Here is a 112,730-nt window from a genome sequence, read left to right as displayed (position 1 = left end):
CCTGGTCGTGGCGTTCCACGGTCGTCGGCGCGTACGTCGCCGTGGTCGCCCTGGACCTGGTCTGCGTGGTGCTGCTCGCGCGCGTCCTGCGGGGCACCCACCACGCCACGATCGAGCTCTTCGGCCGGCTGCTCGGCCTGCTCCTCGCGGCGGTCGGCGTGGACCTGGTCCTGGACGGGCTCGCCTCGCTCGGCGTCCCGGGCCTGGACCGCCACTAACCCGCCGTCTTCGAACGGCCCTCCTCGATCAGCATCTCCGGGCGCCCCGTCACCAACAGCCAGGCGGGCAGCGCCGCGACGCACAGGATGGGCAGCACGGAGAGGTCCATCACCACGACCGCCGCCGTGAACAGGCTCAGCCAGCCCTGCCGCGTCGTGGCGAGCAGCACGCCGAGGATGGCGCAGGTGATCGCCAGAGCGGGCGGCACCCCGTCGACGAGGGCGTGCGCGAACATGCCGAGCGCCACGCCCACGAAGACCGCCGGGAAGATCCGTCCACCACGGAACCCGCAGGTGGCGGCCACGCAGAGCGCGAGGATCTTGACCAGGGCGAGCAGCAGCAGGTTGCCCGCGTCGTGGTCGGCGGCCTCCGCCGTCAGCTCCTTCATCTCCTCCAGGCCCTTGAAGAGCGTGAGATGGCCGCCGAGCGCGCCCAGGGCGCCGAGCACGAGACCGCCCACCGTCAGCATCAGCACGGGATGCCCGAGTTGGCGGAAGGCGCGGTGGAGGTGGGGGAAGGCGTACACCGCGCACAGCCCTACGGCCGCCGCCCCCGTGCTGATGACCATCGCGGAGAGGATGTCGCCCCAGTGCGGCCCCGAGTACGCCGGGATGTCGATCTGGAACGTCGGGTGCGCGATGAGCACCGTGGTCAGCGCCCCCGCGCCCGCCGCGACCAGCGGTGCGAAGAGGCGGTCCCACAGCGGGCGCGGGTCGGGGCCGGGGGCGGTGACGGTCTCGGAGAGGATGAGCGCCGCCGCGACCGGCGTACCGAAGAGCGCGCCGATGGTCCCCGCCGCCGCGAGCGCGACCCAGTCGGCGGCGGGAGTACGGGGCATGACCTGTACGCCGAGTGCGTAGGCGAGGGCGATGTTGATCGCCGTGATCGGATTCTCCGGGCCCAGGCTGACACCGCCCGCCAGGCCCACGACGACGGCGAGCGCGATGCCGGGGAGCACCCGGACCGGCAGCGGCGGGTCGACGAGGCCCAGCGTCGCGGGGTCGGGCCCGGCGTGCCCCGGGACCTTCCACACGATCAGCCCGACGACGAGCCCCGCCACGGTGAGCACGCCGATGATCCACCCCGCCGACGTGCCGGAGACACCGACCGCGTCCGGCAGCGCGTCCCACAGCAGATCCTGCAGCCGCTCGGCGACGAAGCTGAGCAGCAGCAGGGCCAGGCTGGACCCGACGCCGACGAGCAGGGCGGGCAGCACGAGCGGGAGCAGGGCGCGGGCCTGCGGCGTCCAGAGCGAGGGGCTGCGGTCCGGCGTGGATGTCTCGGTCATGGACCCTCCGGGGCAGCCCCCGCCTCTCGCTCGGTCAGACGGTGGGAGGCGGCGTACGGCCCGCGTCTCCGGGCGGACCGGGGTCGGCGCCCGCGGAGCCCTCGGCGAACGGGCCGGGGCCGGAGGTGGTGCGCCGGGGCTCCCAGCCGCCCGGTGCGCCCGGACCGCCGCGGCGGTCGTCACGGTCCGAGTGGTCCGTGCACAGCGCCCAGATGACGAAGATGCCGATCGCGATCGCGATCAGCGCCCAGATCGGCTGATACGGCAGCCACATGAAGTGCAGGATCACGGAGAGCGAGGCGAGCGCGACACCGCACGCCTTGGCCCAGGTCGCGCCCTTGAGGATGCCGTAACCGGCGATCGCGACCAGGATGCCGAGGATCAGGTGGATCCAGCCCCACGTGGTGAGGTTGAACTTGTAGACGTAGTCGCCGATGCGTGCGTAGACGTCGTCCTTGGCGATGCCCGCGATGCCTTCGAGGATGCCCAGGATGCCGCTGACCAGCATCAGGACACCCGCGAACACCGTGCCGCCCGACGCCCAGGGGCTCTCGCCCCGCGGGTTGCTCGCTCCGCTGCTCATGGGCTCCCTTTCTTAGCCGGTCAGGAGTTCACAGCGTGTGACAGCCCTACGGGGCACGCGACCGGGCTTGGGCCGAACGGGTCCCTTCGGGGCCTCCGGCGCCGCACGATTCCGCCATCGGATCGGACGTTAGCGGGGCGTTAGTCAGACAGCGCCAGATCAACAGCAGCAGCGGACAGTCTTGTTCTCACCAGCCCGAACGACCGGAAAGAACGGGAAGAACAATGACGCACACCACCCTCCGCAACGCCCGCAAGGCCGCCGCCGCCATGGTGATCACCGTCGCCGCGTTCGGGCTCACCGCCTGCCAGGGCAGCGGCAACGACACCTCGTCGTCCTCCGCCTCCAGCTCCGCCTCCAGCTCCGCGACCAAGTCCGCCGGGAACTCCGCCGACGGCAAGTCGACGAGCACGCCCAACAAGTCCGGCAAGAGCTGCACGGACCAGATCAACTACGCGGGTGACCCGCGCTCCAACGCCGAGATCAACTCCATCGGTGCGGACACCGGCACCTGCCCGACGCCGGAGAAGGGCAACAAGCCCTCGGGCACCCCCACCCAGTCCGGTGCGAGCTGCACCGACCAGATCAACTACGCGGGCGACCCGCGCTCCAACGCCGAGATCAACTCCATCGGCGTGGACACCGGCACCTGCCCCAAGCCGCAGAAGGCCACCAAGCCCACGGGCACCCCCCACAAGCCCGGCGTCAGCTGCACCGACCAGATCAACTACGCCGGTGACCCGCGCTCCAACGCCGAGATCAACAGCATCGGCGAGGACACCGGCACCTGCCCGCCGGCCAAGCACCAGTAAGCGCGGGACCCAGGGAACACGGTTCGAACCTTGGAGAGTCCGTGACGAAGAACGACCAGTCCGACGAGCACCCTCAGGCGCCGTGGTGGTGGGGCGTCGGCCCCGTCGGGGCCATCCTCATCATCCTCACCGGGATCGCCTGGACGCTGTGGGCCTTCCTCGGCACCGCCTCCGCGGACGACCCGGTGGCCGGCTACCAGGGGAGCAAGATCGTGGCCGTCGGCCTCGTCCTCCTCGGCGCCGCCGCCCTGGAACGCCTCCGCGGCCGACGTCCGCGTACGGACGGCGAGACCGGCACGTCAGAGGACCCGCCGGTTTCATGATTCACGCCTCCGGCGTGGAGTTGACTGGTTACGCTGGGCTACCAGATGAACTGAGCGTCACACGGCGCCGGTTATGGGGGTGGCCCACGCATGGTCAACATCCGCGACCTGGACCCCAGCGCGTCCCCGCTGGACTACTACGGCTCGGAACTGCGCCGCCTCAGAGAGGTCGCGGGCCTCAAACAGGGCCAGTTGGGGAGCTGCATCTTCTGTACGGCGTCACTGATCGGCCAGATCGAGACGGCGAAGAAGGTACCGACGAGGGATTTCTCCGAGCGGGTGGATGCGGCGCTCGGGACTGACGGGGTGTTTTCGCGGTTGGTGGGGCTGGTGCTGCGGAGCCAGTTGCCTACGTGGTTTCAGGCGTATGCGGAGCTGGAGGCTCGGGCTACTTACATCTCCACGTATCAGTGCCAGTTGGTGTACGGACTTCTGCAGACCGAGTCCTACGCGCGTGCCGTACTCGGCGTCAGGACCGACGACCACCTCGACGCTCGGACAGCCGCCCGAATGGAGCGGCAGCGCATCCTGGAGCGGGAGAGTCCGCCGCTGATGTGGGTGGTGCTCAGCGAGGCGGTGCTGCACCAGGAGATCGGTGGCCGAGAGGTCATGCGCAATCAACTGGCCCACCTATCGGACCTGCACAGACGTCGAGATTGGGTGAGGGTGCAAGTCCTGCCGTTCGCGGTCGGCGCGCATGCCGGGCTGTCCGGCACATTCACCCTCCTGCGCTTCAAAGACGACCCGGATCTTGTCTACACCGAGGACTTCGTCCAGGGGCACATGACCGCCAACCCGCAAGCCCTCAGGGAGGGTTCACTCCGTTACGATCATTTGCGAGCCGCCGCGCTCTCCGTAGAAGCCTCGGCGGCGCTGATCGCCCGTGTAATGGAGGAGCGCTATGGGGACCAACCAGCAGCTGACGGGCGCGCAGTGGCGTAAGTCGTCCTACAGCTCGGACACCGGCGGCGACTGCATCGAATGCGCCCCCCTCAACGGCACAGCGTGGCGTAAGTCGACATACAGCAGCGACACCGGCGGCGAATGCATCGAATGCGCCCCGCTCAACGGCACGGCATGGCGTAAGTCGGGCTACAGCGGCGGCACCGGAGGCGACTGCATCGAATGCGCTCCCCTCGATGGCGCCACGTGGCTCAAGTCGACGTACAGCGGCAGCGGTGGCGGCGACTGCATTGAACTCGCCCAAGCCCAGTGCAACGAAACCATCGCCGTCCGCGACAGCAAGGACCCCGAAGGCCCCGCCTTCACCACCACCCCCCGAGCCTTCGCCACCTTCGTAGCGGCAGCGGCAAACGGCACGCTGAGGTAAGCGCCCCGCAGGGGCGCGGGGAACTGCGCGACAAGCCACGACGCACCCGCAGCGGCGAGGCGGCGAGACGGCGACGCCAGCCTCACCCCGCCGAGGCCACGGCCCGAGTGATCTCCGCGGCCATCCGGCGGATGCCGGGCGAACGCGCAGGGCAGGGCCGGGACTTGGCCGTGGTCGGGGCGAGACAGAAGTGCAGGTAGTCATCCCCCCGGTGCAAGGCCGCGCGGCCAGCCCCGGTGCAGTAGGCCGGGTGCGACCGCTCGTACGACGTGCACGGCAGCTTCTCCACCCACGTGTACCGATCCGCCGCCGGAGCGACCGCGCGGCCCGCGTCGGCGATGACCCCGCCGGAGGCCCGCGCCTGCGCCGCGTAGATTCCGTTGACGCGCCGGACGCGGTCGGGCGTGATCGGGTCGGGGCCCTGGAGGACCCAGACGATCCGCGGCCGGCCCGCCCCGGACCCGGCGCCGCGGATCTGCGAGGCGAGTTCCTTCGCGTCGGCGGCGTACCGGTCGAAGTACTTCTGGCGTGCCTTGTCGTACGTGATGCCGTCCATGCAGGGCGTATAGCCCCACGCGTTGCCCCAGAACTGGAGGACCACGTAGTCGGGCCGCTGCTCGCGGACCAGCGTGGCGGCCTTGTCCTTGTCGGGGACGAGGGAGTCCTTGCCGGTGCCTTCGAGGTAGTCGCAGAGGGTGGTGCCGGAGTAGGGCGCGCTGCGGTAGCGGGCGCCGAGACCGTCGCGGAGGTGGTCGCCGAGGACCGTCTGGTTCTCCATGGCGAGGGAATCGCCGAGGTAGAGGACCTTCGGGGCGTTCGCGGGCCGTGGCTTCTCCGCGGCGCGGCGGCGGGTGGTCGAGGAGGGCGAGGGGTCGGCGGGCCCGGCGGGCGGCTCGTCCCGCGCGGCGTCGGAGGTCCGTGCGGCGGCGGGGGTCTCCGGGACCTCGTCCGACGCCCCTCCGGAGCCGGGGTCACCGCACGCCCCGAGGAGCAGCACAGCGGCCAGCACCCCACCGATCCACGGCTTGCGCATACGCCAACTCCCGTTCAGGCGACCGAAATAGCCCCTTAGGCAAGCACAGTCACCGTCGTGTGAGAAGAGAGCGGGTGGCGCTTTTGGCCCGCTTCAGGCCTCGCATTACCCCGGACGTAATCGACCCCTCGCGGACCGCGCGGCAAGCTCAGGTCATCGGAAAGAACAGCCCGGATGACCAGCCGCAGGAGGCACCCGCCATGACCGCACACGCCACCACCGCGTACGAGACCGCCGTCGCCCGCTACTTCGAGGCGTGGAACGCCGAGGGCGCCGAGGACCTGGCCAAGGCCGTGGCCGCCTGCTGGAGCGAGGACGGCGGCTACACCGACCCGCTGGCCGACGTCACCGGGCACGAAGCCCTCGCCGCCGTGATCGCGGGAGCCCACGAGCAGTTCCCCGGCTTCGAGTTCCGGCAGCTCGGGGCGGTCGACGGCCACCACCACGTCGCGCGCTTCGGCTGGGAACTGGTGTCGGTCGCGGACGGCTCGGCCCCCGTCGCGGGCTTCGACGTCATCACGCTCGCCGACGACGGCCGGATCCGGTCCGTGCACGGCTTCCTGGACCGCGTGCCCACGGCCTGAGGCCCGGTGCACGGCGGGATCCACGATCGGCGTTCGCCCTACGAACCACTACAGGCCCGTAGGGCGAACCGGCCCGAGGTGCGTCAGCGGGCCACGTACTGCGTGAGGATCGCCTGGACCTCGTAGATGTCGACGCCCTTCGTGAACGTCTTCTGGATCGGCTCGGGGGTCCCGGAGATCCAGATCTTGAGCTCGGCGTCGAGGTCGAAGTGCCCGGCGGTCTCGACCGCGAAGTGCGTGATGCTGCGGTAGGGGACCGAGTGGTACTCGACCTTCTTGCCGGTTATCCCCTGCTTGTCGACGAGGACGAGGCGACGATCGGTGAAGAGCATGGTGTCGCGGATCAGCAGGAACGCGGCCTGCACCTGCTCACCGTGGCCCAGCAGACGCGCGTAGTCCTGCTGCGCGGTCATCGGATCGATCGTGTGAGCGTTTCCGAAAAGTGCCATGAGAGACCCCCCATTCAGTTGAACTCAAGGAATCTCCGACTGTAACGCGCGCACTGTGGGACGCCTGCTCTGTCACATCTTGCCGAGCGCATCCGTCAGAGGAATGGAAGCATCGGCAGCGGCATAGGAGATCACCATGGAAGCTCGTCTGAACCTCTTCGGCAGCTCGCTCGCGGGCAAGGTCCTGAAGCACATCAACTCGGCGTCCAAGGTCGTGACGGACTCGACCCTGCCCGCCGCGACACAGGAACTGGTGAAGATCCGCGCCAGCCAGATCAACGGCTGCGGGTTCTGCACCGACATGCACACGAAGGACGCCACGCACGCGGGCGAGACGTCGACGCGCCTCAACCTCGTCGCCGCCTGGCGCGAGGCCAAGGTCTTCACGGACGCGGAGCGCGCCGCCCTTGAGCTCACGGAGCAGGGGACGCGCGTCGCCGACGCGGCGGGCGGTGTCACGGACGAGGCCTGGGCGGACGCCGCCAAGCACTACGACGAGGACCAGCTCGCCGCCCTGGTGTCGCTCATCGCCTTGATCAACACGTACAACCGGGTGAACGTCATCGTCCAGCAGCCGGCGGGTGACTACCAGCCGGGCCAGTTCGGCTGAACGGGGAAGCAAGGGGAAACAAAAAGACCCAGGTCGCCGACCTGGGTCTCAACTGTGGAGCGGGTGACGAGAATCGAACTCGCACTCTCAGCTTGGGAAGCTGATGTTCTACCACTAAACTACACCCGCGAAAGACACCGTCTGTGGCGGTGTCGTAACGTCGCACACTCTACCTCATCCCAGGCCCCGGGCGCTTTTGCCGTGGGGCCTGCGTGCTGTCCGGGGCATGGATGGCGCTGCGGGACGCGGGAGTTGGGGCGTACGGTGAGGGACCGGAGTGCCGCCTGGAGGGGCGCCCCATTCGTCCCGTAATGTGGCCTTTCGTCGTCAGCTCGCGTACGAGCAGAGTGCGGGACGCTGCGAGCTCAACTACGGCTTTGGGGAAGGGACTCGAGGACTTGATGGAGCACACCGTCGTCCGATGTGCCGAAGGGCACGTGTTCAGCACTGCTTCGTTCCCGATGCAGAAGGCCGACCGGCTCGGACCCGGCCGGCTGATCCGCTGTCCACGATGTGCCCGGTTGCGGCATGCCGTGCCGGTCGCGTCGCAGAAGCGGTAGCGGCAGAGGCCCAGGCAGGCCCAGGCAGGCGCAGGCAGGCACCGGACGCAGAGAACGACAGCGCGCGGGGCCGTCCGATTGGGGCGGGCCCGCGCGCTCTGCGTATCCTCGGTGCGTGCTTCTCTCAGACAAGGACATCCGGGCCGAGATCGACACCGGACGAGTACGGATCGATCCGTACGACGAATCCATGGTGCAGCCCTCAAGCATCGACGTGCGGCTCGACCGCTACTTCCGGGTGTTCGAGAACCACCGCTACCCCCACATCGACCCCTCCGTCGAGCAGGCCGACCTCACGCGGCTCGTCGAGCCCGAGGGCGACGAGCCGTTCATCCTGCACCCCGGCGAGTTCGTGCTGGCCTCGACGTACGAGGTCATCAGCCTGCCCGACGACCTCGCGAGCAGGCTGGAGGGCAAGTCCAGCCTGGGGCGCCTCGGGCTTGTGACACATTCCACGGCCGGGTTCATCGACCCCGGCTTCTCCGGGCACGTGACCCTGGAGCTCTCCAACCTCGCGACGCTGCCGATCAAGCTCTGGCCGGGCATGAAGATCGGGCAGCTCTGCCTGTTCCGGCTGACCTCGCCCGCCGAGGAGCCCTACGGGTCGGAGCGGTACGGGTCGCGTTACCAGGGCCAGCGCGGACCCACCGCCTCCCGTTCCTTCCTCAATTTCCATCGGACACAGGTGTGACATCCAGCATGAGTGACGTGCGCGAGAACCTTACGTACGAGAAGTTCGGCGGCGCCGTGCGCGAGCTCGCGCAGACCATCGCCGATGACGGCTACCAGCCCGACGTGGTGCTTTCGATCGCGCGCGGTGGCGTCTTCGTCGCGGGTGGCCTCGCGTACGCGCTCGACTGCAAGAACATCCACCTGGTCAACGTGGAGTTCTACACGGGCGTCGGGACGACCCTGGAAATGCCCGTCATGCTGGCGCCCGTGCCGAACGCCATCGACTTCACCGACAAGAAGGTGCTCATCGCCGATGATGTCGCCGACACCGGGAAGACGCTGAAGCTCGTGCACGACTTCTGCCTCGACCACGTGGCCGAGGTGCGGTCCGCCGTCATCTACGAGAAGTCGCAGTCGCTCGTGAAGTGCGAGTACGTCTGGAAGCGCACCGACGACTGGATCAACTTCCCGTGGAGTGTCGAGGCTCCCGTCGTGAAGCGTGCCGGGCAGGTTCTCGACGCCTGAGACCCGGACGGACGAGGACGGCCCCCGGCGGAGTGATCCGCCGGGGGCCGTCCTGTTCTGTCTGTTCTGTCTGCTCTGTCCGCGGGGTTAGAACGTGCCGAGCTTGATGATCGACAGCAGCGCGAGCAGCTGGATCGCCGACGCGCCGAGCGCCTTCGGCCACGGCAGGTCGTGCGACTTGCTCACCATGGCCGTGAGCAGCGCGCCCGCCGCGATCCAGGTCAGCCAGCCGAGCAGCTGGACGAAGGACTGGCCGCCGCCGAGGAACATCGCGACGATCACGCGGGGCGCGTCCGTGATGGACATGATCAGCATGGAGAGGCCGACCGTCGGCTGCCAGGCACCGTCGCCGCCGAGCTGGCGGGCGAGGGTGTGCGTGACCACGCCCAGGATGAACGCACTGATCGTGATCGCGACGCCCGTGGTGAGGACGTACGGCACGGCCGTGGAGAGCGTGGCGCTGATGGCGTCCTCGCGGGCGCCGTCGAAGCCGAAGATGGCGAGCAGGCCGTAGAGGAACGTCACGATGAGGGCCGGGGCCCACATCGCGTAGTCCCGCATCTGGAGGAAGGTCGGGCCCGGGCGCAGCACGATGCCGCGCAGCAGGTCCTTCCAGTGCAGGCGCGGGCCCACCGGGGCGGGGGCCTGGCCCGCGCGGTAGGTGTCGCCCTGGTTGTACGGGTCCTCGCCCACGGAGAAGGCCTGGGTGTGACCCGGGTTGTTGGCGGCGTACGGATCGAAGCCCTGTCCGCCTTGTCCGCCCTGGCCGCCGTGCCCCTGGCCTCCCGGCCCGCCGAAGTACTCCGGCTCGCCGTGGTTGCCGTGGTTGCCGCCCGGCTGCGGCCACTGCTGCCCGCCGTATCCGCCCTGGCCCTGGCCTCTCTGGCCCTGGCCGTACGGCGGCTGCTGCCTGCCGTACTGCTGCGGGGGCGGCTGAGGGGAGCCGTACGGAGGCTGCTGGCCCTGGGGGGCCTGCTGCCCGTACGGCTCCTGCCGCGGTCGTTGTTGGGGTCGCGCTTGCGGGGTGCGGTTGTCCCGGCCGCGTCCGATCCTGAATCCAGCCACGAATCGAACGTACCTGGTCTGGAGGGCCCGGGTCGTCCGTCCTGTGGAGGAGAGCGGCTTTGCCGCTGACCTGTGACAACCCTTAGGGGGACCCTGAGGGGTTTTCCCCAGGGTCCTCCCACGGTCCGGGTGCCGCCGGGGACCGGTTACTTCCCGAGCACCGATCCGTAGGCCAGCGGGTTCAAAGAGGCGGGCAGGCCAAGGGAGTTCGGGGTGACGACCGAGCCGCCTGCCTTCGCGCCCGGCAGGTCCCAGACGCCGCCCGCTGCGGAGTTCTCGCCGGGCGCCGCGACGGACAGGTCCGGTACGCCGTCGCCGTTGTGGTCACCGAAGGCGAGTGCCGCCCCGAAGAGGTCGCCCGCCTGGGCGACGCCCAGGATGTCTGGGGAGTTCTGCTGGTAGGCGGCCGTGCCCGGGTTCGCCGCGCCCGCCGGGTCGAGCAGGCCCATCTCGCCGCCCTTCAGGACGGTGACGCTGCCCGCCTTCGCCGCGCTGCCGATGGCCTCGCCGGGGGCGCCCGCGATCAGGTCGTCGTGGCCGTCGGCGTCGATGTCCGCCACGGAGAGCGCGTCGCCGAAGCCGTCACCGGTCTCGGCGACGCCGGGCATGCCCGGGGTGTCCTGGTTGAACGTCTGCTGCTCCCAGCCGAAGCTGCCGTTCGGGCCGCCGAAGCGGATGTGGACGGCGCCGCCCTTGGCGAGCTGCTCCGGACCGCACGGGTCGGTGATGTTCTCGTCGGCGATCTCGCGGCAGTTGCCGAGGGCGAGGTCGTCGTAGCCGTCGCCGTCGAAGTCGCCGCCGGCCAGGGCGTTCGCGGCGCCGTTGGAGTTGTTCCAGAAGTTGGCCATGGAGCCCTCGTCCTTGTTCCAGCCGTAGAGGCGGAGGTGGGACTGGGTGTAGGGCTGGTTCTGCGTGTAGTAGCCGAGGGCGAGGTCGGGCAGCCCGTCGGTGTCGAAGTCGCCGGTGGCCATGACGGGGGCGCGCCCGCCCATGCGGTCGGCCATGAGGGGCTGGGTGTCGGCGGCGAACGGGTTGAAGTTCGCGACGACCTTGTCCTTGCCGCCGATCGCGAGGTCGACGTCCGTGTCGCCGGTGAAGTCGGCGGCGACGAGGGCGTTGCCGTACGCGTCGTTCGACGCGGCGCCCCTGGCGGCGGTGTTGGCCAGGGCGAAGCCGTCCCCTGTCCCGTAGAGGACGGTGACGGAACCGGCGTCGGTCTTGGCGTCGATGTCCTCGCCGGGAGCGCCGATGACGAGGTCGGCGTACTGGTCGCCGTCGACGTGCGCGGCGACGACGGACCCTCCGAACCGGTCCCCGGCCTCGGGCGTGCCGGGCACCTCGACGGTGGCCTGGGTGATCCGCCGCACATCGTGCGGCCCCGGCCCGTACTTCCCCCCGAACACGACACTCACGTACCCCGCCTTGGCCTCACCCCCGACACTGCCACTGGGCACACCGACGAAGAGGTCGTCGTAACCGTCCCCGTTGAAGTCACTGACGAGCGGAGCATCGGCGGCCCCGGGCGCGGCACCGGCGGCCCCCGCGAGAGGGAGGACAAGACCGGTGGCGGCGAGGGCGGTGGCGGCGGCCAGGGCGATGGTGCGTGGGCGCAGGGTCACGGGGACTCCAACTTGTCGATGGTCTAGAGGCCGGGCCCGCATCGGAGGAGGTGCGGGCCCGGCAGTGGAGAGAGAGGGGGGGCTGCGGGGTTAGTCCGCGAAGCCGACGCCGAGGCGGGGGGTGCCCGAGGACGAGATGCCGACCGTGGACGTGTAGACGCCGGACGTGCCCGCGAGGGAGCCGTCGGGCAGGGCGTCCAGGATGTACACCGCGCCGTTCAGGCCGTTCTCGCCCATCGCCCCGACGGCGACATCGCCCCGGCCGTCGGCGTTCAGGTCGTCGACGTGGACGTCGGACCCGAAGAAGTCGCTCTTCTCGTTGGCGTTGGGGACACCGGGGGTGTCCTGGCTGTAGAGGGCCGCCCCTGCCGTGGAGAGGCCCGAGCCGTCCGCCGCGCCGTAGATGACGGTGAGGGAACCCGCGTCGGTGACGCCGTTCAGGTCCTCGCCGGGGGAGCTGGCGACCAGGTCGAGGTGGCCGTCGCCGTTGATGTCCCCGAGGTCGAGTTCGGAGCCGAAGAAGTCGCCCTTCTCGCTGCCGCCGGGGATGCCCGCAGTGTCCTGGGTGAAGGCCTGGCTGTCGCCGTACGGGCCGTTCGCGTTGCCCTTCACGACGTACACCGTGCCGCCCTTGTTGGCGCCGTCGATGCCCTCGTCCCAGTCCAGGCCGATGATGACGTCGCCGTAGCCGTCGCTGTCCGTGTCGCCGACGTCGGTGATGATGCCGGCGGGCAGCCGCTGGACGCCGCTCGTGGTGACGCCGTTCGCGCTGCCGGGCAGCCAGAGGTTGGCGTTGTAGTCGTCGCCGGTGGAGTAGCCGTTGACGATCAGGTCGTCCTTGCCGTCGCCGTTGACGTCCCCGGAGTGCAGGTTGAAGGGGCCCGCGCCTTCGCCGCTGTGGATGGGAGGCAGGACCGTGTAGCGGCCGCCGGTGGCGCCGGAGCGGGAGATCCCGCCGTCGAGGACGTCGATGGTGGCGGCGCCCGACGCGGCGCCGACGGCGAGGTCGTCCTTGCCGTCGCCGTCGAAGTCACCCGCCTGGATCGGGCCGCCGAAGTTGTCGTGCTTGGTGGGGCGCGGGTCCTTGATCGTGGAGCCGCCGGACAGGCCGCCGGGGGAGCCCCACAGGACCTGGACGGTGCCGCCGTCGGTGTCGCTGCCGACGTCCTCGCCGGGGGCGCCGACGGCGAGGTCGTCGTAGCCGTCGCCGTCGAAGTCGCCGTACGCGGTGTCGCCGCCGAAGTAGTCACGCGTCTCGGCGGAGCCGGGCACGCCCGCGCTGTTCTGGCTGTAGGTGACGTGGCGCTGCTCGGCACCGCCGTACGTGACGACGACCTGGCCCGCCTTGTCCTTGCCGCCGACGTTGGCGTGCGGGGCGCTGGTGGCGAGGTCGGCCACGCCGTCGCCGTTGAAGTCGGCGTCGTCCGGCTGGGTGGCCGCGGCGGGCGCGGCGGTCGCCGTGGTGGCCGTGAGAGTGAGGAGTCCGCCCGTCAGCGCGGCGGCGGTGGCCGTTGCCGCCGCGAGGCGGCCGCGTCTGGATCGGGCGAGCGGGGAAGTGCGCTTGTGCTTGGGCATTCCGTCGGTCTCCTGCTGCATGCGGGGATGCCTGGCGGACATCCGCAGTCGATGGGGTGCCGGTGGGGCGCGTTCACCGGGTTTTGGCCCGGACATCACACCTTGTTGGCGAACGGGAGACTCGCGGCGCGGGGCAAGGGTTGTATGGGAGAGGGGAGTTGGCCGTCTTACGGAGGTTCGGTCGGGTTTCCGTCCAGGGGCAGCGCCCCGAAGGGGCGCGAGGAACTGCGCGCCCAGCGACGACGGGCCCGCGGGCGCACGACGGCCTGTTGCGCCCGCGGGGCCGCCGTCACCAAGCGCCCGCGGTGAGGCGTCCCGCGAGGAACTGGGCGACCGGCCACGATGGGCCCGCGGGCGCATGGCGGCTTAAGGGGCGCGGGGAACTGCGCGCCCGGCCACGGCGGGCCCGCGGACACACGGCGGCCGGTGCGGTACGTCCAGCCCAGCGGCCAGCACCCGGCGGCTAGCGGCTGAGCACCGCCCCGTACCCGCTGGCCCCGGCCAGCCCCAGCTTCCCCGGCGTCACCGACGTCACCGCCGGGCTAGGCCCGTCCGTGGGGGTCGCGGCGTACCAGACGCCGCCCGACTTCGCGTCCTCGCCGGGCGCGCCCACGGCGAAGTCGGGGAGGCCGTCGCCGTTGTAGTCACCGGCGGTGACCGCCGCGCCGAGGCGGTCGCCCGCCTCCGCCGTGCCCGCCACACCCGCGGTGTTCTGGCTGAAGGCCGGCCCCGCGAGAGTCGTCCCCGCACCGGTCGAGGTGAGGAACCAGTACGAGCCCGCGTTCTTGGCGGTCCCGACCGCCTCCGTGTCGGAGCCCGCGATCAGCTCCTCGCGCCCGTCCTGGTCGGAGTCGAGGGACGCGAGCCGCGCCCCGAAGTTGTCCTCGGCCTCCGGGTCCCCGCCGACCTGCGGACCGCTCTGCGTCGTGCACGAGGACGGGCCGCCGAGTGTGGTGCCCTTCTTGCCGTAGACCGTCGCGATGGCCCCGCCGAGACGCTCCTCGCAGTACGTGGTCTCCGACTCGGGGTTGGGCCGGACGTTGCCGATCGCCAGGTCCGTCGTGTTGTCGCCGTCGAAGTCACCGGCGGCGAGCGCGCTGTCGGTGCTGTCGCCCGTGGACCACGTCGTCTTCCACTCGCCGCTCCCCGCCTCACGGCTCATCACCGCCGTACCGCTGACCTCCATACCGGCGTAACTGAACGCGAGGTCGTCCTTGCCGTCGCCGTCGAAGTCACCGGCGACCATGGTGCGGGGCCCCGCGAAGTGCCAGCCCTCGACCCGGGACACGTCCGAGGGAGAACCCGCGGTGAAGGGGCCCGGCCGCATCACGATCGAGCTGGTCTCGTCGAAGTGGGAGTTGAGGGCGATGTCCTCGTCGCCGTCCCGGTCGAAGTCGCCGCTCGCGAGCACCGCACCGTAACTGCCGTCACTGACCTGCCCGTTGGCCGCGGTGAAGCCGCCCTTGAAGCCGTTCGCCGCGCCCCACACGACAGCGACGGTACCGGCGGACAGGCCCGCGTCGGTGTCCTCGTCGGGCGCGCCGACGATCAGGTCGCTGTAACCGTCGCCGTTCATGTCGTTCGAGTCGACGGCCGTGCCGAACCCGTCGCCCGCCTCCGCGGTGCCGGGCACGCCCGCCGTGGACTGGCTGACCGTGGTCGAGCCGTGCTTGCCGAGGCCCGACTTGCCGCCCCAGACGACGTTCACGTAACCGGCCTTGGCCTTGCCGTCGACCGTCGCGCCGGGCACGCCGACCGCGAGGTCCGCGTAACCGTCGTTGTTGTAGTCGGCCGTCGGGTTGGCGGGCTCGACACCACGGTCGGCGGCGGACGCGCCGCCCGCGGTCAGGCCCGCGACACCGAGCACGGTCGCGGCGCAGAGCGCGGTCGCCGCGAGGGCCTTGTTCCGCGCGAGTTTCTGGGTGTGCTGAGGCATTGATGCCACTGGGGTATCTCCAACTCACTCATGAGGTGTGGGGGGTGATGTAAGGCAAAGGCGCTCAGCGCAGCGTCGTGCCGAAGCTCGCCGCGCCGAGTCCGAAGTCCGAGCCGTTGAAGGACGCCGCGTACGAGGACGTCAGGCCCGTCGACGTGCCGCGCAGGACCCACACGGCGCCGACGTCCACCGTCGAGCCGATGTCCTCGCCGACCGCGCCGGTGGCCAGGTCCGCCCTGCCGTTCCTGTTGATGTCCTTGAGGCGTACGGACGCGCCGAAGCTGTCGCCCGCCTCGGAGACACCGGGCACGCCCGCGGTCTCCTGGTGCCAGGCCTTGCCCGAGGTGAACGTGCCCGCGGTGGACTTCAGGAGGGTCACGCTGCCGGAGCCGTCCACCGTGCCGACCTCCTCGCCGGGCGCGCCCACCGCGAGGTCGGCGAGACCGTCGCCGGTGACGTCACCCACGGCCACGGACGCGCCGAAGCCGTCGTCCGCCTCGTCGGCACCGGGGATGCCCGCGCTCGCCTGGTCGTACGTCACCGGAGCGCCGAACTTCCGGTCGCCGCCGAACCGCACGGTGACCGAACCGCCCTTGCCGTCCCGGGAGTTGCCGGTGACCAGGTCGTCGTAGCCGTCGCCGTTGACGTCACCGGCGGTGGCCGCGTCGCGCGTGACCGTCGGGTCGGCGCCCTCACCGAGGACCTCGGCCTGGTAGCCGTAGTCGCCGGATCCGCCGTACATGTGCGCGGTCCAGGCGCCGCCGTCCGCGCGCTCGCCGTACAGGACGAAGCCGACGCCGTCCTTGTACTTGAAGTTGCCCGCGACCATGCCGTCGAGGTGGGCGCCCTCGGGGATGAAGTCGACCTCCAGGCCGTACGCGTGGCCCTCGGCACCGGAGTAGTACCACCAGTTGTCGCCGCTGATCACGGCGAGCTGGGGCGAGCCGTCGCCGTCGAGGTCGGTCCACGCGGTGGCCTCGCCGTAGCGGCCCGCGGTGTCATCGGGGGCGTTCAGGACGTGGCCGCCGCTCGTGAAGGCGTTCTTGCCGCCCTTGATGACGGTGACGGACCCGGAGGGCTTGCCCGTGACCTGCTCGCCGGGGGCTCCGATGATCAGGTCGGCGTAGCCGTCCCCGTCGGTGTCACCGCTGCTGACGTTCTCGCCGAACTCGTCCTCGGCCTCGGTGACTCCGGGCACCCCGGCCGTGTTCTGCGTGACGGTGACGGAACGGCCCCCGGAGACCCCGGACGCCGAACCGAACGTCACGGTCACGGAGTTGGACCGGGGCGTGCCCACCGCCAGGTCGCGGTAGCCGTCGCCGTTGTAGTCGTCCTTGAGCGTCGACGCGGCGCTCGCGGTGCCCGCGAGGGGCAGCGTCAGGCCCGCCCCGGCGAGGGCGGCGACGCTCGCGGCGATGGCAAGGTTTCGTAGGCGCACGTGGGACTCCCGGGAGTGGGGGAAGGCTTCCGGAGGTGTGACAGGTGAGGCGTACGAATGGTTGTGCGACGAGGGCGTGAGGGTGGCCGCAGGGTGAACGAAGGGTTCTCAGGCGCCGTCCCCAAGGGCCACGAACTCGGCGCTGGAGAAGGCCAGTTGCGGCTTGCGCGCGACGAGGTCGGTCTTCACCCCCGGGTAGATCCCGATGGTGTCCTCGCCGTCTCCCCGGTACGTGCGCAGGACCAGATCGGCCCGCTTGTCCCCGTCGAAGTCCGCGATGGCGAGGACCTGCGTGGTGCCCTTGGCCGAGGGGACCACGAGCGCGGAGGCGTTGCTGTCGAGCGCCTCCGCGCGTCCCCGGAAGACCCGCACCTCGCCGGTGCCGCCGCCGTCCCCGCTGCTCCCGCCGCTCAGGATCAGCTCGCTCAGGCCGTCGCCGTCGAGGTCACCCGTGTCCACGGCGACGTTCTTGGACTCCATGGCGGCGCGTGCGGTGCCGGGCACGTCGTAGCGCAGGGCGACGCCCTTCGGGCCCGCGACGGCCGCGTCCGTCGCCTTTCCCTTGCCGAAGCGGCCGAACGCGATCTCCGTGCCGGCCGGGAAGAGCACGCCGGTCTCGGCGGGGCCCTTCGGGCCGCCCAGGACGAGGGCGCTGGTGGCGGCGCCGGACGCGTTCGCGGCCTTGCGGACGAGGAGGTCGTCGTAGCCGTCGCGGTCGACGTCCGTGGCCCTGCCGGTGACGAGGTCGTTGCCCGGCGCGGTCAGCGGCTTGCCCGCCGCGCGCGGGGCGCCTGTCCGCTTGAACGGGCCGCGCAGGTAGGTGAGGCGGGCGCCGCTCGCGTGCAGGACGAGGTCGGTTGCGCCGTCCCCGTCGAAGTCCCCGCACACCGGCTGGTCGGACCAGTCGTTGCCGAAGCGGGACTTCGCGGGCACCTGCACCTTCACGGCCTTGCCGGTGAGGCCCTTCGGCGAACCGAAGAGGATCTGCAGTGGCACGGGCGGCCGGCCGATGCCGTCGTACGGCGGGTCGGTGGAGACCAGCAGATCGGTGAAGCCGTCCTCGTCGAGGTCGCAGGAGGCCTCCGACTCGAAGGCCGCGGGCAACTCCCCTTTGGTACGGGCCCCGTTGGCCCGCGCGCTCAGCAACTGCCGTGCCCCGGGCCGCAGTCCCTTCTCCGAGCCGTAGACGACGCCGATGCCCGCGTCGTCGCCGTGCCCGCTGTGCACCAGGTCGTCGAGTACGAGGTCGGGGGCGCCGTCACCGTTGAAGTCGTCCTCGACCTTGCTGCCCTTGCCGCGGGGGACGGGCAGCTGGGCCGCGCCCTTGCCGGCCATGCTGACGGGGTCGTGCCGGGCATCGCTCTTGCCCGTGCCGTCATCGCTCCCGCCGCACCCGGCGAGCAGCAGCGCGCAGCTCACGACGGCGGCCGTACCCACGAGGCCACCGCGTCTGACACCACCGCGTCCGACGCCATGTATCCCGGCACTCCGCATGCCCATCACCCACCCCGACCGCCCCAACCGACAACAACCAGCACATGATGCTCCCCTCATGCTCACGCCATAAGGACGGCGGGGTGCCGTTTGCATCACAACAACGCGAGAGGCCGGCCCCGCCCCCAGGGGCGGAACCGGCCTCGTTGCCGCGTGGCCGTGCTTACTTCACCGGCTCGGGCTCCGGCTCGTCCGCGGTCTCGGACTCACCGGCGGGGTCCACCGGGGTCTTCACGGAGTCGAGCAGCAACTGCGCGACGTCCACGACCTGGAGGGACTCCTGGGCCTTGCCGTCGTTCTTCTTGCCGTTGACGGAGTCGGTGAGCATCACCAGGCAGAACGGGCAGGCCGTCGACACGATGTCGGGGTTGAGGCTGAGTGCCTCGTCGACCCGCTCCGTGTTGATGCGCTTGCCGATCCGCTCCTCCATCCACATCCGCGCGCCACCGGCGCCGCAGCAGAAGCCGCGCTCCTTGTGGCGGTGCATCTCCTGCTGGCGCAGGCCCGGGACGGCGGACATGATCTCGCGCGGCGGCGTGTAGATCTTGTTGTGCCGGCCCAGGTAGCACGGGTCGTGGTAGGTGATGAGGCCCTCGACGGGCGTCACCGGGATGAGCTTGCCCTCGTCGATGAGGTGCTGGAGCAGCTGCGTGTGGTGGATGACCTCGTAGTCACCGCCGAGCTGCGGGTACTCGTTGCCGAGCGTGTTGAGGCAGTGCGGGCAGGTCGCGACGATCTTCTTCGCGGTCTTCGGCTTCTTGGTCGACTCGTCCTCGTCGTCCTCGCCGAACGCCATGTTCAGCATCGCCACGTTCTCCTGGCCGAGCTGCTGGAACAGCGGCTCGTTGCCCAGGCGGCGGGCGGAGTCACCGGTGCACTTCTCGTCGCCGCCCATGATCGCGAACTTGACGCCCGCCATGTTGAGGAGCTCCGCGAAGGCCTTGGTGGTCTTCTTGGCGCGGTCCTCCAGGGAGCCCGCGCAGCCGACCCAGTAGAGGTACTCGACCTCGGTGAGGTCCTCGATGTCCTTGCCGACGACCGGGACCTCGAAGTCGAGCTCCTTGAGCCACTCAAGACGCTGCTTCTTGGCGAGACCCCAGGGGTTGCCCTTCTTCTCCAGGTTCTTGAGCATCGTGCCCGCCTCGGACGGGAACGCGCTCTCGATCATCACCTGGTAGCGGCGCATGTCGACGATGTGGTCGATGTGCTCGATGTCCACCGGGCACTGCTCGACGCAGGCGCCGCAGCTGGTGCAGGACCACAGGACATCCGGGTCGATGACGCCGTTCTCCTCGGCGGTGCCGATGAGGGGGCGCTCGGCCTCGGCGATCGCGGCGGCGGGAACGTCCTTGAGCTGCTCCTCGGTCGCCTTCTCGTTGCCCTCCATGTCCTTGCCGCCACCGGCGAGCAGGTACGGGGCCTTGGCGTGCGCGTGGTCGCGCAGCGACATGATCAGGAGCTTCGGGGAGAGCGGCTTGCCGGTGTTCCAGGCGGGGCACTGCGACTGGCAGCGGCCGCACTCGGTGCACGTACTGAAGTCGAGGAGGCCCTTCCAGGAGAACTGCTCTACCTGGCTGACGCCGAAGACGTCGTCCTCGCCCGGGTCCTCCCAGTCGATCGGCTTGCCGCCGGACGTCATCGGCTGGAGCTCGCCGAGCGCCACCGCGCCGTTCGCCTCGCGCTTGAAGAAGATGTTCGGGAAGGCGAGGAAGCGGTGCCAGGCGACACCCATGTTGGTGTTCAGGGCGACCACGATCATCCAGATGAACGAGGTGGCGATCTTCAGCCCGGCGAAGAAGTACGTGAGGTTCTGCAGGGTGGAGACGTCCATCCCCTCGAACCAGGAGACGAACGGGTACGAGATGAAGAACGAGGCCTCGTAGCCGTCCACGTGGTGCTGGGCACCCTCAAGGGCGTGCAGCGTGAAGATGCAGACGCCGACGATGAGGATGACGGTCTCGACGAAGTACGCCTGGCCGGTCTTGGAGCCCGCGAAGCGGGATTTGCGTCCCGGCTTGTCGGGGCGGTTCAGCTGCCGGATGACGATCAGCGTGAGAATGCCGAGGACCGTCATCGTGCCGATGAACTCGACGAACATGTTGTACGGCGCCCACTCGCCGATGATCGGGAGCATCCAGTCGGCCTGGAAGAGCTGGCCGATAGCGTTCACGATCGTCAGCAGCAGCGAGAAGAAGCCCACCGCCACGAACCAGTGCGCGAAGCCGACGATGCCCCACTTGTTCATCCGCGTATGGCCGAGGAATTCCTTGACCACGGTGAGGGCGCGCTGCCAGGGGTTGTCGGTCCTGAGACCTGCGGGTACGGGCTGTCCGAGCCGTACGAACCGGTAGATCTGCACGATGGCACGGCCGAACAGCGCTACGCCGACCGCGATTAGGACCAGCGACACGATGATCGCGGCGAGTTGCATTTGGGGGCTCCTCGGGCCTGCGAGGCGAACTATTACTAAGCGGTAACTTATGCAGTCCGTCTGAGACTACCCACTTACTCAGCCGCACTGTAGCCAGCGAGGCGGTGATCTGCGTCGCTCAGGCAACCCTTGCCGTGTCAGCGCCCCCGAAGGCCAGGTTGCGCGTAAGGCCGGGATAAGAGTTGAGTGCCCCAGACTCAGCTCTGTTGACTCAAGTGAAGCGCTCATGCATCCTTGAGTCAGATCCACTCAAGAACCATCTGGAGGAATCGAAATGGCACGTGCGGTCGGCATCGACCTGGGCACGACTAACTCTGTCGTCAGCGTTCTTGAAGGCGGCGAGCCCACCGTCATCACCAACGCCGAGGGCGCCAGGACCACGCCGTCCGTCGTCGCCTTCGCGAAGAACGGCGAGGTGCTGGTCGGCGAGGTTGCGAAGCGCCAGGCGGTCACCAACGTCGACAGGACCATCCGTTCGGTCAAGCGCCACATGGGCACTGACTGGAAGGTGGACATCGACGACAAGGGGTTCAACCCCCAGCAGATCTCGGCGTTCATCCTGCAGAAGCTGAAGCGCGACGCGGAGTCGTACCTGGGCGAGAAGGTGGCCGACGCGGTCATCACCGTCCCGGCGTACTTCAACGACTCGGAGCGCCAGGCCACGAAGGAGGCCGGCGAGATCGCGGGCCTGAACGTCCTGCGCATCGTGAACGAGCCGACGGCCGCCGCTCTCGCGTACGGCCTCGACAAGGACGACCAGACGATCCTCGTCTTCGACCTCGGTGGCGGCACCTTCGACGTGTCCCTCCTGGAGATCGGCGACGGCGTCGTCGAGGTGAAGGCCACGAACGGCGACAACCACCTCGGTGGTGACGACTGGGACCAGCGCGTCGTCGACTACCTGGTCAAGCAGTTCCTGAACGGCCACGGCGTGGACCTCTCCAAGGACAAGATGGCGCTCCAGCGCCTGCGCGAGGCGGCCGAGAAGGCCAAGATCGAGCTGTCCTCCTCCACGGAGACCTCGATCAACCTGCCCTACATCACGGCCTCCGCCGAGGGCCCGCTGCACCTGGACGAGAAGCTCACGCGCGCCCAGTTCCAGCAGCTCACGTCCGATCTTCTGGAGCGCTGCAAGACGCCGTTCCACAACGTCATCAAGGACGCGGGCATCCAGCTCTCCGAGATCGACCACGTCGTCCTCGTCGGTGGCTCGACCCGTATGCCCGCCGTCGCGGAGCTCGTCAAGGAGCTGACCGGCGGCCAGGACGCCAACAAGGGCGTGAACCCGGACGAGGTCGTCGCCATCGGCGCCGCCCTGCAGGCCGGTGTCCTCAAGGGCGAGGTCAAGGACGTCCTGCTCCTCGACGTCACCCCGCTGTCCCTCGGCATCGAGACCAAGGGAGGGATCATGACCAAGCTCATCGAGCGCAACACCACGATCCCGACCAAGCGCTCAGAGATCTTCACGACGGCCGAGGACAACCAGCCGTCCGTGCAGATCCAGGTCTACCAGGGCGAGCGCGAGATCGCGGCGTACAACAAGAAGCTCGGGATGTTCGAGCTCACCGGTCTGCCGCCGGCCCCGCGTGGCGTGCCGCAGATCGAGGTCGCCTTCGACATCGACGCCAACGGCATCATGCACGTGACGGCCAAGGACCTCGGCACCGGCAAGGAGCAGAAGATGACCGTCACCGGCGGCTCCTCGCTGCCGAAGGACGAGGTCGACCGCATGCGCCAGGAGGCCGAGCAGTACGCGGACGAGGACCACAAGCGCCGCGAGGCGGCCGAGTCCCGCAACCAGGGCGAGCAGCTCGTCTACCAGACGGAGAAGTTCCTCACGGACAACGCGGACAAGGTTCCGGGTGACGTGAAGACCGAGGTCGAGTCCGCCGTCGAAGAGCTGAAGGAGAAGCTCAAGGGCGAGGACACCGCCGAGATCCGCACGGCCACCGAGAAGGTCGCCGCTGTCTCCCAGAAGCTGGGCCAGGCCATGTACGCGGACGCTCAGGCCGCGGGTGCCGAGGGCGCTGCCCCCGGTGCCGAGGGCGCCGAGGCCCCGAACATGTCCAAGGACGACGACGTGGTCGACGCCGAGATCGTCGACGACGAGAAGCCCGGTGACACGAAGGGCGGCGCCGCATGACCGAGGAGACTCCGGGCTTCGGCGACAACGCCGAGAAGCCTGACGTCCCCTCCGGCGCCACCCCTGATGACGCGGCGCCGCAGGCCGCCGAGCCCTCCATCGAGGAGGGCCCGGCGGCCCCGGCCGGGGACGCAAGCAAGGCATCCGCCCAGTCGGCTCAGTCCGCCCAGTCCACTCAGGACGTCGGTCTGATCGCGCAGCTCGACCAGGTGCGTACGGCGCTCGGCGAGCGCACGGCGGACCTCCAGCGACTGCAGGCGGAGTACCAGAACTACCGCCGCCGTGTGGAGCGGGACAAGGTCACGGTCAAGGAGATCGCCGCGGCGAACCTCCTGTCCGAGCTCCTCCCGACCCTCGACGACGTCGGCCGCGCCCGTGAACACGGCGAGCTGGTCGGCGGCTTCAAGTCCGTCGCGGAGGCCCTGGAGACGGTCGTCGCCAAGATGGGCCTGCAGCAGTTCGGCAAGGAGGGCGAGCCCTTCGACCCGACGATCCACGAGGCCCTGATGCACTCGTACGCACCGGACGTCACCGAGACGACCTGCGTCGCGATCCTGCAGCCGGGGTATCGCATCGGCGAGCGCACCATCCGCCCCGCGCGGGTGGCCGTGGCCGAGCCGCAGCCGGGCGCGCAGACGGTCAAGGGCGAGTCCGAGACCGCTGCTTCCACGGACTCCGCCGACGCGGCGGAGGACAAGGAGACCGGTGGCCCGGACGAGGGCTGACATGACGGAGCTGTTGTGAAGCGAGAGGAGGGACGTCGGGGATGAGCACCAAGGACTTCATCGAGAAGGACTACTACAAGGTCCTCGGCGTCCCCAAGGACGCCACCGAAGCCGAGATCAAGAAGGCGTACCGGAAACTCGCACGCGAGAACCACCCGGACGCCAACAAGGGCAACGCGAAAGCGGAAGAGCGCTTCAAGGAGATCTCGGAGGCGAACGACGTCCTCGGGGACCCCAAGAAGCGCAAGGAGTACGACGAAGCGCGTGCTCTCTTCGGCAACGGCGGCTTCAGGGCCGGTCCCGGAGGCGCGGGCGGCGGCGGCTCGTTCAACTTCGACCTGGGCGACCTCTTCGGAGGCGGCGCCCCGGGCGGCGGTGGAGCGGGCGGCGCGGGCGGCGGCTTCGGGGGCGGTCTGGGTGACGTCTTCGGGGGCCTGTTCAACCGAGGCGGCACGGGCGCGGGCGGCGCGGGCACGCGTACGCAGCCCCGGCGGGGCCAGGACATCGAGTCCGAGGTCACGCTGAGCTTCACGGAGGCGGTGGACGGGGCCACGGTCCCGCTCCGGATGTCCTCCCAGGCTCCCTGCAAGGCCTGTTCCGGCACCGGCGACAAGAACGGCACACCGCGCGTGTGCCCGACCTGCGTCGGCACGGGCCAGGTCACGCGGGGAGGCGGCGGCGGTTTCTCCCTCACGGATCCCTGCGTGGACTGCAAGGGGCGTGGGCTCATCGCCCAGGACCCCTGCGAGGTCTGCAAGGGCTCGGGCCGGGCGAAGTCGTCGCGCACGATGCAGGTCCGCATCCCCGCGGGGGTGTCGGACGGCCAGCGCATCCGCCTGCGAGGCAAGGGCGGCCCCGGTGAACGGGGCGGTCCGGCAGGCGACCTGTACGTGGTCGTGCACGTCGACACCCACCCGGTCTTCGGCCGCAAGGGCGACAACCTGACGGTGACGGTACCGGTGACGTTCGCCGAGGCGGCACTGGGCGGCGAGGTCAAGGTCCCCACGCTGGGCGGCCCTCCCGTCACGCTGAAACTGCCGCCGGGCACGCCCAACGGCCGTACGATGCGGGCGCGGGGCAAGGGCGCGGTCCGCAAGGACGGTTCACGGGGCGACCTGCTCGTGACGGTGGAGGTATCCGTACCGACGTCGTTGAGCGACCAGGCGAAGGAAGCTCTGGAGAGCTACCGCGAGGCGACTGCGGACGACGATCCGCGGGCAGAACTGTTCCAGGCCGCGAAGGGAGCATGAGATGGACGGCCGTCGTCGACAGTCCAATTTTGGGCGGGCGTACCAACTGACTGACGAGACGCCGGTCTACGTCATCTCCGTGGCCGCCCAGCTCAGCGGACTCCATCCGCAGACCCTGCGCCAGTACGACCGCCTCGGTCTGGTCTCCCCGGACCGCACGGCGGGCCGTGGCCGGCGCTATTCCGCCCGCGACATCGAACTGCTGCGCACCGTCCAGCAGTTGTCGCAGGAGGAGGGCATCAACCTCGCCGGCATCAAGCGCATCATCGAGCTGGAGAACCAGGTCGCCGCGCTGCAGGCGAGGGTGGTCGAGCTGTCCAGCGCCGTGGAGGGCGCGGCCGCCGCGATGCAGCAGCGCGAGGCCGCGGTCCACGCGTCGTACCGCCGCGACCTGGTCCCGTACCAGGACGTGCAGCAGGCGAGCGCCTTGGTGGTGTGGCGTCCTAAGAGGACGTCGGAGCAGTAATTTTTCGTGCGCCGTGCGCGCCGTCGGGGCCGGGAGGTGGGAACCTCCCGGCCCCGACGTGCGTTGGCGGTGACGACCTGAAGATTCTTTGCTTGTTTCATGCTGGGGAAGTGGGGGGCTCGCCATGACCATGGTGGGACTTTTCTGGATCGCCGAGGGCGATGTGTACGTGGGCGCGAAGCCGTCGGGCCTCGCGGCGGGGGCGCGGCTCACTCCGGAGGGAGTGGTGGCCCTGGGGGACAAGCAGGCGGGTCTGTGGCCCTGGGAGGACGTCCACGCCCTTTCGGTCGAGGACGCCCCCGTGAAGTCCCTGAAGCGCAACGTGGGCGTGCTGGTGGACCTGGCGCTGACGGTGGGCCTCGGCGGCGGCGACGAGGCGCCCACGATGACGCTGCGGGTCTCGGGCGCCGAGGGCGACACGGACCTGACGGTGTACACGGCGGCGGCCACGGGCTACTCGCAGACGGAGTACGAGCTCTCCCGCGCCCTCCTGTCCCGCCTCACGCAGGGCGCGGGCACGCTGCTGACGACGCTGGCGGCGATGGCGGAATGGGGCAGACGCCACGAGGGCGGCACCCCGAAGACATCGGACCGCGAGGCCCTGCTGCGCACCTGGACGGACCTGAACGACTGACCTGCGGCAGGTTCAGCCCTCCGCGTCCCCCGTATCCCCGGTCTCCCCCGTCTCTTCCGTCTCTTCCGTGTCGAGAATTCCTGACCGGCCTATGAGATAGCCGAGTTGGGCCCGGCTTTCGCTGCCGAGGATGGCGGCGAGTTTGGCTATGTGGACGCGTGCGGTGCGGACATTCATGCCCAGACGCGCGGAGATCTCGGAATCGGTCAGCCCCTCGGTGAGGAAAGCGGCGATGGCGCGTTGGCGGGTGGTGATGCCGTTCTCCGCAGGCTGGGGCGCCGACTGGGGCCACATGGGGGTGGCAAGGCGCCACAGCCGGTCGAAGGTGGTGGCGAGGTAGCCGACCACGGCGGGGTGGCGCAGTTCGAGGGCGCGGCTGCGGTCCTCGCTCGCGGGGATGAAGGCGACCTTGCGGTCGAAGACGAAGAGCCGCTCGGTGACCTCGTCGAGGGTGCGCACCTCGACATCCCCGTCGAGCTGTTCGAAGTGGGCCAGAGCAGGCAGCGAGTGACGCGTCGTGTGCTGGTAGAGCGTCCGCATCCGGCAGCCACGGGTGAGCAGCGCCTGCTCGCGCGGAAGGGCGGCTTCCAGGATGTCGGGAGGGCGGGATCCGCCGGGCTGGATGGTGAGCACTTCCTGCGAGGCCGCCGCCTCGGCCCGGCCGACGGCTTCGTTGATGCGGGCGATTCCCCTCAGCTCCGTGGTGGTGGCGGCTTCATCGGCCTCGTGGGCACGGGGTTCTGTCGTCACGTCGACTCATTCCATCGCCGAGTTCAGTGATCCTTGTCGAGGATTCCGGACTGGGCGATCAGATAGCCGAGTTGAGCTCGGCTCCCGCTGCCCAGGGCGGCGGCGATCTTAGCGATGTGGGCGCGGCAGGTGCGGACGTTCATGCCGAGCCTGCGGGCGATTGCCTCGTCGACGTGGCCCTCGATGAGCATTCTGGCGATCGTGCGCTGTACGCCGGTGATGCCGTTGGTGGGTGGGGCGTACGGCACGTCGTCGACCAGGGGGGTCGCCCGGCTCCAGAGTTGCTCGAAGACCTTGGCCAGGTACTCGATCAGGCCAGGGTGACGAAGCTCCAGAGCCGCGTCCTGCCGGGTGTGCGCGGGAATCAGGGCGACCGTGCGATCGAAGATCATCAGTCGGTCGACCAGCTCCTCCAGGGTCCGTACGGCGACGTTCCCCTGGGCCATCCGTGCCGCGTAGGCCAACGTTCCCTGACTGTGCCTGACGGTGTGCTGGTAGAGGGTGCGCATGGTGATGCCCCGGTCGATGACGGTCTGCCCGCGTTTCATCGCCAGGTTGAGCACGTTCTCGCTGCGTCCGCCGCCGGGCTGGATCGTGAGGATCTCGGAACGGCACTCCGCCGTGGCCCGTTCGATGACTGCGCCGATCCGGGCGTCTCCCTCCAGAACGGTGAACCCCTGAGTGGTGGGTTCCATCTGTGAGGTGATCGCCATGAATGGCTCGAAGACATCGGTTAGTTCAACGGCGATCCTTCGGCGTTCCTGTATCTCGCGCTCGATGGGGTGCAGCCGCTGGGCGAGCGCGGCGGACGGCGGCACGGGACGCAGCCAGTCGGCGTCGTCGGGGTCCGGGTGCATGAGCCCGGATTCCACTAGGCAGGGAACCTTCTCGGCCTCGGCCCGCGTCAGGCGTCCTGTACGCAGAGCAGTGGCGTACAACTCTGATCCCTCGACACAAAGTGGGGTTGAGGGGTGAGGATGTGTCGGTATTGCGCCTGTTGTAAGCAAATCTCCACCCCCCAGGGTCCTGAACGTGCAGGAACATGATGCATCCACCCTGTGGCTTTGACGTGCTGAATTGAGACATCGTCTTGTTGAGCCGGGGGAGAGGAACCTACCAAGTGAGGACGAAGCCGACCATGTTTAAGCGCATGCTTCGCTCGGTGCTTGTCACCACCTTCTCCGCAGGGCTTGCCCTGGGCACGGTGAGTACGTGTGATCTTGTCTGGGGGGCCAAGCCCGCGAAGGCTCCTTCCGTTTCGGCCTTGCCCGGAGATCTCGTGTGGGGCGTGGCGCCGGCAGGGGGCGACGCATGAGCACCCCGCCCGACGACCGCACCTTCCGCCGAGAAATGGCCACCGCCTACCGTTCCGGCTGGCACTTCATCGATCTCGCCACCGCGATACCCCACGCCGGCGACTCGCTGATGGTCACGCTCCTCGGGGAGCCGGTGGTCGTCACCCGTGACGACGAGGAGGAGATCCGGGCCTACCGGTGCCTCCGCAAGCCGCGGGGCGCCCCACAGCCCGTGCGGTGTGCCATTCGGTACGGGATGGTCTTCGTCAATCTCGACCGGCGTGACCACCAGCTGGTCGGTGAGCCGGGGCAGCCCGGCGTCGGCCGCGAGCGGCAGGACCAGCAGAGTTCCACCACTACAAGAACCATTACAGCCACCCCCCGCAGCGCCTGACGCGATCCCCCGTCGTTGTACATCGCGCAGGTGCTTCCCCCAGCAGCGGCGCCACCGTGGACCTGAACACGGTGGCGCCGCTGTGGTGTGTGCGAGGGGGGAAGGCTGGCGCTGCGGGCCCGGAGGCTATGCCTCCAGCAAGGACTTCGTGCCCATCGCCCGCGTCAGCGTGATCTCGATCAGCACGCGGTCCGGATTCGGCCTCGGCACCCTCCCGTACCGCTCCTCGTAGCGCCGCATCGCCACCGCGATCCCGGCCTCCTCCGTACGGATGCGCGCGTGCCCCTCCAGCGTCGCCCAGCGCCGCCCCTCGACCTGGCAGACCGCCACCCGCGCCCCGGGACCCTCCCCGTCCGTCGCCGCGAGCACGTGGGCGACCTTCGCGCTCGACTTGTTTGCGAGGACGCGGGCCACACCCGTCTCCGGGTCGTAGGTGACACCTACGGGAACCACGTGCGGGGTGCCGTCGGGTCGCGGGGTCGTCAGCGTGCACAGATGCCGTTCACGCCAGAAGCTGAGATACGCCGGGGTCGGGTGGTGAGGGTCCATGGCCATGCGAGGGAACCTAGCCGTTCTCCGGCCATCACCTTCCCTTGAGTGGAATAGACTCAACTTTATGTACGCTGTTTAAGTCAGGTGAGGTCGCGGAACCCGCCAGGGAGAACGCACGCACCCGTACGCGAACGCCGTACGCACCGCAAGGACGCAAGGAGGAGACGACGCACGTGGACGCCGAGCTGACCAACAGGAGCCGGGACGCGATCAACGCGGCCAGCAGTCGGGCCGTGCAGGAAGGGCATCCCGATCTGACCCCCGCGCATCTGCTGCTGGCACTGCTTGAGGGGCAGGACAACGAGAACATCACCGACCTGCTCGCCGCGGTCGAGGCCGACCAGGCCGCCGTCCGTGCCGACGCCGAGCGCGCCCTGAGCGCCCTGCCCAGCGTCACCGGGTCGACCGTCGCACCGCCGCAGCCCAACCGCGACCTGCTCGCGGTCATCGCCGACGCCTCGCAGCGGGCGAAGGAGCTGGGCGATGATTACCTCTCCACCGAGCATCTGCTGATCGGCACCGCCGCCAAGGGCGGTCCCGCCGGAGAGGTCCTGAGCAAGCACGGGGCCACCGCCAAGAAACTGCTCGACGCGTTCGAGACGGCAAGGGGAGGACGTCGGGTGACCACACCGGATCCGGAGGGCCAGTACAAGGCCCTGGAGAAGTTCGGCACCGACTTCACCGCCGCCGCCAGGGAAGGCAAGCTCGACCCCGTCATCGGCCGTGATCAGGAGATCCGGCGCGTGGTGCAGGTCCTCTCACGGCGCACGAAGAACAACCCCGTGCTCATCGGCGAGCCCGGCGTCGGCAAGACCGCCGTCGTCGAAGGGCTCGCGCAGCGCATCGTGAAGGGCGACGTTCCCGAGTCGCTGAAGAACAAGCGGCTCGTCTCCCTCGACCTGGGGGCCATGGTCGCCGGCGCGAAGTACCGCGGCGAGTTCGAGGAGCGGCTCAAGACCGTCCTCTCCGAGATCAAGGAGAGCGACGGCCAGATCATCACGTTCATCGACGAGCTGCACACCGTCGTCGGCGCCGGCGCGGGCGGCGACTCCGCCATGGACGCCGGCAACATGCTCAAGCCCATGCTCGCCCGCGGTGAGCTGCGGATGGTCGGCGCCACCACCCTCGACGAGTACCGCGAGCGGATCGAGAAGGACCCCGCACTCGAACGGCGCTTCCAGCAGGTGCTCGTCGACGAGCCGAGCGTCGAGGACTCCATCGCGATCCTCCGCGGGCTCAAGGGGCGCTACGAGGCGCACCACAAGGTGCAGATCGCCGACAGCGCGCTCGTCGCCGCCGCCGCGCTCTCCGACCGGTACATCACCTCGCGCTTCCTGCCCGACAAGGCCATCGACCTCGTCGACGAGGCCGCGTCCCGGCTCCGGATGGAGATCGACTCCTCCCCCCTGGAGATCGACGAGCTCCAGCGTTCCGTCGACCGGCTGAAGATGGAGGAGCTGGCGCTCAGCAAGGAGACCGACCCCGCGAGCAAGGAGCGCCTCGAACGGCTGCGGCGCGACCTCGCCGACAAGGAGGAGGAGCTGCGCGGGCTCAACGCGCGCTGGGAGAAGGAGAAGCAGTCCCTCAACCGCGTCGGTGAGCTGAAGGAGAAGCTCGACGAGCTGCGCGGCCAGGCCGAGCGCGCCCAGCGCGACGGCGACTTCGACACCGCGAGCAAGCTGCTCTACGGCGAGATCCCCACCCTCGAACACGACCTGGAGGTCGCTTCCGAGGCCGAGGAAGAGGTGTCCAAGGACACCATGGTCAAGGAGGAGGTCGGCCCCGACGACATCGCCGACGTGGTCGGTGCCTGGACGGGCATCCCCGCCGGGCGGCTCCTCGAAGGCGAGACGCAGAAGCTGCTGCGCATGGAGGACGAGCTGGGCAAGCGGCTCGTCGGCCAGACCGAGGCCGTGCAGGCCGTGTCCGACGCCGTGCGGCGCACGCGCGCCGGGATCGCCGACCCCGACCGGCCCACCGGGTCCTTCCTCTTCCTCGGGCCGACCGGCGTCGGCAAGACCGAGCTGGCGAAGGCCCTCGCGGACTTCCTCTTCGACGACGAGCGCGCCATGGTCCGCATCGACATGAGCGAGTACGGCGAGAAGCACAGCGTGGCCAGGCTGGTCGGCGCCCCGCCCGGGTACGTCGGCTACGAGGAGGGCGGCCAGCTCACCGAGGCCGTGCGCCGGCGCCCGTACAGCGTCGTGCTCCTCGACGAGGTCGAGAAGGCGCACCCGGAAGTCTTCGACGTGCTGCTCCAGGTCCTCGACGACGGACGCCTCACGGACGGGCAGGGACGGACGGTGGACTTCCGCAACACCATCCTCGTCCTGACCTCCAACCTCGGCAGTCAGTACCTCGTCGAGCCGCTGACCTCCGAGGAGGAGAAGAAGCAGCAGGTCCTCGAAGTCGTACGGGCCTCTTTCAAGCCGGAGTTCCTGAACCGGCTTGACGACCTCGTCGTCTTCTCCGCGCTCGGCAAGGACGAGCTGGCGCACATCGCCCAGCTGCAGATCGACCGGCTCGCCGCGAGGCTCGCCGAGCGGCGGCTCACGCTGGAGGTCTCCCCGGAGGCGCTGGCATGGCTGGCGGACGAGGGCAACGACCCGGCGTACGGCGCGCGCCCGCTGCGCCGCCTCATCCAGACGTCCATCGGCGACCGGCTCGCCAAGGAGATCCTCTCGGGCGAGGTGAAGGACGGCGACACGGTCCGCGTGGACACCTTCGGCGATGGCCTGATCGTCGGTCCGGCGACGGCCGGGACGGCATAACCCGGTCACATCGGGGGCGGGGGTTGCGGGCCCCCGCCCGACATGGGGCAGGATGGCGGAATCCGTACGAAGGGACTAAGCACGTGAGCATCGACCCGTCCTCGATTCCGAATTTCGGGGGACAGCCCGAACCGCAGCAGGGCGATGGACCGGCGGGCCCCGTTGTCCCCGACCAGGACCTGGTCAAGCAGCTCCTGGACCAGATGGAGCTCAAGCACGTCGTCGACGAAGAGGGAGACCTCGCGGCGCCGTGGGAGGAGTTCCGCACGTACTTCATGTTCCGTGGCGAGGACGACCAGCAGGTCTTCTCGGTGCGGACGTTCTACGACCGCGCGCACGGCATCGAAGAGAAGCCCCAGATCCTTGAGGCGATCGACGACTGGAACCGCCGCACCCTGTGGCCGAAGGTCTACACGCACACGCACGACGACGGCACCGTCCGCCTCATCGGCGAGGCGCAGATGCTGATCGGCACGGGCGTCGCGCTCGAGCACTTCGTGTCGTCGACGGTCAGCTGGGTGCGGGCCGCCATCGAGTTCGACAAGTGGCTGGTCGAGCAGCTCGGCCTGGAGGCCGAGGTCGACGGCACCGAGGGTGAAGAGAAGCCCGACGACGAGGCCTAGGTCTCCACAGCGTCACCGAGCCCGGCCGGGGCGCCCACCACTGGGCACCCCGGCCGGGCTCTCGTGGTGTCCGGGGCTACAGCGACTTGAGCCGCGAGACAGCGTCGGCCAGGACCTCGTCCTTCTTGCAGAACGCGAAGCGCACGAACGGCGCCCCGGCCTCCCGGTGGTCGTAGAAGACCGCGTTCGGGATGGCGACGACGCCGATGCGCTCGGGCAGGGCCCGGCAGAAGGCGAAGCCGTCCGACTCGCCCAGGGGCCGGATGTCGGTGGTGACGAAGTACGTGCCCGCCGGGCGGTAGACGTCGAAGCCCGCGGCCGTCAGGCCCTCGCTCAGGAGGTCCCGCTTGGCGCGCATGCCCTCGGCGAACGACGTGAAGTACGCGTCGGGCAGGGCGAGGGCCTCCGCGATCGCGTACTGGAACGGGCCCGACGACACGTAGGTGAGGAACTGCTTCGCCGAGCGGACCGCCGTCACGAGCTCCGGCGAGGACGTGATCCAGCCGACCTTCCAGCCGGTGAACGAGAACGTCTTGCCCGCGGAGCCGATCGTCACCGTGCGCTCGCGCATGCCGGGGAAGGAGGCGAGCGGGATGTGCGCCGTGCCCTCGCCGTCGTCGAAGACCAGGTGCTCGTACACCTCGTCCGTGACGACGAGCAGGTCCCGCTCGACCGCGAGCCTCGCGATCTCGGTGAGCTCCGCGCGGGTCAGGACCGTGCCCGTCGGGTTGTGCGGGGTGTTCAGGAGCAGCAGCCGGGTGTGGGGCGTGATGGCGTCGCGCAGCTCGTCCAGATCGAGGCGGAAGCGCCCCTCGGCCGCGTCGGGGCGCAGCGTCACGGGGACCCGCTTGCCCCCGGCGAGGGCGATCGACGCCGCGTACGAGTCGTAGTACGGCTCCAGGGCGATGACCTCGTCGCCGGGCTCGACCAGGGCCAGCAGGGACGCGGCGATGGCCTCGGTGGCACCCGCCGTGACCAGGACCTCGCGGTCGGGGTCGTACGCGAGTCCGTACCGGTGCTGCTGGTGCGCGGCGATCGCGGTGCGGAGCTCCGGGATGCCGGGGCCCGGCGGGTACTGGTTGCCGCGCCCGTCACGCAGGGCGCGGACCGCGGCCTCGCGGATCTCCTCGGGGCCGTCCGTGTCGGGAAAGCCCTGCCCGAGGTTGATGGCACCCGTTTTCACGGCCAGCGCGGACATCTCGGCGAAAATCGTCGTACCGAACTCGGCGAGGCGGCGGTTGAGCAGCGGGCGCCCGCTCCCGGATGTGGAGGTCATGGCCGCCATCCTGCGCCGAACCTCTGGAGTTCCTCAACTCACGTACGGGCTTTGGGGCCTGAAGTGATGCCCGGGGAGTGGCTCCTGACCTGCGGCGGGGGCGTCGTTGTTGATCGTCGTTGGTCGTTGCCGATCCTTGTTGGACGGCCCGGAGACGGCCCGGCTCGGGCCCTGCACGCGCATGCTCACCAGGGCGGAGAGGAAGGCACCGAAAGAGCAGTCTTACGAGCCGCACGACCCCAGAGCCCGTCCCTAGATCTTGCTCCTGTGGCTGCTGAGACGTGGCCTGGTGAGTGGCGCTGTTTCATGCGCCTGGGCGTGAGCCGGTGCGCTGGAAATGCTCCGGTCCGAGGGTGCGCACTGTGGGTACGTGCGCTTGGGCTGGATACCGTGTGAAGCAAAGGCTGGTGCCCGTGCCGACACCTCGCATGGTCACTGTGCTTCTCGGCTCCCAGACCCCGGGCCGCTCACAGGACAGGACGGCCGAAGATGGCCGGAGCCCTCGGATCCTGCAGCGGATACAGGGGCCCCGGCATCCCGTCCTCCCCGCCACCTTTGGGGCGACTCCCGCTCGCTCCAACGGGGGAGGACGAAATGGCGCGGGGACACCTGTGGGGGAGCCACAATGTCTCCGCGCCTTGCGGCCGCCGTCGATCGCCGACAAGCGGCGGTGGCCGCACTCGCCGCCAGCCACCTCACCTAGCACCTGGCCAAGGGTTGTGGGTCCCCTGGCGAAGGTGAGAGACAGTGGCGAGCGGGAGTTCCTATTTCGACGGCCAGCCGACCGCTGCGGCCTCCTCGGCGAGGGAAGTGCGTAGAGCGATCAGACCGGCCAGATCTGCATCGCGCACGAATAGCTCCATCAAGACGCCAGCTCGCCAGTAGCTCACCTCACGGACCGCGTCCACGATCTCCACGATCACCGCAGCCTGTTCAGGCGACGACGCGTTCATTGGGACACCTTCCAAGGGAGCACCAGAACCCGGAGGGATCCCACCCCCACTCTCCTCCCTTTGAGGAGCCCTTAACCGGAATTAGCCGTGCTAGTTCACCCGTTGACATGCAAGGATCACGAACAGGTGGCTGAGCCGCTCCGCTTGTGCGTCTGCCCTTGTGGGAGACGAGCAGGAAGGGGGCGCCTATCGGGCGGGCGACGCTCACGGAGTCGGGACTTAGGCGAGTCGGTATATCCGGGCGCCCTGGCCAGCGCGAGCGATGAGCCCGCACGCTTCGAGGCGCTTCAGCTGGTAGTGCACGGCTGACTTGCTCGTGAGCCCTACCTTGGTCCCGATCTCTTCGAGGGTGGGGCACTCCCCCGTCTCGGCTATAGCCTCCCTGATGCAGCGAAGGATCTGCTCCTGGCGCTCCGTGAGACTCACTGTCCGGCGCCGTCCGAGCGGGCACGCTGCCGTAGCGCGGCCCGCCCGGCGGGACTCAGCGGGTGCCGCGCCAGAGCCGTGGAGAGCGTTAGCAATCGGCGGCGCAGTGCAGTGCGGCCCGGACGCTGGGCGAGCTGCTCGTAGGTCGCGCTCCACTCCCGTTGCACGCGTACTAGATCTTCGGGAATCGAGGGGTTCATGGATTCACTAGATCGTATGTTCGATTTTTAGGTCAAGGTGAAGCACCACCACGAGATCGATCTCAGGTTTTGACCGTCGCTATGGCTTGGGCAACTCGGTGACAAACGTCCCGATGCCTGGCTGCATCTGCGCCAACCCCGAGGCTCGGAGCTCCGTGAGGACGCGCCGGGCCGTCATCTGCGCGATGCCGAACTCATCCTGGATCGCGAGTACGCCCGGCAGCTGACTCCCCGGCGGGTACTCCCCGTCAGCGATCCGCTGCTCAAAGAGCGCGTACACCTGCTTCCAACGCGGGATGTCCGGCTTCCAATCCATGATCCGAAGCTAGGCAGTACAAGCCTGATCGGCGAGACGAGATTGCCTGTCTTGCCTAGCTACCCTAGCTAGCTAGTACTACGCTGCGTGAACGAACAGCACCCCTGCGGTCGCGCGAACGACCCAGGGGCGTGGACGACTGGATGGAGTCGACGTGAACGAGCGTACGCAGGATCAGAACGCCCCGGACAGCCCCAACAGAGCCACGATGGCGCCGGTCAGCTACGGCTACTGCGCTTGGCACCTCGGCTATAGCGCCGACACCCGCGTCATCAACGTGCAGGAACAGGGCTCCGGGCCGGGGGGCGTGCAGTTCGCCTGCGGCCCCTGCCGCGAGATGTACGGCCTGGTCCCGTACGCCGACCAGCCATGAATGAGGCCTGGCGACCCAAACCGCCGCCCGCAAGGGAACTCAACGCCCGGCAGTACAGCGGCTGGCAGTGCTGCTGGTGCGGCGAGACCCTTGGGAAGGGGGCCCGATCCGCCGGTCGCGCCGAAGGGCACCTCGATGCACACGACTTGTCCATCGAGGTGTACGAGTGCGGCCCTCGCTGTCCGAAGCGCCCGGCGGAGTTCGAACAGAAGTAGCTAGGTTCGACTTCATGTGCCGTCAGTGATTGACGCCGCTCGAACCAGCCCCAGAGACCGCCAGTAGGGCCTCTGGATAGGTAAGTTCTCCTGCGGGGCGCTGAGCCATCCAACCAGAAAGCCGGTGCGCGGGAGCCTCAGTGCGCACGTGCTTGAACCCAAGCTGCTCGTAGTACCTGTGCAGTCCTGTGTTGGTTCGCCAAGTGTCGATGCGCAACCAATCCCGCCCCTCCAACGCTGCGAGTCGCGACATCCAGTCGACCACCCGGGCGCCCAACTGACGTCCGGAAGCGCTCCGGGCCACGATGAGTTTGTACAGGTGGAGCCCAGACTCCAGCACATCAGCGTCGGTCCAGAAGTCACGGTCTGCCGGGCCACGGCTCACCGTTGCGAGGATCTCGCCCGTCCCCGTGTCCACGACCACCCATGTGCGCCCGTCGTCGATGGTCGCCCGCCATTTTGCGATGGCTCGGGTGCCCGTCTCAGCGTCGTTCCACTGGTCGGTGTCCTTGTCCTTGAGCCACGCCTCAGCCTCCGTGCGGAGCGCCATCAGCGCGTCCACATCCGCGGGGCCGGCGGGGCGAAGTACCTCAGTCACTGTCGACTTCATAAAGGATCTTGTGCCTGTCTCCGGGGAGGATGGTGACCATGCAGCGAAGCGGCTTGCCGTCCGCGTCGTAGCCGGTCCGGGTGTGCTCAGCGATGGGTGTTGCAGCTGGGAGGGCGAGGAGCTCCGCCTCCTTCCGAGTGGGCATACGTACCGCGATCTCATCGCGGTACCGGGACTGGATCAGGCCCACGGAAGCTAGTACCCCGCCGGGCGCCGCCACGTCGCGGGGCTCCATCAGCGGTGTGCCATTGACGAGTTCCTGCGGGAAGTACGAGTCGGCCAAGGCATACGGCCGGTTGTCGATGTAGCGCACGCGCTGCCGACAGACGGCCAGCGCTCCGTCGGCAAGTTCGAGCGCCTCGTGAACGTGTTCTGGGGCTTCCACGATGCTCACGCTGATGTCCTGTCGAGGCGTCTTCCCGTCCTCTGTCACGGCGGTCGCCCACTGATCGCCAGAGGTCTTTCCCTCTACGGCGTTGGCGTGGCGGCTGCGGCTTTCCAGGGTCGACCAGTTCCAGATCACGGGCGGGTAGTCCTCCCGCACGTACTTGCCGGACCCCTGCCCGGTAACCACAAGCCCCTCATCGATGAGCAAGCGCACGCCCGCCCGGATGGTCTCTCGGCTGTATCCGTAGGCGGACATCATCTTGGATTCGCTCGGAAGGGCTTGGCCTCCTCCGAGCTCTCCGGAACTGATCTGTTCTCGCAGGTCAGCAGCCACTTCTTGAGATTTCGTCAGTCCCCGTCGCATCTGTGTGTTCCTTTCTACGCTCCGACTCCTCCATACAAGTTAGACGAGAAGGCTTGACCTTCCAAGGTCAGGGTGTGCAAACTCTTGCCACGGCCCACTCCTCCAGACAAGTCGGAAGAGGGGGCCCGTACAGAGCTATGGATGGACTGAAAGCGCTCGATGAGTCCCGTGAAGGCGGGAGCCCCGGCCAGGGGTTACCACGCTCATCGCATGCGATTGCAGCGCCCTGTGGCGCCTTGAGAACTCAACAGCGTGCCGACCCAGCCGCCTGAACACAGGCGGTCGATGGGTTCAGGAGGTCAGTCCGCCCCACCTCTGCAAGAGGGCGGATGCGCACGGGTCCTGTCTCCGTGCGTGGAACAGCGCAGCTCAACTGCTTCGCGGCCTACGGCTGCGGCCGGTTGCCTCCGCTGCTCGTCTCGTACGAGCAGCGCTGAGGGGAGCCGGAACACCCCTTCGTTTCCTGGGAGTCCTTCATGAGTACTGCTGTTGAGATCGTTTCGTTCGGCTACCTGCACGAGGCCCCACCCGCCGCGCACCTGACCATCGACCTGCGCCAGCACTTCCGCGACCCGCACGTATCACCGGAGCTGCGGTACATGACGGCGGATGACGAGCCGGTGCGTACCGCCGTGCTGGGCACGCCCGGCATCAGCGACCTGGTGGCGGCCACCGCCACAGCGGTCGCCGCGTTCGCCTCCGGTCCCAGCGCCGGAACGGTCACCGTCGCCGACGGATGCGCGGGCGGTCGCCACCGCGCCCCCACGTTCGCCCGTGCACTGGCCGAGCGGCTCACCACTGACGGGCATTCCGTGACCGTCGTCCACCGGGACCTGGGCAAGGCGGTCGTGCAGCGCTGACGGTTGCCCGCGTCGCCCGGTGATCCGGGCGGCAAGGGAGGCCGGACAGCCCCCTCCAACGAACATCCACGTCTCACAAGGAGATCGCTATGAGCTCGCGCATGTACTCCGGCATGACTGAAGACGAGGCCAAGCACGCCGCCTACACCGAGCAGATGACCGGCTCTCCCGACCACCACGGCCAGGGAATGACGGACCAGGGCGGCCACTACACGTGCCAAAGCAGCGACTGCGACGCCGCCGTCATCGTCGACCCGCCGTTCGTCCCCGGTGGCGTCAAGCGCTTCTGACCGAGCTTCATCGCCCCGATGGTCGCAAGGCTGGGTTCGACTCCCTGCCGGGGCACTGCGGTCGCACTCGCTGACCGCATCGCCGCACCGTGTGCGGCTTCTTCTCAACGGCGCGCACCCCCGGAGTTGCAGCTCCGGGGGTGCTGTTCGGGCCGTTGCCACCTGCTAGGGAGAACACGACCCATGGACCACATCGTCACTGTTCAGGCCGCTGTTACCGCCTTCGAGCCGTGGATGGAGCCCACGGCCGCTGAGCTGGAGGCCATCGAACGCGAGATGCCCGTCATCCTGGCGGATGTCGAGCTGCTGGACGCACAGATCATCACGTTGGACCGCACGCCGAACGAGCTGGACGAGCGGCGCCTTCGCCGGGCCCGCCGCAAGGCGCTGGCGGCCCGCGTGACGCTCGCCAACGCCGCCGCCACGGCTGCGGGGGTGGGCGCGTGAGTGCCACCGACTCCAAGCTGACAGCCGCGCACGCTGAGGTGAAAGCCGAGATCTCGCGGACCGACACCAAGACCAGCCTGCTGCTCGCCTTCGTCGGCGCCCTGCTCGCCGGAACCTGGACCATCGCCAAGGACGCGCCCCTGACTCTCCCCGCCTATGTGGTGGGCGGACTCGGTACGGCGCTGCTGCTCGCTGCGGCGGGACTGCTGCTGTCGTCGGTGCGCCCGAACCTGGGCGGTGCCCGCCCGGTCGGGTTCCCCCGGTGGGCGACGCTGAGCGCCGAACAGATCACCGCCGAACTGGCCGAGGACCACCGCGCGCAGCACATCGCGGAACTCTCCCGGATCGCGGTCGCCAAGTTCACCGGCCTGAAGCGGGCGGTCGACCTGACCCGCGTGGGCGGCGCGCTGCTCGTCCTCGCCGCCCTCATCGCGGCAGGGGGTGTACTGGCATGAACCGCAAGGGGAAGATCCTCCTGATTGCCGCGCTGGTCGCGGTCGTCGCCATGGCCTTTCGCGTCTCGTGGAACGCGCTGCGCGACATCGCAGGCGCGGTCGGCGCCGACGCCACTGCCGCCACGCTCTACCCGTTCGTGGTCGACGGACTGATGGCGCTCGCCCTGGTCGCCACTCTGGTGCTCGCCGGGCGGGATCGGACGTTCGCGCTGCGCGTGCTGGGCACCTACACCGGTGCCTCGCTGGTCCTCAACTACGTGCACGGCCTGGTGCCCGAACTGCACGGCCGGACGGTCGACTGGAGTCGACTGGCCGACTGGGACCCCGCCAACTGGGCCCTGGTGCTGCTCGCCACTTCGCTGCCGGTCGGGTCGATCTACTTCGGGTCCGATCTGGTCGCCAAGGTCCTGCACCACCAACCCGCCCCGATCGACCCTCCGACCGCAAATACGGAGGAATCGACCGAGATCGTGAGCAATCGGTCTACCGCTGACCTCCCCGAATCGACCCCCGAGCCGCGCGCTGCGAACCCCGTCGCGCTGCCGACTCCGGTTCCGGTCGGGTTCCTGAAGTCGGCGATGCCGCTCAAGCCCCTTCCCGCGATCGAGCCGACCCCGGTGGCGTCGATCGAGTCGCGTGCGGTGGCCGCAGAGTCGACCCGCACCCGCCGGGCAACCGGCCGCGTCCCCGACGTCGCCCGATCGCCCCGCCCCAAGCGCACCCCGGACGAGCTGCTCGACGAGGCCCGCACCGCAACGGCCGGATGGCCGGACGCGAAGCTGACCGCCGAAGGCATCCGGCTGGCCGTGCACACCTCCCCGAAGAACGCCCGCACCCTGCGCGAGACGCTGCGGGCCGAGCGCGCGGAGGCGGTGGCCTGATGGGCAAGCCTGATACCCGCCGCATCGACCGCGAGATCCGGGACACCACCCGCAAGCTCGAAGCAGCCCAGGGACGCCAGATGTGGCCGCTGACCGGCCGCGAGCGACGCGCCATCCTCGCCGCCTGCGCCAGCGGCTCCGTGACAGTCGCACGGGGCAAGAGCGGTGCCCGCAGCGAGGAGAGCGCCGACACCGCGTGGAACGCGGCCACCACCCGCCTTCAGGCAGAGATCACCGCCTTGCAGGCCGAGCGGCAGCGCCTCGTGAACGAGGCCGCCACCAACAAGGCCGCAAAGAAGTCCTCGGGGTGGTGGTGAGCATGGCCGCCAAACCCGCGCCTGGCGGTGAGTGCCCGCAGTGCTGGCAGCACGCCCACGACAAGAGCATCCACCGCCGCCTCAGCCCCGGCCAGGACTGCCTGCCGTGTCTGGACCACCTGCACAACGGCTGCCCCTACCTCGTGCCCAAGTAGCCCCGCTGGCCGTGAGCGCACCCCCGCCGGGGCGGCCCCTCCTCCACAGCCGCCCCGGCGCCCCTCAACTTCCCGCCCCGGAAGGGGTAGTCAGGAGTTTCTCCGTCATGAGCGAGAACGTCGTTCACCTGCACAAGAACCCCGACCCGCCCGCCGCCGGCACCGCGACCGTGACCACGCTGAGCGTGGTCCCCGAGCCCGCCGCCGCGCCGGTCGTGCCGCTGTGGGTGCGCTCCGGACGCGCAGTGCGCCGGATCGCCACCGACGAGCGCACCACCACGGCCGCGCGAGCGATCGCCCGCCACAGCATGTACGTGTTTGGCGGGGGCCGGATCGTGGCCCGCCGCACCTGGGACGGCCGCACCGGCTCCCGCTACGAACGCATGCTGCGCGCGGCTGAAGCCGCTGGCAACTACGAAGTGGCCCAGGAGTGGGAGGAGCGCCTCCAGCGCTTCCGCGACGCGCGCCACCGCCGCCGCATGGACCTGCTCCACTCGCCCGTGGACGCGGCCAAGGGCGCCCTGGTCGGCACCGGCATGGGCATCGGAACCCTGGTCGCGCTGGGCATCGTGATGGCCATCAACAACGGCAACGTCACCGACGTCATCACCCCGCTCGCCGCAACGATCGAGTTCATCGGCCTGCTCATCCGGATCGTGCAAGTCGTCTGGGGCCCCGCCCTGACGATCGGCCCGTTCCTCGCGCTGCTCGCCCTGTGGGCCGTCGGCCGCAAGCAACAGGCCGCACCCAACTGGGCGCTGCCCGCCAACATCCGCAACGGCGAGGGCGAGCCGATCACCCCATCCATCGTGGTCAAGGCCCTGCGCGACCTCGGAGTGCCCGCGCTGCGCAACGCCATCAAGGAGATGGGCGACGCAGGCGCGGCCATGCTCGGCCCGATCACGATCGCCGGATGCGGCGTCGAGGTCGACGTCACCCTGCCGTCCGGGGTGTCGACGATCGAGGTGCAGAACAAACGGCGGAAGCTCGCGGAGAACCTGACCCGGCACGAGCACGAAGTGTTCATCACCATCCCCCAGGCCGCCCGCACTGTGCGGCTGTGGATCGCTGACTCCGGGGCGTTGGATGAGCCGATCGGGCCGTCTCCGCTGGTCACCGACGAGACGATGACCGCCGATTACACCAAGGGCCGCGCTCCCTGGGGCAAGGACCTGCGCGGCGACGCGGCGGCGCTGAGCCTCTACCAGCGCCACCTGCTCATCACGGGTCTGTCCAACCAGGGCAAGACCGTTGCCCTGCGTTCCCTCGCGCTGTGGGTGGCGCTGGATCGGTCGGTGCAGTTCCTGATGGGTGACCTCAAGGGCGTGGGTGACTGGGGCATGTTCGATGGCCTGGCCACCACCCTCATTCAGGGGCCGACCGATGAGCACGTCATCCAGGTCACGGAGATGGTCGAGGGCGCGGTGGAGGAGATGAACCGCCGCATTCAGGCGCCGCCCGGAACCGTGTTCCCGGCGCTGATCGTGCTGGTGGATGAGGCGCAGGTGGCGTTCATGTGCCCGGCCAAGGACGACGAGAAGCGGCCCTACGGCGGCTCCAAGGCCAACTCCCGCTACTTCATGGCCGTCCGCAAAATCCACAACCAGGGTCGTGCGGTCAACGTCCTGATGTGGCAAGGCACTCAGGACCCCACCAACGAGAACCTGCCCAAGCTGGTCCGCGAGGGCGCCCACACCCGCGCCTCGCTCGCCCTGGGCACGGAGTCGCAGGCGCGCATGGCGCTGGGGGACAAGGCGGTCGACGGCGGGGCCGCGCCGAACCTGCTGCGTCCGGGCCTGGATCAGGGAACCCTGGTCGTCGCGTCGTCCGGGATCGACATTCCCCAGGGGCAGTCGTCCATCACGGTGCGCACGCACTACATCGACGACGACGCGGCCGAAGCCATCACGGAGCGCGCCAAGGCCCTGCGCGACGGGGTCACCACCCTGCACGCCATCGAGCGGGGCGAGGAGCGCGACCCGCTCGCTGACATCGCCGCCGTGCTCGGCACGTCCCCGCGGCTGCTCACCCAGGACGTCCTCAAGCGGCTCGCCGCTCTCAACGCGGACGCCTACGGCAAGTGGTCCTTCGTCGACCTCAAGCGCGTTCTGGACGGCACCGGGGCCGAGCCCTACAAGTCCGACGGCCGCATGGTCATCGCCGCCGACCGACTCGCCCGCGCCCTCGCCAACCGCGACGGCGAGGGTTCCGCTTCCGCCTCGGAGTAGAGGGAGGCGGGCCCGTTCAGGTCAGGGAGGCAGGGAGAACTCCCTGACCGCCTCCCTGGCCCGCATCCCTGGCTCTGACCTGCATGAATGATCGCTCAGGGAGGCAGGGAGGCCCGCAGGTCAGCCCCCCTGAAACCCCCTCGACACGCCACCCGGCAGGGGGTGCCTCCGCCTCCCTGCCCCATCTCGGAAGGTATTCCGCATGCATCCCGAGACACCCCCTCAAACCCACGCCCCGAGCCCCGGCCTGAGCGAAGCCCAGGCCGAAACCGAGGCCCGCCGGATCATCGCGGACGCCTACCGGCCCACCGCCTACCGTGACCACTCGCCCCTGCCCGCCCACGGCGACGCCCCGGCCGTGGCTCAGCCCGGGCGGCCCCCGATGAGCCAGGGCGCCACCGATGCCAGCGTGCTCATGCTCGCCGGGGGCGCCACCACTGCCATGGTCGGCGGCACGGCGGCCGTGCTCATGTACGTCTCCCAGTTCGCTGACCCGGTCGTCTGCGGCCTCGTGTTCGGCGCCCCAACGGTGCTCGTGCTCGCCCTCGCCCGGCTCGCCAAACGTGCCAAGCCCGCCCCGGACATCCACCACCACTACGAAGGCCCCGTCTACCAGGACCGCCGCAACGTCCACAGCCGCACCAGCGGCGTATGGGCCAAGACCAACAACCAGCAGTAACGCCAAGGGCGGCCCCCGTCTCGCCAAAGTCCGGGGCCGCCCTTGTCCACCTGATCCCTACAGAACCTGTGGAGGAGCCCAGCATGACCCAACTCACCGCCAACCGGCGAGAGCGCCACCGGCCGTTACTGCCCGCCGAGCACCTGCGCACCGCCCTGGACCTCGCAGACGCCGGTGTGCCCGTCCTGCCTCTGCGGGCGGGGAAGGTACCGTTCGGCAACTGCCGGACCTGCGCAGGCAACGCGTGCGGCGGGCGGCCGGACATGAAGACTCCCGGCCCGTGCGCCTGCCCGGCGCCCTGCCACGGCTGGGCCGCCGCCACCACCGACCCGGCCGTCATCAACTCCGGCATCTGGCGGCGCGCCTGGGCGCAGGCGTCCGCCATCGCCTACCACCCCGGCGGGGCCGGTCTCACGGTCGTCGACCTCGACGACGCCGACGCGATCACGTGGGCCCGCGAGACCCTGCCCGCCACCCGGACCGTGCCCACCACCCGGGGCGAGCACTGGATCTACCAGGGCGCCATGCCCTCCGCTAACGCGGTACGGCCCAGCGTCGATATCAAGTCGTCCATGCAGTACGCCCGGTGGCTCGGCCCCGGCACCGGCACCATCACGGCCCTGCCCGAGATCGTGCGCACGCTGGCCGTGAAGGAACCCGCCACGGCCCGCCCGGTAGCCATTGCCGTGCCCGCACCGGGCGGGAGCGGGCAGTGCCCGCACCGCACACCGACCTACCTGGAACGTGGCCTCGCCATGGCCGAACAGCGCATCACCCAGGCCCGCGAGGCGGTGCACGCCACCGTCTACCGCACGTTCCTGGCCGTGCTCTCCGTCCACGGCCGGTGTGGCTGCCTCACCGACGCCCACGTCGCACGGCTGTTCATCGCCGCGCAGGCCAAGGGCGAATCCGCCCGGCACTGCACCGAGGCGTGGAACAACGCCCGCACCGCACTGGGGATGTGAGCCATGTCCGAGGACGAGAAGAACCCCGCCCGCGAGGTCATCACCGACTACGCGCAGGCCCACTTCCGGTACTTCCGCACCGCCGACGGAACCGTGTACGCGCAGAAGAACGGCCACCCCGTGGCCCGCCCGATCCGCTCCCAGGGCACCACCGGCAGCCACCGCCAGGAGCTCATGGTCGGCCTGTTCAAGGACGGGCGCGGTGTCTTCAACGGGACCGCGCTCAAGGAGGCGTTGGACTTGATCGAAGCGCTGGCACTGACCGAGGACGTACAGCCCGTCCACATCCGCGTCGCGCCCGGATTTGACGGGGCGACGTGGCTAGACCTGGGCCGCAACGACGGACAGTCCGTCCGTATCCACCCCACCGGCTGGGACATCACCGTCCCCGACCCGCGCGAGGTGTGCTGGCGGCGCACCCAGCTCACCGGGGAACTGCCCCTGCCCGCCAAGGACACCGACGGTAAGGGCATCGACCTCCTGCTGCGGCTGTGTAACTTCGCCACCGCCGAGACCGAATGCCTGGCCATCGCCTGGCTCATCGGCTGCCTTGGGCCCTCCGTGCCCGTCCCCGCCCCGTTCCTCACCGGCCCGCAGGGCGCGGGCAAGTCCACCGCGGGCCGCATGCTCGTGCGCATCGTCGAAGGCATGAGCAGTGACCTGCGCCGCGCCCCCAAGGACGAGGAGAACCTCATCGCGGCCGTGGCCGCCGGATGGGTCACCGCGCTGGACAACCTCTCCCACATGACCCCGGACCTGTCGGATGCGATGTGCTGCATCGTCACCGGTGCCGAAAGCGTCAAGCGCGCCCTGTTCACCGATGGGGACGTGGTCCGGGCCCGCTACCGCCGCCCCATGCTGCTGACCGGGATCGACGTCGGCGTCATCCGGCCCGACCTCGCCGAACGGCTCCTCCCGCTGCGTCTGGAACGGCCCACCGTCCGACGCACCGAAGCGGAACTGTGGGCGGAGTACGCGGAAGTCCTGCCCGTCGTGCTCGGCTCGCTCCTGGACCTCGCGGTCAAAGTCCGCGCCGCCCACGCGGAGACGCCCACCGATCTGCGGATGGCCGACTTCGCGCACCTGTGCGCGCAGCTCGATGAGGCCACCGGCCTGGGAGCACTGGGCGCCTACCGAGCCAGCCTGGACGATCTCAACGACGACGTCATCGAGGGCGACCTCCTCGCGCAGACCGTCCTGCGGCATGCCGACAGCTTGGAGCCGGGTACAGAGCAGCGGATGACGTCCACCGAGTGGCTGCACCTTCTCAGCGGCCTCTACAGCGATGAGGGATCACGTCCTTTGCCCAAGGGCTGGCCGACCACCGGCAAGGTCCTCTCCGACCGCCTCAAGCGCCTCCAGCCCACCCTCGCCGCCCGGGGTGTCCTCATCGATGCGGGCCGCACCAGCAAGGGCCGCTACCTCGAAATGACCCGCCTGACCGCCCCGCCGCCCTCTGAGCAGAAGCGGATGTTCTAGCCCGTGACCCGCCGTTCACCCGGACAAGCAAGAGGAGCACCACCTGCTGGGGCGTGCTCCTCTTGCTGTTCGGCGGAACGCCGCCTTAGGACGTGCCGCGCAGCGGCTCCTTCTTTGCGCTTTGAGGGCACCGCACTACAGCAGATGCCCCTTCTTTTGTCCTAAGAGGAGAGACGCTGCGTCATCTGCGTCACCGACGCTGGTAAACGGCTCTTGACCTGCTGCTACAGCGATGACGCAGACGCCAGTCTTTGCGTCATCCTGCGTCATCTGCGTCACCCGATGACGTGGTCCATGACGCGCTGATGACGCATCCTCTAGCCGCTGCGTCAACCAAAACACCAGGTCAGACGCTCCGGTGACGCTGATGACGCTATGACGCAGAAATTCGCACCTCGGACACACGCAGCCTTCCGCGCCTAGCGGCAACGTGACTCGACCCCCTGAGGACGCCTTGAGCCGAACCCGTTCCGCTTCACCTGACCCCCGCTCCACCCTCCGGGGCGGCTTGCCCGACCGCTACCTCACCCCTGACGACATCGCCGAGATGTTCGAGGTGCCCAAGGAGACCGTCTACCAGTGGCGCAGGAAGCGCACAGGGCCGCCGGGCTTCCGCATCGGCAAGCACGTGCGTTACGACCCGGCCGACGTACGCGACTACGTCATGGAACGCCAGAAAGCCGACGCTGACGCCGCCTGACGTCCGCACGAGATCACTCAACTTCGCAGGGAGGGCCGCCACGCGGCCCTCCCTGCGTGCGTCAGAAGGGACCGCCGCCACATGGCTGGCCACATCCAAGACCGCTGGTTCAAGACCGAGACCAACGCCGACGGCAAGACCGTCCGGGCCAAGACCGACCGCCACGGCAGCGGCCTCCGTTACCGGGCCCGCTACGTCGGGCCGGACGGCTCCGAGAAGTCCAAGAGCTTCCCCGACGGACAGAAGCGCCAGGCCGAGAAGTGGCTCAGCGCCATCGAGACGGACATGACACGCGGTCAGTACACCGACCCGAAGTCCGTACGGATCACGTTTCGGCAGTACGCGGAGAAGTGGTTGGACAGCAAGACCTCCAGTCGGATGGGCCGGAAGGAACTCGGCCGGCGCCTGCGGTTGCACGTCTACCCGGAGATCGGCTCCCGGCCGGTCGGGACCTTCCGGCCTGAGCACATCAGGGAGCTCCTGGTCGCGCTGGAAGTGAAGCCCGGTGTGGGCCCGTCCTATACCCGCAACATCTTCGCGGACGTTCGATCCGTCCTGTCTGCTGCTGTCGATGACTCTCTGCTGTCCCGCAACCCTTGCAGCGCGCGGACCGTGCGACTGCCCAAGGTTGACGCGCACCCGGTAGTCCCATGGGTGCCCGACCAGGTGTTCGCCGTTCGAGCGGCCCTTCTGGAGCCGTACCGGGCGATGGTCGACGTGGGTGCCGGGTGCGGCCTGCGTCAGGGCGAGATCTTCGGCTTGGCGGAGGACGCCATCGACGCCGACGGGCAAACGCTCCATGTGGTCCGACAGATCAAGCACGTTGAAGGACGCCCGGTGTTCGCTCTTCCCAAGGGCGGCAAGAAGCGGGACGTGCCATTGCCTGATTCCGTGGCGCGAGCCCTCCGGGTGCACATGGACGCCCGCAAGCCCGTGGAGATCACGTTGCCGTGGGATACGCCGGAGGGACCGAAGGTGTCCGCCCGGCTGATCTTCACCGCTGAGCAAGGGGGCATGGTGTGGCGCAGCAACTTCAACGCCAAGGACTGGAAACCCGCGCTCGCCAAGGTGGGATTCATCCCGGAGGCTGAGGAAGGGGAACGCTACGCGGGAGCCCGCGAGCACGGCATGCACGCCCTGAGGCACTTCTACGCCTCCGCCTTGCTGGACGCGGGCGAGAACATCAAGGCCGTCAGCGAGTACATGGGGCACGCCGATCCGGGGCTGACGCTGCGGGTGTACGCCCATCTGATGCCCGATAGCCGGGAGCGCGCCCGGCGCGCCATCGACCAGGTCTTTGGAGCCCTCTCCGCAGGCGATGACGGCCCACAGACGGCCCAGTGAGGCGCGGACGGCCCCTGAACTGCACCTCTGAGCAGGTCAGGGGCATTTGCCCCGCGAGAACCCTCTGAAGTTCCTCAACTCTGCTTTGGGCCGGGATGTGCGGGGGCATTCCCCTTTCACACGAGAAGCACGAGGCAAGAAGAAGAAACAAGAAGAAGAAACAAGAAGAACAAACAAGCAGAAGAACGCTGACCCACGCGGACCCACGGGGGGCCTGCTTCGGGGGAATGGAAAGGGGCGTGGAGGTCATGGTCTTGGTCTTCGTGGTGATCGCGGTGGCTCTGGTCGTCGGACTCGCGGTGTACGCGGGCCGGGGAAGCGCCGGCGGTTCGGGGTCCAGTGCGGCCGGTGCGGCGGGGTCCGGCGGCAGCTGGTGGGCCGGCGGTGGTGACAGCGGGGGTCACCACGGCGGTGGCTCATGCGGTGGTGGTTCGTCCTGCGGCGGCGGTTCTTCGTGCGGCGGCGGTGGCGGTTGTGGCGGTGGCGGAGGCAGCTGACACGGGGCAGCTGGTCCGTCCATCTGTTGAAGTGCCCGGTGGGAGGCAACTCCTGCCGGGCACTTCGTCGTTGAGTCATTGAACAGTTGAACTGTGCAGCCCCCGCGGGGGTGGAAACCCTCCGAAGTTGGGTAAAAGCGCAGTGGCAGTGCAGCAGTCCATGATTCCCTCTTAACCGTCAGCACCGCCCTCGGACGGACGACTTGGACATCAAGGACGTTCTCGTGGGCACGAGCCGGCATTCCGACCGCCCGGTCTCCGACCGTGCGCGCCGGCCCCACCTCCATTGCGTGTTAGCGGAGCCGACCCATGCTCACGACCCTGAAGACTGTCTACACCGACACGTGCGCCGCGGACCTTGCCTGGACCCTTGGGCGCGAGCCGCTGCCCGCCCTAGCCACACTCGAACTGGAGCTCTCCGACGCGAGAATGGAGCTCAGGCTCCTCGGCGCGTCGCACCAAGTGATCCTCGAAGAGGAGCAGGGCACCTGCTCCGAGACCGTCGCCTGCATCCCCGGCAGCAGTACGCCACTCCCGCTCGGCGTCTCCAAGCGTCTGGGCGAGTGGGAGTACGAATTCGCGGCGCGCGTCGAAACCCTCTCGCGCGGCCAGTTCGCGGGCCGCGCACAGGAATTACTCGCCCTGGTGGCCGACCACCCGCGGGGCCTGGCCGGGGTCTTCCCCGGCAGTCCGCACGCGTTCACGGCCATGCTGGCGCAGCGGCACGACGGCGCGGTGCAATGGCGCACCTGGCACGCCTACCCGCAGGACGGACAACTCGTGGCGACCCGCACCCGCGTGGGTGTGCGCATGCCGGCAGTGCTCTGACATTGCTCTGACATTGCTCTGGCGGTGCTCTGACCACCGCGCCCCGCAGACATCTCATATACACCTCCGGCGTCGAGTTGCATCCTTGTGGGTGACTGGATGTGCGAGTGCGGTGACGTAGCGTTCCCAAGGTGATCGAGCCGTTAACGCATTTACCGGTGACACCAAGGACGGGGCGGTTCCTCGTCCTGGTCGGCGTCTTCATCTGCGCGGCCTGCGGTCTGGTGTACGAACTCGAACTCGTCGCCCTCGCCTCGTACTTGATCGGCGACTCGGTCACGCAGGCGTCGGTGGTCCTCTCGGTGATGGTCTTCGCCATGGGCATCGGCTCCCTGCTCGCCAAACATCTGCGGTGCCGCGCCGCGGTCGGCTTCGGGCTTGTCGAGGCCGCGCTCGCGCTGGTCGGCGGACTGAGCGCGATGGCGCTGTACGCGGCGTTCGCCTGGACCGGCGACCGGGGCGAGGTCTGGGCCAGCGGCTCGCGCTACCTCCTCGTCGCGTTCTCGCTCGCCATCGGCCTGCTCATCGGCGCCGAAGTACCGCTGCTCATGGTGCTCATCCAGCGGATCAGACGGCAGGACCCCAGCGGCGCGGTGTCCGACCTGTTCGCCGCCGACTACGTGGGGGCGCTGGTGGGCGGTCTAGCCTTCCCCTTCCTCCTGCTCCCACTGCTCGGCCAGCTCAGCGGTGCCCTGATCACCGGTGCGGTCAACGCGCTGGCGGGTGGCGCGCTCGTGTTCGGCCTGTTCCGCAAGGACTTGAGTGTGCGGGGCCGCTGGGCGCTGCTCGTCGCGAACGCCACGGTCCTGGGCCTGCTCGCCTCGGCGGCCGTCCTCGTCGGCGACTTCGAGGAGGCGGCGCGCCGGGCGGTCTACGGCAAGGACGTACGGGTCGCCGTGCAGACCGACATCCAGGAAGTGGTGCTCACCGGCGGCAGGCGCGACTCGCTCGACCTCTACCTCGACGGGCGGCTGCGCGTCAGCGGCCGTGACGAGCACCGCTACCACCGGGCGCTCGTCGGCCCCGCGATGAGAGGACGCCACGCGCGCGTGCTGATCCTCGGCGGCGGCGACGGCCTCGCGGCGCGCGAGGTGCTGCGGCATCCGGGGGTACGCCGGGTGGACGTCGTCGAACTCGACCCGGGGGTGGTGCGGTTGGCGCGGCACGACCCGGCGCTGAGCGAGCTGAACGAACACGCGTACAGGGACCCCCGGGTGCGGGTGGTGCAGGCCGACGCGTTCCGCTGGCTGCGCTCACCCCCTCGTACGTACGACGTGGTGATCTCCGATCTGCCCGACCCCGGCATCACCGCCAGCACGAAGCTCTACTCCCAGGAGTTCTACGGCCTCGCGCGCCAGGCCCTCGCCGACGGCGGACGCCTCGCCGTGCACGCGGGGCCGATGGCCGACAGGCCGCGCGTCTTCTGGACGGTGGAGGCGACGCTGCGGGCGGCGGGGCTGCTCACCGAGCCGTACCGCGTGGGCGGCAGGATCTCCGGGTTCGCGGCGGGCCCCGACCGGACGGCGGAAGGCGCTTCCGCGCCGCGCGACTGGGGCTTCGTCCTGGCGGCCAGGTCCCGCCCGGCCCTCGAACCGCCCGGGACGGCGGCGCTGCTGCGGGTGGGCGTGGAGTCCGCCGAACGGACGCGGATGCGGGGCCTCACCCCCTCCACACTGGTGCACCCGCGGTACGCGAACTGACGAACTGACGTACATGTTCTCGGCCACGTGGGTAGGCTCGACTGCCATGGAGCATGAGGTGTTCGTTCCGGTTCCCGCCGACCGTCTTCAGCAGGTGCTGAGCGACCCCGAGCAGGTCGCTGGGGCGGTGCCCGGCCTTCAGCGTGACGCCGACGAGTCCGCGTCGCCGCTCTCCGGCCGTCTCAAGGTGCGGGTCGGCGGGCACACGATCACGTACCGCGGTGCGGCGCGGGTCGCCCGCCGCGGCGAGGGTTCCTTCGCGATCGAGGGCGAGGGCGTGGAGGTGCGGGGCGGCGGCTCCGTGAAGCTCTCGCTGACGGTGCGGCTCGAATCCGCCGGTGACGGCGCCGGGACCACGGTGGTCTTCGCCGGTACGGGTGCGGGGGAGGGGCGCGTCACCGAAAGTTCTCCACAGGCTGTGGAGGGCGCGGCGCGGCGGCTCCTCGAGCGATTCGCCGAGGGGCTCGGCCGGGCGGCCGAGCCGAAGCCCGAGCCCGCGGCGCCCGAGCCGGAAGCGGTGGTCGAGCCGGTCGATCCGCCCTCCGTCTTCGAGACGGAGGTGCCGCCGTCGTCGTTCGACGACACCGCCGACACCGCCGACACCGCCGACACCGCCGACACCGACGTGGAGATCGAGGACGTCGTGGTGCCTCCCGCCGAGGCAGCGCACGCCCGGCGGACGATGATCGGCCGCAGCGCGGAGGAGGTCGACCACGCGCCGCCCCGCGGGCGGTACGCCCCGGCGCCCGCCGCCGAGTCGATGTCCACGAGGGCCACCCTGCGCTGGGCCGCGCCCGCGGCCGCGGTGGTGCTGGCCTCGGCGATCGTCGCGGGCCGAGCACTTCGCCGCAGGCGCTGACGCAGGCCCCTGGCCTTTGACCGCCGGCCCCCCTGGCTGCCGGCCCCGGCGCCTTGCGCGCCGTAGATCACCGGCTCCGCCGGGTTCGTCCTCAAGCGCCGGGCGGGCCGGAAACGGGTTCGTCCTCAGACGTCGGGCGGGCTGGGCGCCCAGGGGCCCGATCTCTGGCCGTAAGGTCGACCCCGTGAGTAGCGAAGACGTGACACTGACCGCGGGTGACGCGGAAGTTACCGTGCAGGCGGGGAACGGCTGCCGGATCGGGAGCCTTCGGGTCGGCGGGACGGAGCTGTTGAGGCAGGGCGAGCGCTACGGCTGCTTCCCCATGGCCCCCTGGGCCGGCCGCATCCGTGACGGCAGGTTCCGCAACGGCGGCACGGTCCACCAGATGCCCCTCAACTCCCCGCCGCACGCTATCCACGGCTTCGCGAGGGACGCGGCATGGCGCACCGCCCGCGCGGGCAAGAGCGAGGCGGCGTTCACGTACGACCTGACCGACCCCTGGCCCTACGAAGGCCGCGTCACGCAGATCGTCGCGCTCACCGAGGACTCCCTGACCCTCACGCTCGGCATCGAGACGTACGGCGACTCCTTCCCGGCCCAGGCGGGCTGGCACCCGTGGTTCAACCGGAACCTGGGGCAGGAGGACGTCCGCATCGGCTTCGAGCCCGCGTGGCAGGAGGAGCGGGGCGAGGACCACCTCCCCACCGGCAACCGCATCGCCCCCACCCCCGGCCCCTGGGACGACTGCTTCGGCATGCCCGACGGGGTCGACGTCACCCTCACCTGGCCCGGCCGGCTCGCGCTCACGGTGAAGAGCCGCGAGCCGTGGGTCGTCGTGTACGACGAGCAGGAGGCCGCCGTCTGCGTGGAGCCGCAGACCGGCCCGCCGAACGGCCTGAACACCCTGCCCCGCCTGGTCACCCCCATCGACCCCCTGGAAGCGTCGACGACCTGGACCTGGGCGCGGCTTTAAGCTGACAGGCATGACTGACGACGTACGTGGCGCCCTGCTGCAGCAGATCAAGGACAAGGCCGTGGTGCACGGCAAGGTGACCCTCTCCTCGGGTCTCGAGGCCGACTACTACATCGACCTGCGCCGCATCACCCTCGACGGCGAGGCCGCCCCCCTGGTCGGCCAGGTGCTTCTCGACCTCACCGCCGACCTCGACTTCGACGCCGTGGGCGGCCTCACCATGGGCGCCGACCCCGTCGCCGGCGCGATGCTGCACGCCTCCGCGGCCCGCGGCAAGCGGCTCGACGCCTTCGTCGTGCGCAAGGCCGCCAAGGCGCACGGCATGCAGCGCCGCGTCGAGGGCCCGGACATCAAGGGGCGCCGCGTTCTCGTCGTCGAGGACACCTCCACCACCGGCGGCTCCCCGCTCACCGCCGTCGAGGCCGTGCGCGAGGCCGGTGCCGAGGTGGTCGGCGTCGCGACCATCGTGGACCGGGCCACCGGCGCCGGCGAGAAGATCACCGAGGGCGCCGGGGTGCCGTACCTCTTCGCGTACTCCAAGGACGACCTCGGCCTGGACTAGGGCCGGACCGGATCCGGTGTCCGCCGGGCGGCCGGAGCCGCCCGGCAAGTCTGGAAAGATGGGGGCGACGATGACGTCGCCCCCTTAGGTCAGGGCCAAGCACACACCCGCACATCACAAGGAGCGGACACATGCCCATCGCAACTCCCGAGGTCTACGCCGAGATGCTCGACCGGGCGAAGGCAGGCAAGTTCGCCTACCCGGCCATCAACGTGACCTCCACGCAGACCCTGCACGCCGCGCTGCGCGGCTTCGCGGAGGCCGAGAGCGACGGCATCATCCAGATCTCCACCGGTGGTGCGGAGTTCCTGGGCGGCCAGTACAACAAGGACATGGTGACGGGCGCCGTGGCCCTCGCCGAGTTCGCGCACATCGTCGCCGCGAAGTACGACATCACCGTCGCGCTGCACACCGACCACTGCCCCAAGGACAAGCTGGACACCTACGTCCGTCCGCTGCTCGACGTCTCCGCCGAGCGCGTCAAGGCCGGCCGTGACCCGCTCTTCCAGTCGCACATGTGGGACGGCTCCGCCGAGACCCTCGCCGACAACCTGGCCATCGGCCAGGAGCTGCTCGCGAAGGCCGCCGCCGCGAAGATCATCCTTGAGGTGGAGATCACCCCGACCGGTGGCGAGGAGGACGGCGTCACGCACGAGATCAACGACGAGCTCTACACCACCGTCGACGACGCGCTGCGCACCGCCGAGGCCCTCGGCCTGGGCGAGAAGGGCCGCTACCTCCTGGCCGCGTCCTTCGGCAACGTCCACGGCGTCTACAAGCCGGGCAACGTCGTCCTGCGCCCCGAGCTCCTCAAGGACCTCCAGGAGGGCGTCGGCGCGAAGTACGGCAAGCCGGCCGGTTCGCAGCCGTTCGACTTCGTCTTCCACGGCGGCTCCGGCTCCACCGCCGAGGAGATCGCGACGGCCCTGGAGAACGGCGTCGTGAAGATGAACCTCGACACGGACACGCAGTACGCCTTCACGCGTCCCGTCGCGGACCACATGTTCAAGAACTACGACGGCGTCCTGAAGGTCGACGGCGAGGTCGGCTCGAAGAAGACGTACGACCCCCGGACCTGGGGCAAGGCCGCCGAGGCGGGCATGGCCAAGCGTGTCACCGAGGCGTGCGCGAACCTGCGCTCCACGGGCACGAAGCTGAAGTAGCCACACGGCAGGCACCACCGCGTCCGGATACGGGCCCGGCACCCTTCCCTGGGTGCCGGGCCCGTACGCGTATGGCGCAGACTGGAACCCATGGCCATTCACAAGGATCTGCTCGGGGGACCGCCCCCGACCCACCTGCCCGACGACCCGGAGCCGCGCGAGCTGCTCGCGAACGGCGCGGCGCCCGCCGACGTCGCGGCGAAGTACCCCACCTCCTCGCTCGCCTGGGCGCAGCTCGCCGACGAGGCGTTCGAGCGGGGCAGCGTCGTCGAGTCGTACGCGTACGCCCGTACCGGCTACCACCGCGGCCTCGACTCGCTGCGCCGCAGCGGCTGGAAGGGCCACGGCCCGGTGCCGTGGGAGCACGAGCCGAACCGCGGCTTCCTGCGGGCCCTGCACGGCCTCGCCCGTGCCGCCCAGTCGATCGGTGAGCAGGAGGAGTACGAGCGCTGCGCCGGCTTCCTGCGGGACTCCTCGCAGACCGCGGCGGACACCCTGGGCTGACGCCCGCACCCGCCCCGACCGGCGGAAAAACGTCAAGGACCTGCCCGGCCACCCTGTGTGACCAGGCAGGTCTTGCCGTTTCCCGGGATGTTGCGGAGGATGCCGGTGGGGACCGGGGCCCCCGTGTCGGTAACGGCAGGGGCGGACCGCTACCCGGAGTACGTATCAAGGAGATCGCGATGTCCCAAGAGGCGGACACCCCGAACCTCGACTTCGCAGGAACCACCCCGTACGAGGACTACGTCCAGGCGGACGTCCTCACGCATCTCCAGCACCTGCGCTCGGACGACCCGGGCGAGATGGTCTTCCTGGTCACCACCCAGGTGATGGAGCTGTGGTTCACGGTCATCGTGCACGAGTGGGAGACCGCGTCGCACGCCCTGCGCCGCGACGACATCCCCACCGCCGTGGCCGCACTCAAGCGCAGCCTGCGCGAGCTGGAGGCGCTGAACGCCTCCTGGCGCCCGCTCGCCCAGCTCACCCCCGCGCAGTTCAACTCCTACCGTTCCGCGCTCGGCGAGGGATCCGGATTCCAGTCCGCGATGTACCGCCGCATGGAGTTCCTGCTCGGCGACAAGTCCGCGTCGATGCTGGTGCCCCACCGGGGCGCGCCCCGCGTGCACGCGGAGCTGGAGAAGGCACTCCAGGAGCCGAGCCTGTACGACGAGGTCCTCGCCCTGCTCGCCCGCCGCGGCCACGCCGTCCCGGCCGCCGTGCTGCAGCGCGACCTGACCAAGAAGTACGAGCCGTCGCCCGAGGTCGAGAAGGTGTGGACCGACCTCTACGCCGGTGACGAGAGCGATGAACTGGCCCGCCTCGGCGAGACGATGACGGATGTCGCCGAGCTGGTGTGGCGCTGGCGCAACGACCACCTGGTGGCGACCCGGCGCGCGATGGGCTCCAAGACGGGCACCGGCGGCTCCGCCGGTGTGGCGTGGCTGGAGAAGCGCGCGACGAAGAACGTCTTCCCCGAGCTGTGGACTGCGAGGAGCCATGTCTGAGGCCGGCCTCAAGGAGCAGGCGGCGAAGCGCGACACCGACGACGAACTCCGCGCCAAGCGCGGGGAGTTCGTCCTGGACGACACCGTCTATCTGGACGGGAACTCGCTGGGCGCCCTGCCCGCCGTCGTCCAGGAGCGGGTCGCGGACGTCATCTCACGGCAGTGGGGGCAGTTGCGCATCCGCTCCTGGGACGAGAGCGGCTGGTGGACCGCCCCCGAGCGCATCGGCGACCGCATAGCCCCCCTCGTCGGGGCCGCACCCGGCCAGATCGTGGTCGGCGACTCGACGAGCGTGAACGTCTTCAAGGCCCTGGTGGCCGCCGTGCGCATGGTGCGTGACCCGGACGAGGGGCGGGACGAGATCGTCGTTGACGCGACGACGTTCCCCACGGACGGGTACATCGCCGAGTCCGCCGCGCGGATGACGGGATGCCGTCTCGTGCCGGTGGCGCCCGGCGAGGTGCGCGGCGTCCTCGGCCCGCGCACGGCCGTCGTGCTGCTCAACCACGCCGACTACCGCACCGGGCGCCTGCACGATCTGCCCGGCCTGACGGCGGCCGTGCACGACGCGGGCGCGCTCGTGGTCTGGGACCTGTGCCACACCGCCGGTGCGCTGCCCGTCGGGCTCGACGCGCACGGCGTGGACCTCGCGGTCGGGTGCACCTACAAGTACCTGAACGGGGGTCCGGGCGCACCGGCGTACCTCTACGTACGGGCGGATCTGCAGCCCCGCTTCGACTCCCCGCTGCCGGGCTGGAACTCGCACGCCGAGCCCTTCGGGATGCGGCCGGAGTTCGAGGCGGCGGAGGGTGCGCTGCGGGGGCGGGTCGGTACGCCGGACATCCTGTCGATGCTGGCGCTGGACGCGGCGCTCGACGTGTGGGACGGCGTGTCCATCGAGGCCGTACGGGCCAAGTCCCTCGCGCTGACGGACTTCTTCGTCGAGTGCGTGGCGTCCTACGTCCCCGAGGGCAGGGTCGAGGTGCTCACCCCGGCCGCCCACGCGGAGCGCGGCAGCCAGGTCGCGCTGCGGTATGGCGACGCGGGTGACGTGATGCGACGCCTCGTCGAGCGGGGCGTGGTCGGCGACTTCCGCGCGCCGGACGTACTGCGCTTCGGTTTCACGCCGTTGTACGTCGGCTTCGCCGATGTGGAGCGGGCGGCGCGGGTGCTCGCCGAGACGCTGGGCTGACCGCCGGTACCGGGCGGGGGCGGGGTAGGGGAAGATCAAGAGACCAGTACCCCGCCCCTTGCCCCACCCGCAGAGAGGTTGTCGCATGCCGGACGACGCCTACGCCGTGGCCCGCGATGCCGCCGAGGCCGAAGCCGCCTTCTCGCACCCCGCGGTGACGCCCGACGCCACCGCCGCGTACGGCGAGCACCCCGACCAGGTGGTCGACTTCTACGAGCCCCGCACCGCCACGGAGAACCCCGCCCCCTTCGTCGTCGTCCTGCACGGCGGAGCCTGGCGCGCCCCGTACGACCGGCAGCACCTCACGCCCTTCGCGGACTTCCTGGCCAGGCGGGGCTTCGCGGTGGCCAACGTCGAGTACCGCCGCGGCAGTTCGATCCCCGCCCAGGGCGGTGAAGGGCCCGTCGCCGGGCGCTGGCCCGAGACCTTCGACGACATCGCCGCCGCCTTCGACGCGCTGCCCGCGCTCGCGGCCGAACTCCTGCCGACGGCCGATCTGCGCCGCACCGTCGTCACCGGTCACTCGGCCGGCGGCCACCTCGCCCTCTGGGCCGCCGCCCGTCACGTGCTGCCCACCGGCTCCCCGTGGCGCCTGGACCGGCCCGCCCCCTTCCGGGGCGTCGTCGCCCTCGCGCCCATCGCGGACTTCCGCGTCGCCCAGGAGCTGGGTGTCTGCTCGGGCGCCGCCCTGCAACTCCTCGGTGGCGACGCGCACTTCGAGGAGCGGCTCCCGCACGCGGACCCGGCGGCCCTGCTGCCCACCGGCATCGCCACGACCGTCGTCCAGGGACGCACCGACATCGTCGTGCCGCAGGCGGTCGCGGAGGCGTACGCCGACGCGGCGGCCAAGGCGGGCGAGGTCGTCGGCGTGACGCTGCTCGAAGAGGTCGGGCACTTCCCGCTGATCGACCCGGCTGCCGACGCCTGCGCGGTGGTGGCGGAGGAGATCGCGCAACTGGCGTTCTGAGGGTGCGGGCACGGGCCTACACCTGGACCACCAGCTCCCGCAGCCCCCGGATCACGAAGTTCGGCTTGCGCTCCGGCTCGGTGGCGAGTGTCAGGCCGGGCGCCCGGCGGAGCAACGCCCCGAGCGAGGCGGCCAGTTCGATGCGGGCCAGGGGTGCGCCGATGCAGTAGTGGATGCCCGCGCTGAAGGAGATGTGCGGGTTCTCGGCGCGGGCCAGGTCCAGTTCGCCGGGAGCGGTGAACACCGCCGGGTCGTGGTTCGCGGAGCCGAAGAGGAGGGCGACCTCGCTGCCCCGCGGGATCACCGTGCCGTCGACCTCGATGTCGTCGAGGACCCACCGCTCGAAGAGCTGGAGCGGGGTGTCGTACCGCATCAGCTCCTCCACGGCGGTGGGGATCAGCGCCGCCGGGGCCGCGCGCAGGGCGGCCAGCTGTTCAGGGTTGCGGAAGAGGGCGTACCAGCCGTTGACGGTGGCGTTGACCGTCGCCTCGTGCCCCGCGTTGAGCAGCAGCACGCAGGTGGAGATCATCTCCTGTTCGCTGAGTGACTCCCCTTCGTCGTGTGCGGCGATGAGCCCCGAGATCAGGTCGTCGCCCGGCTTCTCGCGGCGCACGGCGATGAGTTCACGAAGATACGCCGAGAATTCGAGCGAGGCCCGGACCGCGCGCCGGGCGGTCTCCTCGGAGGGGCTCAGCTCGTACATCCCGCAGATGTCGGCGGACCAGGGCCGCAGCTGGTCCCGGTCGCTCTCCGGGATGCCCAGCATCTGCGCGATCACCGCCACCGGCAGCGGCTCGGCGACGCGTGCGGCGAGGTCACCGCCGCCGTCGTCCACCAGCTCCCGTACCAGCCGGTCGGCCAACTCCTCTACATATGGGGCGAGTTGCTGGACGGTGCGCGGCGTGAACGCCTTCGAGACCAGGCGCCGGATGCGGGTGTGGGTGGGCGCCTCCAGGTCGAGCATGCCGTTGTCGTTCAGGACGTGGAACGGCTCGTGCTCGGGCGGCGGGGCCTGCCGCCCGAACTCCTCGTGCGTGAAGCGGTGCAGATGGGTCCGCCCGAGCCGCCGGTCCCGCAGCAGCGCGGACACGTCCGCGTGGTGCGGGACGAGCCACTGGTCGGTGGGTTCGAAGTAGTGGACCCGCCCGGCGGCCCGCAGTCGCGCGTAGGCCGGGTAGGGGTCGGCGACGAACTCCGGGGACCAGGGGGCGAAGGGAGCATCCATGGAGGGACGGTAGTCGCAGGTGCGCCCGCCCAGGAAGGGATCAGCCAGGGGTGACCAGCCGTGCCTCGTACGCGAAGACCGCCGCCTGCGTGCGGTCGCGCAGGCCCAGTTTCACCAGGATGCGGCTCACATGGGTCTTGATCGTGGACTCGGCGACGACGAGGCGCGAGGCGATCTCGCCGTTGGACAGGCCCTGGGCGATGAGGACGAGCACCTCCGTCTCGCGCTCGGTGAGCTCGCCGTACTGCTGCGCCTGCACCGTCGCCGAGAGGCGCGGCGTCTCGCCCAGCTTGGAGAACTCCGTGATGAGGCGGCGCGTCACGGAGGGCGCGAGCAGGGCCTCACCGGCGGCCACCACCCGCACCCCGTCGGCGAGTTGGCGCGCGGAGGCGTCCTTCAGGAGGAAGCCCGACGCACCGGCCCGCAGCGCCTGGTAGACGTACTCGTCGAGGTCGAACGTCGTGAGGACGAGGACCTTCGACGTGACGTCCGCCGCGACGATCTCGCGGGTCGCCTCGATGCCGTTCAGCTCGGGCATGCGGATGTCCATCAGGACGACGTCCGGGTTGAGCTCGCGGACGCGGTCGACCGCCTCGCGGCCGTTGACCGCCTCGCCCACGACCTCGAAGTCCGGCATCGCGTTGAGCAGCACGGAGAAGCCTTCGCGGACCATCATCTGGTCGTCGGCGATCAGTACGCGGATCGTCATTCCTGGCCTCCGGTGGGTTCCGACGCGGACGCGACGGGCAGGAACACGGTCACTTCGTAGCCGCCGTCGGCCGTTTCCCCGGTCGTCATCGCGCCGTCCAGCATCGTGACACGCTCCCGCATGCCGGTGAGGCCGTGGCCCGCCCCGGGGGACGGCTTGACCAGGCCGGTCGCGGGTCCGTTGACGATGCGCAGGCCGAGCCCGCCAAGCACGTATCCCACCTCGACGCGGGCCGTGGCGCCGGGCGCGTGGCGCAGGGTGTTGCTCAGCGCCTCCTGGACGATGCGGTACGCGGAGAGCTCGACGCCCTGCGGGAGTTCGCGGACGGCTCCGGTGACGACCTTCTCGACGTCGAGGCCGGTCTCGCGGACGTTCGCGATGAGCCGGTCCAGGTCGGCGAGCGTGGGCTGCGGGGCGTCCGGCGCCTCGTAGTCCTCCGCGCGTACGACACCCAGGACGCGGCGCAGCTCCGTCAGCGCGGCCACGGCGTTCTCGCGGATCGTGACGAACGCCTGCTCCAGCTCCGGCGGCGGGTTCTCGACGCGGTAGGGGGCGGCCTCCGCCTGGATGGCGACCACCGACATGTGGTGGGCGACGACGTCGTGCAGCTCGCGGGCGATCGTCGTCCGCTCCTCCAGGAGCGTGCGCCTGCCGCGCTCCACCTCGGTGACCGTCCGCTGGACGCTGACCTCGCGCTGGGCCTCGCGGCGGATGTGCACGAGGGAGGCCGCGAGGAGGGCGAGCGCGGAGAAGAAGAGCATCTGCGGGGTGTTGGAGCCGTACCCGGGGCTGAAAGCGAGCTCGGCGACGGTGCCGTACAGCGCCGTGCCGACCCACATCCAGGCGGCGGTGCGGGGCCGGGTCCGCAGGGTGATCACCGTCATCACGGTGATGTGCGCGAAGAAGACGCTGGAGGGCCAGGGCTGCTCGCCCCATGGATTGCCGACGGCGCCCGCGAAGGGCGTGACCGCGAGCAGGAGCCACCAGGCGCCGATGGGCCTGATCAGGGTCATGAGGATGGTGGCGGCCGGGACGATTCCGGTGATCACGTAGTCGAGGCCGATGGAGTCGTCCGCGTACCCGAGGAGGACGGTGAAGAAGGCGGCGACCGCGAGGGCCGCGTGCGGTGCCCAGCCCGCGTACGGGCGTATGCGGGCCGGGAGGCGCCGGGTGAGCGCCCCGTCCGTACGCATCGGTTGCAGCGGGCGGTAGGCGAAGGCATCCCGGAAGAGGTCCTGCCTCAGGCCCGCGAGCGCCCCGATGGCCAGGCGGAACTCCGGGCTGCGGTTGCCGCCGGTGTCGGTCTTGGTCGCGTCAGTCACGCTTACGAAGGTACGGGTGCGGACCGAAGGGGTCGTCCCGCCAGGGAGGGGTCCTCCCCTCTCCATCCCAGGTACTACAGCCCCCCTCCGGGGTGCTCCCACCACTTGGACGGCACTCTGCATGGCCCGGTCCCCCGCCTGCCGGGGACCCCGCAGCGGCCCTCGCCCCGAACGAGCCTTTCCCACCCACGCACCCGGCACCCCGGGGTAATCGGGTGGGTGGGTGGGTGGGAAGGGCGTGTTCGGCCACGATGGATGCGGGTGGCTGGGAGAGAAGCCCCGGCCAGGGGGACCACGGGGCACGGCGTCGAGGTCCCTGCGGCGCAGGTTGGCGCGGGGGGCACGCGTCGAGGTCACTGCGGAGCCCGCCGCTTAGGTCGTCAGGTCCCTGCGGTGCAAGCCTGTGAGGCCGGCTGTGGTCAGGGTTGCTGCCGTGGTCAGGAGGGCTGCTACCGGGGCCCAGGTCATCGTGGAGCCCGGGAGCTTCGGGAGGTGGCCGTAAGGGGAGAGGTTCATGGCTGCCTGGGGGAGGTCCAGGGCCGGGCCGATCCAGCCGATGGCCAGACACACCCCCGCCACCCCCCACGCGGCCACCGCGGCCCGGGGGAACGCCCCCACGAGCAGCACAGCGAGCCCGCCCAGCGCCCAGATCGCCGCCACCTGCACCAGGCACGCCCCCAGGATCGGCCCGAGGTCGCTCCCGTACCCGAGGGCGAGACCGAACCCGCCCACCAGCATCAGCAGCACCGCACCGCCGAAGGCGATCACCAGGTGGCCGCCCGCCCACCGCAGCCGCCCCACCGCGCCCGCCAGGACCGGTTCCGCCCGCTGCGAGGTCTCCTCGCCGTGCAGCCGCAGCACCGAAGCGACGACGTACAGGGACGCGACCATGCCGAGCATGCCGACCATCGTGGCGAGGAAGGCGTCCGTCAGGCCCGCCTGGCCGCCCATCCGCTCGATGATGTCCCGGGTGTTCTCGTTGTCGCCGACGATGTCCGCCGCCCCCTCGGCCATCCCGCCGAAGACGATCCCCGAGGCAAGGAACCCCAGCGTCCAGCCGAGCACGCTGCCCCGCTGCAACCGCCACGCGAGCCCGCCCGCCGAAGCGAGGCGACCGCTCGCGGGCCCCGGCCGGGTCGGCAGGAAACCCATGCCGACGTCACGCCGCCCCGCCAGGCCGTACGCGACCGCGCCCTGCGCCACGACCGCGGCGGCGACCAGGAGCAGCACCCACCACCGCTCCCCGGCGTAGGCACGCAGGTTCTCCGTCCAGCCGAGCGGCGAGACCCAGGTCAGGGCCGATGAGCCGCCCTCGCTCCCCGCGTCACCGGCGGCCTTGAGGACGTACGCGGCCCCCAGCACCCCGGACGTCAGCCCCTTCGCCAGCCGCGCGCTCTCCGTCAGCTGGGCGACGATCGCCGCCATGGTGGCGAAGAGCATCCCGGTGCCCGCGACGCCGAGCGCCAGCGCGAGCGCACCGGCCGAGCCCTGCCCGGCCATCCCCCCGGCGATGAGCAGCCCCACGGCGGCGTTCGCCACGAACGCGGCGAGCAGCGCGGCGGTCAGCGGCGCACGCCGCCCCACCATCGCGGCGGAGAGCATCTCCTGGCGGCCGGTCTCCTCCTCCTCGCGCGTGTGCCGTACGACGATGATCAGGCTCATCACGGCGGCGAGGACCGCTGCGTAGACGCCGATGCGCCACGCGGTGAGCGCCCCGAGCGAGTCCCCGAACACCGGTGAATACAGCGCCCGCATCGAGGAGTTGGCGTTCATCGACCGCATGGCATCGGCCCGCTCGGCAGCCGTTCCGTACGTCTGCTCCAGCGCGCCCGGCATCGAGAGCACCAGGCCGCCGACGACGAGGACCCAGACGGGCATCATGACGCGGTCACGCCGCAACGCGAGCCTCAACAGGGCCCCCGTACCGGCGAGTTGACGGGAGCCGCCAGTGCGGGAGGCGAACCCCGATGCTTCGGCGAGGGCGGTCATCGCGCGCCCGCCTTCTCCGCGGCACCGCTCACCCGTACGTCCTCCTGGTAGTGCCGCAGGAAGAGCTCCTCCAGCGTCGGCGGCGTGGAGAGGAGCGAGCGGACCCCGGTCTCGGTGAGCGACCGCAGCACGGCGTCCAGCTTGTCGGTGTCGACCTGGAGCTTGACGCGATGCCCGGACACGTCGACGTCGTGCACGCCCGGCAGCCGGGAGAGGCCGTTGGGCGGCCCCGCCAGCTCGGCGGTGACGCTGGTCCGCGTCAGATGCCGCAGCTCGGCCAGCGATCCGGTCTCGACGGTCTGCCCCTTGCGGATGATGCTGACCCGGTCGCAGAGCGTCTCCACCTCGCTGAGGATGTGCGAGGAGAGCAGGATCGTCCGCCCCCGCTCGCGTTCCTCCTCGACGCAGCTCTGGAAGACCTCCTCCATGAGCGGGTCGAGCCCTGAGGTGGGTTCGTCGAGGATCAGCACGTCGACGTCGGAGGCGAAGGCGGCGACGAGGGCGACCTTCTGCCGGTTGCCCTTGGAGTACGTACGGCCCTTCTTGGTGGGGTCGAGTTCGTACCGCTCGACGAGATCGGCCCGCCGGCCCCGGTCGAGGCCGCCGCGCAGCTTCCCGTACAGATCGATGACCTCGCCGCCGGAGAGGTTGCGCCACAGGGTGACGTCGCCCGGCACGTACGCCACGCGCCGGTGCAGTTCCACGGCGTCGCTCCACGGGTCCTTGCCGAGGAGTTGTGCGGCGCCGGAGTCGGCGCGGAGCAGGCCGAGGAGGACCCGGATGGTCGTGGACTTCCCGGCGCCGTTCGGGCCGAGGAAACCATGCACCTCACCGGTCTCGACGTCGAGGTCGAGACCGTCCAGCGCGTGCGTCCTTCCGAACGACTTGTGCAGTCCGGAGACGCTGATTGCCTTCGTCATGTTTCGGAACGTACGCTACTTTCACAAATTTGTGAAGTTAAGGAAGCGTATAAACTCGACCACGAACGGAACACGCTCGACGAAGCACAGGGGAGATGATCGACAGATGCCCAAGGGGTCCGACGGGTCCGCGGAGGGCACGCGACGTGACGACGAGGTCGTCTCCCGGTTCGTGGAGCAGTTCGCCGCGCAACTGGTCGAGGCGGGGATGGCGAGGATGCCCGCGAGGATCTTCGCGGCGCTCCTGGCCTCGGACTCCGGCGCGCTGACCTCGGCGGAGCTCGGAAAGCAGCTCCAGGTGAGCCCGGCGGCGGTGTCGGGCGCGGTCCGCTACCTCACGCAGCAGCACATGGTGGCCCGGGAGCGCGAGCCCGGCTCCCGGCGCGACCTCTTCCGGGTGCACAGCAACCAGTGGTACGAGGCGCTGGCCAACCGTGACGGGGTCCTCAAGCGCTGGGAGTCCGCCCTGCGCGACGGTGTCAGCAGCCTGGGCGCCGACACCCCGGCGGGCCGCCGCATGGCCGAGACGCTCGCCTTCTTCGAGTTCGTCGAGCACGAGCTCGTGGCCATGCTGGACCGCTGGCGGGTGCACCGGGAGACCCTGTTCGGCAAGTGAGCCACCGGGGCACGCGCGGGCAGACGGTCACCCGGACGGGCACGCGGGCAGCCGGTCACCGAGGCAGCATCAAGCCCCAGGCACTGGCCCGCACCGACCACGTCCGCGTCCGCACAGGCCCCCCGACCACCGCGTCCGCCCGGTAGCGGAAGTCCGCCCCGGACACCGTGACCGTCCGGGCCCGCGCCCGCAGGGCCTCCGCCGCCGCGCCCACCGAGGACGGCCGCACCTCGACCTCCGCGAGACCGTCGGCCCCCGGACGCACCGAGACGCCCTCCACCGGCTGGTCCAGGTCCACCACGAGCACCCCGTCCGCCTCCACCCGCAGCCGCGCGGGACCGGGTCCCGGCGCCGACGCCACCCGCGAGGGACGTGCCAGCGTGCGGACGAAGGACTGGCACGTGCGCAGCCAGGGGTGGTGCCCGTCCACCGCCGTGCCGCCGGGGGCCGCCGCGGCGACGGGCGGGATCCGCAGCGTCCCGAGGACCACCCCGTCGCTGTCGTCCACCAGCAGATCGAGCCGCCGCTCGGCCCCTTCGAGCACCGCGCGGGCCGCGGCGACGGCCCCGGGCGGCACTCCGAGGGACCGGGCAAGCACCTGGGAAGCCCCCACCGGAACGACCGAAATCGCACACGAACCGAGCTCCCGCTCGCGGTACAGGACCGCCACGGCACGCAGCAGCGCCCGGTCGTCCCCGATCACCACGGGACGCCGCGCACCCCTTCTGGCCAGGGCTTTCGCGAAATCCTCCGGCCCTTCCGGCAGGCAGATCCGGACGGCCGCGCCCGCGCCGAGCACATCCTTCGCGATCCGTACCGACTCACCGTCCGTGCGCCGGGCGACCGGGTCGATGACGACTAGCAGCTGGTCGCGAGCCGACAACGTGCGCCCCTTTTCAGAGTCCTCGGGTAGCATCTTTGTGCAAGAGCCCCTTGCGCTATTGCGCCAGGGGCTTCGTCTATTCCGGGGCAGCATCCAAGGCACACCCATATGGCGGCTACGGCCCCTGACCTTGGACATGCCCCGCCCGGAAGGGGTGTACGCCTGTGCCCGCACTTGTGCTGCTCGGTGCTCAGTGGGGTGACGAAGGCAAGGGAAAGGCCACTGACCTGCTCGGTGGCTCCGTGGACTATGTAGTGCGATACCAGGGCGGCAACAATGCCGGCCACACGGTCGTCGTAGGCGACCAGAAGTACGCGCTGCATCTCCTCCCTTCCGGGATTCTCTCCCCGGACTGCGTGCCTGTCATCGGCAACGGAGTCGTCGTCGACCCGTCGGTCCTGCTCTCCGAGCTGAGCGGTCTGAACGAGCGCGGCGTCGACACGTCGAAGCTTCTGATCAGCGGTAACGCGCACATCATCACGCCGTACAACGTGACCGTCGACAAGGTGACGGAACGCTTCCTCGGCAAGCGCAAGATCGGTACGACCGGCCGCGGCATCGGCCCGACGTACGCCGACAAGATCAACCGCACCGGCATCCGCGTCCAGGACCTCTACGACCAGTCGATCCTGGAGCAGAAGGTCGAGGCGGCTCTTGAGGTCAAGAACCAGCTCCTCACCAAGCTCTACAACCGCCGCGCCATCGAGGTCGGCCAGATCGTCGAGCAGCTCCTGGAGCACGGCGAGAACATCAAGCAGTACGTCGCCGACACCACCCTGATCCTCAACAACGCGCTCGACGAGGACAAGGTGGTCCTCTTCGAGGGCGGCCAGGGCACCCTCCTGGACGTGGACCACGGCACGTACCCCTTCGTCACCTCCTCGAACCCGACCGCGGGCGGCGCCTGCACGGGTACGGGCGTCGGCCCGACGAAGATCAGCCGCGTCATCGGCATCCTGAAGGCCTACACCACGCGTGTCGGCGCGGGCCCGTTCCCGACGGAGCTCTTCGACCAGGACGGCGAGGACCTGCGCCGCATCGGTGGCGAGCGCGGTGTCACCACCGGCCGTGACCGCCGCTGCGGCTGGTTCGACGCGCCGATCGCGCGCTACGCGACCCGCGTGAACGGCCTGACGGACTTCTTCCTCACGAAGCTGGACGTCCTGACGGGCTGGGAGCAGATCCCGGTCTGCGTGGCGTACGAGATCGACGGCAAGCGCGTCGAGGAACTCCCGTACAACCAGACCGACTTCCACCACGCGAAGCCCGTCTACGAGATGCTCCCCGGCTGGTCCGAGGACATCACCAAGGCGCAGACCTTCTCCGACCTGCCGAAGAACGCGCAGGGTTACGTGAAGGCGCTCGAGGAGATGTCGGGCGCGCCGATCTCCGCGATCGGCGTGGGCCCGGGCCGCACGGAGACGATCGAGATCAACTCGTTCGTCTAGGCGTCACCAGTACGGCGAAGGGGCTCCCCGGTCTGTCCGGGGAGCCCCTTCGCCGTACCCCCGTCCGGTCCGCCCCGCTCAGCCCGCCCCGCACATCCGCAGCCCCACCGGCGTCTGGCACGGCAGGTGTCCGTGCGTGCGGACCACGTCCTGGCCGTTCCCGCGGATCGCGTACGCGAGGAAGCTCGACGCCAGGGAGTCGGCGGGCGGACTGCCGTAGGTGTAGGCGTACTCGATCTCGCGGTACGGATAGCCGCTCGACTGGATGTGGTCGACGGACGGGGCGTGGCCGTCCAGGGTCAGGCGGTGCATGCCCTTGAGGGTGGTCGTGTTGCGCAGCTCGCTGTAGCCGATCGCGCCGGGGGTGGTCGCGACCGTGTCCAGGACCTGTTCCGTGGAGTCGAGTTCGCAGCGGATCACCGGCGCCCTGGGGCCGATGTCCTTCGTCAGGCAGTCGCTCGACGACTCCTGGATCTCCGGGGCGCCCTTGAGGACCCGGTGCTGGAGGGTGACCCGCGTGCCGGAGCTGGAGCCCCGGCTCACCAGGACCACCGGCAGGTCGGGGCCTCCCCGCAGCTCCTTCCAGTTGCGGATCTCGCCGGTGAAGAGGCGGCGTACGTCCGTCGTGGAGAGGTTCTTGACCGGGACCTTTTCGTTCAGGACGAGGGCGAACAGGGAGACCGCCACCCGCGTCTCGCTCAGCTGCGAGTAACTGGCGGGGCGCGGCCCGTCGGAGAAGGCGATCACCGGCGGTGAGCCCTTGCCCGGCCCGGTGTCCGACGCCGCAAGCTCCCGCACACCGCCCCGGCTGCCGTGCGCGCTCACCGCGATGTCCGAGCCCTCGCAGTCCTTCATGTACTTGTCCGCGAGCTCGGTGGCGACCGGCTCGAACGCGGTCGACCCGGTCAGGGTGAGACTGCCCTTCTCGCAGTACGAGGGCGGCGGCGGGGTGTCGGGGCGCAGGATGAGCCCCGCGAGGCCGAGGATCACCAGGCTCAGCGCGATGGCCACCCGCTGCGAGAGCCTGCTGAACACCGGCGGCTTCTCGTCGGGTGCCGCGCTGTGGTTCTCGTGCGTCTCGCCGCCCTGGATGCCGCCGACGACCGTGTAGTCGCTGTCGACGGGGCCGCCGGTCAGCAGGACCAGGAGCTTGTAGTACTCGCCCCGGTTGAGCGGCACGCGCGGGATGTGCAGCCTGCCGGATTCGTAGCCGAGGCCCGTGCCGGGCGCGAAGTGCTCCATCAGATGGTCGGCCTCGGGCGGCAGCGTCACCGCCACCGCGCGGATCGTGCGGTGCTCGAAGACCGCGGTCAGGCCGTGCGGCGAGCGGCCCGTGTAGTCGGCGACGTCGATCGGCAGCGAGCCGTCGTTCTCGACACGCAGCAGCACCAGCGTCGCGTCCGACATCTCGGGGGCCTCGTCGAAGAGACCGAGGCGCGCGTTCGCGTCGCCCGTACGGACGTTGTCGCCTATCGCCGTGTCCATCTGCTTGCGGTAGCCGATGCGCTTGCGGCGCGGTACGCGGCGTTCCAGCAGGACGGGGACGAACGCGCCGGCGATGCCGACCAGGATGGCGAGCACGGCGATGATGTTTTCGGTGCTCAACCAGTTCATGGGCGGCACGGTAGGGGGCGGCCATGACCGCCGGGCGGCGCTTGTCCGTCCGGACGGCAGCTGTTCGCCGGGGGTTCAACTACCGGCGCCGTACGCCCAGTTCAGTGTCGCCGTTGTCCTGACTCCCGGACCTGGTCCTGGTCCTAGCCCTCCTTGTCGTACGTCAGCCCCTTGTCCGTGCCCGCGCTCTCGCGGTGCAGCCTGCCGCCGGAGAGCAGCGTCACCGTGCTCGCCTCGCCCGCCTTGCAGGAGCTCGCGGGCTGTCCGACGATCACGTCCGTCGGGCCGATGCTCAGGGTGTTGCCGCTCGCCGACTCCAACTTGCCCTGGAACACGCAGTGGTACGTGCCGCCCGTGTCGGTCGGGCCGTCCGCGGTGATCGAGACGACGGTGTCGCCGACGTCGCCCTGCTGGAGGACCAGGCGCCGGGAGTTGCTGCCCAGGTTGTTCTGGATGGAGCCGTTCCAGGTGCCGAGGAACTTCTCCGGGATCGTGCCGTCCGCGGTCTCCTCCTCGGAGGCGGCGGACGTGGGCGGGGTCTCTGGATCCGACGACCCGTCCTCGGACGGCGTGCCCGGCGTCGAGGGCGCGCTGTTGGACGGCGAGTCGGAGTTCGTGCCGCCCGCCTTGGTGGTGCCGTCGCCCTTCATCACCGCGTACACCGTGCCGCCCGCCCCTATGGCCACTATGACGGCGACCGCGATGAGCGCGGCGGTGGACCGCCCGCTGCGGCGCGGGGGCTCGCCCTGCGGGTGGACTGGGGGGCCGTAGGGCGGTGTGGGGCCGTAGGGCGGCGTCGGGCCGTACGGACCCTGCTGCTGCGGGTAGCCGTATCCGGGCGGCGGTTGCTGGGGGTGCTGCTGGGGTTGCGGGTGCTGCGGGTGCTGCTGGGGGTAGCCGTACGCCGCCTGGCCCGGCGGGGGAGTGGGCGGTGGTGCCTGCCCGGTGATCATCGTCGGGAGGTGGTTCACGGGCGTCGCGTCGCCGGGTCTGCCGGGCGGCGGCGGGGTGTCACCGTCCACGGGGCCCGGCCTGGCGCCGTTCCCCGCGGCGGCCGCGGCCGCCGCGGCTGCTCCGGCGACGGCGGCGGCACCGGCAGCGGCTTCCGCGGCTGCCCCGGCTTCCGCGGCGGACTTGGCCGCGCCGTCCCCGCTCCCCGCGGCCAGCTCCTTCGGCGGTGCGAGCGACACCGGCGGAACCGCCCCCTTCGCGGGCGTCCCCTTTGCGGACGACGCCTCCGAGCCGTCCTCGTCCGGATCTTCCGTGTCCAGCAACTGCACGGCATGACGGCCCAGTTGGGCCACCAAGGCGCCGGGAAGCCAGGGATCCCGCGTCCGGCCGCCGTCGCCGAGGGTGTCCTCCGCCCCCGTCCGCTCAAGGACCTGCTCCAGCGTCGGCCGGTCGGCGGGGTTCTTGCGCAGGCAGTCGCCGACCAGCTCGGCCAGCTCCTCCGGCAGCCCCTCCAGGTCCGGCTCCTCCTGCGCGATGCGGAACATCAGCGCGTGCACGCCACTGTTGGCCGTGCCGAACGGCAGCGCGCCCGAAGCCGCGTACGCGAGGACCGAACCCAGGCAGAACACGTCGCAGGCCGGGGTGATCCGGTCGCCGCGCACCTGCTCGGGCGCCATGAAGCCGGGCGAGCCGACGAGCGCGCCGGTACGGGTCAGGCCGCCGTCGGTCACCGTCTCCAGGGCGCGGGCGATGCCGAAGTCGATGACGCGGGGTCCGTCGATCGTGACGAGCACGTTCGACGGCTTGAGGTCGCGGTGGATGAGGCCCGCCGCGTGAATGTCCTTGAGGGCGTTGGCGAGCCCGGCCGCCAGGATCTTCACGGACCGCTCGGGCAGCGGCCCGTGGTCGTGCGAGATGACGCTCTGGAGCGAGGGACCCGCGACATACCCCGTGGCCAGCCAGGGGATCGTCGCTTCGGTGTCCGCGTCGAGCACCGGCGCCGTCCACGCGCCGCCGACCCGCCGCGCCGCCTTCACTTCCTGCCGGAAGCGGTTCCTGAACTCCTCCTGCTCGGCGAGCTCTTCACGCACCAGCTTGACCGCGACCGTACGTCCCCGGTCGGATCGTGCGAGATAGACGTGCCCCATGCCGCCCGCGCCGAGTCGCGCGAGCAGCCGATAGGCGCCTATTCGCTGTGGATCCCCAGGTCCCAGTTTCTCCATCGCCGCGCCGACCTCCCCCGTTGGTGTGCAACAGATCGAGGATAGTGGGGCGGTAGGACATCGGGGCACGGACTGCCTGCTACGGCTCCGTAACGGGTTGTTCCATATCCGTGGCCGAATTCCCCGCGATAGCCGGATTCCCCTCCAAAAGGGGGAGGACCGCCTCGCCCAGGACCCCGGAAAGCCGCTCCAACACCCGTACCGTTTCGGCGAATTCCGTCTCGCCGAGGGCTTCCGCGAGCCGGGTGGCCACCTCCGCGTGGCCGGGGCTGATCCGCCGGACGGCGGCCAGTCCCTCGTCCGTGGGGCGCAGCAGCTTGGCGCGGCGGTGGGCCGGGTTCGGCACGTACTCGGCGAGGCCGCGCCGCACGAGCAGATCGGCGATGCGCTGCACGCTCTGCCGGGTGATGCCCATCGCGCGGGCGATCCCGGCGACGGGCAGCGGCTCGCGCAGCACGGCGCCGAGCACCTGCCACCAGGCGGCGGTGAGACCACCGGGTTTGGCCAGTTCGTCGGCCACCGTCAGGAACTGGCCGTTGAGCCGGAAGACGCCGAGGGCGGTGCGGGAGAACAGATCCTGCCGCTCCCGCACCCGGCGGTCGGTGTCGCTGCCCACGAAGTCGTCGTTCGCGCTGTCGTCGCTCACGATTCCAGCACCTCGTAGGCCGACGCGTCCGAGTCGTGGAACAGGCGGTACCAGGCGTCGAGCTTCTCGCCCTCGAAGGCGCCGAGCCGTCCGAGGATCTCGCGGGCGAAGGCCACCGGCTCGGTCGGCCCCGCCGTCGTCAGCCCGCCGTCGGTGACGGCGTCCACGTCGACGTACCGCTCGCCGCCCTTGTAGCCGGTCGCCGCGAGGTAGAACGACACCGCGCTGGTGTGCGCGCGATCGTCGAGCAGCCCCTCTCTGGCGAGCCCCGCGGTGGCCCCGCAGATCGCGGCGACCGGCACGTCCGCGTCGAGGAAGGCGCGGGCCGCGCGGCCGAAGGGGGCGAGGTCGTCGCCCGTGTCCCACAGGTCGGCGCCCGGCAGGATCAGCAGCGCGCTGTCCTCGGGCCGCAGGTCTGCGAGGGTCAGGTCGGGCTGTATGCGCACGCCGGCCACGGTGGTGACGGGGTCGAGCGAGCCGGCGGCGACGGTGCGAATCTCGTACCCGGCGCGGGCGAGGTACGCGGTGGCGTATCCGGGCTCCCAGTCGGCGAGGGTGTCGTAAACGGCGAGGTGCACGGGCTTGCGGGTCATGACTGCCTCCACTGGTCACTGGTCCACGGGGTGGGGTGCCGCTGTGTGCTGTGCTTTCTCCGTCGTGCGTATGTAAGCATGCTGTCAAAGTGGCAGCATGCTGTCAAGAGGGTGCCCATGCCTGTCCCCGGGTTCGTTAACTCCCACCGGGGGCGGCCTTAACCCGCCGGTCCCTAGCGTCCTGGTCATGGACAGCGCAGAGAACCTCGGACAGATGGCGGCCCACCTCGGGCTCGATCTGGTGGCCGTGACCCTCCTGACCTTCGGGGTCTTCTATCCACGGCACCGCAGAAGGGAGTTGGTCCCCGCCTACCTCGCCCTGAACGTCGCGCTCTTCGCGGTGGTCTCCGCCCTCGCGAGCGCCGGCGGCAATGGCGGGCTCGCGCTCGGCTTCGGGCTCTTCGGGGTGCTGTCCATCGTGCGGCTCCGCTCGGACGCACTGCAGCACCAGGAAGTGGCGTACTACTTCATCACCCTCGTCCTGGGCCTCCTCTGCGGGCTCCCGGGCCTCGATCTGCCGGTCGCCGCCGGGCTCGCGGCCGTACTGCTCCTGGTGATGTACGGCGCCGACCACCCCCGCCTCTTCGCCGCCGACCGGCGCGCGGTCATCACCCTGGACGCCGTGTACCGCGAGGAGAGCGCGCTGCGCGACGAGTTGGCGCGGCGCCTCGGGGAGCCGCTCGGCTGGACCGTCCAAGAGGTCGACTACGTACGCGACCTGATGGTTTTGGAAGTCCGATTCCGGCCACCGGAACCTTCCGGGGGGCGCGGGGAGTTCGTACCCACAGAACCACGACGCCGCACGACCCGGTCCCGCACGCCTGCCGTCCCCCATCCGAAGGAGACCGTGTGAACCCCGCCGTACGCGCCATCGGCCGAGCCGCGCTCGCCGCGCACCCCATCTCGCTCGACGAGGTCAACGCCCGCGCGGAGTTGCTCGCCCGCTACGACAACAGCTATCTCGTGCCGGTCGAGATCTTCGACGACCTGGCCGCGCTGCTCACGGACCCGCGCCGCCCCTCGGGCCCCTTCCGGGCCCTGAGCATCGGCGGAAAGCGCTGGTTCAGCTATCACTCGACGTACTACGACACCCCTGAGCTGCTGACCTACCACCACCACCGGCAGGGCAGGCGGCTGCGCTACCGCATCCGCGAGCGGGTCTACCAGGACAGCGGTGAGCGGCAGTTCGAGATCAAGCTGAAGAGCGGGCGCGGCGAGACGGTCAAGCACCGCCAGCGCCTGGAGGGCGACGACCGCGTGCTCGACGCCGAGCGGCAGGGGTTCCTCGCGGGCGTCCTGAGCGGGTCGTACGGCATCGAGGCGCCGGGCGGGCTCACCACGGCGCTGGTCACTGAGTACCAGCGGGCGACGTTCGTGGCCGACGGCCAGCGCATCACGTGCGACGCGGGGCTCGTCGTGCGGGACCTGGCCACGGGCCGGTCGGTGGCGGCGGACTCCGGGCTCGTCCTGGTGGAGACCAAGACGCAGGGGCATCTGACGGAGGCGGACCGGGTCCTTCACCGGTACGGCGTGCGGGCCGCGGACTTCACGAAGTACTGCGGTGGGTTCGCCGCCCTGCGGCCCGAGTTGGGGGTCAATCGGTGGGCCCGGGCCGTCCGGGTCGCGTTTCCGCGGGCCGCTGCGGTGCCTGGGGGAAGGTGAGGGTCACCCGGGTGCCGCTGGCGGCGTCCGACGCCATGTCGAAGGTGCCGCCCGCGTCCTGTGCCGTCCGCCGGGCGATGTCGAGACCCAGGCCGGTGGAGCCGCCGCCGCTGGTGCCGCGTTCCGCCGCGTAGGTGGGCGGGAGGCCGGGGCCCTCGTCGGTGACGCTGAGCTCGGCCTCGCCCGCCGGGGTGGTGCGGACGGTGACACGGAACGGGGTGCCCTGAGGGGTGTGGTCCAGGACGTTGCCGATGAGGGCGTCGATGGCGGCGGTCAGATCGTCCTCGGGGACGGGCACGGGGTGCGTGCCGGTGATGGCCGCGATCTCCGTCGTGCGCCCCTGGTCCTCCGCCAACGGCAGCCAGAACGCCGCGCGTTCGCGTGCCACGGCGGCCAGGTCCGCGTAGGGGGCGTCCCGGAAGGGGCGGCGCGCCTTGCGGATCACGTCGTCGACGCTGCGTTCCAGGGCGGCGACATCCGCGGCGATGCGGTGCGCCTCCTCCGAGTCACGCAGGGTCTCGGCATCCAGACGGAGGGCGGCCACGGGGGTACGGAGGCGGTGGGCGAGGTCGGCGGCGTTCTCGCGCTCGGCGGTGAGGAGCTCGTCGATGCGGGTGGCGAGGTGGTTCAGCTCGCCCGCGACCAGGCGGAGCTCCGGCGGGCCCTCGGGAGTGGCGCGCGCGGTGAGGTCGCCCGCGGCGAGGCGGTCCGCGGTGCGGGCCAGGCGGCGGGCCGCGCCGACCAGACGGGAGCCGAGCCGGTCGGCGAGGAGCAGCCCGACGAGGACGAGGCCGACCCCGATCCCGGCGAGCACGAGCCAGGAGGTCATGGTGCCCGCGTACAACTGCCGCTCGGTGAGCGTGACCTGGACGACCGCGGTGCCATCGGCCGCGCCCTGGACGGGGACGAGGACCTGGCGTCCGCCGGTGGACGGCTCGTAGGTGAAGGCGCGGCCGGTGCGGGCCAGGCGGATGGCGTCCGTGACGTGCGCCCGGGACCGGTGATGCGGGCCGGCCCCGATGACGGTGCCGTCGGCCAGGACGAGCGAAGTGGTCGGCAGATCCTGGGTGTTGACGCTCTCCACGGTCTGCTCGGCGGTCTCGCGCTCGTCCCGGGTGGCGAGGGCGGGACCGAGGGCGTGGGCCACCCACTGGGCACGGGCGGTGGCCTCGGCGGTGGTGCGGTCGGCGGCGTGGGTGCGGGTGAGGAGGGTGAGGGGGACGAGCAGGGCGGTCAGGACGAGGGCGGTGGTGGCGGCGGTGAGGAGGAGGAGACTGCGGCGCATCAGCGGGCCCGTTCCGGTCCGGCGGCGGACTCCGTGGGGGCTTCGGGGTCTTCTGGGCCTTCTGGGCCTTCTGGGCCTTCGGGGCCTTCGGGGCCTTCGGGTCCCTCGGGGTTCTGGGGGTCCTGGAGGTCTTCGGGGGGCGTCAGCTTCACGCCCACCGTGCGGACCGTGTGGAGGTAGCGGGGTGCCTGGGCCGTCTCGCCGAGCTTCCTGCGGAGCCAGGAGAGATGCACGTCGACCGTCTTGTCGGCGCCGCCCAGGGGCTGTTGCCACACCTCGGCGAGGAGTTCGCGGCGGGAGACGACCTGGCCGGGGCGGTGGGCGAGGTAGACGAGCAGGTCGAACTCGCGCGGGGTGAGGTCCAGGGGGCTTTCGTCCAGGGTGACTTCACGGGAGGCCGGGGCGATGGCGAGGCCTCCGACGCGCAGGGGCTCCTCCGGCGCGTCGGCCGCGCCGAGCCTGCGCAGGACCGCCTTGATGCGGGCGTCGAGCTGGGCGGCGCCGAACGGCTTGACGATGTAGTCGTCGGCCCCGTCCTCCAGGATCGCCACCATCTCCCGCTCCTCGTCGCGCGCCGTCGCGACGATGACGGGTACGTCGCTCACGGCGCGGAGCATCCGGAGGATCTGGGCGCCGTCCACGTCCGGAAGCCCCAGGTCGAGCACGACGAGGTCGGGGCGGTTGGTGACCGCGGTGTCCAGTCCTGCCATGCCGCTGGGCGCGGTGGCGACGGCGTGCCCTCTGTCGCGCAGGGCCCGCACCAGGGCACCGCGCAGCTGGGGGTCGTCCTCCACGACGAGAAGATGGGCCATACATCCACCGTAGCCACGTGCTTTGGGCAGCCCTTAACCGGGCGTTAGGAAACGGTGCGGCACAGTGGCCGGATGAGGAAGTGGCGGAGCGCGGCGGTGACCGCGGCATGGGTGGCGATGGGAACGGCTGCCGGGGCGCTGGGCGCCTGGCAGTTGGCCACGTCGGACAGCGGGGTCGCGGCGCACAGCCGTCCGCTGGACGAGGGGGCGGTGGAGAGAGCCCTGGCGGCGACGAAGGCGTCCCCGCCGACGCCGGGCCGGCCGTCCGCCTCCACTTCGCCTTCCACCGCGCCCTCCACCTCGCCGTCTCCTTCGAAGAGCGCGCCGCCGAAGAGTGAGCGGTCCACCCTGCGGTTCACGGGCGGGACGGCGACGGTCGAGTGCAGGGCGGACGGGACGGTGTACCTCGTCTCGTGGAGCCCGGCGGACGGGTTCCACATGGACGACGACGTGGCCCGGGGTCCGGGCGCGGTGGCCCGCCTGGAGGCGGAGCCGAGCGACGATGACGACGACGAACGGGACGATCTGCCCTACGAGATCCGGTGCGGGGCGGACGGGGAGCCACGGGCGAAGGTGGTGGCGGACGACTAGGGGCTTCAGAGGGAACTGCCGAGGATCTCCCCGGCGTCGCGACGCCCTGCTGCTTCGGCCTGCTTCGGCCTACTTCGGCAAGGTGAGGATCTCGGCCCCGTCGTCGGTGATGGCGATCGTGTGCTCGCTGTGCGCGGTCCGGCAGCCGGTCGCGCTGCGGAGCGTCCATCCGTCGTCGTCGGTGACGAGCTGGGCGGTGTCCGCCATGATCCACGGCTCCAGCGCGAGCAGCAGTCCGGGGCGCAGCTTGTATCCGCGGCCGGGGCGCCCGGTGTTCGCGACGTGCGGGTCCTGGTGCATCGTCGATCCGATGCCATGGCCCCCGAACTCGGTGTTGACCGAGTACCCCGCATCGCCGAGGACCGTGCCGATGGCGTGCGAGATGTCCCCGATGCGGGCCCCGGGCCCGGCGACCGCGATCCCCGCGGCCAGGGCGCGCTCGGTCGTCTCGATCATCGCGACGCTCTCCTGGGGCCGCGCGGATCCCACGAGGAAACTGATGGCGGCGTCCGCCGCGACTCCGTCCTTGGAGACGGCGAGGTCGAGGGTCAGCAGATCGCCGTCGGCCAGTGCGTAGTCGTGCGGCAGGCCGTGGAGCACGGCGTCGTTGACGGCCGTGCAGATGTAGTGGCCGAACGGGCCGCGCCCGAAGGACGGCGCGTAGTCGACGTAGCAGGACACCGCCCCCGCCTCGTCGATCATGGCCTTGGCCCACCGGTCGATGTCCAGCAGGTTCGTGCCGACCGTGCTGCGGCCCTTCAGGGTGTGCAGGATGTCGGCGACCACGGCGCCGGCGTCCTTCGCTCGGGCCAGCAGGGTGGGGTTCAGGATTTCGATCATGGGGGTGCCCTTCTCATGAAACCAATAACTATACCGGGCTAACTGTACCGGTATGAGAATTGGTTTCCTGTCGTGGTCCGGTTCCGCTACTCACACCCGGGGGCTCCACTCACTCACACCCGGGGGCTCCGGGGACCCCGACACACTGTCCAGTGCCCCTCACCGCCGCGAAACAGACCGCCCATGTCCCGTCCACACCGTGGACATTTACCCTCGCCCACATGACCCCTCAGCCGAATCCCCAGGTCGGCGCCGCCGTCAAGGCCGCGGACCGCGCGCACGTGTTCCACTCCTGGTCCGCACAGGAGCTGATCGACCCCCTCGCCGTGGCAGGCGCGGAGGGCTCGTACTTCTGGGACTACGACGGAAACCGCTACCTCGACTTCACCAGCGGCCTCGTCTTCACCAACATCGGATACCAGCACCCGAAGGTCGTCGCCGCGATCCAGCAGCAGGCGGCGGAGATGACGACCTTCGCGCCCGCCTTCGCCGTGGAAGCCCGCTCCGAGGCCGCACGCCTCATCGCCGAGCGGACCCCCGGCGACCTGGACAAGATCTTCTTCACCAACGGCGGCGCGGAGGCCGTGGAGAACGCGACCCGCATGGCGCGCCTCCACACCGGCCGCCCCAAGGTCCTCTCCGCCTACCGCTCGTACCACGGCGCCACCTCCGCGGCGATCAACCTCACCGGCGACCCCCGCCGCTGGCCCTCCGACAACGGCACGGCGGGCGTCGTCCACTTCTGGGCGCCGTTCCTCTACCGCAGCGCCTTCTACGCCGAGAACGAGCAGCAGGAGTGCGAGCGCGCCCTCCAGCACCTGGAGGACACCATCGCCTTCGAGGGCCCGCGGACGATCGCGGCGATCATCCTCGAATCCGTCCCGGGCACGGCCGGCATCATGATCCCGCCGCCGGGCTACCTCGCCGGCGTACGCGAGATCTGCGACCGGCACGGCATCGTCTTCATCCTCGACGAGGTCATGGCGGGCTTCGGCCGTACGGGCAAGTGGTTCGCCGCCGATCACTTCGACGGCGGCATCGTGCCCGACCTCCTCACCTTCGCCAAGGGCGTGAACTCGGGATACGTCCCGCTCGGCGGGGTCGCGATCTCCTCCGCCATCGCGGAGACGTTCGCCCGCAGGCCCTACCCGGGCGGCCTCACGTACTCCGGACACCCGCTGGCCTGCGCCGCCGCCGTGGCGACGATCAACGTCATGGAGGACGAGGGAGTCGTCGAGAACGCGGCCCGCGTCGGCTCGGAGATCATCGCCCCCGCCCTCGCGGACCTCGCAGAGCGGCACCCGAGCGTCGGGGAGGTCCGTGGCCTCGGGATGTTCTGGGCCCTGGAACTGGTCAAGGACAGGGAGACCCGCGAGCCCCTCGTCCCGTACAACGCCACGGGCGAGGCGAACGCCCCGATGGCCGCCTTCGGCGCCGCCGCGAAGAAGAAGGGCCTGTGGCCCTTCATCAACATGAACCGCACGCACGTGGTCCCCCCGTGCAACATCACGGACACGGAGGCGAAGGAGGGCCTCGCGGCGCTGGACGCGGCGCTGACGGAGGCGGACAAGCACACGGCGTGACCGCCCCCGGTGGGCACCCCCGCCGCCGGGCGCCGGGAAACCGGTCGCCCGGGGCCGGGAACCCCGACCGCGTAGTCTGACGTGCTCGTAAGCAGACGACGACCACCAAGACGACTCCGCGAGGGAACCCAGATGCCCGGCACCGACGGCCCCGCCGTCATCCGCAGCACTCTGCGCCAGCAGATCGCCGACGCGCTGCGCGACGAGATCCTCGGCGGCCGTCTGGAGCCGGGCCAGGAGTTCACGGTCAAGGAGATCGCCGATCAGTACGGCGTCTCCGCGACCCCGGTCCGCGAGGCCCTGGTGAACCTCGCCGCGCAGGGCCTGCTCGACGCCGACCAGCACCGCGGCTACCGCGTCCACGAGCACACCCTCGCCGACTACCGGGGCATGCTGGAGGCCCGCGGCCTCGTCGCCGACGGAATCTTCCGCGACCTCGTGAAGAAGGGCACCCCCCTGGGGCCCAGGGGCCAGCAGGAAACCACCGCCGCCCTGATCTCCGTACGCCGCCGCGGCGAGGAAGCCGCACGCGCCGCCTGCGCGGGCGACCTGAACGTCCTCATCGGCTACGACCTCCGCTTCTGGCGCGAGCTCAGCGCCCTCTTCGGCAACCCCTACCTCTCGGACTTCCTGCACCGCCTCCGCCTGCAGTCCTGGGTCTGCGCCGTCACCTACCTCCGCCGCGCCGTCGAACGCGGCGACGGCGACCTGCGCGGCACCCTCTGGGCCCGGCACACCGAGCTCGTCGACGCCCTCGCGCACCGCGACCCCAAGACCGCGCACGCGATCGTCGACGAGTACAACGCCCACTCCCTCGCCCTCATCGAGCGGCTGGCCGCTGCATGAGCGTGGATCTGTCCGTCGTCGTCCCCGCCTACAACGAGGAGCGGCGCCTGGCCCCCACCCTCGCCGCGATCCGGGCCTACCTGGAGGACGGGGCCGAGGGCGGGCCAGGGGGCAGCGGCGACCGCACCCGGTGGGAGCTGATCGTCGTGGACGACGGCTCCACCGACGGCACCCTCGACATCGCGGCCGACGCCGAGGCCGCCGACCCCCGCGTCCGCCTCGTCCACTCCCCCCGCAACCGCGGCAAGGGACACGCCCTGCGCCTGGGCGTCCTCGCCTCGCGCGGCGACCGCGTCCTGATCACCGACGCCGATCTGGCCACGCCCATCGAGGAGCTGGAGTGCCTCGACAAGGCGCTCGCCGACGGCCACGCGGCGGCGATAGGGTCCCGGGCCCGCCCCGGCGCCACGATCGAGAGCCACCAGCACCGCCTGCGTGAACTCCTCGGCCGTACCGGCAATTTCCTGATACGAACGGTCGCCGTCCCCGGAGTCCGCGACACCCAGTGCGGCTTCAAGCTCTTCGACGGCGACCGTGCCCGTGAAGCCTTCGCCGCGTCGCGCCTGCGCGGCTGGGGCATAGACGTCGAGATACTGCAGTACTTCCGCCGCTCCGGCTGGCCGGTCGCCGAGGTGCCGGTGCGCTGGGCGCACCAGGAGGGCTCGAAGGTCCGCCCGGTCGACTACGCGAAGGTCCTCGCCGAACTGACCTCGCTCAAGGCCCGCACCCTGCGCCCGAGGGACCTGCTCGTCGCGGCGCTCTTCCTGGCCATGGCCGTCACCCTCTACTCGGGCCGCTGGGCGGCACCGGGCGCGCGCTACCTCCCGGACTCCCTCCAGGACCAGAACCAGTGGGAGTGGTTCTTCGCGGTGACGGCGGACAACGTCCGCCACCTCCACAACCCCCTCTTCACGGACCTCCAGAACTTCCCCGACGGCGTGAACCTCATGGCCAACACGGTCATGCTCGGCCTCTCCGTCCCCTTCGCCCCGGTGACCTGGCTCTTCGGCCCGGCTGCCGCCCTCAACGCGGCGATGACGCTGGGCCTGGCCGCGACCGCCCTCGCCTGGTACTGGCTGATCCGCAGACGTCTCGTACGGCACCGGGGCGCGGCAGCCGTCGGCGCGGCACTGGCCGCCTTCGCGCCACCGATGGTCAGCCACGCCCACGCGCACCCGAACTTCATGGTCCTGTTCATGATCCCGCTGATCATCGACAGGGCGCTGCGGCTCTGCGAGGGCACCCGGGTCGTACGCGACGGAGTGGTCCTCGGGCTCTTCACGACGTACCAGATCTTCCTCGGCGAGGAGCCGCTGCTGCTCGCCGCGGTGGGCATGCTGCTGTTCGCGGCGGCGTACGGGCTGGCGCACAGGGACATGGCGAGGGCGGCGCTGCGCCCCCTCGCGCGCGGCCTCGGCGTGGCCGTGGCGGTCACGGTCCCGCTGGTCGCCTTCCCGCTCCACTGGCAGTTCTTCGGCCCGCAGAGCTACACGAGCGTGCTGCACGGCGACAACGCGGGCAACAGCCCCCTGGCGCTCCTCTCCTTCGCGGAACGCTCGCTGGCGGGCAACGAGAAGACGGCCGCGGCCCTCTCCGCCAACCCCACCGAACAGAACGCCTTCTACGGCTGGCCCCTGGCCGCGCTGGCCTTCGCGATCGTCGTACGTCTCTGGGAGTGGACGGTGGTGAAGGCGCTGGCCTGCACGGTCCTCGCGGCGGCTTTCCTCTCCCTGGGTCCGAAGTTCCGCATTCCGCTGACGGACATCGTGCTTCCCGGCCCCTGGGCACCTCTGTCCCACCTCCCCCTCTTCGAGTCGGTCATCGAGTCGCGGGTGGCGATGGTGTGCGCCCCGGCGCTCGGCATGCTGGTGGCACTGGCGCTGGCAGGCCTCTTCGCCGCGCCCCACCGGATGACGGCAGCGCGCTGCGCGGGCGTGGCGGCGGTCGCCCTCGCGCTGCTGCCGATCGTGCCGGCGCCGCTGCGGGCGGTGGAGCGGGCGCAGCCTCCCGGGTTCATCGCCCACGGGACCTGGAAGAAGTACCTGGGCGACGGCGAGACCCTCGTGCCCGTGCCTTTGCCGGACCCGGCAGGGGCGGAGGCGCTGCACTGGCAGACCACCGCCGGCCTGGGCTTCCGCCTGCCCGGCGGCTACTTCAACGGGCCGTGGGGACCGGACCGCGTGGGCATCTACGGCGCGTCGCCCCGCAACACCTCCAACCTCCTGCGGGACGTCCGCGCGGCGGGCCGTGCCCCGCGGATCACGGAGGCGTGGCGCAGGGCCGCGCGCGAGGACCTGGCGTACTGGAAAGCGGGCGTCCTGGTGCTCGCGCCGCAGGAGCACGACGCCGAACTGCGGGTGACGGTGGAGGAACTCCTTGACCGCCCCGGAAAGTGGGTAGACGGGGTGTGGATCTGGGATCTGCACAAGGGGAGCTAGGGGGCGTCCGCCCGGACTACGCTGCCTGCACGCGAGGAACGTCCGACGTCCGATATGCCGTCCGCGTATGACCTGACCTGAGGAGCACCCTTGGCCTGTGATCTGTGGCTGGTCCCGCTCGTCGACGTGCTGTGCCACAGCCCCGACAATCCCTTCGCGGAGGAGATCGCGGCGTACGACAAGGCGCTGCACGAGGCCGGCCTGCCTTCCGTCCCCGTCTTCGCCTATATGCCGGGCCTCTCCGGGGACGTGGCCCCGGTCGCGGGATTCGACTACGACGCGCTGCATTTCCTGCGTCGTGCGTATCTGCTCCAGGTCTGCGGCCTGGAGGTCACGCCGGTGGACGAACTGGGCGGGGACTACGAGCAGTTGCTGGAGATGTTCGACACCACGGCTCAGCAGTCGCACCTGGTCTGGCACTACGACCACGCGGGGGCGTACGTCCCGGTCGACTTCCCCGCGCCCCTCTCGAACGACGAACTCCTCTCCGGGGGCGGCCCGTTGGGCTCGTCCCACGCGCTCCTGCGGGAGCTGGAGTTCGTGGCCCCGTCCATCGGCATCGACGCGACCAACCCTCCTCGCCCGCCGACCCCGCCCGAGGCGCCCACGTCCCTGGAGGAACCGGCGGCCCCGGCTCCACCGGACGACAGCCCCTTCGCGAGGGAGCGCCATGTGTGGCTCGGCCTGCACGCGGCGACCACCCGAAGCCTGGCGCAAGGCTCAATGATCATTTACAGCTGACGGCTCCCGGTCCGTCCGGCGTCCGAGGCACCCACCCGTCCCACGCGCCCCACCCGCCCCACTCGCCCCAGTCACCTCAGCGAGGCTCCGGCGGTCGCTGCCGGGGCATGTTGGGGCGGGCACCGGGCGGCAGGGCGGCCCGGACAGGGGCAGTTCCGGCCTCCCCGCGGGAGGCCGGAACCACGGCCTGCATGGCCAACGGCGCGGGGCCCGACCGGAACTCCACCATCCAGTCCGCGGTCTCGGACCGCACGAGCTCCGTCACGTCCTCCGAGAACCGCCGAAGCACCCCGAGGCACCGCTCGGCGGCCTCACTGGCCGTCCCGTCGGTGGGCCCGAGCACCTCCCGCACACTCTCCGACGCCCAGTCGAACTGCAGCACCTGAAGCCGCCGCTGCACGGCCTGCGCGGTGGCCACGTCCCGCATCCACCCGGACGTCAGGCCGAAGAACCGGTCGCACGCCACACACGCCGCCCCCGCGAGCAGCGAGACGAATCCCCACGTGGCGATACCCCCCACCGCCCCCGCCAGATCGAGCAGTGGAAGCACCCCCGCGCCCACGGCCCCCACCGCCGCCCCCACCCGCGCCAGCCGCGCCCCGCGCCGCTTCCACGCCCGGTCGGACAAGTACCACTCGGCGGTGTTGAGCGCGCCCCGCTCCACCCACCGGTACAACTCGTCGAGCCGTTGCGCCGGATCGCCCCAGTCGCCGAGGGGAAAGGCCCGCCCCGTCAGATCCCCGAGCCGGGAGCGGTCCCCACCGCCGGGGGCGCCACCGGGACCACCACCAGGAACGCCCGGCTGCGCACCCGCCCCGGCACCCTGCCCCTCTGGGGGCACCCCCTCGGGCTGCATCTCCGGCTGGCTCACCCGGCACTCCTACCTCTACGAGATCCCTGACTGTTCCCTGCGGCGGCTCCGTACGGTGCGCGCGCTGTGACAGTCGGTGCTGTTTGGTGCTGATGCGACTGATGTCATCTGCTCATGCGCAGCCCCAGTCCTACCGCCCAATGGGTGGCCATGAGCCCTTTTTCGCGGTATTTCCGCCCGGAAGAGCTGCTTGATCAGGTATAGGAGGACGGCCGATCTCACTCGAAAGAGTGCTGGGGCGAGGGCACCCCCGACCACGTAGGCTCATTCCAGGTGGAGAACCCACCGCAAATACCGTGACGAGACAGGAGCTGATCGTGATCCCCGGTGGTGGCCAGCCCGACATGCAGCAGCTGCTCCAGCAGGCCCAGAAGATGCAGCAGGACCTCGCGACCGCTCAGGACGAGCTCGCGCGCACGGAGGTCGAAGGCCAGGCGGGCGGTGGGCTCGTCAAGGCGACGGTCACCGGCTCCGGCGAGCTGCGCGGCCTCGTGATCGACCCCAAGGCGGTCGACCCGGAAGACACCGAGACCCTCGCGGACCTGGTGGTCGCGGCGGTCCAGGCGGCGAACGAGAACGCGCAGGCGCTCCAGCAGCAGAAGCTGGGCCCGCTCGCGCAGGGGCTGGGCGGCGGAGGCATCCCGGGCCTTCCCTTCTAAGAGGGCCGCAGGCCAACTACCGTACGTACCAAAGTGTGATACTCGGCAAAAGCAGGAAAGGCACCCCGTGTACGAAGGCGTGGTTCAGGACCTCATCGACGAGTTGGGCAGGCTGCCCGGCGTCGGTCCCAAGAGCGCGCAGCGGATCGCCTTCCACATCCTGCAGACCGAGCCGACGGACGTACGCCGCCTCGCCCACGCCCTCCTTGAGGTGAAGGACAAGGTCCGCTTCTGCGCGACCTGTGGCAACGTCGCGCAGGAAGATCTCTGCAACATCTGCCGCGACCCGCGCCGCGACCTCAGCGTCATCTGCGTGGTCGAGGAGCCCAAGGACGTCGTGGCGATCGAGCGTACGCGCGAGTTCCGGGGGAAGTACCACGTCCTGGGCGGAGCGATCAGTCCGATCGAGGGGGTGGGACCGGACGACCTGCGTATACGAGAGCTGCTCGCGCGCCTGGCGGACGGGACGGTCACGGAGCTGATCCTGGCCACGGACCCGAACCTGGAGGGCGAGGCGACGGCGACGTACCTCGCGCGCATGATCAAGCCCATGGGCCTGAAGGTCACCCGCCTGGCCAGCGGGCTCCCTGTCGGGGGAGATCTGGAATACGCGGACGAGGTCACCCTGGGCCGCGCCTTCGAGGGGAGACGACTCCTAGATGTCTAAGAAGCAGCAAGAGAAGTCCACGAATCCGGAAGCGTCGGCCGTCGCGGAGCCGGTCGTCGTCCCCGAGCCGGTGATCGTCCCAGAGACGGTCATCGCCCCGGAGGCGACGGTCCTCCTGCACGCCGCCGCCCAGGACCCCGACTCCTTCGCGGTGCAGATCTCGGACCAGATCGAGAGCTTCATCGTCGCGGTGACGGAGGTCGCCAAGGGCGACGAGCCCGACTCGGCCGTCCCCTTCCTCCTGCTTGAGGTCTCCCAACTCCTGCTGGCCGGCGGCCGTCTGGGCGCGCACGAGGACATCGTCCCCGAAGACCGCTACGAGCCGGATCTCGGCCCGGAGCGTGACGTCGACGACCTGCGTGAGCGCCTGGCCGCCATGCTGGAGCCGATCGACGTCTACTCCGAGGTCTTCGACCCGTACGAGCCGCGCAAGGCCCCGGTGCCCTGCCGCATCTCGGACGACCTGGCAGACGTGGTCGCCGACCTCTCCCACGGCCTGGCGCACTACCGCGCGGGCCGCACGGTCGAGGCCCTGTGGTGGTGGCAGTTCTCGTACTTCTCGAACTGGGGCTCCACCGCGTCGGGCGCCCTGCGGGCCCTCCAGTCGCTGGTCGCCCACGTCCGCCTGAACCAGCCCCTCGAAGACCTCAACGGCCTGGACACCGACGAGGACCTGGCCGAGGACGCGCTCGCGGAAGCGGCGGGCAAGGTCATGGCGGAGGAGATCGCCGGGCCCCTGGGCCTGCGCTCCGTGCAGTAGACGGCGTCCGGGACACCCGGTCCGGGCCGTACCGCCGCCCGGACCGGCGAGGGCTCAGCGCTTGCCGGCCGGCCGGAGCTGGTGCCACAGCGACCACGTGGTGGTGGTCCAGGCCCACGCACCGGCGACCAGCACCGCGACCTTCGCCCAGAACCAGAGCGACGCGGGCTCCGGATCACTGACCAGGTCGATGCCCCACCAGAGAAGTCCCCCGGTGAACAGGACGGTGGGCACCACCTCGGCCCGTGCCGCACGCCGCGACTTCCCCGGCCCTTCGCTGAGCCGCAGTGCGTAGACCTCGACGTCCCCGAACTCGCCCGCGGCGCTCCCGCCCGATGCGGCGAGATGGTCCCGCGCCTCGGCCACGCTGCGCCGGGCGTCAGCCGCGGGCACACCGTGCCGCCCCCGCAGCAGCGCGAACAGCCGCGTCAGCCACGCCTCGTCGTCGCTCCCCGCGTCCCCCTCACGTCCGCTCCGTATGTCCTCGGCAGGCACGGTCCGCCCACGGAACCAGCGCCCGACGGACTCCGGGGTGATCCGCCAGCCCACCGCCCCGAGCAGCGCGCCGACGGCGAACAACGAGGGCGCCGGAACGCTCACCTGGGGCCCTCGGGGTACGGCGGTGAACAACGCGGCGCAGACCACGACGAGCACCACGGCGCAGGCCATGGCCACCCGGCCGGCGCGCAGCCGCCCCGCCGCGCGCAGCTCGGGGACGACACCGGTCACGAGCACGATCAGCACGGCGAGCAGCAGCCCGGCCCCACCGGTGGCCCAACCGACCCGCATCCACAGGCCGTTGGCGGCCCACAGCACCACGCCGAACAGCGCGACCTGGCCGCCGGCCAGCAACAAGGAGCTGGTGAACCGGTCGCCGGGGGCGAAGCCCTCGACATCGACGGAGCTGCGCCGGGTCTCGTCGATCCGCTCGGCTGCCACCGTCTCGGCGTACGCCGTGGGATCGCCGAGCACTTCCCTGACGGGCGCCCCCGCCTCGACGGCGGTCATCCGGGCCTCCTCGAGGGCCTCCTCGGCGAGCCCTTCGGGCGGCGAGTGCTCCACGGCCAGCGCGAGCTCGAACTCCGCGGCCCACCGCGCGTCGTCGCCGCTCGGCCAGCCCGACGTCTGCTCCTTGCCTTCCGTACGCATCGTCAACTTCCCCCAGTCCCTGTCCGCTCTCAACTCTCGGAGCTCTCCGCGGAGACCCCGCTGCCCTCGGCCAAGGCCGTCACCACACCGTCGAAGTCGCGCCAGGCGCGGTACTCGACGGCCAGCCGCGTGCGCCCCGTCTCGGTGAGGCTGTAGTACTTCCGGCCGGGTCCGCCGTCGCCCGCGCTCCAGCGGATGTCGACGGCGCCTTCCTCTTCCAGCCTGGTCAGGGCCGGATAGAGCGTCGCCGCCTTGGCGTTGGACAGGCCGGCCGCGCTCAACTCCTGCAGCAGTGCGTACCCATAGCTCTCGCCCCGCTCCAGCATCCCGAGCAGACACAACGGCAACGCCGCACGCAGCCACGCGGAGCTGAATTCCGTCATGCCCTCCGCCCCTCCTCGTCTTCTCGACTAGTTAGGATTTCAGAATAGTCGGAGTCCCGGACATCCGCCAGACCCGGAAGAGTGACGGCGTGGAGAACCTGTGACCCGCCCCACTTTCGGAGTGCTCCACTCCCCAGCGGGCATGTGCCAAGCCGAGCGGTCGAAACGTACGTCCCGAGCAGCGGGCGCGTATGCCAGCGGATGATCACGGAGTGGGCGGGACATCTCACGATGCGATATTCGCGCGGCGAATTTCGGCCGCTCGTTAGACTGAGCCGACCGCAGCAGTGCGGTAAGAGACGGACTGAGCGAGGAGCGCACGTGAGCCTTGTCGTGCAGAAGTACGGAGGCTCCTCCGTAGCCGATGCCGAGGGCATCAAGCGGGTCGCCAAGAGGATTGTCGACGCCAAGAAGAACGGCCATCAGGTCGTTGTCGTGGTGTCCGCCATGGGTGACACGACGGATGAGTTGATCGATCTTGCCGGGCAGGTATCCCCGATTCCTGCCGGGCGTGAATTCGACATGCTGCTGACCGCCGGGGAGCGGATCTCCATGGCCCTTCTGGCCATGGCGATCAAAAACCTGGGTCACGCGGCCCAGTCGTTCACGGGCAGCCAGGCCGGTGTCATCACCGACTCCGTCCACAACAAAGCGCGGATCATCGATGTCACCCCGGGCCGCATCCGGGACTCGATCGACGAGGGCAACATCGCCATCGTCGCCGGGTTCCAGGGCGTCAGCCAGGAGGGCAAGAACATCACCACGCTCGGTCGTGGTGGATCCGACACGACCGCTGTCGCCCTCGCGGCCGCGCTCGACGCGGAGGTCTGCGAGATCTACACGGACGTGGACGGCGTTTTCACCGCCGACCCCCGTGTGGTCAAGAAGGCCCAGAAGATCGACTGGATCTCGTTCGAGGACATGCTGGAGCTCGCGAGCTCCGGGTCCAAGGTGCTGCTCCACCGCTGTGTGGAGTACGCCCGTCGTTACAACATCCCGATCCACGTCCGCTCGTCCTTCTCGGGACTGCGGGGCACGTGGGTCAGCAACGAACCGCAAGGGGACCGCAAGGTGGAGCAGGCCATCATCTCCGGTGTCGCGCACGACACCTCGGAGGCCAAGATCACGGTCGTCGGCGTGCCGGACAAGCCGGGTGAGGCCGCAGGGATCTTCCGCGCCATCGCGGACTCCGGGGTCAACATCGACATGATCGTCCAGAACGTGTCGGCCGCCTCGACGGGCCTCACGGACATCTCGTTCACGCTGCCCAAGGCCGAGGGCCGCAAGGCCGTCGACGCGCTGGAGAAGACCCGCGCGGCCATCGGCTTCGACTCCCTCCGCTACGACGACCAGATCGCCAAGATCTCGCTGGTCGGCGCGGGCATGAAGACGAACCCCGGCGTCACCGCAGCCTTCTTCGAGGCGCTCAGCGACGCGGGCGTGAACATCGAGCTGATCTCGACCTCCGAGATCCGCATCTCGGTCGTGACGCGCGCCGATGACGCGAACGAGTCCGTGCGCGCCGTGCACACGGCCTTCGGCCTCGACTCCGACACGGACGAGGCCGTGGTCTATGGAGGCACCGGGCGATGACCGGAAAGCCGACGCTCGCGGTCGTCGGAGCGACCGGGGCCGTCGGCGCGGTCATGCTCCAGATCCTGTCGCAGCACGCCGACATCTGGGGCGAGATCCGACTCGTGGCCTCACCGCGCTCGGCCGGCAAGAAGCTGGCCGTGCGCGGTGAGGAGGTCGAGGTGCTCGCGCTGAGCGAAGAGGCCTTCGACGGCGTCGACGTGGCGATGTTCGACGTGCCCGACGAGGTGAGCGCGCAGTGGGCTCCCGTCGCGGCGTCCAAGGGCGTCGTCGTCGTGGACAACTCCGCCGCCTTCCGGATGGACCCGGACGTGCCGCTGGTCGTCCCCGAGGTCAATCCGCACGCCGCGCGCGTGCGCCCGCGCGGCATCGTCGCCAACCCCAACTGCACGACCCTCTCGATGATCGTGGCCATCGGCGCGCTGCACGCCGAGTTCGGCCTGCGCGAGCTGATCGTCTCCTCGTACCAGGCGGTGAGCGGGGCCGGACGCGACGGCGTGGACACGCTGCGGCGGCAGATGAAGCTGGTGGCGGGCTCGGAGCTCGGCACCAGCCCCGGTGACGTACGCCGTGCCGTCGGCGACGACACCGGGCCCTTCCCGGAGCCCGTGGCGCTGAACGTGGTGCCGTGGGCCGGGACGCTGCGCGACGACGGATGGTCGTCCGAGGAGATGAAGGTGCGGGACGAGTCCCGCAAGATCCTCGGCCTGCCCGACCTGAAGGTCGCGGTGACCTGCGTACGCGTGCCGGTCGTCACCACGCACTCGGTGACCGTGCACGCGCGCTTCGAGGACGAGGTCACGGTGGACCGCGCGCGCGAGATCCTGGCCACCGCCCCCGGCGTCGTGCTGTTCGACAACCCGGCCGCCGGGGAGTTCCCGACCCCCGCCGACGTGGTCGGGACCGACCCCACGTGGGTGGGCCGGGTGCGCCGCGCGCTCGACGATCCGACGGCCCTGGAGCTCTTCGTGTGCGGGGACAACCTGCGCAAGGGCGCCGCGCTGAACACGACCCAGATCGCGGAGCTCGTGGCGGGGGAGTTCACCGGGCGTCAGCAGTAGGGCAAAAAGACGCAGAAAGGTGCAGGCAGGCGGGCAAAACGAGCCCCAAATGCTCCCCGGGGCGAAAGCCTTTGTGGGATCTGTGTAAGTTCTGTGTCCAACTTGGTGGCCAGGATCGCTTGAACTGGACCATTGCCACGTTCCAAGATTCGCAATATTCGTCCCCGTCCACTGCAACCGGCAGCTGGGCGGGGCGCGTCTTTGCGAGCGCCCTCCCGGGGGTGTGACCTGAGCGCTGCGGAAATTTGGGCATAGGGGAAGAGCTGGTACGCATGGGTGCAATTGATGCATCGTCACCAACGGCGACGCTGCCTGCCGCAAACGCGCCGCGTGATGCGTACAACCCTCCAGGGGGTGAGCGTGTCCAACAGGCGTGGCAGAGGTACTCGATTTCACAGCGGTTCAGGCGAGGGGCGCGGCCCTGCGCCCGCCTCGCCGTCCCCGTGCGCCCGCCGGCATGCCGGTGATCGCCCCCATGCCCACCACGAGATCGGCCCGCATCCCGACGCAGCGCGAGGGCGCTGAGGAGGCGATGAGCGCGGGCACCACAGTCGACCACCTGACCGAGACCTACCGCGCCCACTACAGGTCGCTCCTCGGCCTGGCGGCGCTGCTTCTCGATGACACGGCCTCCTGTGAGGACGTGGTGCAGGAGGCGTTCATCCGGGTGCACTCGGCGCGCAAACGCGTGCGGGACCCGGAGAAGACGCTCGCCTATCTCCGGCAGACCGTCGTGAACCTCTCGCGGTCCGCGCTGCGGCGCCGGATCCTCGGGCTGAAGCTGCTCTCGAAGCCGATGCCCGACATGGCGAGCGCCGAGGAGGGGGCGTACGACCTCCTTGAGCGGGACGAGTTGATCAAGGCGATGCGCGGCCTCCAGCGCCGCCAGCGCGAGGTCCTGGTCCTGCGGTATTTCGCGGACATGACCGAGGCGCAGGTCGCCGAGACCCTGGGCATATCGCTCGGGTCGGTGAAGGCGTACGGCTCGCGCGGGATCGCGGCGCTGCGGGTCGCCATGGAGGCACCGGCATGAGCAAGCATGAGTACGGGCGCGAGCACGAAGAGCGCCGCGACGAGAGCCGCGACGAGAGCGCCGAGTTTGAGCAGCATGCTGGGGACGGAACTGTGAAACACGGCCAGGGCGACGAGCCCACCGCGTCCGCGCCCGAGAGCGGGTCCGAAACCGAGGTTTCCGCTGCGGAGACCGAGGTCTCCGGGGGTGAGGGTGAGTCCGGGGCGAAGGCCGATGCCGAGTCGGGCTCCGGGGTGGATTCCCTCTTCGGTGATGACGGCGGCCCGGACGAGCTGGCGCTGCGCAGGATGATGCGTTCCGCCGTCCAGGAGATCGAGCCGGGGGACCGCGCCCTGGAGCGGCTGCGGTACGCGGTACCGGCGCGCAGGCAGCGCAAGCGCCAGGCCGTGGTCGGCATGGCAGCCGCCGCGCTCTTCATCGGCACCGCCATCCCCGCTCTCGTGCACGTCACGAACTCCGGGGGCGGATCGGACGACCGGCCGTCGATCGCGGGCAACAGCGAGCAGACGCAGGGCGGTTCGAGTCAGGGCAAGGGTCCTGACGGCGGCGAGAAGGGCAGGGGCAGCGACTCCGGCCCCTCCAAGTCGAAGGACAAGAAGGACAAGAAGGGCAAGAAGGACGGCAAGGGGAAGGGTGAGGCCAGCGGCGGCGCGACCGGTGGTCCCGACCCGGCGGGTACGGCATCCGCCGACTCGCCTGCCTGCACGGCGGACCAGCTCGGCAACGCCAGCGGTAGCGCGGGAGGCGCGGACGCCGAGGGCAAGGTGTACGGCAGTTTCCGTATCGCCAACATCTCCGGCGGCAGCTGCACGGTCAGCGCCCCGGGCGGCGTGAGCACGGCGGCGACGGGGGCGGCCGATCCCGCGAAGATCGTCGTCACCGACCACGTGGCGGGCGACGCGGCGACGGGCCTTCCCGACCCGGCACAGGCGGTCAGCTCGCTGGTCCTCCAGCCGGGCGCCGCGTACGAGGTGAAGTTCGCCTGGGTGCCTTCGGAGTCGTGTCCGACGGACAGTGGTGAGCCGTCCCCCGACCCGACCCCCACAGAGGGCAGCGGCGGAGACAGCGGCTCACCGGGCGGCACGGAGCCCCAGATGGTGCGCGAGGACGGCGGCGTACTGGACGGCGGTGTGACGGTGTCCCTGACCGCCGCCCAGGGCTCGCCCTCGGCGGGTGCGACGATCACCAACGCGTGTGCGGGGACGGTGTACCGGACGGGGATGCTGTCGGCGTCGTAGGCGACGTCGGCGAGCGGACCCTCACGGCCGGACGCCAGTGGTACGAAACCGGACGGGCCGGATCCTGAGAAGGATCCGGCCCGTCGGACGTTCGGTGGGAGAAGGCTGGAGCTGAGGGAGGGTGGGGGAGAGTGATCTCAGCCCGCGCGGACCTCGGCCGTCCCCGTCCCCGCTGCCCCGCCAGCCCCCGCCGCCCCGTCAGCCCCCGTCGCCCCGTCAGCCGTGGCGGAATCCTCCGGCAGGAGCCCCAGCTCGGCGTCCCGCGCGAACTCCCGCTCCCGCCGGAACAGCCGGAACCACATGAAGACGACGAACCCCGCGAACACGAACCACTCGCCGGTGTAACCGAGGTTCTGGAAGGCCTTGAGGTCGAGCCCGGAGTTCTCCGGCGCTGAGGCCGGTACCGCCTTCATCCCGGAGTCGCCCTTCTCCAGGGTGACCCAGGCGTCGTACACATCGCCCTTGACCAGGTTCACCAGCGAGGCCGCGCTGATGGCGCCCAGCTGGCCGTCCGGCAGTCCGCCGGCCGCGCTGACCCCGTTCGAACCGGGGCTCTCGGAGGCCTGGAGCGCGCCCGTCACGGTGACCTCACCGGACGGCGCGGCGGGAGCCTTCGCCGCACTCGCCTTCCCGGGGAGCCAGCCCCGCACGACCGGCAGGTCCTTGCCGTCCCCTGTGTGCAGCAGGGTGAGGACGTAGTAGCCCGACTTGTCGTCCAACTCCCGTTCCGGAACCAGCAGTTGCCTGCCGTACCGCCCCGAGGCCGACACCCGCTCCCCGGACGTCTCCTTGTCCACGGGGAGCATCGAGTCCAGCGGCCGGGGCTTCTCCTGCGACCGGGCCGGCGACGCCTGCCGGTCCGCCTGCTTCTGTGCGGCGTCATGCGCCTCGACGCGGTCCTCGAACCGCCCGAGCTGCCATGACCCCATGAAGACGCAGACGGGGATGGCCAGCAGTACGAAGACGTTGATCCCCCACCAGCGGGGCGTCAGCAGGAACCGGTACACACCCCCACGGTACGGGTGTGCCCGGCACAGACGCCCCGCGGGGTTGGCGAAGCCACCGGCCCCACCACCGCCCCCGGCCCGAGCCCCGCCTAGCGGAGGTGCCGCGCGGCGAAGTCCAGTTCCAGCCGCACCTGCTTGATCCGCTCGTCCACGACGAGCGAGCCGTGCCCCGCGTCGTACCGGTACACCTCGTGCACCGCGTCCCGGGCCTTGAGCCGGTCCACGTAGTTCTCCACCTGGCGGATCGGGCAGCGCGGGTCGTTCACGCCCGCGGAGATGTAGACCGGGGCCTTCACCGCGTCCACGTACGTCAGCGGGGACGAGGCCTCGAAGCGCTCCGGGACCTCCTCGGGCGTACCGCCGAGGAGCGTGCGGTCCATGGCCTTCAGGGCCTCCATCTCGTCGTGGTACGCCGTCACGTAGTCCGCTACCGGGACCGCGGCCAGGCCCACTGCCCAGGAGTCGGGCTGGGTGCCGACGCCGAGGAGCGTGAGATAGCCGCCCCAGGAGCCGCCCGCCAGGACGATGCGGTCCGGGTCCGCGAGGCCCGACGTCACGGCCCACTCCCGCACCGCCGCGATGTCCTCCAGCTCGATCAGGCCGACGCGGTGCTTGAGGGCGTCCGTCCACTCCCGGCCGTACCCGGTCGAGCCGCGGTAGTTGACGCGCACCACCGCGTACCCGTGGTCCACCCAGGCCGCCGGGCCCGCGGCGAACGCGTCGCTGTCGTGCCACGTCGGGCCGCCGTGGATCTCGAAGACCGTGGGGAGGGGGCCTGTCGCGCCGGCGGGCTTCTGCACGAGGGCGTGGACACGGCCGCCGGGGCCCTCGACCCACACGTCCTCCACCGGCACGGATGCCGGGGCCTTCATGCCCGGCGGGTCAAGGACGACGCCGCCCGTCGTCGAGCGCACCACCGGCGGCTCGGCGGCCGACGACCACAGGTACTCCACGCTGCCGTCCGGCCGCGCCGTCGCCCCCGACACCGACCCCGCGGGCGTCTCGACCTCGATCAGCTCACTGGAGGCGAACACGTACCGGAACAGCTCGCTGCGGGCCTCGAAGCTGTGCGCGATGAGCAGAGCGGAACCGTCCGGATACCACTCGGCGCTCACGTCACCCGGCAGATCCAGCGCCAGGTCCGTCTCCTCGCCCGACGCGACGTCCCACACCATCGGCTCCCAGCGGCCGCGCCGCTGATGCCCGACGAGCAGCCGCGTGTCCCCGGCGACCGGCGCGAAACCGAGGACCTCAAGACCCAGCTCGACCGTGCCGCCCTCGGTGTCGTCGAGCTCGGCGACCGTGGAGCCGTCCGGCCTGATCACCCGGAGGGTGGAGTGCATCGCGTCGCCGTGCTCCGTGTGCTCGACGGCGATCAGCGAGCCGTCGTGGGAGAGGTCGCCGACGCCCGCGGACTCGCGGTGGCGGTAGATCTCGACGGGGTCCGCGCCCGGGGCACGTACGACATGGATCGTCGACCCTTCGTCGTCCGTCGAGCGGCCCACGACGGACATCCGCCCGTCCCGCGCGAGAGCGAGGCCCGCCGGATACGACGCCTCTAGCCCTGGCACCGCGGGCTCGTCGGTGCCGCCGCCCGCGAAGGGCTGGCGCATCCACACACCGAATTCGTCGCCGTCCGTGTCGTTGAACCACCAGATCCACTCGCCGTCCGGCGAGAGGATCCCGTCCGTCGTGCCGTTCGGCCGGTCCGTCACCTGGCGCTGCTCGCCGGTCGCGCGGTCCCACGCGTACAGCTCATACGTCCCTGTCGCGTTCGACACGAACAAGGAACGGTCGGGGGCGTCCTCCGCCCAGTCGGGTAGGGACACCCGCGGCGCACGGAACCGCTTCTCCCAGTCCGGCGTCTCCGCAGCCGCGTCCGTACCTGCACCCGCATCCGTACCCGCACCCAAGTCGCTCATGGACCCCATAGTGCACGCACGCGCCGACAATCCGCTGGCGAGGGTCCCCAGCCTGTGGATAACTTTCTGGAATGTACTCACCGACCCCTTCCGACTGGCGCGAGGCCAACCGAAGACGCTGGGACGAACGCGTGCCTCTGCACCTGGCCAGTGACTACTACGACCTCGACGCCTTCCGCTCCGGCAAGGACCCGCTGCGCGCCTTCGAGCTCGCCGAGGTCGGTGACGTCACCGGGCGTTCGCTGCTCCACCTCCAGTGCCACATCGGCCTGGACACCCTCTCCTGGGCCCGGCACGGGGCCTCCCGCGTGGTCGGCCTGGACTTCTCCGAGCCCGCCGTGGAAGCGGCCCGCGACCTCGCCGCCGAGCTCGGCCTCAGCGCCGACCGGGCGTCCTTCGTCGCCGCCGACGTGTACGACGCGGCGGATGCGGTGCCCGACTCCTCGTACGACATCGTCTACACCGGCGTGGGCGCCCTGTGCTGGCTCCCCGACATCCAGCGGTGGGCCGAGACCGCGGCGGCGCTCGTCGCGCCCGGCGGCTTCCTCTACCTCTCGGAGTTCCACCCGCTCGCGGACATCCTGGACGACGCGACGGGCTCACGGATCGAGCACGACTACTTCGCCCGCGACGCCTGGGTCGAGGAGACCCCCGGCGGCTACGCGGACACGACCACCCCCACGGTCCACAACCGCACCGTCGAGTGGCAGCACCCGGTGGGCGAGGTCGTCTCGGCCCTGGCGGCGGCGGGCCTGCGCATCGACTTCCTCCACGAGCGCGACACGACGCTCTTCGCGCGCTTCGGCACCCTCGAACTCCGCGACGGCGTCCACCAGTTCCCGGTGGACCGCCCTCGCATCCCCCTCATGTACTCCCTGCGGGCGAGCAAGCCGCCCGCCTGAGCTCCCTCTCAGTGGGTCGGCCGCATCCACCCCTCCCACACGAGCCCGTCGCGTGCCGTCCCCGCCTCGCTCTCTTCCCGGTGGGGCGGCGCCGTCGAGCCGGGCCCGACCGGGTCGAACTCCCCGAGCTTGGTCCAGCCCCACGAGCGCAGGACCTCGCGCCCCAGGTCTTCGTCCCGTTTGATGACCGCGACGACCAGATCCGTGGCGTGCCGGACGAGCAGCAGCGTGCGCAGGCGACCCGAGACCCCTTGGCGCCGGTACGCGGGCACCACCATCAGCTCGGTCAGGACGAAGACCCTGCCCGATGCAGTGCGCTCCTCGACCTCCGGGGGCAGCACCCCGCGGAATCCCTCCCACCAGTCGCCGGTACGCGCCGCGCGGTAGCCGTAGAGACAGCCGACCAGGCCCCCCGCGTCGGCGACGACCATGTCGAAGTCGGGCCGCTGCACGGTGCTCTCGAAGAGCCGCAGAAACCCCTGCCTGTCGCGGTACTCGGCTCCGGCGTCTCCTTCGTAGGCCTCGACATAGACGTCGGCGACCGCTTCCCGCTGCTGCTCCGCCTGCCACCGGGTCAGCCGCCGCAAGAAGACCTCTGCCATTCGTTCCTCCACCCGCCCCCGCCGAGGGAACCTCGAACCCCTCGACACCCATGGACTCCGCATGGTGGCACCACGGAACGGTGAGCGGAACGGGGCGTGTCAGGGCCACTTGAAGTCAGGGCCGGTTGAACTCAGGGCCGGTTGAAGACAGGACGCCGTGCTCCCGGTGGCTTCAAAGATGCATCATCGCCATGACCTCAGGGCTCCGTACGCCCGTCGACACGGTGGGCACGGCCTCGCCCGCGCGGATCCATCCGGCGCGCTCGGCAGCCATGACGGCGTCCCGTTCCCCGGCATCGGCTTCCGCGTTCAGCCGCTCGTCGGCGCCCAAGTGCTGGGCTCCCGCGGCTGTTCCGGCCGTCAGTGAGGCCTTGAGAGCCGCCTTGCAGGCCGCCGCCGAATGCTCGGCGTGCTCGGTGCCGTCGTCGACGAGTTGTCCCATCTGGGCGGCCTGCGCCGCGGCGGCCGAGGCGTTGCGCGCACAGCGGGAATCCGCGGCCGGGTCGGGCGCACTCTCGGAGAGGACGGCGAGGGCCTGGGCCGCCACACGGGCGGCATGAGCGGCCTTCCAGACGGCGTCAGCATGACCGTCGGCCCCGGGTCCCTGCTGCTCGGCCCCCTGCCGCTCGACCCCACGTCGCTCGACGTAGCGGCTGAGCGCCGCCGCCCGTGCCGCCGCGCTCTCGGCGCGGGCCGCGTGACCCGCCCGCAGGGCTTCCGTCGCCGGGCTGCGTTCTCCCGGTTCTCCCGGTTCTCCCGGTTCTCCCGCTGGCTCTCGCTCTTCGTGGTCGTGCTCGTTCACCGGCACCTCCATGCCTGCACGGAGCGACGGGGTGCTGTGCCCCGTCCCCACCCGACGTGGTCCACAGCGGTGGACGGCGGATGTGTCGGGCAGGGTGGCACGTTGCCGTACAACAGACCAGAGCCGCGCGCGGACCCAGCCGCTCTTCAAGCGCCTCGCGCCTAGCGCCCGGCGCCCCGCGCGCTACGCGTTCCGTTGCGCCGGCGGCAGCAACAGGTCACGTTCCGGGTGCTGTTCGCCCGAAACGCTGCCCTGGATCCCGAGGTCCTTGCGTGCCGCGTCGTGGAAGGTGTTGATGGCCCGGAACGCCTCTCGGTTCCGGTGGCGCCACTCGCTGAGGGTCCCCTCGATCCTGCCCGTGGCCAGCCAATCGATCTGCGCGACATGGGCGTTCAGTTCGTGGCCCGCTTCGACGGCGTCGTCACCGCCCATCAGCATGACCCGCTCGAAGGCACTGCCCCAGGCGCGCCCCGCCTCCGCCAGGTCGTCACGGAGCTCGTGTTCCGTCCGGCGATGATCCTGCATGCCGCCGCGCTGCTCGTAGAGCCGGACGGCCATGGCTATGCGCGCCTTCGCCGCGTCCACGTAATCGCCGTACGCCTCGACCTTCTTGTCGTCCCAGCGCGTGAGCAACTGATGCCGGTTCCGGCTGCGCTCCATCAAGTAGTTGGTGACGTGCGTGCTCAGGGCGCCGAGCAGGACGGCGGCCACTGTGACGAGCTGTTCGCCCGCTCCCAACGTTCCCCCAGGTCAGGTCAGCCGTACTCCTCAAGATGACTGAACGATCTTACGAGTGCGGCTGGGGCGGGGGAAGGCGATCGCTGGAACATGGGGCGAGGGGCACACCCCAGACACACCGTCATGTTCTGGTGGATACTACAAGTAGTCACACCGGCTTCATCGGCAACACCCGCAACATCAGACAGACCAGCAACGCCAGCTACATCAGCGGAGAATGGCTTTGAGCAGCACGTGGTTCATCTACAGCGGAGCCCTGATGGTGCTCCTGTCCATCGGGGTCCTGATCCTCGCGGGCAGACCAGCAACCCCTGTCCGGCGTGACGCCACATCGGTGGCGAGCGGCGTCGTCATCTTCGCCGCGGTGTGCGCACTGGCTCTGCTGCTCCACGCACCAGCTCACATCGCCGTGTCCGGGGCGTGTTTCTGGATGGCCGCGGCCATCACCGCCGTGCACGCCGTGCGTGGCCGTAGCCGCTCGCAGGGCTGACCGCGGATCACGGACCACTACGGGGTCTCGGACGGCCTCAGACGAAGAGCCCGAAGACATCGTCAAGTGACCAGACCTGCCAGCTCATTCCGAAGAAGCCGACCGCGGAGATCAGCGCCATCATCAGGTTCTGCCCCTGCTCGCCCCAGTCGTGGATCATCAGGACCAGATAGATCAGGTTGAGCACGAGGCCGCAGAGCAGGGCTATCGGCGTGAGGAAGCCGACGATGAGGCCGAGGCCGAGCGCCAGCTCCGCGTAGGCGACGACGTACGCCATCGTGCGAGGACGGGGCTTCGCCACGACCTCGAAGCCCGATCGCACGAAGGCCCAGCGGTGTTTGTCCGCGATCCCCGCGGCCCAGGTGATCCCGCCGCCGTCGAACCAGGTCTTCTTGTCCTTGTGGCGCCAGCTCTCCAGCCACCAGAGGCCGAGCCCGATCCGGAGAACGGCCAGCCACTCGGCTCCGCTGAGCCACATCGTCTGCATCGTGTGCCCTCCTTCGACCTGAACCATCGGGCCTGAACCATCGGGCCTGAACCATCGGGCCCGGTCCATCCGACCTGACGATGCGTCAGTTCAGCGGATCGGCGGCGATCGCGCAAGAGGCTGAGTTCAGGGTGAGCGCTTGCCGTCACCCCGGTGAGCCCATAGCCTAAATCTGATGGATCGTCAGATACGAGTCTCGGCAGCCGGCAGGCAGTAGGGGGCACAGCAGTGGTCAGTAGCGACGACGGCACCAAGGAACTCCCCAGGGTGATCAGCGTGGATGACCACGTGATCGAGCCCGCGCACCTCTTCGAGAAGTGGCTGCCGAGCAAATATCGCGACCGGGGACCGAAGCCCTTCACGGCCGGTATCGGCGAGCTGGAGTACATCGGCGGCAAGTACAAGTTCACGACCGACCCGGAAGGGCAGATCACCGACTGGTGGGAGTACGAGGGGGAGATCTTCCCGTACAAGCGCATCATCGCGGCCGTCGGCTTCTCGCGCGACGAGATGACGCTCGACGGCATCACGCGTGAGCAGATGCGCCGTGGCTGCTGGGACCCGGCGGCCCGCCTGGCGGACATGGACATCAACCACGTCGAGGCCTCCCTCTGCTTCCCGACGTTCCCCCGCTTCTGCGGACAGACGTTCTCCGAGGCCAAGGACAAGGAGGTCGGGCTCGCCTGCGTCCGGGCGTACAACGACTGGATGGTGGAGGAGTGGTGCGGGGACAGCCGAGGACGGCTGATCCCGCTGTGCCTCATCCCGCTGTGGGACGTGGACCTCGCCGTCGCCGAGATCAAGCGGAACGCGGCTCGCGGCGTGCGAGCGGTGACCTTCAGCGAGATTCCCACGCACCTCGGACTGCCGTCGATCCACTCCGGCTACTGGGACCCGTTCTTCGCGGCGTGCGAGGAGACCGGCACCGTCGTGAACATGCACATCGGCTCGTCGTCGCAGATGCCGGCGGCGTCGCCCGACGCGCCCCCGGCCGTCCAGGCGTCCCTGAGCTTCAACAACGCGATGGCCTCGATGATGGACTTCCTCTTCTCCGGGGTCCTGGTGAAGTTCCCGCGCCTCAAACTCGCCTACAGCGAGGGCCAGATGGGGTGGATCCCGTACGCCCTGGAGCGTGCCGACGACGTATGGGAGGAGCACCGCGCCTGGGGCGGGGTCAAGGACCTGATCCCGGAACCCCCGTCGATGTACTACTACCGGCAGATCTACTGCTGCTTCTTCCGGGACAAGCACGGTGTCGCCTCGATCGAGACCGTGGGCGTCAACAACGCCACCTTCGAGACCGACTATCCGCACGTCGACTCGACGTGGCCGCACACGAAGGCAGTGGCCGAGGACCACGTCGGCCACCTCCCCGAGGACGTGGCGTACAAGCTGCTCCGCGGGAATGCCATCCGCATGCTGGATCTGCCGTTCGACCGGGACCTGTAGGCGCGTTCACTCGTGGTGGGCCGGGCGTGCGCAGCCGGCTCCACCACCGGGCGCGGGAGTCGGGGCCGAACCGGGGCATCGGCCCGTGCTCACCGGGCGGCTATCGCAGGGTCTCGGCGTCGACGCGCGAGAAGACCAGCTCGCTCTCGCCGACGATGGGGCCGCGCCACCGCACCGGGGGTTCCGGCCGACGCAGGGCTCGGGGGTAGTTCTCGGGCCGGTAGTCGGTGGGCAGCCGGTAGGCGCGGAAGCCGTGCCGGGCCATGGTGTCCATCAACTCGTCGATGGAGTCGCCGAGTTGGCTCATGCGGTCCGGGGTGGCCTCCACGGCGATCTCCACATCCGGGCGGAGCCTCCCGAGTGCGGGAGCCAGGCCTCTCATGACGCCGCCCTCGGCGCCCTCCACGTCGATCTTGATCACGCGGGCCGTGGCGAGTTCGTCCTCGTCCAGGATCTCGGGCAAGGGCCTGGCCGCCATCTCGAAGCTCGACTCGGCGGGACCGTCGTACGGGACGATCGAGTTCGCCCCCATGTTGTTCGAGCTGGCGAGCACGAACGTCAGCTTCCTGTGGCTGTCGGAGACTGCCTCGTTGACCGTACGGACGTTGTGGCAGCCGTTGATCCTGACGTGCCGCAGTACGCGGTCGTGGAAGGCGGGGGACGCCTCGATGGCCACGACCCGCCCCGTGCCGCCGACGAGACGCGAGCCCAGGATCGCGAAGTAGCCGATGTTGGCGCCCACGTCGATGAACGTGTCGCCGGGGGCGAGACGGCTCCGCAGCCACCGCGTCATGTGCGGCTCCCACACCCCGTACAGGCTGATGTAGCGCTGAATGAGGTCGCGGGAATCGCAGGCGAAACGGGCCCCGAACCGCGCCTCGACCACGCGCTGACGCGGATGGTCGCGCAGGTACGGGTTGAGGAACCGGGCGGCGAGCGGCCCCTTGAGCAGCGAGCCGGGCGCGTTGCGCACGTAGCCGCGGCCGAGGGTGACCAGGGGTTCCGACACACGGTGGAGGGGGGTGCGAGGCATGGACGAGACCGTACGTAGTCCGCCGCGACCACGGCAAGATCGCCAGAGCCGCGCTGAGCCGGTCAGAGCCACCCTGAGCCGGTCAGAGCCGCTCAGCGCGTGTCGGCAGCCGTGCCATCAGCCGTACCGGGATAACGCCACTGCAAGGACCCCAGCGCCCGCGCCCGCGCCTCGACCACCGTCATGCGCGCCTCGCGCTCCGCCGTGTCGACGTGGGCGACCTGGCCGGTCATCTGGCCCTCCCACTTGCGGTAGAGCAGGCCGACCTCGGACGAGAACCAGCCGCGGGACGTCGAGTTCAGGGCGAGCAGAAGGCCCGTGTCCTCGGATGCCGGCAGCGCCATCCAGCCGCCCAGGGCCATGAGCAGGTCGCGGCGGACGAAGAGCGTCGCCGGATGCACCTGCGCGCGATAGTCGTGCGCGGCCCAGTAGTCGAGCACTTCCTGGAGCTCGATCGCCCCGGGCTCGGGATCGCCGGGGAAACCGGCGGTGGATCCGTCGGGCAGCAGATCGAGGACGCGTGACGTCGCCCAGCCGATGCCGCGGTCGGCTTCGAGGGCGGCGAGGTCGCGGGCCAGCACACCGGGCGCGAGCTGGTCGTCGGCGTCCAGGATCTTGACGTACTCGCCGTCCGCGTTCGCCAGAGCGATGGTCCGGGCGACCCCGGGGCCTCCCGCGCGCCCCTGCTTGAACGTGATCCGCTCGTCGTCGGGGACGTGGGGCGCGACCTGGTCAGTCGTCCCGTCCTCCTGGATCAGCCAGTGCCACTCCCAGCCCGCGGGCAACTCCTGCGCGCGGAGCGACTTGTACGCGTCGGCCAGGAAGTGTGCCGACGGTGCATGGACGGCCGTGACGATGATGATGCGCCGGCTCACGGCTCACCACCTTTCCAAGTGAGTCGTGAAGAGCAGTTCCGTGCGGTCGCCGGGCAGCGTGACATCGGACATCTCGACGACGCGGTCGTCCGTGTCGTAAAGGATCTTGCGCAGGACGAGCACCGATGTGCCGGGCGGCAGGCCCAGCTCCTCCGCCTCCTCCACCGTCGGGGGCCGCGCCGTCACCCGCTCCTCGACGCGGTCGATCTCGATTCCCACCGTGCGGAGCTGGTTGCTCGTCCCGCCCGGCCAGGGCTCCTTCGCCTCGTCGAGGAGGTCCGGGTTCTTCTTGACGAGGTCGCGGATCAGATACGACGTGACGAGGCCGAACGGATTCTGCTCGGCGCTGTACCGCGTCCGGTAGGTCCGCTCGACGAGCGCCGTTCCCTCCGCGACACCCAGGGCCGCCGCGATCTCCTCGGGCGCCTCGATCTCGCGGTACGCCGCGTGAAAGACGAGATCGTCGACCGTGAGGCCGGTGTCGTGCTCGGTCGCGCCCGTCGCCAGGCGCTGCCGCTCGGGTGCGCGGGCGCGGTCCTTCTCCCACTGGTGCCGCGCGTTGCTGCGCTGCACCCTCACACGCGGGCGGCGTACGAAGGTTCCGCGGCCGTGCTGCTTCTCGATCAGCCCCTCCGCCTGGAGTACGCGCAGGGCCTGCTGGACGGTGGGCCCGCTGCGACCTGTGCTCCTGATGAGGTCCGCCTCGGACGGCAGCCGGTCACCGGGTTCGAGCAGGCCTCCGCGGATCCGCGCACGGAGCTCGTCCGCGATCTTCTCGTAGGCCTTCGCCATCGGTGCTCACCGTCCTGTCGCCGCTCACCGGCCGGTCACGCTCACCGCCCTGTCGTGCACGCGGCTCAGCATACGACTCCTAAAGAGGACTTGACGGTCGAGCACCCTCCCAGCAGTCGCGGCAACTTCCGCGAGGCCTCTGGCCTGTTTCTCAAGCAGTAATCAAGCCGAGCATGCTATTAGGCGAACCCGGCCTGATCCGCGATATGGGCAAGGCTCGGCGATACGAAGCATGGCTCTACCACCGACCTGGGCCGAAGATGGTTGGCAGGGCGCCTCTGAAGGGGTGGAGGCCTATTGCCTCAATTAGGAGCGCCTGCCCCGCCGTATCGAAAAGCATCGGGTAACCGGATGCCTTGCAGGTGATGCGCGGCTGCCGCCGTGGCGGCGCGGGCATGAAAGTGCCCGATCGCTGGCGACGGGGGATGCACCAGCGATCGGGCTGGTGAAACAGTAACAAGACTGCCTGCTCGATGGGGTCAACCGCTCGACCGAATTGCCGAGTTGTGATCGGGATCACGTACGGGGGTGCCGCGTGATGCTCGACATCAGGCCATCCGTTGATCCTTGACTCCGTCAGTTGTCGCACGGCGGCTCGTAGGACAGCCGGGGCAGATACTCGTGCCATTTCTTCGGTGTCAGAACGTCCCGAGTGGTCGAGCAAATGCGGCGAATGGCCTCCTCGGTATCCAGGTTCCACAGGCGAACGGTGTCGGTGCCGCTCGAGATACCGAGCATGTTGCTTTGCGGACTGAACGACAAGAAACTGCCGGTCTTGGCGTTGGGGCTCATCGACTGGCCGATGGGGGCGACCTTGGCGGGGCGGGTGACGTCCCAGAGCCGCACCGTGTTGTCGTTGGCGCCGCTCGCCAGCGTGCGGCCGTCCCGGCTGTACGTCAGGGACACCACCGAGTCGGTGTGACCCGTGAGGGAGGCGCCCAGCTGGGTTGCCTTACGGGGATCGGTGATGTCCCAGAGCCGGACCGTGCCGTCGTCGCTTCCGCTGGCCAGCGCACGGCCGTCCGGGCTGTAGGCGAGTTCGTTGATGGGGCCCAGGTGACCCCTGAGGGGCTTGCCGATGAGGGTGGCACGGCGCGGGTCCGACACCTTCCAGAGCCGGATGGTGCCGTCCGCGCTGCCACTGGCGAGAGTTCGCCCGTCCCGGCTGAATTCGAGGGTGTTGACGTATCCCTTGTGGCCCGTGAGCGGCGCGCCCAGCTGGCGGATATGGGACGGGTCGCTGACGTTCCACAGCTGGATGGTGCGGTCCGTGTGGGCGGTCGCCAGCGTGCGCCCGTCCGGGCTGAAGGCCAGGGCGGCGGCGAATCGGGTCCGCAGCGCGACGGGCGGCCCGTAGGGGACCGGCTTCTTCGGGTCGGTGACGTTCCACAGCTGCACCGCGCGGCTTCCCGTCAGTACCGCGAGGGTGTGGCCGTCGGGGGAGAACACCGGCGAACGCACGTCCCCGACCCCGCCCCCGGGCCGGAACGGTTTGCCCAGTGACACGGGCCGGTTGGGCCGCTCCACGTTCCACAGCCGGAGCTGCTCGTCGCGCGCGCCCGTGGCGAGCACCTTTCCGTCGGGCCGGAACGCGCCGATGCGGCCGATCATGTCCGACGTCGGGATCGACCAGAGGCGGACCTTGTTGTCGCCGCTCCCGGTGGCGAGAGTGCGCCCGTCGGGGCTGAAGCCGAGCGCGTACATCTCCCCGCTGCTGCCCGCGAGGGACTCGCCGACCTGCGAGGGGTGGGCCGGATCCCGGATGTTCCACAGGCTCGCGGTGCTGTCGGCGCTGGCGGCCGCGAGCATGGTTCCCGCTGGGTTGAAGGACACGGACCATACGGCGCCGGTGTGGCCGGTGATCGGCGTGCCGAGCGACTTCGCATGACGCGGATCGGCCGTGTCCCAGAGCCGGATGGTGTTGTCCGAGCCGCCGCTCGCGAGCGTGCGGCCGTCGGGGCTGAAAGCCACGGAGTGCACGGTGCCGGTGTGGCCGGTCAGCACTTTGCCGAGCTTCTTCGGGCGGCGCGGGTCGGACGTGTTCCAGAGTCTGATCGTGCCGTCGTCACCGCCGGCCGCCAGTGTCCGGCCGTCGGGACGGAAGGCCACGGAGCGCACGGCGGCGGTGTGGCCGGTCAACGTGGCGAGTGCCTTCGGCCGACGCGGCTCCTCCACGTCCCACAGCCGTACGGTGTGGTCGTCGTTGGCGGATGCCAGCGTGTGCCCGTCCGGGCTGAAGGCGACGAGGTAGGTCGCGGCGCCACGGCCGGTCAGGGGATCCCCCAACCGACGCGGGTGACTGGGGTCCCGGACGTCCCACAGCCGGATCGTGCCGTCGTCCGATGCGCTGGCGAGGGTGGTGCCGTCCGGGCTGAAGACCGCGCTGCTCACCCAGCTCTTGTGACCCGTGAGGGGCTTGCCCAGGGGTTCGGGACGGGCGGGGTCCGACACGTCCCACAGCCGTACGGTCCGGTCGTAGCTGGCGGTGGCCAGGAGGCGTCCGTCGGGGCTGAACGAGGTGAGGTAGACGGCGCCCTTGTGGCCGAGGAGCGGTGTGGCCAGCGGCGCGTTCACGATCGAGAGCAGGCGGTTCCTGGCGCCCTCGTCGTCCGGGCGCAAGCGGTGCGCCACCAGATCGAGTTGGGCGGACAGCGAGGGGTCCGTGTGCTGGGCGCGATCGGCTTCGGCGACCACCTGCTCGAACACCGCGTCGTCCCGCTGCTGCCACGCGACCACCGCCGAAAGGGCGGCCACCACCGCCAGGACGACCAGGGCCGCCACCGCGCCACGGCTGACCCAGACCGTGCGCTTGCGCAGCCTGACGGACGCGGCCAGGAACTCCACCGTGCCCTTGGTCAGGAAGGTGCCGCCGGTGGTCTTCGTCCAGGCACGGGCCTGTTCGAGACGGGAACCCCGGTAGAGCAGCGCGGTGTCGCGGCCGGAGTCCTCCCAGGTCCTGCCGTCCTCTTCGAGGCGCTGCCGCAGCAGGTTGTCGTTCTGGTCCTCGTCGATCCAGTCGCGCAGCCGTGGCCAGGCGTGCAGCAGAGCCTCATGCGTGATCTCCACGGTCTCCGCGTCGAGTGTCACCAACCGGGCGCGTACCAGCGCTTCGAGGGATTCATCCGTCTTGTCGGGATCCGTCGACTCCTCCGCCAGCTGGCGCCGCGTCCCCCGCCTACGGGTGGCCTGGGTGTCCTCGCCCAGCCGGACCAGCCTGAGCAGGAGCAGCCTCGCGGCCGTGCGCGCAGCCGGGTCGAGGCCGGACCAGGCCTGCTCGGCGCTCGCCGCCACCGCTCCCTGGATTCCGCCCGCGGCGCGGTAGCCGGCCAGCGTCAGCCTGCCCGTCTTGCGCCGCTGCCAGGTGGCGAGCAGGGCGTGGGAGAGGAGCGGCAGCACTCCCGCGTCGTGGGTACCGCGGGGGCCGTCCGTGCTCACCTCCCGGACGATCAGTTCCGCGAGCCCCGGTTCGAGCTCAAGCCCCACGGCCTTGGCCGGGCCGGTCACGGCCTCGCGCAACTCCGGGGTGGTCAGCGGCCCGAGCACCATGTGCCGGTGCTGAAGGGCGTCGGCGAGTTCGGGGTACCCGAGGCAGTGCTCGTAGAAGTCGGCGCGGATACCGAGGACGACGAGCGCGGGAGCCGGCTCACCGGAGCCTTGGCCTTCACCGTCCCCGTCCCCGTCTCCGGGGGAGCACGCGGCCTGAAGGAGCTGAATAAAGGTGCGGGTGCTCGCCTCGTCGGAGGAGAGGGTGAACGTCTCCTCGAACTGATCCACGATGATGACCGGCCGGCCGCCGCCCGAGTTCTCGCACCGCGCCCTCGCCACGACGGCCTCCCGCACCGCCCGCGCGAAGTGCGGAGTACCGGGCTCCGCCGCCCCTGAACCCTCGGTGGCGGAGAGGATTTCCGCCAGCTCAGGTATCTGGCGGGTCAGCTCCGCGAGGGGATCGTGCCCCGGTACGAGCTGCAGCACCAGGCCCGGCTTGCTGTTCCCGTCGCTCAGCGCGCCGTTCTGCAACGCGGTCACCAGGCCGGCGTTCAGGAGCGAGGACTTCCCCGCCCCCGAGGCGCCCACGAGCATGACCAGGCCGCCCGTCCCCTCCACCGCGCGGAGCTGGGAGATGAGGGCATTCGTGCTCCGCTCCCGGCCGAAGAACCACCGGGCGTCTTGCTGACGATAAGGAGCGAGTCCGCGATAGGGACACACACTCGGCAGGCCGGGGGAGTCGCCGGGAAGCCGCCGCTCCTCTTCGTCCACGGCCGTGGTGGCGGCCCGCCCCCCGATGGGATCGGCCACGGCGTGCTCCCAGAGGAGCTGCCACTGGGCCATGTCGTAGAGGCCCGCGGACACCGGAGCGGGCTGCTCGCGGCGTGCTTCGGGTATCAGGACGTGCAGCACCGCCGCGAGGGCGACGAACTGGGCAGGCACGTTCTTGGCCCGCCGCCAGTCGCTGATCCGCTGGGCGGAGACCCGCACGGTCCGCCCTCGCTCGTCGACCCGCTGCAGCCGGACGACCGCCTCGGCCACGCGCTGAAGGGGAGGATTGCCGGCCTCCTTGTACAGCAGCGCGAGGCGTTCCGCGAAGGCCGTGCGTGCCCCTGAGTCGGAACTCAAGGCCTCCACCCCTTACTTCCTCCGCACCTGGATATCCGGACCGGAAAACTCACTTTATATCGCTGACCTGCGGATTAGTTGTCCGGACAACAGTGGAACCTCCTCTTCCGGCACCCCAACTGGCAGGATCGCGATGCGGTAGCGGACCAACCGCGCAGCGTCAGAGCAGGTCACCGCCTCGGTACGCGTAGACGGTGCTGCACGATGCCGCACGGCGCCTCGGCTGGTTTCCGCCGATCGCATCCGGACCGCCGTCACACCGACTGCGGTTCCGCCTTTCCTCGATCCGCGCCATTACGCCGATGTGGCACGGATCGAAGCAGACTGCGTCGTTCGGCACCGGTCCCCACAGGGGAGGGACCGGTGCCGAATCGACGCGGGGTCCGCGGAGAGGCGCACTCGTACGTGACGGCCTGCCCGGCACGGCGGCGATCACGTTCCGCGCTGCGTACCCTCGGCCCGCGAGACGAGTCAGGCCCGGCTTTCCTGCCTGTTCCTGGAAACCGGGCCAGCCCTGGTGTTTCAGCTGCCGGGCAACGTGGGCGGGTCAAGCGAGTTGGCCGACGTCAGTCGAGCCCGTTCAATCGATCTTGGTTGCGCACTCGGAGCCCCCACAACTCCTCGCCACCGTCATCCTTGAAGCGCACAGCACCCGCACGGACCAGGAGCTGCCGAAGTTCGTCGTCCGTAAAACCACCGATGTGATGCTTGATCTTCTCGAAGCTGCGCAAGGGCGCCTCCCGGGCATGCCGACGCGGTCACTGGAGGGACCCGGAGCGGCAGTCACGCAGGAGGACGCGCAGGTGGGCGCGCCTACGAAACAGGTGAGGCGCCTACTCTTGAGAGTAGGCGCCTCACCTGGTGTTTCAGCTGTCGGGGTGGCGGGATTTGAACCCACGACCTCTTCGTCCCGAACGAAGCGCGCTGCCAAGCTGCGCTACACCCCGATGTCGTTGCTCCACCTGCCCGCATTGCTGCTGGCCGTGGCGACATCGATTACTTTAGCGGACCAATGCCCGGAGACGAAATCCGGTTTTCGGGCCCCTGGGGGGAGGGGCGGGCCGGATGCGGTCCAGGCCTACCAGGAGCGCGGCGAGGGCGTAGAAGGCCAGACCGAAGAAGACCGCGTTGGCCAGGACTCCGGGGTAGCCGTGGGCGTCCACGTCCAGGAACGGATACGTGTAGCGGGCCGTCGAGCCGGGGGCCATGAGCGCGCCCCGGAGCAGGGCGAAGACCAGGTAGGCCAAGGGGTAGAGCATCCAGCGCGCGGCGTGGCGCAGCTGGAGGGTGCCGGGGGCCGTCAGCAGGAGCCAGTTCAGGACCGCGCCGATCGGGGTCACCGTATGCAGCAGGTCGTTCGAGAGGGTGCGCCAGCCGGACAGCGCCGTCGCGGCGTCCCCTGTCATGGAGAAGCTGCTCGCGTCATTCGCCAGGACGAGGTGATAGACGAGGCCCGTGATCGAGATGAAGAGCAGCGTGCCGCCCGTCACCACCGGTGGCAGCGGGCGCCGGCCCTGCCACGCCTGGCGCGCCGAGAGCGCGAAGACCACCGCCACCAGCACATTGCTCTGGATCGTGAAGTAGCTCAGCACCCGCAACGGGCTGCCTACGTAGAGGTCGATCGCGATGCCGGTGATCGCCGCCAGCGCGACCAGCGCCCGGAACACCCCGGCCACGGGCCGTCGTACCGGAGGCACGACCGCCTCCGTCGGGGCGTACCAGGGCGTCGGCGCGATCATGACTCCACGCTAAGCACCCTCCCGCCCGGCCGCGCGCGGTCGGCGTCCGCTCGGGCGGGAGAGGCGGGAGAGGCGGGAGAGGCGGGAGGGAAGCGGGGTCAGAGGCCAGCGGGTCAGACGCCGCCGGCAGAGCGCTCCGTCAGCGTCAGGAGCGTCACCTCGGGCAGGCACGCGAAGCGCATCGGCGTATATCGGTTCGCGCCGCAGCCCGCCGAGACGTGCATGAAGGACGTCCGGCCCTCCGCTTCGTGCCGCGACAGGCCCTTCACCCGCTGCCTGTCCAGGTCGCAGTTGGTGACCAGTGCCCCGTAGAAGGGGATGCACAGTTGACCGCCGTGCGTGTGCCCCGCGAGGATCAAGGGGTAGCCGTCGGCCGTGAAGGAGTCGAGGCTGCGCAGGTACGGGGCGTGCACGATGCCCATCGAGAAGTCGGCGCCCGTATCGGGGCCGCCCGCCACGTGCTCGTACCGGTCGCGCTTGATGTGCGGGTCGTCGATTCCGGTCAGGCCGATCTCGTAGCCCTCGATCTTCAGCGCGCCCCGCGTGTTCGTGAGGTTCACCCAGCCCCCGGCGTCGAACCCGTCGCGCAGGTCCTCCCAGGGGTTGTGGATCACGCCGACGACGGGTGCGTTGCCGTTCAGGCCGTGCCTGCCCTGCGACTTCTCGACGAGGTAGCGGGCGGGGTTGCGGGGCTTGGGCCCGTAGTAGTCGTTCGAGCCGAAGACGTACGCCCCGGGGAACTGCATCAGCGGGCCGAGCGCGTCCAGCGTCTCCGGCACGCCCTCCGGGTCGGAGAGGTTGTCCCCGGTGTTGATCACGAAGTCGGGGCGCAGGCCCGCCAGGGACCGCAGCCAGCGCTGCTTCCTGCGCTGCCCGGACACCATGTGGATGTCCGACACCTGGAGGACCCGGAGCGGCCGCATCCCCGGCGGCAGCACGGGCACCGTGACCCGTCGCACTCTGAAGGAGCGGGGTTCGATGCCCACCGAGTAGACAAGACCGGCGGCGGCCGTCGCCGTGATTCCCAGGGGTACTGCGTATCGCGCGCGCATCCACCCATGGTGTCAGACCTGAAGGGCCGGTAAATCTGCGGGCGTCGGGGCGTACGCACCTGCGACAATCACGGCATGACCACGCTCAAGTCGAAGCTTCAGGAAGACCTCACCGCCGCGATCAGGGGGCGTGACGAGCTGCGCTCCTCGACGCTCCGGCTGACCCTCACCGCGATCACGAAGGAGGAGGTCTCGGGCAAGACGGCCCGCGAGCTCTCCGACGATGAAGTGCAGAAGGTGATCGCCCGCGAGGCGAAGAAGCGCCGCGAGGCGGCGGAGGCGTTCGCCAACGGCGGTCGCGCCGAGCAGGCCGAGAAGGAGAAGGCGGAGGGCGAGGTCCTCGCCGAGTACCTGCCGAAGCAGCTCTCCGAGGACGAGCTCCAGGCGATCGTCGCCCAGGCCGTCGAGGAGGCCAGGGCCGCCGGTGCCGAGGGGCCGCGCGCCATGGGCCAGGTCATGAAGATCGTGAACCCGAAGGTCGCGGGTCTGGCGGAGGGCGGCCGCGTCGCCGCCGTGGTGAAGAAGCTGCTCGCGGGCTGAACAGACGGTAAGAATCAGCAATAAGCAGTACTCCGGTACGTGAGTGGGGCGCCCCCCTGAAGCCAGGGGGGGCGCCCCACTCACGTACGTACTGAAGAACGGACTACGGGAGACCTACTAGGGGACTACCGGCCCCAGCCGCCGATCCCGCCCCCATTGCCGCCCCCGTTGCCGTTCCCACCGTTCCCGCCGCCGCCGACGAGGTCCGGCGGCAGGGTGATGTCACCCCAGGGATCGTCGTCGCCGCCGTTACCGCCACCGCCGTTGTTGCCGCCACCACCACCGTCGTGACCGCCGCCGCCCGGCTTGTTGTCCTCGTGCGGCTTCTCCTTGTCCTTGTCGCCGCCCGGGATGTGGACGGTGTTGAAGCCGGGGGCCGGCTTGCCCGCGAGCGCGCCGCTCATCGCGTCCCGCCAGATCGGACCCGGGACCTCACCACCGAAGACCTTGCCGTACGGGACTCCGCCGATGGTGATGTCGACCATCCGCCGCTTGTGCTGCGGGTCGCCGACCCAGACCGCGCCCGACATGTTCGGGGTGTAGCCCACGAACCAGGCGGCGTAGCGGAAGTCGGTCGTACCCGTCTTGCCCGCGCTCGCGCGGGAGCCGAGACCGGCCTGCTTGCCGGTGCCGTCCTCGACCACGCCCTTCAGGAGGGTGTTGACCGTGTCGGCCGTCTTCACCGACATCGCTCGCGAGCACGTCGACTTCGGCACCGGCAGCGACTTGCCGCCCGGAGCGGCGATCGACTCGATCGCGACGGGCGTGCAGTGCTTGCCGCGCGCCGCGAACGTGGCGTACGCGCCCGCCATCGTCAGCGGCGACATCTCCTGGGTGCCGAGCGCGATCGACGGCGCCTGGTCGATCTTCCGGCCGTCGGCGCGCTCGACGCCCATCTTCTTGGCCATCTCCGTCACCGGGCAGATCCCGATGTCGCCGATCATCTCCACGTAGTAGGTGTTGACCGACTTCGCGGTTGCTTCCCGCAGGTCGTACGGGCCGACCTCGGCTTCGTTCTCG

General features: G+C 70.3%; 110 protein-coding genes, 2 tRNA genes and 2 pseudogenes (2 of these 114 only partly in view). 61 read left to right on the top strand and 53 right to left on the bottom strand.

Annotated features, from left to right (window positions below; all coding sequences use genetic code 11):
- Positions 1-218, top strand: partial view of a MarC family protein gene (locus OG302_RS20615; protein WP_361829088.1) — the 3' end only. 412 nt of this gene lie to the left of the window's left edge; only the last 218 of its 630 coding nucleotides appear in the window; the start codon falls outside the window, past its left edge; it ends in the stop codon at positions 216-218.
- Here OG302_RS20615 and OG302_RS20610 read toward each other — a convergent pair.
- Together OG302_RS20610 and OG302_RS20605 are read right to left on the bottom strand one after the other, a co-directional pair.
- Positions 215-1,507, bottom strand: coding sequence for an ion channel protein (locus tag OG302_RS20610; RefSeq protein WP_371528122.1), 1,293 nt, complete (start codon positions 1,505-1,507; stop codon positions 215-217). The genes OG302_RS20615 and OG302_RS20610 overlap by 4 nt on opposite strands.
- Positions 1,508-1,688: 181 nt before the next feature.
- Positions 1,689-2,090, bottom strand: a pseudogene (locus OG302_RS20605) (hypothetical protein); the annotation flags it as partial.
- A gap of 224 nt (positions 2,091-2,314) precedes the next feature.
- Between OG302_RS20605 and OG302_RS20600 the strand changes: the two are divergent.
- The 4 genes from OG302_RS20600 (at position 2,315) to OG302_RS20585 (ending at position 4,555) form a co-directional block, all read left to right on the top strand.
- On the top strand, positions 2,315-2,902 hold the full coding sequence (locus OG302_RS20600) for a hypothetical protein (RefSeq protein ID WP_371528121.1): 588 nt from the start codon (positions 2,315-2,317) through the stop codon (positions 2,900-2,902).
- Positions 2,903-2,943: 41 nt separating this feature from the next.
- Complete coding sequence (locus tag OG302_RS20595) at positions 2,944-3,225, top strand: hypothetical protein (RefSeq protein WP_371528120.1); 282 nt, start codon at positions 2,944-2,946, stop codon at positions 3,223-3,225.
- Between the two features lie 90 nt (positions 3,226-3,315).
- Positions 3,316-4,167, top strand: a complete 852-nt coding sequence (locus tag OG302_RS20590; protein ID WP_371528119.1) for a Scr1 family TA system antitoxin-like transcriptional regulator — start codon at positions 3,316-3,318, stop codon at positions 4,165-4,167.
- Complete coding sequence (locus OG302_RS20585; protein ID WP_371528118.1) at positions 4,127-4,555, top strand: DUF397 domain-containing protein; 429 nt, start codon at positions 4,127-4,129, stop codon at positions 4,553-4,555. Before OG302_RS20590 ends, OG302_RS20585 begins: the two co-directional genes overlap by 41 nt.
- Positions 4,556-4,637: 82 nt before the next feature.
- On the opposite strand, the gene OG302_RS20580 is transcribed toward OG302_RS20585, so the two are convergent.
- Positions 4,638-5,588, bottom strand: a complete 951-nt coding sequence (locus OG302_RS20580; RefSeq protein ID WP_371528117.1) for an SGNH/GDSL hydrolase family protein — start codon at positions 5,586-5,588, stop codon at positions 4,638-4,640.
- 200 nt (positions 5,589-5,788) lie between these two features.
- On the opposite strand from OG302_RS20580, the gene OG302_RS20575 reads away from it, so the two are divergent.
- Positions 5,789-6,172 carry a nuclear transport factor 2 family protein gene (locus OG302_RS20575; protein ID WP_371528116.1) on the top strand — a complete coding sequence of 128 codons (384 nt, stop codon included), beginning with the start codon at positions 5,789-5,791 and terminating at the stop codon, positions 6,170-6,172.
- Positions 6,173-6,255: 83 nt separating this feature from the next.
- On the opposite strand, the gene OG302_RS20570 is transcribed toward OG302_RS20575, so the two are convergent.
- Positions 6,256-6,621 carry a PH domain-containing protein gene (locus OG302_RS20570; protein WP_160506205.1) on the bottom strand — a complete coding sequence of 122 codons (366 nt, stop codon included), beginning with the start codon at positions 6,619-6,621 and terminating at the stop codon, positions 6,256-6,258.
- 136 nt (positions 6,622-6,757) lie between these two features.
- Between OG302_RS20570 and OG302_RS20565 the strand changes: the two genes are divergently transcribed.
- Positions 6,758-7,231, top strand: a complete 474-nt coding sequence (locus OG302_RS20565) for a carboxymuconolactone decarboxylase family protein (protein WP_361829102.1) — start codon at positions 6,758-6,760, stop codon at positions 7,229-7,231.
- A gap of 55 nt (positions 7,232-7,286) precedes the next feature.
- Here OG302_RS20565 and OG302_RS20560 read toward each other — a convergent pair.
- Positions 7,287-7,360 (bottom strand) — tRNA-Gly (locus OG302_RS20560).
- Between the two features lie 546 nt (positions 7,361-7,906).
- On the opposite strand from OG302_RS20560, the gene dcd reads away from it, so the two are divergent.
- Both dcd and OG302_RS20550 read left to right on the top strand, forming a co-directional pair.
- Complete coding sequence (gene dcd / locus OG302_RS20555) at positions 7,907-8,482, top strand: dCTP deaminase (RefSeq protein ID WP_361829103.1); 576 nt, start codon at positions 7,907-7,909, stop codon at positions 8,480-8,482.
- A gap of 8 nt (positions 8,483-8,490) precedes the next feature.
- Positions 8,491-8,988, top strand: coding sequence for a phosphoribosyltransferase (locus OG302_RS20550; RefSeq protein WP_361829104.1), 498 nt, complete (start codon positions 8,491-8,493; stop codon positions 8,986-8,988).
- 87 nt (positions 8,989-9,075) lie between these two features.
- Here OG302_RS20550 and OG302_RS20545 read toward each other — a convergent pair whose 3' ends face one another.
- From OG302_RS20545 to OG302_RS20515, 7 genes are all read right to left on the bottom strand, one after another.
- A complete protein-coding gene (locus tag OG302_RS20545; RefSeq protein ID WP_371528115.1) occupies positions 9,076-10,053 on the bottom strand; it encodes a Yip1 family protein in 978 nt (325 codons plus the stop codon).
- A 146-nt stretch (positions 10,054-10,199) separates the two neighbouring features.
- Positions 10,200-11,672: an FG-GAP repeat protein gene (locus OG302_RS20540; RefSeq protein WP_371528114.1), complete on the bottom strand. Its 1,473-nt coding sequence runs from the start codon at positions 11,670-11,672 to the stop codon at positions 10,200-10,202.
- Between the two features lie 90 nt (positions 11,673-11,762).
- Positions 11,763-13,247: an FG-GAP repeat protein gene (locus OG302_RS20535; RefSeq protein ID WP_371750179.1), complete on the bottom strand. Its 1,485-nt coding sequence runs from the start codon at positions 13,245-13,247 to the stop codon at positions 11,763-11,765.
- Between the two features lie 463 nt (positions 13,248-13,710).
- A complete protein-coding gene (locus OG302_RS20530; RefSeq protein ID WP_371528113.1) occupies positions 13,711-15,183 on the bottom strand; it encodes an FG-GAP and VCBS repeat-containing protein in 1,473 nt (490 codons plus the stop codon).
- Between the two features lie 64 nt (positions 15,184-15,247).
- Entirely contained in the window at positions 15,248-16,621 is a 1,374-nt protein-coding gene (locus OG302_RS20525) for an FG-GAP repeat protein (protein WP_371528112.1), read from the bottom strand.
- Positions 16,622-16,729: 108 nt separating this feature from the next.
- Positions 16,730-18,058 carry an FG-GAP repeat domain-containing protein gene (locus OG302_RS20520; RefSeq protein ID WP_371528111.1) on the bottom strand — a complete coding sequence of 443 codons (1,329 nt, stop codon included), beginning with the start codon at positions 18,056-18,058 and terminating at the stop codon, positions 16,730-16,732.
- A 220-nt stretch (positions 18,059-18,278) separates the two neighbouring features.
- A complete protein-coding gene (locus tag OG302_RS20515) occupies positions 18,279-20,546 on the bottom strand; it encodes a (Fe-S)-binding protein (protein ID WP_371528110.1) in 2,268 nt (755 codons plus the stop codon).
- Positions 20,547-20,820: 274 nt separating this feature from the next.
- Between OG302_RS20515 and dnaK the strand changes: the two genes are divergently transcribed.
- The 5 genes from dnaK to OG302_RS20490 all read left to right on the top strand — a co-directional run bounded on the left by dnaK (position 20,821) and on the right by OG302_RS20490 (position 25,764).
- Positions 20,821-22,689, top strand: coding sequence for a molecular chaperone DnaK (gene dnaK / locus OG302_RS20510; protein ID WP_371528109.1), 1,869 nt, complete (start codon positions 20,821-20,823; stop codon positions 22,687-22,689).
- Complete coding sequence (gene grpE, locus OG302_RS20505; RefSeq protein WP_371528108.1) at positions 22,686-23,414, top strand: nucleotide exchange factor GrpE; 729 nt, start codon at positions 22,686-22,688, stop codon at positions 23,412-23,414. The genes dnaK and grpE overlap by 4 nt, the downstream gene beginning before the upstream one ends.
- Positions 23,415-23,455: 41 nt before the next feature.
- A complete protein-coding gene (dnaJ, locus tag OG302_RS20500; RefSeq protein WP_361829119.1) occupies positions 23,456-24,664 on the top strand; it encodes a molecular chaperone DnaJ in 1,209 nt (402 codons plus the stop codon).
- A 1-nt stretch (position 24,665) separates the two neighbouring features.
- Positions 24,666-25,130 (top strand): heat shock protein transcriptional repressor HspR, encoded by a 465-nt coding sequence (locus tag OG302_RS20495; protein ID WP_361829121.1) that lies wholly within the window; start codon positions 24,666-24,668, stop codon positions 25,128-25,130.
- 124 nt (positions 25,131-25,254) lie between these two features.
- Positions 25,255-25,764: a hypothetical protein gene (locus OG302_RS20490; RefSeq protein ID WP_371528107.1), complete on the top strand. Its 510-nt coding sequence runs from the start codon at positions 25,255-25,257 to the stop codon at positions 25,762-25,764.
- A gap of 12 nt (positions 25,765-25,776) precedes the next feature.
- On the opposite strand, the pseudogene OG302_RS20485 reads toward OG302_RS20490, so the two are convergent.
- Positions 25,777-26,469: pseudogene (locus OG302_RS20485) on the bottom strand (LuxR C-terminal-related transcriptional regulator); the annotation flags it as partial.
- 68 nt (positions 26,470-26,537) lie between these two features.
- Entirely contained in the window at positions 26,538-27,371 is an 834-nt protein-coding gene (locus tag OG302_RS20480) for a helix-turn-helix transcriptional regulator (protein ID WP_371528106.1), read from the bottom strand.
- Positions 27,372-27,825: 454 nt separating this feature from the next.
- On the opposite strand from OG302_RS20480, the gene OG302_RS20475 reads away from it, so the two are divergent.
- Positions 27,826-28,203 carry a hypothetical protein gene (locus OG302_RS20475; protein WP_371528105.1) on the top strand — a complete coding sequence of 126 codons (378 nt, stop codon included), beginning with the start codon at positions 27,826-27,828 and terminating at the stop codon, positions 28,201-28,203.
- 126 nt (positions 28,204-28,329) lie between these two features.
- Here the strand turns inward: OG302_RS20475 and OG302_RS20470 are convergent, their stop codons facing one another.
- The gene (locus OG302_RS20470; protein WP_371528104.1) at positions 28,330-28,758 is read right to left on the bottom strand and encodes a pyridoxamine 5'-phosphate oxidase family protein; all 429 of its coding nucleotides are present in this window, start codon (positions 28,756-28,758) and stop codon (positions 28,330-28,332) included.
- Positions 28,759-28,928: 170 nt separating this feature from the next.
- On the opposite strand from OG302_RS20470, the gene clpB reads away from it, so the two are divergent.
- Together clpB and OG302_RS20460 are read left to right on the top strand one after the other, a co-directional pair.
- Positions 28,929-31,526, top strand: a complete 2,598-nt coding sequence (clpB, locus tag OG302_RS20465; protein ID WP_371528103.1) for an ATP-dependent chaperone ClpB — start codon at positions 28,929-28,931, stop codon at positions 31,524-31,526.
- Between the two features lie 83 nt (positions 31,527-31,609).
- The gene (locus OG302_RS20460; RefSeq protein ID WP_371528102.1) at positions 31,610-32,149 is read left to right on the top strand and encodes a YbjN domain-containing protein; all 540 of its coding nucleotides are present in this window, start codon (positions 31,610-31,612) and stop codon (positions 32,147-32,149) included.
- Positions 32,150-32,225: 76 nt separating this feature from the next.
- Here OG302_RS20460 and OG302_RS20455 read toward each other — a convergent pair whose 3' ends face one another.
- The 4 genes from OG302_RS20455 to OG302_RS20440 form a co-directional block, all read right to left on the bottom strand.
- Positions 32,226-33,434: a pyridoxal phosphate-dependent aminotransferase gene (locus OG302_RS20455; protein WP_371528101.1), complete on the bottom strand. Its 1,209-nt coding sequence runs from the start codon at positions 33,432-33,434 to the stop codon at positions 32,226-32,228.
- A gap of 755 nt (positions 33,435-34,189) precedes the next feature.
- Positions 34,190-34,378, bottom strand: coding sequence for a hypothetical protein (locus OG302_RS20450; protein ID WP_371528100.1), 189 nt, complete (start codon positions 34,376-34,378; stop codon positions 34,190-34,192).
- A 219-nt stretch (positions 34,379-34,597) separates the two neighbouring features.
- Complete coding sequence (locus OG302_RS20445; protein ID WP_371528099.1) at positions 34,598-34,804, bottom strand: LexA family protein; 207 nt, start codon at positions 34,802-34,804, stop codon at positions 34,598-34,600.
- 279 nt (positions 34,805-35,083) lie between these two features.
- A complete protein-coding gene (locus OG302_RS20440; protein ID WP_371528098.1) occupies positions 35,084-35,320 on the bottom strand; it encodes a GntR family transcriptional regulator in 237 nt (78 codons plus the stop codon).
- Positions 35,321-35,474: 154 nt separating this feature from the next.
- Here OG302_RS20440 and OG302_RS20435 point away from each other — a divergent pair, with 154 nt between their 5' ends.
- Positions 35,475-35,693, top strand: a complete 219-nt coding sequence (locus OG302_RS20435) for a hypothetical protein (RefSeq protein WP_371528097.1) — start codon at positions 35,475-35,477, stop codon at positions 35,691-35,693.
- 237 nt (positions 35,694-35,930) lie between these two features.
- On the opposite strand, the gene OG302_RS20430 is transcribed toward OG302_RS20435, so the two are convergent.
- Positions 35,931-36,506: a GNAT family N-acetyltransferase gene (locus OG302_RS20430; protein ID WP_371528096.1), complete on the bottom strand. Its 576-nt coding sequence runs from the start codon at positions 36,504-36,506 to the stop codon at positions 35,931-35,933.
- Complete coding sequence (locus OG302_RS20425) at positions 36,499-37,239, bottom strand: GntR family transcriptional regulator (RefSeq protein WP_371528095.1); 741 nt, start codon at positions 37,237-37,239, stop codon at positions 36,499-36,501. The genes OG302_RS20430 and OG302_RS20425 overlap by 8 nt, the downstream gene beginning before the upstream one ends.
- 506 nt (positions 37,240-37,745) lie before the next feature.
- Between OG302_RS20425 and OG302_RS20420 the strand changes: the two genes are divergently transcribed.
- From OG302_RS20420 to OG302_RS20310, 23 genes are all read left to right on the top strand, one after another.
- Positions 37,746-38,129 carry an ATPase gene (locus OG302_RS20420; RefSeq protein ID WP_371528094.1) on the top strand — a complete coding sequence of 128 codons (384 nt, stop codon included), beginning with the start codon at positions 37,746-37,748 and terminating at the stop codon, positions 38,127-38,129.
- Between the two features lie 89 nt (positions 38,130-38,218).
- Positions 38,219-38,419 (top strand): hypothetical protein, encoded by a 201-nt coding sequence (locus OG302_RS20415; protein ID WP_371528093.1) that lies wholly within the window; start codon positions 38,219-38,221, stop codon positions 38,417-38,419.
- Positions 38,420-38,602: 183 nt separating this feature from the next.
- Positions 38,603-38,866, top strand: coding sequence for a DUF6284 family protein (locus tag OG302_RS20410; protein WP_371528092.1), 264 nt, complete (start codon positions 38,603-38,605; stop codon positions 38,864-38,866).
- Complete coding sequence (locus OG302_RS20405; protein ID WP_371528091.1) at positions 38,863-39,321, top strand: Pycsar system effector family protein; 459 nt, start codon at positions 38,863-38,865, stop codon at positions 39,319-39,321. The genes OG302_RS20410 and OG302_RS20405 overlap by 4 nt, the downstream gene beginning before the upstream one ends.
- Positions 39,318-40,202 (top strand): DUF2637 domain-containing protein, encoded by an 885-nt coding sequence (locus OG302_RS20400; RefSeq protein WP_371528090.1) that lies wholly within the window; start codon positions 39,318-39,320, stop codon positions 40,200-40,202. The genes OG302_RS20405 and OG302_RS20400 overlap by 4 nt, the downstream gene beginning before the upstream one ends.
- Positions 40,202-40,519: a hypothetical protein gene (locus OG302_RS20395; protein WP_371528089.1), complete on the top strand. Its 318-nt coding sequence runs from the start codon at positions 40,202-40,204 to the stop codon at positions 40,517-40,519. The genes OG302_RS20400 and OG302_RS20395 overlap by 1 nt, the downstream gene beginning before the upstream one ends.
- Positions 40,520-40,521: 2 nt before the next feature.
- Complete coding sequence (locus OG302_RS20390) at positions 40,522-40,674, top strand: pRL2-8 (RefSeq protein ID WP_371528088.1); 153 nt, start codon at positions 40,522-40,524, stop codon at positions 40,672-40,674.
- A 107-nt stretch (positions 40,675-40,781) separates the two neighbouring features.
- On the top strand, positions 40,782-42,902 hold the full coding sequence (locus tag OG302_RS20385) for an FtsK/SpoIIIE domain-containing protein (protein ID WP_371528087.1): 2,121 nt from the start codon (positions 40,782-40,784) through the stop codon (positions 42,900-42,902).
- Between the two features lie 202 nt (positions 42,903-43,104).
- The gene (locus tag OG302_RS20380; protein ID WP_371528086.1) at positions 43,105-43,581 is read left to right on the top strand and encodes a hypothetical protein; all 477 of its coding nucleotides are present in this window, start codon (positions 43,105-43,107) and stop codon (positions 43,579-43,581) included.
- Between the two features lie 83 nt (positions 43,582-43,664).
- The gene (locus OG302_RS20375) at positions 43,665-44,546 is read left to right on the top strand and encodes a bifunctional DNA primase/polymerase (protein ID WP_371528085.1); all 882 of its coding nucleotides are present in this window, start codon (positions 43,665-43,667) and stop codon (positions 44,544-44,546) included.
- A gap of 3 nt (positions 44,547-44,549) precedes the next feature.
- Positions 44,550-46,025 carry an ATP-binding protein gene (locus OG302_RS20370; protein WP_371528084.1) on the top strand — a complete coding sequence of 492 codons (1,476 nt, stop codon included), beginning with the start codon at positions 44,550-44,552 and terminating at the stop codon, positions 46,023-46,025.
- 454 nt (positions 46,026-46,479) lie between these two features.
- The gene (locus OG302_RS20365) at positions 46,480-46,725 is read left to right on the top strand and encodes a helix-turn-helix domain-containing protein (RefSeq protein ID WP_371528083.1); all 246 of its coding nucleotides are present in this window, start codon (positions 46,480-46,482) and stop codon (positions 46,723-46,725) included.
- A gap of 81 nt (positions 46,726-46,806) precedes the next feature.
- Positions 46,807-48,069, top strand: coding sequence for a tyrosine-type recombinase/integrase (locus tag OG302_RS20360; RefSeq protein WP_371528082.1), 1,263 nt, complete (start codon positions 46,807-46,809; stop codon positions 48,067-48,069).
- Positions 48,070-48,875: 806 nt separating this feature from the next.
- Entirely contained in the window at positions 48,876-49,394 is a 519-nt protein-coding gene (locus tag OG302_RS20355) for a DUF2617 family protein (protein WP_371528081.1), read from the top strand.
- Positions 49,395-49,525: 131 nt separating this feature from the next.
- Entirely contained in the window at positions 49,526-51,094 is a 1,569-nt protein-coding gene (locus OG302_RS20350) for a polyamine aminopropyltransferase (protein ID WP_371528080.1), read from the top strand.
- Between the two features lie 46 nt (positions 51,095-51,140).
- Positions 51,141-51,953: an SRPBCC family protein gene (locus OG302_RS20345; RefSeq protein WP_371528079.1), complete on the top strand. Its 813-nt coding sequence runs from the start codon at positions 51,141-51,143 to the stop codon at positions 51,951-51,953.
- A 184-nt stretch (positions 51,954-52,137) separates the two neighbouring features.
- Positions 52,138-52,926 carry an aldose 1-epimerase gene (locus OG302_RS20340; protein ID WP_371528078.1) on the top strand — a complete coding sequence of 263 codons (789 nt, stop codon included), beginning with the start codon at positions 52,138-52,140 and terminating at the stop codon, positions 52,924-52,926.
- A 10-nt stretch (positions 52,927-52,936) separates the two neighbouring features.
- The gene (pyrE, locus tag OG302_RS20335) at positions 52,937-53,488 is read left to right on the top strand and encodes an orotate phosphoribosyltransferase (protein ID WP_125514075.1); all 552 of its coding nucleotides are present in this window, start codon (positions 52,937-52,939) and stop codon (positions 53,486-53,488) included.
- Between the two features lie 131 nt (positions 53,489-53,619).
- A complete protein-coding gene (gene fbaA / locus OG302_RS20330) occupies positions 53,620-54,651 on the top strand; it encodes a class II fructose-bisphosphate aldolase (RefSeq protein ID WP_361829147.1) in 1,032 nt (343 codons plus the stop codon).
- Positions 54,652-54,741: 90 nt separating this feature from the next.
- Positions 54,742-55,155: a DUF3151 domain-containing protein gene (locus OG302_RS20325; protein WP_361829148.1), complete on the top strand. Its 414-nt coding sequence runs from the start codon at positions 54,742-54,744 to the stop codon at positions 55,153-55,155.
- A gap of 179 nt (positions 55,156-55,334) precedes the next feature.
- Complete coding sequence (locus OG302_RS20320; RefSeq protein ID WP_361829150.1) at positions 55,335-56,156, top strand: tryptophan 2,3-dioxygenase family protein; 822 nt, start codon at positions 55,335-55,337, stop codon at positions 56,154-56,156.
- Positions 56,149-57,348, top strand: a complete 1,200-nt coding sequence (gene kynU / locus OG302_RS20315; RefSeq protein WP_371528077.1) for a kynureninase — start codon at positions 56,149-56,151, stop codon at positions 57,346-57,348. The genes OG302_RS20320 and kynU overlap by 8 nt, the downstream gene beginning before the upstream one ends.
- Positions 57,349-57,433: 85 nt before the next feature.
- Positions 57,434-58,315: an alpha/beta hydrolase gene (locus tag OG302_RS20310; RefSeq protein ID WP_371528076.1), complete on the top strand. Its 882-nt coding sequence runs from the start codon at positions 57,434-57,436 to the stop codon at positions 58,313-58,315.
- Positions 58,316-58,331: 16 nt separating this feature from the next.
- On the opposite strand, the gene OG302_RS20305 is transcribed toward OG302_RS20310, so the two are convergent.
- From OG302_RS20305 to OG302_RS20285, 5 genes are all read right to left on the bottom strand, one after another.
- Positions 58,332-59,540: a cytochrome P450 gene (locus tag OG302_RS20305; protein WP_371528075.1), complete on the bottom strand. Its 1,209-nt coding sequence runs from the start codon at positions 59,538-59,540 to the stop codon at positions 58,332-58,334.
- Between the two features lie 40 nt (positions 59,541-59,580).
- Positions 59,581-60,249 (bottom strand): response regulator transcription factor, encoded by a 669-nt coding sequence (locus tag OG302_RS20300; protein ID WP_365828995.1) that lies wholly within the window; start codon positions 60,247-60,249, stop codon positions 59,581-59,583.
- Positions 60,246-61,571 (bottom strand): sensor histidine kinase, encoded by a 1,326-nt coding sequence (locus OG302_RS20295; RefSeq protein ID WP_371528074.1) that lies wholly within the window; start codon positions 61,569-61,571, stop codon positions 60,246-60,248. The genes OG302_RS20300 and OG302_RS20295 overlap by 4 nt, the downstream gene beginning before the upstream one ends.
- Positions 61,572-61,943: 372 nt before the next feature.
- On the bottom strand, positions 61,944-63,560 hold the full coding sequence (locus tag OG302_RS20290; RefSeq protein WP_371528073.1) for an ABC transporter permease: 1,617 nt from the start codon (positions 63,558-63,560) through the stop codon (positions 61,944-61,946).
- Positions 63,557-64,480 (bottom strand): ATP-binding cassette domain-containing protein, encoded by a 924-nt coding sequence (locus OG302_RS20285; protein ID WP_371528072.1) that lies wholly within the window; start codon positions 64,478-64,480, stop codon positions 63,557-63,559. The genes OG302_RS20290 and OG302_RS20285 overlap by 4 nt, the downstream gene beginning before the upstream one ends.
- A gap of 106 nt (positions 64,481-64,586) precedes the next feature.
- Between OG302_RS20285 and OG302_RS20280 the strand changes: the two genes are divergently transcribed.
- Positions 64,587-65,096 carry a GbsR/MarR family transcriptional regulator gene (locus OG302_RS20280; protein ID WP_371528071.1) on the top strand — a complete coding sequence of 170 codons (510 nt, stop codon included), beginning with the start codon at positions 64,587-64,589 and terminating at the stop codon, positions 65,094-65,096.
- Between the two features lie 55 nt (positions 65,097-65,151).
- Here the strand turns inward: OG302_RS20280 and OG302_RS20275 are convergent, their stop codons facing one another.
- Positions 65,152-66,012 (bottom strand): diacylglycerol kinase family protein, encoded by an 861-nt coding sequence (locus OG302_RS20275; RefSeq protein WP_371528070.1) that lies wholly within the window; start codon positions 66,010-66,012, stop codon positions 65,152-65,154.
- Between the two features lie 131 nt (positions 66,013-66,143).
- Here OG302_RS20275 and OG302_RS20270 point away from each other — a divergent pair, with 131 nt between their 5' ends.
- Entirely contained in the window at positions 66,144-67,427 is a 1,284-nt protein-coding gene (locus OG302_RS20270) for an adenylosuccinate synthase (protein ID WP_361829163.1), read from the top strand.
- A gap of 78 nt (positions 67,428-67,505) precedes the next feature.
- Here the strand turns inward: OG302_RS20270 and OG302_RS20265 are convergent, their stop codons facing one another.
- The 4 genes from OG302_RS20265 to OG302_RS20250 all read right to left on the bottom strand — a co-directional run bounded on the left by OG302_RS20265 (position 67,506) and on the right by OG302_RS20250 (position 72,454).
- Positions 67,506-69,041, bottom strand: coding sequence for a substrate-binding domain-containing protein (locus OG302_RS20265; RefSeq protein ID WP_371528069.1), 1,536 nt, complete (start codon positions 69,039-69,041; stop codon positions 67,506-67,508).
- Between the two features lie 143 nt (positions 69,042-69,184).
- On the bottom strand, positions 69,185-71,215 hold the full coding sequence (locus tag OG302_RS20260) for a serine/threonine-protein kinase (protein ID WP_371528068.1): 2,031 nt from the start codon (positions 71,213-71,215) through the stop codon (positions 69,185-69,187).
- Between the two features lie 79 nt (positions 71,216-71,294).
- Positions 71,295-71,807: a MarR family winged helix-turn-helix transcriptional regulator gene (locus OG302_RS20255; protein ID WP_371750178.1), complete on the bottom strand. Its 513-nt coding sequence runs from the start codon at positions 71,805-71,807 to the stop codon at positions 71,295-71,297.
- 50 nt (positions 71,808-71,857) lie between these two features.
- Positions 71,858-72,454 carry a DJ-1/PfpI family protein gene (locus OG302_RS20250; RefSeq protein WP_371528067.1) on the bottom strand — a complete coding sequence of 199 codons (597 nt, stop codon included), beginning with the start codon at positions 72,452-72,454 and terminating at the stop codon, positions 71,858-71,860.
- A gap of 187 nt (positions 72,455-72,641) precedes the next feature.
- Between OG302_RS20250 and OG302_RS20245 the strand changes: the two genes are divergently transcribed.
- Complete coding sequence (locus OG302_RS20245) at positions 72,642-73,307, top strand: DUF4956 domain-containing protein (RefSeq protein ID WP_371528066.1); 666 nt, start codon at positions 72,642-72,644, stop codon at positions 73,305-73,307.
- On the top strand, positions 73,304-74,116 hold the full coding sequence (locus tag OG302_RS20240) for a VTC domain-containing protein (protein ID WP_371528065.1): 813 nt from the start codon (positions 73,304-73,306) through the stop codon (positions 74,114-74,116). The genes OG302_RS20245 and OG302_RS20240 overlap by 4 nt, the downstream gene beginning before the upstream one ends.
- On the opposite strand, the gene OG302_RS20235 is transcribed toward OG302_RS20240, so the two are convergent.
- Genes OG302_RS20235 through OG302_RS20225 form a run of 3 tightly spaced genes read right to left on the bottom strand, consistent with a single transcriptional unit; the run spans position 74,049 to position 76,653 of the window.
- Entirely contained in the window at positions 74,049-75,401 is a 1,353-nt protein-coding gene (locus OG302_RS20235; protein WP_371528064.1) for a sensor histidine kinase, read from the bottom strand. The genes OG302_RS20240 and OG302_RS20235 overlap by 68 nt on opposite strands.
- Positions 75,401-76,213 carry a response regulator transcription factor gene (locus OG302_RS20230; RefSeq protein ID WP_371528063.1) on the bottom strand — a complete coding sequence of 271 codons (813 nt, stop codon included), beginning with the start codon at positions 76,211-76,213 and terminating at the stop codon, positions 75,401-75,403. The genes OG302_RS20235 and OG302_RS20230 overlap by 1 nt, the downstream gene beginning before the upstream one ends.
- A gap of 44 nt (positions 76,214-76,257) precedes the next feature.
- Entirely contained in the window at positions 76,258-76,653 is a 396-nt protein-coding gene (locus OG302_RS20225; protein ID WP_371528062.1) for a hypothetical protein, read from the bottom strand.
- Between OG302_RS20225 and OG302_RS20220 the strand changes: the two genes are divergently transcribed.
- Positions 76,652-76,804, top strand: coding sequence for a hypothetical protein (locus OG302_RS20220; RefSeq protein ID WP_371528061.1), 153 nt, complete (start codon positions 76,652-76,654; stop codon positions 76,802-76,804). The genes OG302_RS20225 and OG302_RS20220 overlap by 2 nt on opposite strands.
- 69 nt (positions 76,805-76,873) lie before the next feature.
- Here the strand turns inward: OG302_RS20220 and map are convergent, their stop codons facing one another.
- Positions 76,874-77,644: a type I methionyl aminopeptidase gene (gene map, locus OG302_RS20215; protein ID WP_371528060.1), complete on the bottom strand. Its 771-nt coding sequence runs from the start codon at positions 77,642-77,644 to the stop codon at positions 76,874-76,876.
- Positions 77,645-77,865: 221 nt separating this feature from the next.
- Here map and OG302_RS20210 point away from each other — a divergent pair, with 221 nt between their 5' ends.
- The 4 genes from OG302_RS20210 (at position 77,866) to OG302_RS20195 (ending at position 83,252) form a co-directional block, all read left to right on the top strand.
- On the top strand, positions 77,866-79,227 hold the full coding sequence (locus tag OG302_RS20210) for an aspartate aminotransferase family protein (RefSeq protein WP_371528059.1): 1,362 nt from the start codon (positions 77,866-77,868) through the stop codon (positions 79,225-79,227).
- Positions 79,228-79,359: 132 nt separating this feature from the next.
- Positions 79,360-80,073, top strand: a complete 714-nt coding sequence (locus OG302_RS20205; RefSeq protein WP_371528058.1) for a GntR family transcriptional regulator — start codon at positions 79,360-79,362, stop codon at positions 80,071-80,073.
- Positions 80,070-82,511 carry a glycosyltransferase gene (locus OG302_RS20200; protein ID WP_371528057.1) on the top strand — a complete coding sequence of 814 codons (2,442 nt, stop codon included), beginning with the start codon at positions 80,070-80,072 and terminating at the stop codon, positions 82,509-82,511. Before OG302_RS20205 ends, OG302_RS20200 begins: the two co-directional genes overlap by 4 nt.
- Positions 82,512-82,601: 90 nt before the next feature.
- A complete protein-coding gene (locus OG302_RS20195; RefSeq protein WP_361829187.1) occupies positions 82,602-83,252 on the top strand; it encodes a hypothetical protein in 651 nt (216 codons plus the stop codon).
- 76 nt (positions 83,253-83,328) lie between these two features.
- On the opposite strand, the gene OG302_RS20190 is transcribed toward OG302_RS20195, so the two are convergent.
- Entirely contained in the window at positions 83,329-84,123 is a 795-nt protein-coding gene (locus tag OG302_RS20190) for an SLATT domain-containing protein (protein WP_371528056.1), read from the bottom strand.
- Positions 84,124-84,440: 317 nt separating this feature from the next.
- Between OG302_RS20190 and OG302_RS20185 the strand changes: the two genes are divergently transcribed.
- The 3 genes from OG302_RS20185 to OG302_RS20175 all read left to right on the top strand — a co-directional run bounded on the left by OG302_RS20185 (position 84,441) and on the right by OG302_RS20175 (position 86,209).
- A complete protein-coding gene (locus OG302_RS20185) occupies positions 84,441-84,782 on the top strand; it encodes a YbaB/EbfC family nucleoid-associated protein (RefSeq protein ID WP_361829540.1) in 342 nt (113 codons plus the stop codon).
- Positions 84,783-84,849: 67 nt separating this feature from the next.
- Entirely contained in the window at positions 84,850-85,449 is a 600-nt protein-coding gene (gene recR / locus OG302_RS20180; RefSeq protein WP_371528055.1) for a recombination mediator RecR, read from the top strand.
- Positions 85,442-86,209, top strand: a complete 768-nt coding sequence (locus tag OG302_RS20175) for a DUF5063 domain-containing protein (protein ID WP_371528054.1) — start codon at positions 85,442-85,444, stop codon at positions 86,207-86,209. The genes recR and OG302_RS20175 overlap by 8 nt, the downstream gene beginning before the upstream one ends.
- 54 nt (positions 86,210-86,263) lie before the next feature.
- Here OG302_RS20175 and OG302_RS20170 read toward each other — a convergent pair whose 3' ends face one another.
- Positions 86,264-87,358: a hypothetical protein gene (locus tag OG302_RS20170; protein WP_371528053.1), complete on the bottom strand. Its 1,095-nt coding sequence runs from the start codon at positions 87,356-87,358 to the stop codon at positions 86,264-86,266.
- A 29-nt stretch (positions 87,359-87,387) separates the two neighbouring features.
- Positions 87,388-87,741, bottom strand: coding sequence for a PadR family transcriptional regulator (locus tag OG302_RS20165; protein ID WP_371528052.1), 354 nt, complete (start codon positions 87,739-87,741; stop codon positions 87,388-87,390).
- Between the two features lie 321 nt (positions 87,742-88,062).
- On the opposite strand from OG302_RS20165, the gene OG302_RS20160 reads away from it, so the two are divergent.
- The 4 genes from OG302_RS20160 (at position 88,063) to OG302_RS20145 (ending at position 92,666) form a co-directional block, all read left to right on the top strand.
- The gene (locus OG302_RS20160) at positions 88,063-89,334 is read left to right on the top strand and encodes an aspartate kinase (RefSeq protein WP_361829197.1); all 1,272 of its coding nucleotides are present in this window, start codon (positions 88,063-88,065) and stop codon (positions 89,332-89,334) included.
- Positions 89,331-90,395: an aspartate-semialdehyde dehydrogenase gene (locus OG302_RS20155; protein WP_371528051.1), complete on the top strand. Its 1,065-nt coding sequence runs from the start codon at positions 89,331-89,333 to the stop codon at positions 90,393-90,395. Before OG302_RS20160 ends, OG302_RS20155 begins: the two co-directional genes overlap by 4 nt.
- A 373-nt stretch (positions 90,396-90,768) precedes the next feature.
- Entirely contained in the window at positions 90,769-91,428 is a 660-nt protein-coding gene (locus OG302_RS20150; RefSeq protein ID WP_160506274.1) for a SigE family RNA polymerase sigma factor, read from the top strand.
- Positions 91,425-92,666, top strand: coding sequence for a hypothetical protein (locus OG302_RS20145; protein ID WP_371528050.1), 1,242 nt, complete (start codon positions 91,425-91,427; stop codon positions 92,664-92,666). Before OG302_RS20150 ends, OG302_RS20145 begins: the two co-directional genes overlap by 4 nt.
- Before the next feature lie 137 nt (positions 92,667-92,803).
- Here OG302_RS20145 and OG302_RS20140 read toward each other — a convergent pair whose 3' ends face one another.
- Both OG302_RS20140 and OG302_RS20135 read right to left on the bottom strand, forming a co-directional pair.
- Positions 92,804-93,673 (bottom strand): SURF1 family protein, encoded by an 870-nt coding sequence (locus OG302_RS20140; RefSeq protein WP_371528049.1) that lies wholly within the window; start codon positions 93,671-93,673, stop codon positions 92,804-92,806.
- 89 nt (positions 93,674-93,762) lie between these two features.
- Positions 93,763-95,595 carry a prolyl oligopeptidase family serine peptidase gene (locus tag OG302_RS20135; protein ID WP_371528048.1) on the bottom strand — a complete coding sequence of 611 codons (1,833 nt, stop codon included), beginning with the start codon at positions 95,593-95,595 and terminating at the stop codon, positions 93,763-93,765.
- Between the two features lie 71 nt (positions 95,596-95,666).
- Here OG302_RS20135 and OG302_RS20130 point away from each other — a divergent pair, with 71 nt between their 5' ends.
- The gene (locus OG302_RS20130; RefSeq protein ID WP_371528047.1) at positions 95,667-96,497 is read left to right on the top strand and encodes a class I SAM-dependent methyltransferase; all 831 of its coding nucleotides are present in this window, start codon (positions 95,667-95,669) and stop codon (positions 96,495-96,497) included.
- A gap of 8 nt (positions 96,498-96,505) precedes the next feature.
- Here the strand turns inward: OG302_RS20130 and OG302_RS20125 are convergent, their stop codons facing one another.
- The 3 genes from OG302_RS20125 to OG302_RS20115 all read right to left on the bottom strand — a co-directional run bounded on the left by OG302_RS20125 (position 96,506) and on the right by OG302_RS20115 (position 98,639).
- Positions 96,506-97,099 carry a hypothetical protein gene (locus tag OG302_RS20125; protein ID WP_371528046.1) on the bottom strand — a complete coding sequence of 198 codons (594 nt, stop codon included), beginning with the start codon at positions 97,097-97,099 and terminating at the stop codon, positions 96,506-96,508.
- Positions 97,100-97,271: 172 nt separating this feature from the next.
- Positions 97,272-97,901, bottom strand: coding sequence for a hypothetical protein (locus OG302_RS20120; RefSeq protein WP_371528045.1), 630 nt, complete (start codon positions 97,899-97,901; stop codon positions 97,272-97,274).
- A 183-nt stretch (positions 97,902-98,084) separates the two neighbouring features.
- Positions 98,085-98,639 carry a hypothetical protein gene (locus tag OG302_RS20115; protein ID WP_371528044.1) on the bottom strand — a complete coding sequence of 185 codons (555 nt, stop codon included), beginning with the start codon at positions 98,637-98,639 and terminating at the stop codon, positions 98,085-98,087.
- 223 nt (positions 98,640-98,862) lie between these two features.
- On the opposite strand from OG302_RS20115, the gene OG302_RS20110 reads away from it, so the two are divergent.
- Entirely contained in the window at positions 98,863-99,129 is a 267-nt protein-coding gene (locus OG302_RS20110; RefSeq protein ID WP_371528043.1) for a hypothetical protein, read from the top strand.
- 37 nt (positions 99,130-99,166) lie between these two features.
- On the opposite strand, the gene OG302_RS20105 is transcribed toward OG302_RS20110, so the two are convergent.
- The gene (locus tag OG302_RS20105) at positions 99,167-99,616 is read right to left on the bottom strand and encodes a DoxX family membrane protein (RefSeq protein WP_371528042.1); all 450 of its coding nucleotides are present in this window, start codon (positions 99,614-99,616) and stop codon (positions 99,167-99,169) included.
- 228 nt (positions 99,617-99,844) lie between these two features.
- On the opposite strand from OG302_RS20105, the gene OG302_RS20100 reads away from it, so the two are divergent.
- Entirely contained in the window at positions 99,845-101,065 is a 1,221-nt protein-coding gene (locus OG302_RS20100) for an amidohydrolase family protein (RefSeq protein WP_361829215.1), read from the top strand.
- Positions 101,066-101,165: 100 nt separating this feature from the next.
- Here the strand turns inward: OG302_RS20100 and OG302_RS20095 are convergent, their stop codons facing one another.
- The 8 genes from OG302_RS20095 to OG302_RS20060 all read right to left on the bottom strand — a co-directional run bounded on the left by OG302_RS20095 (position 101,166) and on the right by OG302_RS20060 (position 111,170).
- Positions 101,166-102,098, bottom strand: coding sequence for an FkbM family methyltransferase (locus tag OG302_RS20095; protein ID WP_371528041.1), 933 nt, complete (start codon positions 102,096-102,098; stop codon positions 101,166-101,168).
- Between the two features lie 92 nt (positions 102,099-102,190).
- Positions 102,191-102,973 (bottom strand): glycosyltransferase family 2 protein, encoded by a 783-nt coding sequence (locus tag OG302_RS20090; protein ID WP_371528040.1) that lies wholly within the window; start codon positions 102,971-102,973, stop codon positions 102,191-102,193.
- A gap of 3 nt (positions 102,974-102,976) precedes the next feature.
- A complete protein-coding gene (locus OG302_RS20085) occupies positions 102,977-103,765 on the bottom strand; it encodes a GntR family transcriptional regulator (RefSeq protein ID WP_371528039.1) in 789 nt (262 codons plus the stop codon).
- 576 nt (positions 103,766-104,341) lie between these two features.
- A complete protein-coding gene (locus tag OG302_RS20080) occupies positions 104,342-108,388 on the bottom strand; it encodes an AAA family ATPase (RefSeq protein ID WP_371528038.1) in 4,047 nt (1,348 codons plus the stop codon).
- 557 nt (positions 108,389-108,945) lie between these two features.
- Positions 108,946-109,110, bottom strand: a complete 165-nt coding sequence (locus tag OG302_RS20075; protein WP_371528037.1) for a hypothetical protein — start codon at positions 109,108-109,110, stop codon at positions 108,946-108,948.
- A gap of 142 nt (positions 109,111-109,252) precedes the next feature.
- Positions 109,253-109,326 (bottom strand) — tRNA-Pro (locus OG302_RS20070).
- A gap of 54 nt (positions 109,327-109,380) precedes the next feature.
- Entirely contained in the window at positions 109,381-110,118 is a 738-nt protein-coding gene (locus OG302_RS20065; RefSeq protein WP_371528036.1) for a Pr6Pr family membrane protein, read from the bottom strand.
- 113 nt (positions 110,119-110,231) lie between these two features.
- Positions 110,232-111,170 carry a metallophosphoesterase gene (locus OG302_RS20060; RefSeq protein WP_371528035.1) on the bottom strand — a complete coding sequence of 313 codons (939 nt, stop codon included), beginning with the start codon at positions 111,168-111,170 and terminating at the stop codon, positions 110,232-110,234.
- A 75-nt stretch (positions 111,171-111,245) separates the two neighbouring features.
- Between OG302_RS20060 and OG302_RS20055 the strand changes: the two genes are divergently transcribed.
- On the top strand, positions 111,246-111,710 hold the full coding sequence (locus tag OG302_RS20055) for a GatB/YqeY domain-containing protein (protein ID WP_371528034.1): 465 nt from the start codon (positions 111,246-111,248) through the stop codon (positions 111,708-111,710).
- Positions 111,711-111,835: 125 nt separating this feature from the next.
- On the opposite strand, the gene OG302_RS20050 is transcribed toward OG302_RS20055, so the two are convergent.
- Positions 111,836-112,730, bottom strand: partial view of a transglycosylase domain-containing protein gene (locus tag OG302_RS20050; protein WP_371528033.1) — the final stretch only. It continues 1,379 nt past the right edge of the window; the window shows 895 of its 2,274 coding nt (coding positions 1,380-2,274); its start codon lies off the right edge, out of view; the stop codon is at positions 111,836-111,838.

Origin of the sequence: Streptomyces sp. NBC_01283 (genome assembly GCF_041435335.1) — a bacterium.
Classification (GTDB): Bacteria; Actinomycetota; Actinomycetes; order Streptomycetales; family Streptomycetaceae; genus Streptomyces.
This window is presented reverse-complemented; position numbering and strand designations above follow the sequence as displayed.

Excerpts from the sequence above, each read along its gene's own strand:
- OG302_RS20610 (WP_371528122.1), bottom strand. The coding sequence starts at position 1,507 with ATGACCGAGACATCCACGCCGGACCGCAGCCCCTCGCTCTGGACGCCG.
- OG302_RS20600 (WP_371528121.1), top strand. The coding sequence starts at position 2,315 with ATGACGCACACCACCCTCCGCAACGCCCGCAAGGCCGCCGCCGCCATG.
- OG302_RS20590 (WP_371528119.1), top strand. The coding sequence starts at position 3,316 with ATGGTCAACATCCGCGACCTGGACCCCAGCGCGTCCCCGCTGGACTAC.
- OG302_RS20585 (WP_371528118.1), top strand. The coding sequence starts at position 4,127 with ATGGGGACCAACCAGCAGCTGACGGGCGCGCAGTGGCGTAAGTCGTCC.
- OG302_RS20580 (WP_371528117.1), bottom strand. The coding sequence starts at position 5,588 with ATGCGCAAGCCGTGGATCGGTGGGGTGCTGGCCGCTGTGCTGCTCCTC.
- OG302_RS20575 (WP_371528116.1), top strand. The coding sequence starts at position 5,789 with ATGACCGCACACGCCACCACCGCGTACGAGACCGCCGTCGCCCGCTAC.
- OG302_RS20570 (WP_160506205.1), bottom strand. The coding sequence starts at position 6,621 with ATGGCACTTTTCGGAAACGCTCACACGATCGATCCGATGACCGCGCAG.
- OG302_RS20565 (WP_361829102.1), top strand. The coding sequence starts at position 6,758 with ATGGAAGCTCGTCTGAACCTCTTCGGCAGCTCGCTCGCGGGCAAGGTC.
- OG302_RS20550 (WP_361829104.1), top strand. The coding sequence starts at position 8,491 with ATGAGTGACGTGCGCGAGAACCTTACGTACGAGAAGTTCGGCGGCGCC.
- OG302_RS20535 (WP_371750179.1), bottom strand. The coding sequence starts at position 13,247 with ATGCCCAAGCACAAGCGCACTTCCCCGCTCGCCCGATCCAGACGCGGC.
- OG302_RS20530 (WP_371528113.1), bottom strand. The coding sequence starts at position 15,183 with ATGCCTCAGCACACCCAGAAACTCGCGCGGAACAAGGCCCTCGCGGCG.
- OG302_RS20515 (WP_371528110.1), bottom strand. The coding sequence starts at position 20,546 with ATGCAACTCGCCGCGATCATCGTGTCGCTGGTCCTAATCGCGGTCGGC.
- dnaK (WP_371528109.1), top strand. The coding sequence starts at position 20,821 with ATGGCACGTGCGGTCGGCATCGACCTGGGCACGACTAACTCTGTCGTC.
- grpE (WP_371528108.1), top strand. The coding sequence starts at position 22,686 with ATGACCGAGGAGACTCCGGGCTTCGGCGACAACGCCGAGAAGCCTGAC.
- dnaJ (WP_361829119.1), top strand. The coding sequence starts at position 23,456 with ATGAGCACCAAGGACTTCATCGAGAAGGACTACTACAAGGTCCTCGGC.
- OG302_RS20495 (WP_361829121.1), top strand. The coding sequence starts at position 24,666 with ATGGACGGCCGTCGTCGACAGTCCAATTTTGGGCGGGCGTACCAACTG.
- OG302_RS20490 (WP_371528107.1), top strand. The coding sequence starts at position 25,255 with ATGACCATGGTGGGACTTTTCTGGATCGCCGAGGGCGATGTGTACGTG.
- OG302_RS20480 (WP_371528106.1), bottom strand. The coding sequence starts at position 27,371 with ATGCACCCGGACCCCGACGACGCCGACTGGCTGCGTCCCGTGCCGCCG.
- OG302_RS20475 (WP_371528105.1), top strand. The coding sequence starts at position 27,826 with ATGAGCACCCCGCCCGACGACCGCACCTTCCGCCGAGAAATGGCCACC.
- OG302_RS20470 (WP_371528104.1), bottom strand. The coding sequence starts at position 28,758 with ATGGCCATGGACCCTCACCACCCGACCCCGGCGTATCTCAGCTTCTGG.
- OG302_RS20455 (WP_371528101.1), bottom strand. The coding sequence starts at position 33,434 with ATGGCGGCCATGACCTCCACATCCGGGAGCGGGCGCCCGCTGCTCAAC.
- OG302_RS20450 (WP_371528100.1), bottom strand. The coding sequence starts at position 34,378 with ATGAACGCGTCGTCGCCTGAACAGGCTGCGGTGATCGTGGAGATCGTG.
- OG302_RS20440 (WP_371528098.1), bottom strand. The coding sequence starts at position 35,320 with ATGGATTGGAAGCCGGACATCCCGCGTTGGAAGCAGGTGTACGCGCTC.
- OG302_RS20420 (WP_371528094.1), top strand. The coding sequence starts at position 37,746 with ATGAGTACTGCTGTTGAGATCGTTTCGTTCGGCTACCTGCACGAGGCC.
- OG302_RS20415 (WP_371528093.1), top strand. The coding sequence starts at position 38,219 with ATGAGCTCGCGCATGTACTCCGGCATGACTGAAGACGAGGCCAAGCAC.
- OG302_RS20410 (WP_371528092.1), top strand. The coding sequence starts at position 38,603 with ATGGACCACATCGTCACTGTTCAGGCCGCTGTTACCGCCTTCGAGCCG.
- OG302_RS20400 (WP_371528090.1), top strand. The coding sequence starts at position 39,318 with ATGAACCGCAAGGGGAAGATCCTCCTGATTGCCGCGCTGGTCGCGGTC.
- OG302_RS20395 (WP_371528089.1), top strand. The coding sequence starts at position 40,202 with ATGGGCAAGCCTGATACCCGCCGCATCGACCGCGAGATCCGGGACACC.
- OG302_RS20390 (WP_371528088.1), top strand. The coding sequence starts at position 40,522 with ATGGCCGCCAAACCCGCGCCTGGCGGTGAGTGCCCGCAGTGCTGGCAG.
- OG302_RS20385 (WP_371528087.1), top strand. The coding sequence starts at position 40,782 with ATGAGCGAGAACGTCGTTCACCTGCACAAGAACCCCGACCCGCCCGCC.
- OG302_RS20380 (WP_371528086.1), top strand. The coding sequence starts at position 43,105 with ATGCATCCCGAGACACCCCCTCAAACCCACGCCCCGAGCCCCGGCCTG.
- OG302_RS20375 (WP_371528085.1), top strand. The coding sequence starts at position 43,665 with ATGACCCAACTCACCGCCAACCGGCGAGAGCGCCACCGGCCGTTACTG.
- OG302_RS20370 (WP_371528084.1), top strand. The coding sequence starts at position 44,550 with ATGTCCGAGGACGAGAAGAACCCCGCCCGCGAGGTCATCACCGACTAC.
- OG302_RS20360 (WP_371528082.1), top strand. The coding sequence starts at position 46,807 with ATGGCTGGCCACATCCAAGACCGCTGGTTCAAGACCGAGACCAACGCC.
- OG302_RS20355 (WP_371528081.1), top strand. The coding sequence starts at position 48,876 with ATGCTCACGACCCTGAAGACTGTCTACACCGACACGTGCGCCGCGGAC.
- OG302_RS20345 (WP_371528079.1), top strand. The coding sequence starts at position 51,141 with ATGGAGCATGAGGTGTTCGTTCCGGTTCCCGCCGACCGTCTTCAGCAG.
- pyrE (WP_125514075.1), top strand. The coding sequence starts at position 52,937 with ATGACTGACGACGTACGTGGCGCCCTGCTGCAGCAGATCAAGGACAAG.
- fbaA (WP_361829147.1), top strand. The coding sequence starts at position 53,620 with ATGCCCATCGCAACTCCCGAGGTCTACGCCGAGATGCTCGACCGGGCG.
- OG302_RS20325 (WP_361829148.1), top strand. The coding sequence starts at position 54,742 with ATGGCCATTCACAAGGATCTGCTCGGGGGACCGCCCCCGACCCACCTG.
- OG302_RS20320 (WP_361829150.1), top strand. The coding sequence starts at position 55,335 with ATGTCCCAAGAGGCGGACACCCCGAACCTCGACTTCGCAGGAACCACC.
- kynU (WP_371528077.1), top strand. The coding sequence starts at position 56,149 with ATGTCTGAGGCCGGCCTCAAGGAGCAGGCGGCGAAGCGCGACACCGAC.
- OG302_RS20310 (WP_371528076.1), top strand. The coding sequence starts at position 57,434 with ATGCCGGACGACGCCTACGCCGTGGCCCGCGATGCCGCCGAGGCCGAA.
- OG302_RS20305 (WP_371528075.1), bottom strand. The coding sequence starts at position 59,540 with ATGGATGCTCCCTTCGCCCCCTGGTCCCCGGAGTTCGTCGCCGACCCC.
- OG302_RS20300 (WP_365828995.1), bottom strand. The coding sequence starts at position 60,249 with ATGACGATCCGCGTACTGATCGCCGACGACCAGATGATGGTCCGCGAA.
- OG302_RS20290 (WP_371528073.1), bottom strand. The coding sequence starts at position 63,560 with ATGACCGCCCTCGCCGAAGCATCGGGGTTCGCCTCCCGCACTGGCGGC.
- OG302_RS20285 (WP_371528072.1), bottom strand. The coding sequence starts at position 64,480 with ATGACGAAGGCAATCAGCGTCTCCGGACTGCACAAGTCGTTCGGAAGG.
- OG302_RS20280 (WP_371528071.1), top strand. The coding sequence starts at position 64,587 with ATGCCCAAGGGGTCCGACGGGTCCGCGGAGGGCACGCGACGTGACGAC.
- OG302_RS20275 (WP_371528070.1), bottom strand. The coding sequence starts at position 66,012 with ATGCTACCCGAGGACTCTGAAAAGGGGCGCACGTTGTCGGCTCGCGAC.
- OG302_RS20265 (WP_371528069.1), bottom strand. The coding sequence starts at position 69,041 with ATGAACTGGTTGAGCACCGAAAACATCATCGCCGTGCTCGCCATCCTG.
- OG302_RS20260 (WP_371528068.1), bottom strand. The coding sequence starts at position 71,215 with ATGGAGAAACTGGGACCTGGGGATCCACAGCGAATAGGCGCCTATCGG.
- OG302_RS20250 (WP_371528067.1), bottom strand. The coding sequence starts at position 72,454 with ATGACCCGCAAGCCCGTGCACCTCGCCGTTTACGACACCCTCGCCGAC.
- OG302_RS20245 (WP_371528066.1), top strand. The coding sequence starts at position 72,642 with ATGGACAGCGCAGAGAACCTCGGACAGATGGCGGCCCACCTCGGGCTC.
- OG302_RS20235 (WP_371528064.1), bottom strand. The coding sequence starts at position 75,401 with ATGCGCCGCAGTCTCCTCCTCCTCACCGCCGCCACCACCGCCCTCGTC.
- OG302_RS20230 (WP_371528063.1), bottom strand. The coding sequence starts at position 76,213 with ATGGCCCATCTTCTCGTCGTGGAGGACGACCCCCAGCTGCGCGGTGCC.
- OG302_RS20220 (WP_371528061.1), top strand. The coding sequence starts at position 76,652 with ATGGACGACGACGTGGCCCGGGGTCCGGGCGCGGTGGCCCGCCTGGAG.
- OG302_RS20225 (WP_371528062.1), bottom strand. The coding sequence starts at position 76,653 with ATGTGGAACCCGTCCGCCGGGCTCCACGAGACGAGGTACACCGTCCCG.
- map (WP_371528060.1), bottom strand. The coding sequence starts at position 77,644 with ATGATCGAAATCCTGAACCCCACCCTGCTGGCCCGAGCGAAGGACGCC.
- OG302_RS20210 (WP_371528059.1), top strand. The coding sequence starts at position 77,866 with ATGACCCCTCAGCCGAATCCCCAGGTCGGCGCCGCCGTCAAGGCCGCG.
- OG302_RS20205 (WP_371528058.1), top strand. The coding sequence starts at position 79,360 with ATGCCCGGCACCGACGGCCCCGCCGTCATCCGCAGCACTCTGCGCCAG.
- OG302_RS20200 (WP_371528057.1), top strand. The coding sequence starts at position 80,070 with ATGAGCGTGGATCTGTCCGTCGTCGTCCCCGCCTACAACGAGGAGCGG.
- OG302_RS20175 (WP_371528054.1), top strand. The coding sequence starts at position 85,442 with ATGTCTAAGAAGCAGCAAGAGAAGTCCACGAATCCGGAAGCGTCGGCC.
- OG302_RS20170 (WP_371528053.1), bottom strand. The coding sequence starts at position 87,358 with ATGCGTACGGAAGGCAAGGAGCAGACGTCGGGCTGGCCGAGCGGCGAC.
- OG302_RS20165 (WP_371528052.1), bottom strand. The coding sequence starts at position 87,741 with ATGACGGAATTCAGCTCCGCGTGGCTGCGTGCGGCGTTGCCGTTGTGT.
- OG302_RS20155 (WP_371528051.1), top strand. The coding sequence starts at position 89,331 with ATGACCGGAAAGCCGACGCTCGCGGTCGTCGGAGCGACCGGGGCCGTC.
- OG302_RS20145 (WP_371528050.1), top strand. The coding sequence starts at position 91,425 with ATGAGCAAGCATGAGTACGGGCGCGAGCACGAAGAGCGCCGCGACGAG.
- OG302_RS20135 (WP_371528048.1), bottom strand. The coding sequence starts at position 95,595 with ATGAGCGACTTGGGTGCGGGTACGGATGCGGGTGCAGGTACGGACGCG.
- OG302_RS20130 (WP_371528047.1), top strand. The coding sequence starts at position 95,667 with ATGTACTCACCGACCCCTTCCGACTGGCGCGAGGCCAACCGAAGACGC.
- OG302_RS20125 (WP_371528046.1), bottom strand. The coding sequence starts at position 97,099 with ATGGCAGAGGTCTTCTTGCGGCGGCTGACCCGGTGGCAGGCGGAGCAG.
- OG302_RS20105 (WP_371528042.1), bottom strand. The coding sequence starts at position 99,616 with ATGCAGACGATGTGGCTCAGCGGAGCCGAGTGGCTGGCCGTTCTCCGG.
- OG302_RS20095 (WP_371528041.1), bottom strand. The coding sequence starts at position 102,098 with ATGCCTCGCACCCCCCTCCACCGTGTGTCGGAACCCCTGGTCACCCTC.
- OG302_RS20085 (WP_371528039.1), bottom strand. The coding sequence starts at position 103,765 with ATGGCGAAGGCCTACGAGAAGATCGCGGACGAGCTCCGTGCGCGGATC.
- OG302_RS20065 (WP_371528036.1), bottom strand. The coding sequence starts at position 110,118 with ATGATCGCGCCGACGCCCTGGTACGCCCCGACGGAGGCGGTCGTGCCT.
- OG302_RS20060 (WP_371528035.1), bottom strand. The coding sequence starts at position 111,170 with ATGCGCGCGCGATACGCAGTACCCCTGGGAATCACGGCGACGGCCGCC.
- OG302_RS20055 (WP_371528034.1), top strand. The coding sequence starts at position 111,246 with ATGACCACGCTCAAGTCGAAGCTTCAGGAAGACCTCACCGCCGCGATC.